The organism is Planococcus sp. TJ-201 (assembly GCF_058268495.1).
The window spans coordinates 171111-286453 of record NZ_JBZDOG010000003.1; the positions used below are offsets into that span (position 1 = coordinate 171111).

Here is a 115343-nt window from a genome sequence, read left to right on the forward strand (position 1 = left end):
CCCGAGAGGATGGGTTTTTCTTTTTGTAATAGAGATGGAGGATTGAAGGCAAATGACAGAACCGTTAGCTGCAGGCGTGGCAAGAACCATTCAAACAAGATTGGTGTTGCCGCCTGACACCAACCATATGGGTACTATTTTCGGCGGTACCGTGTTGGCATACATAGATGAAATTGCCGCCATTACAGCGATGAGGCACAGCGGCAAAGCTGTCGTGACGGCTTCAATCGACACCGTGAATTTCCTGTCTTCGGCGAAAGTGGGAGATGTCCTTATTTTAGAAGGTGTTGTTATATCTACCGGAAGAACATCGATGGAAGTATACGTGAAAGCCGAATGCCAGCAAATTGAAAAAGGCACTAAAAGTTTGACGACAACGGCCATTCTGACAATGGTAGCGGTGGACAGCAATGGCAAGCCGACTCCCGTAACTGGGGTGATTCCAGAAACGGCAGCTGAAGAACAACTATTCAACAGCGCACAAGAGAGAAAACAACGCCGCATGCAAGTGAACGAATACGCAAAGGAGCTGAGCTGATATGAACACAAAAGTTGAAACAGCAGAAATACATGCAGTAGAACGAGCTCTTCAACGGGCAACAGAAGTATACGGACTGGATACGAAGGAGCTGCTGGAACGTACAGCGAAATTGGCTGGACAGGCAAAAGGCGAGCAATCCCTGCTTTATGCGCTGAACCGAATTACGATGGACGAACCCGACTGGACGTACACCGCAGCAGAATTATACGCCAGCGACTTGTATGAAAAAGCCGGAAGCAGCCGGAATTATCCCGCTTCCCGAAAATACGGCGATTTCTACGGGCTTGTTGATGAGCTTTCACGCGTCGGCATTTATTCAGGAGAACTCTTGTCGGTTTACTCGAAAGAGGAAATCACCGAACTTGGCAAGGAAATCGAACCGGAGCGTGATTTGCTGTTCAACTACATCGGCTTGTTTTTATTGGCTGACCGTTATTTGGCGAAAGATTACGAAGGGCGGTTGTTTGAACTTCCGCAAGAGCGTTTTCTTGTCATTGCGATGACTTTGATGCAAAACGAGCGGAAAGAACAACGCCTGGAGCTGGTGAAAGAAGCATACTGGGCGATGAGCCATTTGTATATGACGGTCGCCACACCGACATTGTCGAACGCAGGCAAAAGCTTTGGACAATTGTCTTCTTGCTTTATCGACACCGTCGATGATTCACTGGACGGGATTTATTTGAACAACTGGGACATTGCACGCCTCAGCAAAGACGGCGGCGGCATTGGGATTTATTACGGCAAAGTACGGGCACTGGGCTCGGATATTAAAAAATTCAAAGGCAATTCCTCCGGCGTCGTGCCGTGGATCCGCCTGGTCAACGATACGGCCGTCAGCGTCGATCAACTGGGCCAGCGCCAGGGTGCCGTAGCGATTTACTTGGATGTCTTCCATAAAGACATCATGAACGGATTCCTGGATTTGAAAACCAACAACGGCGACGAACGCCGCAAAGCGCATGATATTTTCACCGGTGTGTCGATTCCAGATTTGTTTATGGAGCGATTGCAGGAAAAAGACGAAAACGGCCGGAGCATTGGCGAATGGCATACGTTCTGTCCGCATCAGGTCAAGCAAGTGATGGGTTGGAAAGACGAAGAGGGCAATGCGCTCGGACTTGAGGACTTTTATGACGAAACCGATAAAAAGTACTTCCGTGATAAATACCAAGAAGCGGTAGAGCATCCATTATTGCCGCGCAAAACGTACCGTGCCATGGAAATCATGGCGCGCATCATGGTTTCCCAGCTGGAGACCGGTACGCCGTATATGTTCTACCGAGATGAAGTGAACCGCCAAAACCCGAACAAGCACACGAGAGGCAGAGGGTTGACGTCGATCTACTGCAGTAATTTGTGTTAATTCTTAGCACCTTCAGTCAGTAATGGCTGCCGAAAACCCATCTAAACGGGGAAACACTTTTAATTGAAGTCAATCCCGTGCTAAATCTCTTTAACAGTTAGCGGTTAGGATTATCGCAGAATGAGGAATTATCCTTATGAGGTGATAGCAATGACAAAACCATTCGGATTTGTATACGAAACCACTAATAGCTTAAACAATAAGAAATACATTGGAAAATGTATTTATGGTCGAAAGAATAACTGGGAAACCTATCTAGGCTCAGGTCTTTATTTAAAAAGGACAATAAAGAAATACGGTGCTGAGAACTTCATCCGAACTATATTGGACGAAGCAGATTCGGCGGAAGAACTGAATGAACTAGAAGAGCGGTACATCTTAGAACGAAATGCAGTTGAATCAGCTGATTATTACAATATCAAGCATACTTCCATTGGCGGAGACATCTTCACCAACTACCCTAATAAAGAAACCATAAGGCTTCATAGGGTTCGGCAAATGTCAGGTAAAGGCAACCATCAACATGGGAAGCTAAAGACCGCAAGGATGCTTGAGTCAGTAAAAAAGGCTAATTCAAAAGCTGTAATCATTGACGGTGTTCAGTATCTATCCTGTTCAGAAGCTGCGCGTATTTTAGGAATCAAAGTGACCACTCTTCATAATCGCTTAAACTCCGACCTTTATCCCAATTGTAAAAGACTTGTTGAAAAGAAGGTTCGAACACATGGAAAGACAACAGGACATCCTTGCTTCGTAGCTGGTGTGCGTTATGAAAGTATACCTAAAGCAGCAAAAGCAGATGGAATTCCAACTTCCACAATGCGACATCGCATTCGTTCCGATAAGTTCCCTGACCATTATATTGTTAAAGAGTAAATGCCGAACGACTATCGAAAGCACGCATTACGCGGAAGTGAGTAGAGTAGGGCCAAGCGGTCCGAAACGGTGGGCACCCTTATCAAAAGGGTGATGATATAGTCTACTCTGCATGGCGACATGCAGCTGCATCTAGAATGCGAATTGAGTTTAGCGAACTCAATTGAATAGAAGGACAGAAATTATGCAAAATATGTCGGCCACTACCATCATGAAAGAATATACCGACGAAGATGGCAACCTTGTCATGATTCGCAAGCCAGGCGATTTCGTGGTCTGCAACTTGTCTTCGATCAATTTGCCGAGAGCAGTCAAAGCGGACGTTTTGGAACGGGTCATACCGATCCAGGTGCGTATGCTGGATAACGTTATTGATTTGAATACCATTTCGGTCGGACAGGCCGAAGCAACGAATAAAAAATACCGCGCCATTGGGTTAGGGACGTTTGGATGGCACCATCTGTTGGCGCTTGAAGGCATCTATTGGGAAAGCGAAAAGGCTGTGGAGTTTGCAGATACGCTGTATGAGGAAATTGCTTATCAGACGATCCGGGCTTCGATGCAGCTGGCCGAAGAAAAAGGCGCGTTCAGCAAGTTTGCGGGTTCAGAATGGCAGACGGGCGAATACTTTGAACGCCGCAGCTACAGCGGTGAACGCTGGGAGCAATTGCAGCAGGAAGTGGCATCAACGGGTGTCCGCAATGGCTGGATGATGGCGGTCGCACCAAACTCATCGACTGCCAAAATCGGCGGCTCGACGGACGGCATCGATCCTTTATATGCGGTAGAGTACGCAGAAGAGAAAAAGAACTTTAAGTTCAAAGTGACAGCGCCTGATTTGGACCACAACACCTACGATTATTACCGTCGTGCAAGACATGTACTGGACCAGAAATGGAGTATCCGCCAAAATGCAGCGCGTCAACGGCATATTGATCAGTCGATCAGCTTTAACTTTTATGTGCCGCATACCATCAAAGCGAAAGAATTGCTGGAGCTTCATTTGGAAGCATGGAAGCAAAACCTGAAAACCACTTACTATGTCCGCAGCACATCACAGGCGGAAATTGAAGAATGCGAAGCATGCCAAAGCTAAAGGAGGATCTTTATGACCATACATGAACCGTTGACGAAGATTAAATTATTGAACCCGGAGCATCCGAACAAATCGACCGGCGTTTTGAACGGCCAATCGTCAGGATTGCTGAACTGGAACGATATTGCGTATCCGCAGATGTACGATTTGTATCAAGCGCTGTTGGCCAACTTCTGGAAAGCCCAGGAAATCAATATGCAGGACGACATCAAGCAATGGGACAGCTTGAGCGATGTGGAGAAGGATATCTTTTTGCGCATCAACACGCAGCTGGCATCACTTGACAGCCTGCAGACCCCGACAATGAGCCAAGCGATGGACTATGTTACCGACTCGAGCTTTAAAGCCATTTTCGCGGTTATTTCCCAGCAGGAAGCCGTCCACACGGAGTCGTATTCCTATATCTTGAGTTCGCTGGTGTCAGTGAGCGAGCAGAACGCGCGCTTCAATCAGGCGAAAAGCGATCCGGTTGTCCAAAAACGCAACGAGTTGATTTTGGATGCTTACGAGGAGTTTCGCCAAAATCCGACGCCGCAGAATTTGTTCAAACTGAGCGTCAATTCGATTAACTTGGAAGGCATTTATTTTTATGCCGGCTTTGCTTTTTTCTACCATTTGGCGCGCCAGCAGAAAATGCTGAAAACCAGCACAATGATCAGCTATATCCAGCGCGATGAAATGCAGCACGCTTATTTTATTGCCCAATTTATTCGCATCATGCTGACAGAAAATCCGGAATTGAACACAGAAGAAAACATTCAATACATTTACACAACGATCGACCGGGCCGTAGCGCTTGAGAAAGAATGGGCGCATTACATCCTGGCTGATATTGATGGGCTGGACCTAGAGGAGTTTGCAGGCTACGTAGAATACTTAGCCAACAAACGCCTGCGGCAGCTTGGCTTAGACAATCTTTACGAAGAACGCAGCAATCCAATGCCATGGATTCAAGTATTTGGCGATGACATGATGAACGAGACGAAATCCGACTTTTTCGAGCAGAAATCACGGACGTATACCAAAGTGTCCCAGTCGAATGGCTTTGACGAACTGTAATCCAAAGTTGGCAATCGTCTATACTTCTGTTACTGGAAATACAGAGCAATTGGCGGAGATGATCCAAGCGGCTGCGCTGAACCAGGGATTCTACACCAGTCTGTACCGGGTGGAAGAGTTCTCCCTGTCCGAGTTGTCCAGCTGGGATGCGCTGCTGATTGGCACTTATACATGGGGAAGCGGTGAAATTCCGGAAGAAATGCAAAGCCTCTACGAAGCTATCGAAGCCGCGGACCCGAAACAGCTTCAGACAGCTGTTTTTGGTACGGGCGATAGCTTTTTCGCTGAATTCTGCGGTGCAGTCGACCGTTTCCGGGACATGTTGTATGTGAAGACACAATTGATAGCGACCCTAAAAGTGGAATTGATGCCGCAGACCGGTGACAGCATACGCTGCGAAAAATTGGTAAAGCTGATCAAGCCACCAACTAGGCAAAGGTTTTCCTCTCAAAACAACGGGTATGGATAACTATATAAATGACGTTTTGAGGAGTGGTGCAAATGGTACAGGGAAAATGGCTAAAGCTTGGTGCAGCGGGTTTTTTATCAATTGGAATGCTGGCAGCATGTGGCAACGAAGAACCGACGGAAGAAGATAATAATGACATGGAAATGCAGAACGAAGATGATTCGGATATGGATGATTCGGATTCAGAAGACGATGAAGAACAAGGCGAGTCTGAAGAAGATTGATTGTTTTTTCTTTCTAAAAATGAGTATAAGTAAAAAAAAAATCGCCGTTAGGCGTTTTTTTATTTCTGCGCAAAAGTGTTTTATTCGAGTAAATGGGTATATAAAAGAAAAAGAGTAGAAGCAAAAGATGAATCGCTCCTGCCGGCTGGAAAACCAGCGAGAATTTTTCAGGGATGGTTTTGGATGTTCATAAAAAGTCGGTGTGGAAGACAGATACCCCGTGGCGTTTGTGAACAGTTCAGTTCGAAAGTTTTGCACCTCTTTCGAGAAACAGCAGGTTAGAAGGAACAAAAACTACTGGTATTTTCCTTGCTGTCTAAGTTGCTGTTGGTTACAAATTCAAAAAAATCAGATGATGCAAAATAATGTGGCTGGATGTGACAGACATTAGCGCTGTAGGCAACGCCGAAAAGAGTCTTCCGATTCTTTTCGGCATTTTTATGCAATAAACCCCTGTTTTTAACAATGATATTCAATTTCTGGAAAAAACAGAAAGGATGAGCGGGATGGCATATTTAGAACAATTGGCTGAACAAGTGGGCATGTTGATGAATGCGGAAGTAGAAGTAGAAGGTGAAGGATGCATGGTTAAAAGAAAAAGGACCATCAACATTTCTTCCTATAATAAAAGCTTTTCTTGCACATTAGATCATGATATTTCCTTCAAAAACCTTAAGGACAATGGGCAGGCATTTAATCAGGCAGAGATTTTTTTATTGCCAGGAGAGCTCGCTTCTTTTATTAATGCGCTTCATCAGCATCCCATTCCTTTGCCGACCAGCTATCAGCACCGAATGGATATCAATCCGGATATCATTTGTGTGTATTTGTCCTCAGAAGAGCCGCCTGAAGATTTTGCCGTAAGGCTGTCAGCTGCATTCGATGCCATTGAGCAAAGCTCTCTTGTTTAAGCACCTGCTGAAAGAAAGGAGATCTACATGTTAACCAGATACAAACGGCCAAATGAAAAAATCGCTATGGGCCTGCTGTCATTCATGCCGAAAGAGCGGAACGTCAAACAGCTAAAAAAAACCATGGAATTGTATAATGAACATGCTGATTGGCAGCTTTTCCTCTGGAAATCGGGCGATAGTTATGTAGGGGCCGTCGGCATTCATATAGAAGATGATGAACGTTTTACAGTTCAGCATATTACGGTGATTCCTTCATTTCGGGGAGAGGGAATCGGCCACATGATGTTGGCGCGAGCTGAGAAGCTGATGGCTGGAAGAAGAGCGTTGCCGACTGAAGAAACAAAGGCTTTCATGTTAAAGTGCAAAGTTTAAAAAGTTAAATCAAGCCAGTTGCCTGAAAAACAGCAACTGGCTTTTTGCTGCGGAGAAATTTCCATCTTGGCCTCTTGAGAGCGTATAATAGAGGCATCTATCAGACTTAACTAAAGCGAAGTGAAGAGGTGTTCCTCATGATTATAATCATTGATAACCAGGATTCATTTACATACAATCTTGTTCATTATTTTGAGCAGCTTGATGATGCAGTGCGTGTTTTTCAGAACAACGAGCTTACCGCCAAACAACTAAAAAACTTCTCCCCTGATCTGATTGTGCTTTCTCCGGGTCCAGGGCGGCCAGCTGCCGAGGGAGTGAGCCAGGAAGTGCTAAAACAGTTGAGCGGCCAGGTTCCCATACTCGGCGTGTGCCTGGGACACCAAACCATCATCGAGTATTTTGGAGGACGAATCGTTAAAGGAAGCCAGCCGATGCATGGCAAAGTTTCTATGATAACACATGATGGTAATGGGTTATTTAAGGGGATTCCTACGCCCTCAGCTGTAACCCGTTACCATTCCTTAGTGGCAGAAGAACCCTTGCCTGAGTGCCTGATGGTGACGGCCCGCTCAGAAGATGGTGCAATCATGGCCGTTCGTCATCAAACGCTGCCAGTTGAAGGAATTCAGTTTCATCCTGAATCGATTTTGACGGCACAAGGATTTACTATGTTAAAAAATAGCTACCAATTGGCCAAGCAGTGGCAAGAAAGTAGAAAGGGAGGTGTCAGTTGTGTCGAACCCTCACCTACTGTATGAGTTTCGGAATGAAAGCGGAGAAATTGAGCCATTGCTTTTCACCGAACCGCTACAAGTTTTTGAAACACACATTCTTGAAGAGGTACCTGCAATTTTGAAAAAAGTAGAAGCTGCCACTGACCAAGGGTTTTACGCAGCGGGCTATGTTTCCTACGAAGCTGCTCCGGCTTTTCATCCGGAAATGCAAGTGCAGCCTGCAGGTGAAATGCCGCTTGTGTGGTTTGGAATTTTCAACAAACCTCAAAAAGGTTTTTGCGATTTCACAGAGCAGGCCTACCAAGTTTCAGGGTGGAATATGACAAGCTCTGTCGAACGTTATAAACAAGGAGTGCGGAAAATCAAGCAGGCAATCGAAGAAGGAGATACTTATCAAGTAAATTACACAGAACGCCTTGTTTCAGAATTTGCCGGGAGTGACATGGGATTTTACCGGCAATTGGCGAGAAACCAACAAGCCGATTACGGTGCATACCTGAATCTTGGCAGGTTCCGCGTGCTATCAGCATCTCCTGAGTTGTTTTTTAAAGTCGAACAAGGCAAACTGACAGCCAAGCCGATGAAAGGAACAGCGCCGAGAGGACGTACAAGCTTAGAAGATCAACGGCAAATCGCCGCACTTTTGAATTCTGAAAAAGAGCGTGCTGAAAACCTCATGATTGTGGACTTGCTTCGGAACGACATGAGCCGATTGGCCAAGCCTGGGACTGTCCGAGCGGAACCGCTGTTTACCGTGGAAACCTATCCTACAGTTCACCAACTGACATCAACAGTCAGCGCCGAATTGGACCAAACAAAGACGATCCTAAACTGGTTTGAAGCCTTGTTTCCATGTGGATCGATTACGGGAGCTCCGAAAATCAGCACCATGAAATACATAGCCGCGTTGGAACAAACACCCAGGGAAGTATACTGTGGGGCCATTGGTTTTATCACGCCTGAAAAAAATGCGGTCTTCAATGTACCGATTCGGACGGTTGTCATTGACCACAAAGAAGGTACAGCGCGCTATGGTGTAGGCGGCGGCATCACTTGGGATTCTACTTCCGAAGGAGAGTACCGTGAATTGCAGACGAAAGCCGAAGTATTGACAGCGAAAAGGCCGCTGTTCAGCCTGTTGGAGTCTTTAAAGCTGGAGAACGGGAACTATCCGCTGCTGCCGTATCACCTGGCACGCCTTCAAGATTCTGCCGACTATTTTCATTTCCCGGGAAATATTCAAGGAGCAAAAAAAGCTTTAATAGAGCTTGCGCAAGAACATCCGAAAGGCATCTACAAAGTCCGCTTGTTGCTGGATCGAAAGGGCCAAGTAGAAGTGCAGGCTCAACAAACGGCTCCCATCGCAGCTCCGGTAACATGTGCGTTGGCATGTTCAGCCGTAAACAGCAAAGATCCATTTCTCTTTCACAAAACAACTCATCGTGCCGTATACGACAAGGCAGCGAGCGATCTTCCGACAGAGCTGTTTTCAGTATTGTTGTGGAATGAAAAGCAGCAGCTGACGGAATTCACTATCGGCAATCTGGTGCTTGAAAAAGACGGGAAGTTTTTCACACCGCCCATTTCTTGCGGCTTGCTGGCAGGAACATTTAGACAGAGTTTACTGGATGAACAAATCATCGAAGAAAAGGTCATCTATAAAGAAGAACTTCAAGACTATGATGCTGTTTGGCTAATCAATGGGGTCAGGGGATGGCTTGCTGTGGAACTAGTAAATGAAGAAGCTGTTCCTTTTGCCAAATAAACCATCTGTATATCGAAATCAAGAATCCTTCTTTCCAGACATATGCTTTGTCTGCTCTTCTTATAAATATTGTAATTTTCAGTCTATTGATGTTTAATAGAAGGTGAGAGAATTTTCCAATACAAGGAGGAAGAGTAGATGGACTTAGCGGGAAAAGTAGCAATTGTAACAGGTGGAGCATCCGGTATTGGCTTGGCAACAGCAAAAGCATTTCTTGAAAAAGGCGCAAAAGTGGTCATTGCTGACTACAACGAAGAAGGCGGCAAACAGGCCGAACAGCAATTAAAGCAAGGAGATTCTGAAGTGGCTTTTGTCTATGTCAATGTAGCTAGTGAAGCATCAGTTGAGCAATTGGTTGCGGCTACAGTCGAGCATTACGGAAAAGTTGACATCATGATCAACAATGCTGGGATTGGTGTCTTGGGAGTCACCCACGAATTGGCCTATGAAGACTATCATAAAGTCATTTCGATCAACCAGGATGGCGTCTTTTTCGGTGCGAAACACGCCATTAAAAATATGCTTGAAAATGGCGATGGCGGCGTCATCATCAACACGTCCTCTATTTTGGGATCTGTCGGCGAAGGCGGCGCCTTTGCCTATAATGCCACTAAAGGTGCGGTAAACTTGATGACCAAATCTTTGGCCTTGCAGTACGCAGAACATGGAATTCGGGTAAATGCAGTGGCTCCTGGCTATGTGGAGTCCGGTATGGTCAGTAAAGAGGCTTTGGGTGACTTTTACGACGCGTTGGTGGGCAAGCATCCTGTCGGCAGACTCGGACAGCCGGAAGAAATTGCCCATGCCATGGTATTTCTTGTTGAAAATGAATTTGTAACGGGCACTACACTTATGGTTGACGGAGGCTATACCGCTCAATAAAGAAAGAAGAGCTGCTGCATGCAGCTCTTTTTTGTGTGAAAATTTTTACTTCTGGTCAGTTGAAAATCGGTTGGATGGAAAACCTGTAGGGGATAAAGTATGATTAACTCACAAGCTAAACCCTTGCCGTTAAAGGAGGTGATATCAGATGACAATCGCAGTCGAATTGTCAGCGTCAGAAAAAACTCGTGCAAAGCCTGGTATTTGGAGAGGCGATACTTTGCATGGGGACACAAGCAATTGTTAATCGCTCCCGCAAAACCCAGCCTTTCTTTCTGCCCGGCTTTTTTCCTTATACACGCAGCGAAAAAAACATAAGGAGTGGGCCCGCATGATTCATGTAAAAGAAACCAACCAGAACAGTGACAGTACGGCAGATAATTCGAAAGCATTTATTCGGAACGACCAATACAATTTTATTAAGGACCAGACCAAAATCTTGGTGGCCGGACAAGCCAGCACAAATGATGCCGAAGTATTAAATGTTCTGCGGCATCTCGCACACGAAAAAGTCTACAAGCTGTTTCCGTCACTTACGGAACAGCAAAAGAAAATCCTTCATCCGTTGGTGCAGATAAAGGAACTCAGCGATGCAGAAGCATTTTTGGGACAGCTTCAGCCCTATATCATTCCATTTGGAGCAGTCAGCGACCAAGGTTTGAAAAAATTATTTCCGAAAGCAAAAAAATTAAAGGGTCCAAAGCTTGAAAATATTAATCTTGGCAGAACTTCCTATTTGGCATGGACAGAAAGTTCCAATTTGATGTATTTGGTTGTCCATGAAAATGGGGGATTGCTTGGTGTGCAAGGCAGCTTTACACGCAGCGGCAAGCAGGGCATTTGTACTTTTTGCAACCGCCATAGCGAAGTTGGCATGTTCATTGCCAAAACGAAAAGTTCGGGACAGGACCAATTTATCAAGCGCGGCAATTACATTTGCCAGGATTCTGCAGCGTGCAACAGCAATGTTAAAACACTGGACCGTTTGGATGAGTTTATTGGCCAGTTCCAGAAATAAGAAAACCATAGAAGAACCAATCCATCTGTCGCAAAGCCGACTTTTGGATTGGTTCTTTTTTAGGGATCCAATTCATAAAGTACATGAACTTCTGGAAATAAATAAAAGCGAGAAGGTTCTTAAGTTTAGATGGTTTAGCTGCTTCTGGTTAAATCCTGAAAACCTAGCTGTTTAAATTATTTGAATTTTCTTTTAAATGACTATTGATTTATTGTGTAAGCGCTTTTATAATGGTGTTAATATCAAATGTCACGTAACTGAACAAATGTAAAGGGGGTGCGATTATGTGGGGATGGTTCATCGTGTTGTTTGCCGCTGTGTGGCTACTTCAACTTTGGATGACCAAAATGCAACTGAAAAACTACCACGGGACGATTAAAAAACTGAGCAGGAGGCCTTCAGGATACTTGGGGGTGGGGATTCAAAAACAGAAGCTAGGAATAGGCGCGATAGCGATTGTGGTAATTGATGAAGAAGGAACCGTTGTGGAAAGCCAATTGATGCGGGGGGTGACTGTGTTCAGCCGTTTTGAACCGTTTACGAACTATATCGGTTTGCCACTGGATGCATTAAAAGCAAAACTTGGAGAAGAGCCGGCAGATTTGGCTTTTAAAATGGCAATTGAAAAAATAGAGTCACAAATGAATGAGAAGACAAATTTAGCCGTATAAGGAGGAAGAAAAATGGATTTCTTAGTTAGATTAGCTGAAGGATTTATCGGAATGTTCCAAGCAGGCGGCGATACCTTTGTAGGTTTGGTGACTGGTATTATTCCACTGCTTATTGTTCTGATCACCGCGGTCAATGCGTTTATCCGATTGGTAGGGGAAGAGCGCATCAACCGACTGGCCCGCAAGAGTACCAAAAATATCATTTTGCGTTACACGCTGTTTCCTGTCTTAGCGGTTTTCTTCCTGACCAACCCGATGGCTTATACATTCGGTAAGTTTTTGCCCGAAAAACAAAAGCCGGCTTTCTATGATTCCGCGGTTTCCTTTGTTCATCCAATCACGGGCTTGTTCCCTCATGCCAATCCTGCGGAACTCTTTGTCTACCTGGGTATTTCTGCTGGGATTACGCAATTAGGCTTTTCACTGGGGCCATTGGCAATTCGCTTCTTTATTGTAGGGGTCATCGTCATTTTGATTCGTGGCATTGTAACAGAGATTATTACGGTTCGGATGATGAAAGCGCGAGGCATGGAAGTTTAACAATCCGAGTGGTTTAAAAAAGGGAGGCAAAGAAAATGAGCAGCATTCATACGCCATTGAATTATAAGCCGGTGACCATAACAAAAGGCAGAGGCGGTTGGGGTGGTCCGCTAACCATTCGGCCAAATGAAGAAAAGCGCTATATTGTTTCGGTAACAGGAGGCGGCATTCATCCAATTGCAGAGGAAATTGCAAAGCTGACCGGCGCCGAAGCAGTAGATGGATTTAAAGGTTCCTATGATAAAGATACGATGGCTTGTGTTGTGATTGATTGTGGAGGAACGGCGCGCTGTGGCGTCTATCCGAAAATGAATGTGTTGACAGTCAACATCAACGCAACATCCCCTTCAGGGCCATTGATGAAGTTCATCACCGAAGAAAACTTCGTGTCGGGCGTTAAGCATGAAAACATCTCAGCAACAGCACCATATGAAGATCAAGACGCTGTAGAAGAGGCGGTCGAGAAAGTTGAAAGTCCCGCGGCACGTGAAAAAACCCCACAGGAAATAAAAGAAGAAGCAAAACTGAAAGCAGCTGGCTACCAGAAGCCGAAAAAAATGAACATTATTGAGAAAATTGGCCGTGGAGCAGGTAAAGTGGTCGGAATTTTCTACCAGGCCGGGCGGGAAACAATCGACCAGGTGCTGAAAAATATTTTGCCGTTCATGGCTTTTGTCAGTATGCTGATCGGGATCATTACTTTTACCGGAATTGGCGATTTGATTGCTAACTTTGTTTCGCCGTTGGCTGGAAACATTGGCGGTTTGCTGCTTTTGTCTGTTATTTGTGCATTGCCGATCTTGTCGCCTTTGCTTGGACCGGGAGCCGTTATTGCGCAAGTAGTTGGTGTGTTGGTCGGCGTAGAGATTGGCCGTGGAAATATCCCGCCGGAACTGGCGTTGCCTGCACTGTTTGCCATCAATCCGCAGGTCGGCGCAGATTTTGTGCCGGTTGGTTTGACATTGGGAGAAGCAGAGCCGGAAACCATCGAGGTGGGCGTTCCAGCAGTCTTGCTGTCACGTGTAATTACGGGTCCACTCGCGGTGGTTATTGCATACCTGTTCAGTTTCGGACTGTACAGCTGAAAAATAAGGAGGCAGTCAGGTGGAGGATATGATGACAAAGAAATACGAAGCGAAAATAATCGAAATTGGTGAAGAAGTCGAGATTTTTGTAGAAGAAAACATGCTGGTCATTTTCAATGATACGGTTCCCGAATCACTGCGGTCAATTGGCGTAATCCATGAACGGGCAGATCTTCTGGAGAAAGTTGAAGCCGGAGATGTGTTGGAAATCAGCGGAGAGCCGTACGAAATCTTGTTTGTCGGAAGCAAAGTCAATGACACGCTGGAAGAAATTGGACATTGCACCATCGCCTTTAATGGCGAAACGGAAGCCAGTCTGCCGGGAACCATGTGTGTGGAAAAGAAAGCGTTGCCCGAGTTGCAGGTCGGAACTGCAATTCGCATTATTAAGCGTTAAAAGAGGAGGTTGGCTCATGCTGGGCATCAATAGAAAACTCGAAGAACTTGAGCAGAACGGCGATATCATCAGAGTCGGGCTGGTTGGAGCTGGCCAAATGGGAAGAGGAATGATTTCCCAAATCGAAAGCATGGCAGGAATGCGCGTCGTCATCACTGCAGATATTCAAATTGACAATGTCATCAATGCCTACGTAAAGTCGGGAGTTGTGGCTGATGATGTTGTAGAAACAAACAATGAAGCGCAAGCGGTGACGGCCGTTAAAGAAGGAAAAGTAGTGGCGACAACAGACGCGCAGCTGGTGACTTCATTGCCGGAAGTGGATGTCGTCGTTGATGCTACTGGAGTTCCTGACATTGGAGCGAAGATTGCGTGGGATGCCATCTTAAATCGCAAGCATATTGTTATGCTGAACGTGGAGGCTGACGTAACGGTAGGGGTCATTCTGAAAAAAATGGCCGATGCCAGTGGAGTGGTCTACACAGGATCGGCTGGAGATGAACCAGGCGCGATCATGGAGTTGTTTGATTTTGCCGATGCGCTCGGATTTGAGGTAGTGGCTCTTGGCAAAGGCAAAAACAACCCATTGAACATCGATGCCAATCCGGATTCAGCCGCGGAAGAAGCTGCCCGTAAAGGAGCCAGCCCAAAAATGCTGGCTTCTTTCCAAGATGGCACAAAAACGATGGTTGAAATGACGGCGGTTGCCAATGCTACAGGATTTTTGCCTGATAAGCCTGGAATGCACGGTTTTGTTAGCGACGTAAAAGGCTTGCCGGAAATCTTCAAATCAACAGAAGCTGGCGGAAAAGTCACCAATAAACGGATCGTGGAATACATCAACGGGATTGCACCCGGTGTGTTTGCCATTATCGCTTCCGAAAAAGAAGAAGTAAATCATGAATTAAAATATTTGAGCATGGGAGATGGGCCCAATTATGTGCTTTACCGCCCCTACCACCTCACCAGCCTGGAAACACCCATATCGATCGCACGTGCCTACATTTACAACGAAGCGACCATTGCACCATGGCATGGGCTGCAGGCCGAAACCGTGACCGTCGCAAAGACCGACTTAGCCGCTGGTGATTTCTTGGACAGCATTGGCGGGTTTACGGTATACGGCCACATACTGACTGCGAAGGATGCCCATGCTCAACAAGCATTGCCGTTGGGGTTGGTCGACAAGAACGTACGTTTAAAACGAGATATTAAAAAAGGTGAAATTATCGGCTACAGCGATGTCGAGCAAACCAAAGATTCGACGATTTGGCGCTTGCGCCGCATGCAGGACGATACGTTTAAAGCGGAAGCCGAAAAAGAGAGAGCGGTGAAAGCATAGTTTGTCCAATTTCATGTAAAGAAAAACCCAATCAACGAAATGAGAAGGTGTCCAAACATGGAAATTAAAACGATGGAAGCGGCTTTATTCTGCACCCATTGCAGAGAAGAAGTAAACCATGAAATCACGTACATCAACGATGATATAAAAAGCATTCGATGCGAGCAATGCAACAAAACCAAGCATCTGAGAGTAGACGTAAATAAGAAGTTCTACAAAGAAGTGTATGATCGGATTTCCTCAAAGCCGAACCGAATGACGCAGGAATACAAGGATGACTTGAGTCACTTGCTGGTTTCCCTGCCGGTTCGAACCGTCAGCAAGCCCTACCGTTTGCTGAAAGATGTGAATGCTTCACGAAAAATCCTCAAGCGATACAAACAGAAAAAAAAGCCGAGTTAAATAGCTTCTCTGTCCAAGGGCCAGACTTCTCCATAACCATTCGAGAGGGATGGCCTTTTCAATTCACTTGACTAAATAATCAAAAAATATTATATTTTACATATGTCACACTATAGAACATATGTAAAGGGAGGAAGGAACATGACGCAAAAACTGAAGTTGCCGCCGCAAGTAAAAGAAACCGAATTGCGTGAGCTATACAAGCAAATGTGGTTGATCCGCTTTTTTGAAGAAAAGGTGGATGAGTTTTTTGCAAAAGGAATGATTCATGGAACGACTCACTTAAGTGTCGGCCAGGAAGCTTCGGCAGTGGGATCGATTGCCGTACTGGAGGATCAGGACAAAATCACCAGCACACACCGCGGCCATGGCCACTGCATTGCTAAAGGTGCGACCGTCAACGGCATGATGGCTGAACTTTTTGGGCGGACCACAGGCTACTGCAAGGGCAAAGGCGGATCCATGCACATTGCAGACGTGGATAAAGGAAATCTTGGAGCAAATGGCATTGTCGGAGGCGGATTTGCGATTGCGGCTGGAGCTGCATTGACTTCCCAAATGAAAGGATCAGGATACGTTGTCCTTTGTTTCTTTGGGGACGGTGCTTCAAATGAAGGAAGTTTCCACGAAGCGATTAATTTGGCGTCAATTTGGAAACTGCCAGTTGTTTTTATTTGTGAAAACAACCAGTATGGCATGTCGGGTCCGGTACGTGAAATGATCAACATTGAAGACATTGCCGCACGCGCCGCAAGTTACGGCATTCCAGGCAAAGTGGTTGATGGCAATGACGTATTTGACGTTATGAACGGCGTCAATGAAGCGGTGGAACGTGCACGAAACGGCGAAGGGCCGTCCATTGTTGAAGCGAAAACCTACCGCTCAAAAGGGCATTCGAAGAGCGATGCCAAAAAGTATCGGACACGCGAGGAAGAAAAAGAATGGCTCTTGCGGGATCCCATCAAGCTGATGGCTGAAATCATGATTGAGCAAGGAATTTTCACCCAGCAGGATGCGGAAGAAATCAAAGCAGAAGCCAAAAAGGATGTTGAAGAATCCGTAGAATTTGCAAAAAACAGTCCAGAACCGACATTGGATGCTTTGATGGAAGACATTTACGCATAAGGCGGAGCAAAGGAGAATCGACGCATGAGAGAGCTGACTTATTTAGAAGCGGTAAGAGAAGCCATGAGCCAAGAAATGCGGAACAACGAAGATGTCTTTGTATTGGGTGAAGATATAGGCGTTTATGGCGGTGCATTTGGTGTCACACGTGGAATGATTGAAGAATTTGGTCCGGAGCGGATTCGCAATACACCGATTTCCGAAGCCGCAATTTCAGGTACAGCTGTCGGAGCGGCGTTGACGGGAATGCGGCCCATTCTGGAGCTGCAGTTTTCCGATTTTATGACCATTGCGATGGACAATATGGTCAACCAGGCAGCAAAAATCCGCTATATGTATGGCGGCAAAGGAAAGGTTCCGATGGTACTTCGGACGCCAGCCGGTTCTGGAACTGGAGCAGCAGCACAGCATTCGCAAAGTTTAGAAGCATGGATGGCCCATATTCCTGGCCTGAAAGTGGTCCAGCCGTCAACTGCTTACGACGCTAAAGGATTATTGAAAGCGGCGATTGACGACGACAACCCGGTCATTTTTTACGAACATAAACTGTGTTACCGGACAAAATCCGATGTTCCGGAAGAAGCCTATTCGATTCCATTGGGCAAAGCGGATATCAAAAGGCAAGGAACAGATGTAACCATCGTTGCTACCGCAATTATGGTCCATAAATCATTAGAGGCAGCTGAAGAGCTCGAAAAAGAAGGAATCCATGTAGAAATCATCGATCCCCGTACACTTGTGCCGCTCGACATCGAAACCATCGTTGAATCTGTTAAAAAGACGGGGCGTCTAGTAGTGGTCCATGAAGCGGTGAAGCGCGGGGGATTTGGTGGGGAAATTGCCAGTCAGATTGCAGAAAGTGAAGCTTTTGATTACTTGGATGCACCCATCAAGCGACTGGGCGGAAAAGCGGTTCCGATTCCTTATAATCCGGAGCTGGAAAAAGCGGCGGTTCCAGCAGTCGCCGATATCGTAGCGGCCGCAAAAGAAACGCTAAACCGCTTGTAAGGAGGAAACGTAAATGGCAAAAGAAATTTTTATGCCGAAGCTGAGCAGTACGATGGAAGTCGGGACATTGCTCCAATGGTTCAAGGAAGAAGGCGACTCTGTCGAAGTAGGGGAGCCGTTGTTTGAAATCATGACCGACAAAATCAACATTGAAGTCGAGTCTTATGAAGAAGGAACCTTGCTAAAACGATATTTTGAAGAAGACGATGAAGTGCCAATCAATCATGTCGTCGGCTATATCGGAGAAGCAGGAGAGGAAGTTCCTGATTCGCCGCCTGGAGAGTCAGGCGTCAGCAGCAAGCCTGCTGCTGCGGGAATACCGGCAGAGCAGCAGGAGACTGAATCACCCGAACCACCCTCTGAACAGCCGGAACGGGTCCGGGCAACACCGGCTGCCCGGAGAGTCGCCCGGGAAAGAGAAATCCATCTCTTTGAAGTCGAAGGCACCGGTCCGAACGGGCGGATTCACCAAGCAGATGTTGAAGGTTTTGCCCCGGCTGCCGCAGCCGCCGTTGCCAGCCGTGCTACGCCGCTTGCTGAAAAAGTAGCGGCAGCAGAAGGGGTAAACTTGCAGGAAGTGGCCGGCAGCGGACCACGAGGGAAAATTTACAGGGCAGACGTAGAAGGAGTGGGCCAACCAGCTGCTGCTCTTCAAGCGGAACCGGCTAAACGTGTGAAGATGGCCGGGATTCGAAAAGCTGTGGCAGACCGAATGCTCCACAGCAAAACAACTGCACCGCACGTTACCCTTAACTGTGAAATTGATATGGCTGAAGCCGTAGCGATGCGCAAGCAATTGTTAGGACCTATTGAAAAACAGACCGGTTACCGCCTCAGCTATACAGAAATCATTTTAAAAGCGACGGCTCATGCCTTAAAGCGTCATCCGAATATTAACATTTCGCTCGAAGGCAATGAAATTGTCCATCATGCGTCCATCAATATCGGATTAGCGGTAGCACTGGAAGATGGCCTGTTGGTACCGGTGATCAAGGAAGCCGACCAAAAAGGGTTAGCTGAACTGACTGTCGCCTGCAAAACGGCAGGACAGGCAGCCAAAGACGGCAAATTGAAACCGGCTGAACTGTCCGGTGGCACCTTTACCATCAGCAATCTGGGAATGTACGCGGTCGATACGTTCAATCCTGTCATCAATCAGCCGGAATCGGCAATTCTTGGCATTGGGCGAATCAATGAAAAACCAGTTGGCTTAAATGGTCAGATAGTGCTGCGCCCGATGATGGGCGTCGGGCTGTCATTTGACCATCGCGTCATTGATGGAGCCCCAGCTGCCGCTTTTTTGACCGATTTGAAAGCAGTGCTCGAAAACCCATTTGAACTACTAATGTAAGGGGTAGATCCTATTGAAGACATATGAAGTGGCGGTGATCGGGGGTGGACCGGCAGGCTATGTAGCAGCCATCAGAGCCGCAAACCTCGGAAAAACAGTAGCGGTGGTGGAAGCGAGGGAACTGGGCGGGACATGCCTCAACCGTGGCTGCATTCCTTCCAAAACTTTGCTGCGGCATGCCGAAGTCATCGAAAATATCGAGAAAGCCAAAAGCTGGGGCATTGAAACAGGGCCTGTCACAGTATCTCTGTCCAAGATGATGGAGCGAAAAGACCAAGTCATTCAAAAGTTGCGGACGGGCATAGCTTATTTGATGAAGCAAGGAAAAATCGACGTTTTGAATGGCTACGGGGAAGTTCAGCCGGACGGCATCATCCACGTAGAACAAAACGGCCGCCAGGAAGCCATCAAAGCGGATAACATCATTTTAGCTACCGGCTCAAAACCGATTGTTCCGCCAATTCCAGGTCTGCAAGAAGGCAAATATCAGACGAGTGACACCATTTTTGATATCACGAAAATTCCAGAGTCACTCGTAATTGTAGGTGGAGGCATCATCGGCGTGGAATTTGCCTGCATCTTTGCTGCGCTTGGTGTAAAGGTCACCATCGTCGAAATGAGTGACCGGATTGTTCCAAGCGAAGATCCCCAGGCTGTAAAAGTATTGGCAAAGTCGCTAAAAAAGAAAGGGATTTCCATTCGGGCCTCAACTAAAGTGACAGGAGTCGAGCCGGGGGAAGAGAGCCAGCGCGTCTCTATTGAAAATCAAAAAGGCCAGACAGAAACCTTGCAGACAGAAATGATTCTTTTGTCAGTTGGAAGATCTCCAAATACATCAGCGTTCAGTTCACTGAATTTGGAGATGAATGGACCTTTTGTAAAAGTGGACGAATACATGGCGACCAGCCAGCCTGCTATCTACGCTGCCGGTGATTTGGTTGGCAATTGGCTGCTCGCACACGTTGCAAGTGCTGAAGGGCTGGTGGCCGCCTCCAATGCAGCAGGAAAAAAAGAGAAAATTGATTATCATGTTGTGCCGCGATGTGTGTATACGAGTCCTGAAATTGCCAGTGTCGGAATGACGGAACAAGAGGCGGAGCAAAAAGGCATTGCTTTTAAAGTAGTGAAAGTTGACCATGCTGGCAATGGCAAGGCGCTGACTTTGGGTGAACAGGAAGGCTTTACCAAATTGATTGCGGACACAACCTATGGTGAAATTTTGGGCGTGACAATGGTCGGCCCGCATGTTACCGAAATGATTGCGGAACCTTCTGCCTATATGCGTTTAGAAGGAACGGTGGACGAACTCGCATCGATGATCCACGCACATCCAACTGTTTCGGAAAGTCTTTATGAAGCTGCTGCTTCTTGGCTTGGAAAAGGCGTCCATCACTAAAAAGCCGATTGGCCGATGCATTAAGCATCGAACCAATCGGCTTTTTGCCGTTTCCACTTAAATTCAATCCGTTGATTGTTTGGGATGAAGCAGCAAGTCTGCCGTTACGTCATCGATGACCAGCACATCCAAATAGCCGCCTTTTAAGGCAGCCCGTATGCTTTCCACTTTATGTGCGCCTTCAACAATACCAATAACCTGCGGTATGTTTTTAAATTCTTCAAGGTCCAAGCCAATGACCAAATCGTTCAATGGATGCTTGATTTGGTTGCCATCCGCATCGTAGAAACGTGAACCGATATCACCTGCAGCACCGGCCAGTTTCAATGAAGCCAGGTCTTTTGAAGTCAAATACTGCATTTCCGTCATCGTTGAACCTTCAAACGGATTGCCAAGCCCCACGACTGCCATTTCCACGCTGCGCCCTTCTTTCAAAACCATCGCAATATCTTCTGATTGAACAAGGCGTTTTTTTAGCTCCAAAGACTCCACCATCGCGGGTGCATATAAATACGAGCAATAGGAATTCATTTTTTGTGCCAATTGGTAAGCAAGCAGATTCGAATGGATGTCGACCAACTTCCGGCCCATCCCCCCAACCAGTGGAACAATCTGCAAGTCCCGATGCTGCTCAAACGGGTATTCCTGGACAAACTTAGACAAGGTGCTGCCCCAAGAAATGCCCAATGATTTGATGCCTTTTATGTTTTTGGATACGTAGGAGGATGCTGCTTTACCGAGCGCATGCTTCACCATTTCCGTACTCAAATTGGCTGCTGGCACAACCAATGCTTCTTTCAGTTGATAGGTTGTTTCCAGTTGCTGTTCCAATTCTACAGTATGCGCGTTTTCATCTTTAATATAAATTTCCACAATGCCCATTTCCCGTGCTTTGTTCAGCAGTTTTGAAATGACCGGGCGGGAAACGCCCATCTTACTGGCGATTTGCGCCTGGGTTTGACCGTCGAAATAGTAGAGGTTAGCGACCTTTACGATCTGTCTGCGTTCTTCCCAATTCATCATCCTAGCACCTTCTCGTCAGAGTCCGATTAGCGGCTTTAAAGCTAACTTGTAAACCGCTTTCATGTCATTATTATACGGTTTTCCTGCTTTTTTGTATACCATTGCCAATGGAGATAACGGCCTGATTCGATCAATTAATAGCAGGGAATCTTCCTAAGCCGAGAAATTGAATCTAATTTTCCGCCAGGTTGTGTTCTATTATGGATTTTATAGCATTACAGGTTCCACGATGCGAATGCCGAAAAACTTGCCCATTAAAAAACTGCCGTTGCCCAATAAAGAATGGACAACGGCAGTTTTAGCATTTGATAGGGCAGAGCCATTAAAATGCGTATTGGAATAAAGCATAATAGAGAGGGGCGAGCATCAACAGCATGAGCAGCCCTGAAAAGACAGTCATGGATAAGGTGCCGGCTTCCGGCTCTTGTTCCGTGAAATGTGCCTTGATAAAAAAGAAAAACAGTAGGTCCCATAATACTACGGCGCCAAGAATCACTTGCCAGGCAAGTGGCGTGAAAATCTGGAAATGGGTCACAAATCCGAACAGCCCCACCCAGGCAATGACCGTAAATGCCAAGTCAATCAGAAAAATGGGGCTTTTATAGCCGCCATGAATGAAAAATGCAATTGTTGACGTAGCAAGAAGAGCCGCGTAAACGTACCAAAAAATTTGTATCATGAATTTATTCCTTCTTTCATAGACATCTTCCCCATTATAAAAGAAGGCGAGCGGAAATAAAATGTTTACGCTTATGGTTTTTTAGACGATAAAAGCAAGATTGAGGAGGCATCTTCTCTTTTTTGGTTATAGAATAGAGAACACAAGCGAGGCGCTGGGCTGAAGAGTGTCCGATTTTGGGATATAATGAGGCAAAGAGTCCAGTGAAATGCTGCACCCAATTCAAGTGGAGGGAGGCCAGATAATGGAGAAGATCAATTTTTCCTTTGAAGAGATGTGGGAAAAGGTTTTGGTCTGCGATCGGAAGTACGACGGTCTTTTTTACACAGCTGTTAAAACCACTAAAATTTACTGCCGTCCATCCTGCCGTTCCCGGAAACCGAAAAAAACCAATGTCGACTTTTATTTGACGATGGCAGAAGCTGAGGCAAACGGATTTCGCGCATGCAAAAGATGCCAGCCGGAAACGGAGTATTCACCCGACGAAGAACTTACACGCCAAGTGATGGCCTATTTGACAGCCAATTACCGCGAAAGCATCAGCTTGCAGGACATAGCGGGCCATGTTGGCATGAGCCCGTCTTACTTGGAGCGCGTGTTCAAGCAGGAAACTTCTGAAACTCCACGGTCCTGTCTGGAAAAGATTCGGATCGACAAGGCAGCACAGCTGCTCAAGCAAACCCAATTATCCAACCTGGAAATATGTTTTGAAGCAGGATTTCAAAGCCCATCCAATTTTTATAAAATATTCCGCAAGCTAAAAACGCATTCCCCACATGAATTTCGAAAGCTAAACGAGCTGGTATCTTCATGAAAAAGAGTGAGGAGCCGTATATGGAAATAAAAACGCCGGATGATTTTAATTTTGCAGAATGCCTCATCCATCTTGGCAGATCGTCACAGGAAAACTTGTACCGGCTTGAAGACGGGGTTCTGACCAAACTATTGAAGCTTAACGGGAGACTTGTTCTGTTTCGCGTAATTTTGGGGACCGGAGCTTTGCGCATCGCTTTTCCGCTTGGTGCTCCGCCAGAAGCCGAGAGCCGAATGGTTGCTTCCCACGTGGAGGATTGGTTTGATCTGGCAACAGATTTACGGGGCTTTTACGCCATGTCGGAAAAGGATCCGGTGCTGAAAGGAGTAGTCCAGCAATATTACGGATTGCGGATCATGGGCGTTCCGGATTTGTTTGAAGCGCTCGTCTGGGCGGTGATGGGCCAGCAGATCAACCTGACCTTTGCTTATACTTTAAAGAAACGATTTGTCGAAAATTATGGGGAGTCCTTGATTTACGAAGGTGAACAATATTGGGCGTTTCCAAGTGCTGAGGCTATCGCCGAGCTGGACGTCGCTGATTTAAAAGCATTGCAGCTCACTGGCCGAAAAGCAGAATACATTCTCGGCATTGCTTCTGCAATAGCAACCGGCGATTTAGAAAAGGAACGGCTGCTCCAGGAAGAGGATGCGGAAGCGGTGTTGCTGAAAATTCGGGGTATTGGCGCATGGTCGGCCAATTACGCCATGATGAAATGCCTGCACAGCCAATCGGCCTTTCCTCTAGCAGACGTTGGCCTGCACAATGCGTTAAAGGCTCAGTTAGAAATGGAACGAAAACCAACAATCGAAGAAATTACAAAACTGGCGAAAAATTGGGAAGGGTGGCAAGCATATGCCACATTCTATCTATGGAGGTCTTTATTATGAATGAATTGCATCAGGTTGAATTTCAATCGCCCATTGGCATCGTAGAAATCGTTGGAACAAAAGATGTGATCACGTCCATCTTGTTCAGTGAAAAAGATACAGTGGATTTTCCAGTCAATCCGGACAGCCCGCAGGTGATCGTCGATTGTCAGCAGCAGCTGGAAGAATACTTCAAGGGACAGCGTATGGAATTTGATTTTCCGGTCACCTCCACAGGTACGCCGTTTCAACAAAAAGTATGGTCGGCATTGACCGAAGTTCCGTATGCAACAACCGTCTCATACGGGGCCATCGCCAAAGCGGTTGGCAGCGACAAAGCCGTAAGAGCAGTGGGGAACGCAAACAGCAAAAACAAACTCACCATCGTCGTGCCGTGCCACCGAATCATTGGGGCTACCGGCAAACTAACGGGTTACGCTGGCACATTGACGCGGAAAGAATGGCTGCTCCGCCACGAAAAAGAGGTTGCCGAAAATCATCAGTCCGTCCATAAGGCGTGATGAAACTTAGCGCGTTCATCTGAGAACGATAAGGATACAAATAGACCGCTGATTCGCTTCTGAATCAGCGGTCTTAAAATTGAGATGGTTCCAGTCACGGGCCTTTACCTATCATCTTATTTGTTGAGTCAAACCATCTTGATCGTTGAACTGGATTTTTCCAATCTTTCCTTCTTGCGGAACAATCGTGTTGCCATCAAAATTATATTGGCTTGTTTCGCCGTCTTCATTTTCATAGCTGACGACAAAAGTGAAGTTATAAAGAGTGGGTTCATTTTCGCTTTGAGTGATTTCGATCTCAGTAGTGTTTAGATTGTATTCAGCATTAGAAAAACTGTATGAAAAAGCACTTGTATTGATGAATGTTTCATAGCCATTCTCTGTGAAATATGGGAGGTAGGTTTCCTCCATGTACTCAATGTATTCTTGGTATTCAGGTGTCTCCAGCCACGCGTTATACTCTTCTTGATCCATCTCGGCAGTTTGTATTTCCGTTGCACCCTCCCACAAGTCCCTGTATTTTTCATCAGGGCCATTAAACTCTTTCTCAATCACCGCTTGAATAGCTTGTTTATTTTTGTCTGCAGAGGCGGCTTCATTAGCTGCTTCGGGATTTGAGCAACCAGCAATGAGTAAAAAAGAACATATTATAAACAGAAAACCTAATAGTTTTGGCAAAAAGGCTTGTTCATTGTGTTTGAAATTCTTCATCACAATTCATCCTTATAAAGTTAAACGTAATATGTTTGCTGCAGTGTTCATAACTTTAATACGGATGAACTTCTAGTAAGTTCCATTTTTTTACATGAAAAATCTGTTTCATGAACCCATAGTTTGTAAAAGATCAAAAAAACACCTTGATTCATCAGGTTCTTAAAACCTTAAGAATCAGGGTGTTGTTTTAACTTCCATTCTTATTTTACTTGCGCTTCTGTTTTTTCGGATTCATTTAAATCGACATCCACTGAAGTAATGAAGTAGCGCTTCGTATCATCTGTTGTCAGATCCACTTTCTTTCTGTCGAACAGTGAAACCGTTTCGATTTTCTCAATTTCACCTGTCTCCAGATCTTCTTCGTAGATGCGGTAACCGATAATGGCATCATCACGCACTGCGTGCCAAGAGATATTGAAAGCAGTAGCTACCACGTTTGAAGGCGGCTCCGGCTGTGCTTGGCTGACGCTGGAATCGGAGACCAATTCAGCTGTAACGACCAGCCGTTCTTCATGAGATCCAATGTCGCGGTTAAAGTCGCCAGTACAAGTAATCAAGTTGATCATTCGCTTGTCTGAGTTGCCAAAAATTTCTTCGATTGGTGCTTCATCCGTTTCATAGCTAGTCAGGTTTTTGACTTCGAACACCATTTCGCGTCCATCGGCATCTGTCAAAATAACAGTTTCTCCCACTTTTACATCTGTCAGTTCATAAAAGACAGCCGGACCAGTCAAGCTGTCGACATGTCCTGCCAATACGGCATTGCCTTTTGCACCTGCTTTAAAACCAGGCTCAAACCAGCCGACCTGATCCACATCTTCCGGCACACCCATTTCACCGTTATCCAAAATGCCAGTTGGCTCGATGGCCGCTTTGACGCCAATGGATGGAACTTCAATCTGGGCAGGTTCCATGCCTTTTACGCTTTCCTGTCGTTCCCGCTGAAGCATTTCCAGCTTTTCCCGTTGTTCCGGAAGGATCGGAAATTCCGCAATCTTGTCGACATAGTTGCCGGATACCTCTTCTTCATCTGGCTTTTGCTCTGCTTGTTCAGTTTGTTCAACAGGTTTAACTTTTTCTTCAACTGTTGGACTGGCAGCCAAAGGCTCTAAAATGATGAACAAAACGAGACATAACATGACGGCCGTTCCAATCGTGACAAGCTGCTTCATCAAAATTCCCTCCTTTCCAATCAGGAACAGAGAGAGCCAATGGCCCCCTCTGAATATTAGTTATTGCTGGTTTTTGGTTTGGCGGTACGTGATGGTACCAGCTGCCAATAAGATCAATGTGCTTAACGTAATCCAAAGGATCATCGTATTAGATTGGTTCTCCATGCCGCCAAGTCCTGTTGCCGGCATTTTTTCAGGTGCTGTGTTTTCAAAGTTCTCAGGGAATTGATCCACAATAGCCCCGCTCAATCCTTTGCCGATATCAAACATGATCGCATAACCAGCGCGGTATGTTTCATATGACGCTTCATAGTCGCCGGATACATATTGTTGGAATGTATCCACAACGGATGTTTCATGTGCCTGTACGCCTGCAATGGTTTCATCCAAAGGCATGCGGTCTTCCGTTGCGCTGTTCAAGAATGTACCCAATTCTGTTGCGAATGTGCTCGTCAATGTGTTGGTTGCTTCTTCTGCAGCAGCTTGATCGTCAGCTGCTGTTGCGACAACCAGGTCGCCTTGTATAGAGATGTGCTGATTGTTCCAAAGTTCGACGAACTGGTTGCTTGCTTCTTCACCGTAGACCGATGCAAGAGCTGCACGGAATTCTTCTGTGTTCTGGTCTTGTGCCCAATCGGCAAAGTCAAAGTCCTCAGAACCATTATACCCTTTTGTCATGCTCAATTGTGCTAAAGCGAAATGCTCAGCTGCAATGCGGTTCACGGTTGAACGGAAATCACCAGCTGGTGTGTTCGGATCGGAAAACTGATCTGGGAATTGAGCAGAAATCGCGCCACTGATGGCACTGCCAGCTCCAAAGATTTGTGTAAAGCCTTCTAGATAAGATGTATAAGCTGCTTCGTAATTACCTTCTACATACAAGTCAAATGTTTCTTGAACGAAGTCTTCGTGCTCACGAAGAGCTGCAGTTGCACCATCTTCTGGAAGATTGCCTTCTGTTGCTGTGCCAAGGAAGGCACCCATTTCGTCAACGAATGACTGGATCTCAACCAATGCTTCTTCTTGCATCGCTTCGTCGCCTTCTTTCACAGCGGCCGCGTAATCGTCCGTGCCCATATTGTGCTTATCGAAAATTTCGACGAAAGCTGCTCCGCCTTCTTCACCGTAAACGGAAGCAATGACCGGCTCCATGTCCGCTGCGTTGGCATCAAGTGCTGCTACGGCTGCGTCTGCCGCTTCATCTCCGTCATAAACTTTCATCATGGAATCAACAGCCAGTGCGTAATGCTCTGACAAGAGCGAATCCAATGTTGCGCGAAGTTCCACGCCAGTTGTTTCTGTTGGCGGTAATTCATTCGCCAATGCCGTTGTTGCCATTCCTGGGATTAATAATGCAGCTCCGAGTACAGGTACCAATACTTTGTTCCATTTCATAATAAAACCACTCCTCTGTTTTAAGTTTCTTACATACATAACGGAGCGGGTTCGAAACTAGATCACTTTTTTGAAAAAAAAAAGAAGATGGCTGCAAGACCATCTTCTTCCCCATCTTATCTAAATCCTGTTATTTTACGCCGGAGCTTCTAAGGAAGCTTAGCAATTCGTTGTTAAAGCGTTCGGGTTCATCGGCATTGATGCCGTGTCCGCTGTCTTTAAATGGAACAAGAACGGAGTTGGGAATTTGTTTTTCCAACTCTTCACCCAATTCATACGCACAAATCTGATCTTTTTTGCCGTGGAAAATGGCTGTTGGCACGGTAATGCCTGCCAATTCCCCGCGTAAGTCTTCGTCTCTCAATGCAATGGCCGAGTTAATGGTTGAATGCGCTCCGGCTTCAAGGCCAAGCTGCTGGAACCATTGCAGGAATTGCGGTGATTTTTTCTGCTCAAAGAACATATCGGCAAATTGAGCCAGGAAAGCCGGACGATCTTCTTTGATTTGTTTGATGATGTCATCCACTTCTTCAGGTTTCAAGTTGATCTTGAAATCTTCACGTTGTGTGAATACTGGAGCAGCTGCTCCCATCAATAGCAATTTATCTACGCCTTGCTGGCCAAACTTCGTTAAGTAGCGGATTGCAATCGGTCCGCCCATAGAAAATCCGCCAAGAACGAAATTCTCAAGTTTCAAGTGGTCAACAACTGCTTTTACGTCGCTCGCCGCTGTGTCGTAATCATAGCCAGACCACGGCTTGTCCGATTTTCCGTATCCTCTGAGGTCAATGCCGATAAATCGGAAGTTTTGCTGCGCCAGGATGCTGACCTGCGATTCAAACGATTTGCTGTTTAGCGGCCAACCGTGGATAAATACGACTGGCTGCCCCGATCCAACGTCTTCTACATAAACTTTTACGCCATCTTCTACTTCAATATAATGTCCCAAAAATTTCTCCTCCTCTAATTTAAAAACTGTACTGATGATAAGCTTCCCTTTGCTAACGATAAATAAACTGCAAGAAATCAAGGATTTTTTTTGGCATACAGTTATGTTGTTTAGGAAGATGATCCACAAAGCAGGAGTAGCCTGTTTCTAAGCCTCTAAAAAATATGGATGAAAATAAATAAAAATTTCCAAAAGACTGAACATGAATTTTCAAGTAGTATAGATTTTGTAGAGTATTCTGAAAGGGGAGAGTCGATGTTTAAAGAGCAATTTTTTCAAGAATTAAAAGAACTGGCAGCTTTGCCAGGCAGTTCAGGAAGAGAACATCAGGTGGTCAAACGGCTGGTTGAATTGCTGGAACCTTTGGCGGTGGTTGAGATTGACCACATGGGCAATCTCTATGCGGTTTTAGAAGGCAACAAACCAGGGCCAACCGTTTTGGTATCGGCGCATTCAGATGAAATCGGCTGCATGGTCAGCGCCATCGACAAGAAAGGGTTCCTGCGGATGGAACGAACTGGCGGCATGATGGACGCATTGCTGGTCGGACGCAAAGTGAACGTCAATGGCCATTTTGGCGTTATCGGCGTGAAAGCTGGCCACCTGCAGACCGCCAGCGAAAAAACCACGGTTTTGCCGATTGGCGACATGTATGTTGATGTCGGGGCTCACTCCAGAGAACGTGTTCAGAAAATGGGCATTCAAATTGGCGACTCCATCACCTACATCAGCGATCTGGACCGCTTTACCAATACGGATTTGATTTGCGGCAAGGCGATCGATAACCGGAGCTGCTGTGTCCTGCTTGTGGAATTATTCAAAGCCTTTCAGGATAAGAATTTTAGCGGAACGCTGGTTGGTGTAATTACTGTTCAAGAAGAGGTGGGCCTTCGCGGTGCACAAATCGCTGGTTACAAGATCAATCCGGACTATGCCATTATTCTTGACACTATAGCATGCACAGACACCCCGGACGGCAATACGTATCCAATCTCCATTGGCAGAGGGCCGGTGCTGCCTTTACTTTCCGGTGGGGGTGCACGGGGTAATTTGATGGCTCCGCAGATGAAAGACCTCATTATTAAATATGCTGAGAGAAACGATGTGCCGATCCAGTTGTCTGTTATGCCCAATGGAACGACAGACTTATCGGCAATCCATCTTGTGAAAGAAGGTATTTTGGGGGCGGCCATTACATTCCCGCGCCGCTATTCCCATTCGCCGATTGAAATGGCGGATTTGAAGGACTTTGAAGCAGGCTTTACTTTGCTGAAAGCGATGCTGAGCGACAGTTCAGAGTGGGGAGACATGAGATTTGTTTGATCTTGCAATGCATTAAAACCGGAGCCGCTTTAAACTGGCTCCGGTTTTTTCAGTTTTATTGAGTGGGGAAAATAGCTTTATTAATTGTTGCCGAACGTGAAGACTGTCCGTTTGCTATAAGGCTCTCCGGCTTGCAGCCTAATATCCGGAAATCCAGAGTGATGAAGGGAAGCGGGAGAACCTTGTGTTTCAAAGCAGACGCCAAGATACTTTCGTGACGGACTGCCGGAAAGGTTTAATCCTTCGCTCAACCCATTCGCTGTGTACAGAACCATGCCAGGCTGGTCAGTCTCCATCGTCATGCTGCGCCCACTCTTTGGATCTAGTAGTTTACTTGTACCGGACTCTTGCTCATCGAAAATAAAATAATGATCGTATCCGCTTCCGGCTCGTTTGTTTTGTTCATAATCATCCGTGAAGCCGTCCCCAAGCCGGCGCTCGCTGCGAAAATCAAATGGCGTGCCTTCTGCAGGGAGCCGCTTGCCTGTAGGAATCAATTCGGGATCGAGCTCTGCAAATGTGCTGCTGGCAATAATCAACTGATGATCGTGCACCGTGTCTTTTAAATTGCCACTCAAATTAAAATAAGAATGATTGGTCAAGGTGAGCGCGGTTGTCTGATCGCTGATCGCTTCGTAATCCATCAGCAGCTGATGATCGCTTGTAAGTGTATAAGTGACCGTAATTTCCACGTTTCCTTGAAATCCGCCTTGGCCATCCGGGCTGGTATAGGAAAGCGCAATTCCCGCAGCATCATCTGTCTGGAAAGGGGAAACGTCCCACACTACTTGATGAAAGCCTTCCGATCCGCCGTGCAAGTTGCTTTTTGACTGGTTGGCTTCAAGCTGGTAGCGCTTGCCGTTGAGTTCAAACTGAGCCTCTTGAATTCTGCCGGCAACTGGGCCGATTAATGCGCCGAAATAATTGGAGTTTAACCGATAATCTTCATAATCTGTAAAACCAAGAACAATGTTTTCAAGATTTCCATCCCGATCAGGAACGAAAAGCTTTGTAATAATGCCGCCGTAATTCAGTACGCTAACGGAAACACCCCGGTCGTTTTGCAATGTATACTCGTGCCAGTTTCCGCCAAGTTCTTTCTTTTCAATGTTCATTTCTTTTGCCTCCTGCTCCGTTAAAAATGTTAAGTTTTATATAGGAGTTTAATATAGCTTGACAACAAGGAAAAAACAAGTAAAAATTAAGTAAAATAATTTACTTAGAAAAAATGGAGGTGGCAAGATTGGCTACAATTAAAGATATCGGGGAAAAATCCGGATTTTCTATTTCGACGGTTTCGCGTGTGTTAAGCAATGACCAAAGCTTGTCGGTGCCTGAAGAAACAAGGGAAAAAATATTTGATGCAGCAGAGCAGCTGAACTACCGAAAGAAAACGGTTAAATCACTGGTAAAAAATATCGCCTTTTTGTATTGGCTGACCGAAAGAGAAGAGTTGGAAGACGTTTATTTTAAGACCATGCGAATCGAAATAGAGAACATGGCCAAGCTTTCCAACGTCGAATTGACAACGTACAAAATAGAAGGCGGCATCCGTCAAATTCCTGATAATATTGAAGGTTTTATCGCAGTCGGAACCTTTTCAGACAAGGAAATTGCGTACCTCCGAAAACTGACGCCCCATGGTGTATTTATCGATTCTACACCTGATCCGGAGCATTTTGATTCGGTAAAACCGGATTTGGCGCAGATTACGAGAAAAACAATCGACTTTCTGATCCAAAAAGACCACCAGGATATCGGCTTTATCGGTGGTACTTACCACAACCCCAATACAGACGGGGACGAAATGGATATCCGCGAGCAAACCTTCCGTGATTACATGGAGAAAAAAGGGCTGCTGCAGGATCGCTATGTGTATTGCCACCGAGGATTTTCAGTAGACAACGGCTACCAGCTGATGACCAATGCAATAGAAGAATTGGGTGACAAGTTGCCTACCGCTTTTTTCATCGCAGCGGATCCAATTGCGGTCGGATGTCTGCAAGCCTTAAATGAACATGGCATCCAAGTACCGAAAAGAGTCAGTGTTATCAGCATTAACAACATCAGCATCGCCAAATACATTTCACCGCCACTGACCACGTTCCACATCGATATGGCGGAAATTTGCAAAAATGCCATTGCGCTATTGCTTGAGCAATTGCTGGAAAAGCGGAAATGCACAAAGACCTTGTACTTGGGTGCACAATTAATTGTCAGAAAAAGCACAAACTAGAAAGCAGCCTGATAAAACAGGCTGCTTTTTATTTTCGTAAAAAATTTTACTATTTTTAGTAAATTAATTGTTTACAGTTTTTTCTAACAATGCTATATTAAATTTCAGGAAGCGCTTTCATCAGAAACTTGGGAGAGAGTTTCGAAAATGACTTGAGAGGGTGTATGTTCGTGAAAAAATCTACAAAGTATATCGGTTTGATGAGTGGGGTCGCGTTAAGTTTGGCTTTGGGAGCATGTGGACCGCAAGAGAGCGATGAAAGCTCAACAGGTGGAGAAGCTGCAGAAGGCCAAAACCGTGAACTGATCGTCTGGGAAGATATTGAAAAAGCTGACGGCATTCGAGACGCCGTTGCACAGTTTGAAGAAGAAAACGATGTAACGATCACAATTGTGGAAAAACCATATGCACAGCAGATTGAAGACTTGCGCCTTGATGGGCCAGGCGGAACTGGACCGGACGTTTTGACCATGGCGGGCGACCAGATCGGTACAGCTGTTATTGAAGGATTGGTGAAAGAAGTAGCGGTCGAAGAAGACGTTCAATCCATTTATACGGATGCAGCCATGCAATCACAAATGGTGGACGGAAAAGTCTACGGATTGCCGAAAGCGGTAGAGTCGACCATTCTTTACTACAACAAAGATTTAATCACGGAAGAAGAATTGCCGGCGACACTTGAAGAGTGGTACGAGTATTCAAAGGAAACAACAACAGGCGACCAGTTTGGATTCCTGGCATTGTTTGATCAGATCTATTACGCACAAAGCGTCATGAGTGGCTATGGCGGCTACATTTTCGGTCAGGATGTGGATGGCAACTACGATCCGACGGATATTGGATTGAACAACGAAGGATCGATTGAAGGCGCAAACTATATTCAGAAATTCTATGACGAAGACCTATTCCCAGCTGGAATCATCGGGGAACAGGGCATTAACGTATTGGAGTCGTTGTTCACAGAAGGAAAAGCGGCAGCCATCATTTCCGGACCTTGGAACGTAGATCCATTTACGGATGCAGGCGTGGACTTCGGAATGACAAAATTGCCTGAATTGGACAATGGCGAAAACATGAGTTCATTTATTGGCGTGAAGAGCTACAACGTCAGCGCTTATTCGGAAAATGCAGAACTTGCCGAAGAATTGCTGTTGTTCCTGGCAAATGAAGAAAATTCCCGTACTCGTTTTGAAGAAACACAAGAAGTTCCGGCAGTAGAAGCCTTAGCTAACGACCCAGTCGTAGCTGAAAGCGAAGTTGCCCAAGCAGTAGCGGAACAATCTATCTTTGCCGAATTGACGCCGAACATTCCGTCAATGAATGAAGTATGGACACCGGCCGATTCTGCTTTGCAGACCATTGCCACAGGAAAAGCTCAGCCAGAAGATGCGTTAAACCAGGCTGTAGAAACAATTGAAGGACAAATTGAAGCCACTCATGGCGGTAACTGATTTGCAATAGCGAGAAATGGTGTCAAACGTTAAAGCGGTTGGCGCCATTTGTTGTAAAGGCCGGTAAACTTGTTTGTTTGCCGGGCCATACATAAAAAGAGGTGAGGAAAGTGCAAGCTCGTAAAATAGCCTTATTGTTATCAATTCTGCCCGGATTTGGCCAATTTTATAATAAGCAGTGGATTAAAGGGCTGCTGTTTCTCGGTTTTGGCATATCCTTTTTCCTGGTGTTCGGAGATCTCCTGAACATGGGCTTTTGGGGACTTGCCACACTCGGAACGGAAGTCCCGCGCGATAACTCAATTTTTCTGTTAGCAGAAGGGTTGATTGCAATCATCGTGACGATTTTTGGACTTGCTTTCTACTATGTAAATTTGCGGGATGCCTATAAAAACGGCCAGCGCCGTGACGAAAACCGGCCGATGAGCTCGCTGAAACGCGATTACCAAAACTTGATCGCACAGGGCTACCCGTATTTGATCAGCGGACCGTCGTTGTTTATCTTGATTTTTGCGGTTATTTTCCCGATTCTCTTTAGTTTTGCGCTGGCTTTTACCAACTACGATTTGTACCATTCCCCGCCGGCCAATTTAGCCGATTGGGTTGGCTTTGATACATTCGCGAAAATATTCACCGTTGATATTTGGCGCTCAACCTTTTTCAGTGTACTCGGCTGGACCGTGATCTGGACGCTTGTCGCTTCGACACTGCAAGTCGCTCTCGGCATTTTCATGGCCGTGTTGGTCAATCAAAAAGATCTTCGCTTCAAGAAGTTTTACCGCACGGTACTCGTATTGCCGTGGGCAGTTCCAGGGTTTGTCACCATTTTGATTTTTGCCGGATTGTTTAATGACAGCTTTGGTGCCATCAACAATGACATTTTGGCGATGGTTGGGATCGATGCCATTCCTTGGCTGACAGACGAAAACTGGACCAAGCTGGCATTGATCCTCATGCAGGGATGGCTTGGCTTTCCGTTTATCTTCCTGGTCACGACAGGCGTTCTTCAATCTATTCCCGATGACCTGTATGAAGCGGCGCGCATTGACGGTGCTTCGATTTTTGCGCAATTCCGCAACATCACCATGCCGATGATTTTAATTGCGACGGCACCGGTGATCATTACGCAGTATACATTCAACTTCAATAATTTCAACATCATTTACCTCTTTAATGGCGGCGGGCCATCTGTGCCAGGCTCCACTGCGGGAGGAACTGACATCCTCGTCTCCTGGATTTACAAACTGACCTTGCAGTCAAGCCAGTACTCGCTGGCAGCCGCATTAACAATCCTGTTGTCTGTCTTCGTCATCGCAATTGCGCTGTGGCAGTTCAGACGTACCGACGCATTTAAGGAGGGGGCTTGAAAATGAACCGAGCAAAATTTTTTCGTCTCCTGATTTCTCATGCGATTTTGATTTTTATGGCGATCATCATTATTTATCCGCTGCTGTGGACAGTAGGGGCCAGCTTTAACCCAGGCAACAGCTTGATCAGCACGACGATGATTCCACAAAATCCGACATTGGACCATTACCGGGAACTGTTTGCGGGAAGTGAAAGCTTGCAGTACGTCCAATGGTATTTGAATTCCTTGAAAATTAGTTTGTTTACGATGATTGGCGCGGTTATCTGTGTATCCTTTACCGCCTATGCTTTTTCACGTTTCCGTTTTAAAGGAAGACAAAATGCCTTGACGCTGTTCTTATTGCTGCAGATGATTCCTCAGTTTTCTGCCTTGATCGCCCTTTTCGTCTTGGCACAGATTCTTGGCATGATGAACAGCCACTGGCTCTTGATCCTGCTGTATATCGGCGGATTGATCCCGTTGAATACGTATTTGATGAAAGGCTATATGGATTCCATTCCGATGGACCTGGACGAAAGCGCCAAAATCGACGGTGCCAGCAACACGAGAATTTTCCTGCAAATCATCATGCCGTTATCAAAGCCGATGATCGCAGTCGTAGCGATGACCGGATTTACAGGGCCGCTTGGAGACTTTATCCTGGCGTCAACGATCCTGCGGTCACCTGAATACTACACATTGCCGATCGGCCTTTACAATTTGGTCAATGACGTCATGGGTGCGAGCTTTACGACCTTTGCCGCAGGCGCCATTTTGATCAGCATCCCGATCGCCATCATTTTCCTCCTGCTGCAAAAGAACTTTGTGTCGGGTTTGACGGCAGGCGGAACAAAAGGCTGACAGCACAAACTGCAGCAACTGGAGGGAGAACATTATGCCTACAAATGAAAAAACTTATACCACCGCGGCTCGTTTCATGCTGCACGGTGGGGACTACAACCCTGACCAATGGTTAGACCACCCGGAAATTTTAGCGGAAGACTTGAAATTGATGAAGCTTTCAGGCAGCAACACGTTCTCATTGGGCATCTTTGCCTGGAGCACGCTGGAACCGGAAGAAGGCCAGTTTCACTTTGACTGGCTGGATAGCATCATCGACAATATCGCAAGCATCGGCGGCCGCGTCATTTTGGCAACGCCGAGCGGAGCGCGTCCAGCCTGGATGTCGCAAAAATACCCAGAAGTTTTGCGGGTCAACGAGTCACGCGTTCAGCAATTGCACGGAGGGCGGCACAACCATTGCTTTAGTTCGCCGGTTTACCGCGAGAAAACAGCGAAGATGAACCGGATGCTCGCGGAACGCTACGGCAAGCACCCGGCCTTGCTCATGTGGCACATTTCCAATGAATACGGCGGCGAATGCCATTGCGACCGATGCCAGGATGCCTTCAGAAGCTGGTTGAAGGAGAAATACGCCGACGACTTGAAAGCTTTGAACGATTCCTGGTGGGGCCCGTTTTGGAGCCATACGTTCAGCGACTGGTCCCAAATCGAATCGCCATCGCCAATCGGTGAAAACATGGTGCACGGCTTGAATTTGGATTGGAAGCGTTTTGTAACAGATCAGACCATTTCTTTTTTTGAAAATGAAGTAACGGCCATTAAAGAATTGACGCCGGATATTCCGATTACGACCAATTTCATGGCAGACACGCACGATTTGATTCCTTTCCAAAGCCTGGATTACAGCAAGTTCGCCAAGCATTTGGACGTCATCAGCTGGGATGCGTATCCGGCGTGGCACAACGATTGGGAAACGACCGCCAACTTGGCAATGAAAGTCGGCTTTATCAACGATCTGTACCGCAGTTTGAAGCAGCAGCCATTTTTGCTGATGGAATCCACACCAAGCGCCGTCAACTGGCATAAAGTCAACAAAGCCAAGCGGCCAGGCATGCATCTGCTGTCTTCCATGCAAATGGTGGCACACGGCTCAGACAGCATCCTGTATTTCCAATGGCGCAAATCACGCGGCTCTTCGGAAAAATTCCACGGCGCGGTCGTCGACCATGACAACAGCGCGGAAAATCGTGTCTTTAAAGAAGTGGCAAAAGTCGGCGAGACTTTGGGCAAGCTGTCCCAAGTGGTCGGAACCCATCGCCCGGCAGACGTCGCCATTCTTTACGACTGGGAAAATAATTGGGCGCTGGACCATGCCCAGGGCTACGGAAGTGAGACAAAGTCCTACCCGCAAACTTTGCAGGAGCATTACCGGACATTCTGGGAACAGGACATCCCGGTCGATGTCATTACGAAAGAACAGGATTTTTCGGGCTATAAGTTGCTTGTCGTGCCGATGCTGTACTTGGCAAGCGAAGGAACGATTGCCCGGTTAAAGCGTTTTGCAGCAGAAGGCGGCACCGTGGTGATGACTTACATCAGCGGCATCGTCAACGAGTATGACCTAACGTATTTAGGCGGCTGGCATCAAGACCTTCAGGATGTGTTTGGCATCAATCCGGTGGAAACCGATACACTGTATCCGAATGATCGGAATGCGGTCCATTACGGAGGGCGGTCTTACGAATTGACGGACTACGCGACGGTGTTGGAAAACCGTTCAGCGGATGTCGTCGGAACGTACGAACAGGATTTTTATGCGGAAACGCCGGCGGTGACAAGCAATCGCTATGAAAAAGGGCAGGCCTATTACATTGGCGGCCGTTTGGAAGAGCAGTTCCACCGTGACTTCTATCAAGGCTTGATTCGCGACTTATCGCTCCAACCGGTATTCCCAGTTGCACACGGTCCCGGCGTTTCGGTCCAGGTGCGCCAGGATGCAGGCCAAGACTACGTATTCGTCATGAATTTCACGGAGCAGGAGCAAACTGTGTCGATCGACGCGGCCGCTAAAGACTTAGTGACCGGCGAAAGTGTGTCTGGCGAGCTGACATTGGCGAAGTATGAAGTGCGAATGTTAGTGGCAACTAGCTAGGCTGAGGGCTTTTATTACTGAAAAATAAAGACGGCTAGTAAAAAGACTGTTTGGAACGTATTTGAGCTGTATTGGAACGTAATCGAGCCACTTTGGAACCTATTTCGCGCGAAACGGAACGTATTTTGGGTTTTATAGAACGTATGTCCAATTATTTGGAAAATAATCTTGGGACAACAACTGAAATGCAGAATATAGTTTTAGAAAATCCCTTATATAAACGTCTCTGGCACCCGCTCTTCATAGGAAATCTATTGAGCGGGTGCTTTGTAATAAGTTCCAACTGTTTCTGGTTATAAAAGGGTTCTCAAAATCCTTTTTGACAATAAAACAAAGGATGTGGAAAGAAGATGACAAAGAGTGAGAAATGGAAAGCATCACTTGCGGCTGCATCTGCAGCTGTCATGGTGATTGGTTCTCTAGGTTTGAGCAATACACCAGCAATGGCCGCAGAACCAGAGCCGGTACAGGCGAATATTTTTGTTGAGCGCGTGCCTGGAATGGATGACGATTTTATTAAAGGCGTCGATGTGTCCAGCATACTTGCACTGGAAGACAGCGGCGTAAAGTTCTATAACGAAGCCGGCAAAAAGCAGGACATCTTCAAGACATTAGAGCAATCCGGCGTCAATTATGTCCGGGTGCGCATCTGGAACGATCCGTATGATGCAGAAGGAAACGGTTATGGCGGAGGCAACAACGATGTGGAAAAAGCGATTGAAATCGGCAAACGCGCCACTGCCAATGGCATGCAGGTGCTGGTGGATTTCCATTACTCCGATTTCTGGGCCGATCCTGCCAAGCAGCAGGCGCCAAAAGCTTGGGAAAACTTGAGTTTTGAAGACAAAAAAACTGCGCTCCACGACTTTACCGAAGATAGCCTTCAAGCAATGCTCGATGAAGGCATTGACGTCGGCATGGTGCAGATCGGAAACGAAACCAATGGCGCCATGGCAGGTGAAAGAGACTGGAACAACATGAGTCAGCTGTTTAACGAGGGAAGCCAGGCTGTAAGAGAGCTTGATCCGGAAATTTTGGTCGCGCTGCATTTCACCAACCCGGAAACTGCGGGAAGATATGCATCGATTGCGAAAACCCTTGAAGATAACAACGTCGACTATGATGTGTTCGCCAGCTCGTATTATCCATTCTGGCATGGCACATTAACGAATTTGTCGTCGGTCCTTAAGAACGTGGCGGATACCTACGGCAAAAAAGTCATGGTCGCGGAAACTTCATATACCCATACGGCAGAAGACGGCGATGGCCACGAAAATACAGCACCCAGAAGCACCGGCCAAACCTTAGACTATCCAATTACGGTCCAGGGGCAAGCACATGCAGTCAGGGATGTAGCGGCGGCTGTTGCAGAAACAGGCGACGCAGGCCTCGGGGTGTTTTATTGGGAACCGGCTTGGATTCCAGTAGCGCCTGACAAAAAGTTGAAGAAAAGCAAAATGCTTTGGGAAAAATACGGTTCGGGCTGGGCAACAAGCTTTGCTGCGGAATATGATCCTGAAGACGCTGGTGAATGGTACGGCGGCAGTGCTGTCGACAATCAAGCCCTGTTTGATTTTAATGGCCGTCCGTTGCCATCTTTGAATGTTTTCAAATATTTGGAGACAGGAGCAACAGCTCCATTGCAAATTGACGAGGTAAAAGATCTCACCATCTTGGCTGTTGCGGGAGATGCAATTGCGTTGCCCCGAACGGTGACTGTCACTTACAACGACAGAAGCGAAGGAGCGGCGCAAGTCACTTGGGATGAAGCAGCATTGCAGCAGGCGATCAACAGCGGCGCCGGCAGTTATGTAATTGATGGAGAACTGGAAGATGGCCGTGCGGTCAAAGCGAACCTGGAAATCGCTCCGGAAAACTTCGTGAAAAATCCGGGGTTTGAAAGCAGCGACCAGAGCATGTGGAACATCACACACCGAAACGGGGCAGTTCCTCACACGAGTTATCAGAACAAAGCATCGGATGCAAAATCCGGTAACTATTCGCTGCATTTCTACTCAGCGGATCGAGTCGATTTTCAGGCTGAACAAACCATTACCGGTTTAGAACCTGGCTATTATAAACTTTCTGCCTTTGTGCAGGGTGGAGATGCCAAGAACTCGGAAATGTACATTTACGCTGAAACGGCAGGCGAGCGTTACACCATGGACACCTCTGTAAACGGCTGGGCCAACTGGAGCCAGCCGGAACTAGACGGAATCCTTGTGGAAGATGGAACAGTGACGATTGGTGGCAGCATCAAAGCGGACGGGGGCGCCTGGGGAAGTTTGGATGACTTTTCTTTGTACCAGGTACAAGAAAACGAGGCAGCTAATCAATAACTGAAAGTCTGATGTGCAAATCCAAGAGTGGTTGTCGTCCGTGAGCGGGTTTTGCTCACGGACACAGGCAGTTTGCCTCGGCAAACTGTTTCCATTACTGAAAGTATCTTGGCTGTATTGGAACGTAATCGAGTTACTTTGGAACGTATTTCGCGCGAAACGGAACGTATTTTGGGTTCTATAGAACGTATGTCCAATTATTTGGAAAATCACGCGTCAATAAAACCGGATTTCAAGCTAATTACCCGCCTTGAACACCAGCGTTCTAGAAAAAAGCTCATTAAAAAAACCGCCAATTGGCGGTTTTTTTAATTACTTAGCGCGAACATCTTCAAAAGCATCCAGCTTTTGGACGTCCTCTGGAGAGATTGTGAACTCCAGTTGGCTGTTTTCGATGATGCGTTCTTCATTCGTTGATTTTGGAAGCGGCAATGTGCCGTGCTCCAGGCAATAACGGATGCACAGTTGAGCAGGCGTTACGCTGTATTTAGCAGCCATGTCTTTAATTTCAGGGCTGTTCAAGATCTGTCCAGTTGCCAGCGGTGAATAAGCTTCAACTACAATGTTATGCTGCTTACAGAACTCGAGCAGGCTCGCTTGGTCGCGGCCTATATAGAACGGAATCTGGTTGGCCATCGGCACGATGTCGCAAGCATCCACAAGTGCCTGGATGTCCTGTTCCGAGAAGTTGGAGACGCCGATTGCTCGGATCTTGCCGTCTTTATAAAGCTTCTCCATCGCTTTCCACGATTCAATATTGCCTTCGGTGCAGTCTTTGCCGATTTCATCCCATGGCCACGGTGCATGAATCAAATAAAGGTCCAAATAATCAACGCCTAGGTTCGAAATCGTTTCTTCAAACGCTTCAAGTGTCACGTCGTAGCCTTTGATTTGAGCCGGGAGTTTGCTGGTGATAAAGACCTTTTCCCGGGAAATATTGAAATCCTGAATCGCTTTGCCAACGTTTTCCTCGTTCTGATAAGCCAACGCCGTATCGATATGTGTATAGCCATTTTTTAAAGCAGTTGTCACTGCTGCGTAAGCTTCTTCGTTCGGAATCTGCCAAGTGCCGAATCCGATATCGGGAATTGTAACCCCATTGTGAAACGTGAAAACTTTATCGTTTGCCATAGAAAAAATTCCTCCCCTTTGCTTGTTGTCCTTCCTTATTGTACGACTTTTCTGGCAATGGGGTCCAGAATTTAGGAAGCCTCAGAGCAAAAAACTTCGAAATGCGAAACTTCCTGCAATCCCACCCGTAAATATAGAAACAAGGAAATAAAAGGAGGTGGCTGAACGTGTGGCCAACTATCGCAACTATACTGTTTCTCATCGCCATCGGATTTGCAGTCCATAAAATCTTCGTGAAAATGAAAGACAATCCTTCCACAGATCCCAGAAGCCTGATAACTTCAATCTGCTTCTTGCTGATCGGCGTGGTCAACCTAGCAGGCTATTGGCTTGGATTCCTTGGAGTAGTCTCCATGGCGCTGACCGTGGCACTGTTGATCACCGGTGCTTATTTTGCCCGCTACCTGCAAGCAGATACCACAAGACATTCATGAGAAAAAGGGAGTGTAGAGATGCCAAGCTGTGAAAACTGCGGACGAAAATGGACATGGAAAAGGATTGTGTTAAAAGCCTTAAAATTTACGAATAAAGCAAACTGTCCCCACTGTGGAAAAACACAGTACATTGTGGCTAAGTCGAGAAAGAAAACAGCCATCTTTAGCTTTCTCCCAGCTTTCATTATTATTATGTCAGCGCTGATTTTCGATTTAGATGGATGGGACCTTCTGTTGCTTACGCCGACGTTAATTTTGACGAGCCTCCTCGTGTATCCGTTCTTCATGAAACTGTCTAAAGAAAATGAGACGGGGCTGTTAAGCCGAGAAACTGCAACCAAAAAATAAGATGCAACACCAATCAAAAGAGCTTTGCGCCAAGTAAACCCAACTTGCGGCAAAGCTCTTTTTTGCCATTTTTCTTAAAAAGATTGACAACTTCATAAAAAACTTGTTACTGTGTATGTGAGTATACACAGTGGAACAGTAGAAGAGGAGTGATCATCCATGCATACATGGAAACAAGCGTATTGGCTGGCGGGTTTTGAACTAAAGGCGCGATGGAAATATTCATTGCTAATACTGGCTTTCTACACATTTTTGGGCTATATTTGCTTATTTTCGTTTGATCATTACATGGCAGACAACTTTTATGCCTTCGATTTGATTTTTTTACTGCTGTTTATTATGTTTCCGGCCTGGATGAAGCCGAAAATATTCCAGATGCAAAAAATGGACGGGGATTTATGGACCGTGCCCGCAGTGATCATGTTCCAGCAGCTGCCGGTTCCGAAAACAGTAATCGTCAAAAGCCGTTTTATCATTCATAGCGCATATTCTTTCCCATACCAGCTGATTTTATTGGCTACGCTGTCGGCCGTGTCTCCCACTTTCCGTGATATGATGACGCCCTTAAGCTTCATGGCCTTTGTCACCATTTGGCTGGCAGTCTCGGTTGCACTGGGCTTCGCCATGGCGGCAAGTGAAGCAGGCGGAACATTCGAAACGAAACTACTGGCCAAGTCGATGATTTATCTTGTGCTCGGCATTGCGGTTTTTTACACCGCTTTTCAGTGGCTGGCAGACGAAGGACTGATTTACTGGACGATTGGGCTGGCTCAAAACTGGCCGCTGCTGTCCATAGGTGTTTCCCTGCTCGCCATTTATGCGGGCTGGAATTACTGGCAAAGGGTTATGAGAAAAGATATCGAACGAGCGGATTATCTATGAAAGGAGGGCCTGGTCTTGCTGCCGATACGCTTATCCAAAGAATCACGTGAACCCATTTACCATCAGATTGAAAAGCAATTGAAGGCATTGATTGCAGGCGGCCATCTCACTGCTGGAACGCCGCTGCCTTCCATCCGGGCCCTGTCAAAAGACCTTGAAATCAGCGTCATCACGATACGTCGCGCTTATCAGGACCTCGAGGCACAAGGTTTTATCGAAACGGCCCACGGCAAAGGCACCTATGTCGCAGAAATCAAAAACGCCTTAAAGCAGGAAGTCAAAACGGCTTCGGTTTCTGAAAGCTTTGAACGGGCAATTGAGATTGCCCGCAGCTACGATTACAGCGATGAAGAAATGACAGCGATTTTCCATGCAATTCTGAAAAAACGGCAGAAAGGAGACTAACCGATGCCTTCATGGATAGCAATAAACGAACTGCAAAAAAGCATGGATGATTTTCAGCTGGGGCCGATCAGTTTGGCCATCGAGCCGGGGACCATCACTGCGCTGGTCGGCAATAATGGATCAGGAAAAAGCACCTTACTGAAACTGATCATGAATTTGGCGAACGCCGATGTAGGAAACATTGAAGTTTTTGGCAAACCCGTAGCTGGCAAGGACGAAAGCTGGAAGCAGCACCTCGCCTTTCAGCCCCAAAAGATCATCGGATGGGATGCCTATACCGGTGCGACGCTGAAAGAAATGATTTCCTCGCTATATGGCGAATGGGATGAAGCCCTGTTCGAGCGGATGGTTGGGCTGTTCGATATTCCGCTGGACAAGCGGTTCGGCAAAATGTCACAAGGCATGCAGCAGAAGCTGAGCTTGGCACTTGCATTGCCGCGAAATACCGAAGTCTTGATTCTCGATGAACCGACCGCATTTCTCGACATTCCGTCCAAACGGCATTTCATGGATTTGTTGATCGATTGGATGGACGCTAAAGAGCGAGCCGTCATCATCACCAGCCATCAAACAGACGACTTGCGCAAATTGGCGGATTATCTCTTTGTCATAAGAGACGGCCAAGCGATTGGCTGCTACGAAAAAGAAGCGCTGCTGGAAAGCTACCGGCGTTACTGGCTCGATGGGCTGCCGGAAGGCTCCGTCCCCGGAGAAGTGTCGCGAGACCGCCGCCAAGTCGTATCTAAAGATCCAGCTGCGGCAGAACATTATTTTGCGGTCCAAAACATCGCGGTAATCGATCACGCCGCACTGGATTTGGAAGAAATTATCGATCTATTGCTCAAATAACCCAATCTTGAACAAGAAAGGATGAAAGCAAATGGAGACGATGCTGACTGTAGAAAATTTAGGGAAGTCTTTCAAAGATAAAAAAATTGTATCGAATATTTCATTTGAAGTGAAAAAGGGCGAGATCATGGCGCTGCTCGGACCAAACGGAGCCGGGAAATCCACCACCATCCGCAACATCATGGGCATCATGTATCCCGATGAAGGGACCATCACTTTCCGGGACAAAGGAAAAAAAGACATTCCGCGCAATAAAATCGGCTATTTGCCGGAAGAACGCGGCTTGTACAAAAACGTCAAAGTCATGGACATCCTGCTGTATTTGGCGGAACTGAAAGACTATCCGCTGGACCGCGCGAAAGAACGGGCGCTGGAACTGTTGAAGAAATTCGATTTGGAAGGAAAAGATAAAGTCTCGGTGGAAGAATTGTCAAAAGGCATGGGGCAAAAAGTTCAGTTTATCGCTGCGATTCTTCATGAACCGGAACTCTTAATCCTGGATGAACCTTTTTCCGGCCTGGATCCCGTCAGCCAGGAATTGTTCAAAAATGAAATCCGCGGGTTAGCGGAAAACGGCACAGCGATCTTGCTGTCGTCTCACCAAATGAACCTGGTCGAAGAAATGGCCGATCGGCTGTTCCTGATCCACCGCGGCACAAAAGTGATTTACGGACCGCTGGATGACGTCAAAAAACAATACGCCAACTTCAAGTGCACCATTCACGGCGTCAATGAACAAAGTGTATTGGAGAGCCTGCCTGAAGTTGAGCGTTTGGAGCAAAATGAAGATACAGCGGTGCTGTACTTGTCGAAAGACGTGGAGCCGGCCGTGTGGCTGAAAAACTTGCCCGCCGAACTGGATGTTCAGGAACTATCCATTGACCGGATTTCCTTGCATGAAATCTTCATCGACATCGCAACAGATAAAAATCTCTTGAAGAGAGAGGAGAATTTGGATGCGTAACACGAAAAAAGTCGCCAAATGGGAAATCAAACGGAACATGAAAAACAAAACATTCCTGATTGGTTTGTTTATCTCGCCTGTTTTGTTTCTGGCATTTTACCTCATTCCCGACCTGTTCAATAACTCGGATGAGGACACGGTATCGACCACAGTATTCGTCAACGATCAGCTGGGCGTCTATGACAATCTGGAAGCGACTGCCCAACAAGCGGGAGCCGAATGGGAACTGCAGCCAACTGACATTTCGGAAGAGGAAGCTGCGGGGGCACTCGAATCTGAAGAAAACAGCGCGTATGTCTTTATCGATGAGCGCGCATTTGAAGGCAGCGTCTTGCCGGTTTACCAAAGCGAAGAAATCAGCCCCGCTTTTATAAATGAAGTGCAATTGCTGGGGGCTCCTTTGCAGGCGATGCAAATTGAAGAACTCGGATTGACGCCTGAAGAAGCAAGTGTCATTACCCAAGGCATTGTGTTTGAAGAAGCTTCGGCTAATGCAGCTGCAGAAAACGAAGCAAGTTCAGGAATGGATGAAGCCTTGCTGGAAGGCATCGTACCGGGGATATTTGCGGCAGCGGTCTTGCTGTCGATCGTTTTTACCGGCATGGCGATTTTTCAAAGTGCGTCTCAAGAGAAAAAAGACAAAATCGCAGAAATCATCTTGTCGTCCCTGACTCCGGGAGAGCTGATGCAAGGCAAGATTATCGGGTATTTTGTGCTTGGCATTATTCAGATACTGGTCTTTATTGTGCTGGTGCTGCCGGTTTTGGTCTGGAAAATCGATGTGCCGATACTTGAGTATTTATTCGTACCGGAACTGGCATTGATGCTGGTGATTGCGGTACTTGGCTACTTGTTGTTTGCCGCTCTTTTCGTCGGCATTGGGGCGACGATGGCAGACATTTCAACGGCTGGAAACTTCCAAGGGATGATCATGATGCTGCCGTTTGCAGCGCTGATCTTTGTCGGGCCGGTGTTTAATGACCCAAGCGGTATCTGGGCGCAAATCGGTTCGTATATCCCATTCACTTCGCCAGCGATTCTGATTCTCCGCTTGTCGCTCCTGGAAGAGTGGCCGTGGATCGAAATCATCATCGCACTGGCTGTCCTCATTGCCAGTGTCTGGATCTTCATGAAACTGGCCGGCAAAATATTCAAAATTGGTATTTTGATGTACGGCAAAAATGCCACACCGGGCGAAATTTGGAAATGGATCCGTGCCTAGAAAAATAAATAGCTCCAATTGAAAAAGGGCCGCTCCTGTAAATCTTAGGAGCGGCCCTTTATATATAGAAACCGTCTAGCTTGGATTCGGTTTTATTTAGAATTTCAGTTTGTTAATCTCCTGCGTCAGCCCAACAAACCGCCGGTCAAGCGCTGCATAATCTTTGTCTTTTGCAGTCATAAAGCTCAGTTTCCCGAGAACTTCCTGCCGCTCTGTTTCAAGCCGCATGAGCAACTCCGCTGTGTCATCACGTTCCGGAGCAGGGGCATCGAGCTGTTTTTCAATGCGGTGATCCGCAATGACCAACTTGCTGGTGGTCGTTTTTTCACGGAAAGCCTGGTCATGGGAAACAACCAGTATCGTGCCGGTATACTGCGCCAGCGTTTCTTCGAGCTGCTCGCGCGACGGCAAATCGAGGTGGTTGGTCGGTTCATCGAGAACCAGCGCGTCCCGTTCTTCGAGGATATAGACCATCAGCTTGCATTTGATGCGTTCGCCCATGCTCATGGCGCCGATCGGTTCTTTCCACTGTGCTGCGGTAAAGCCGAGATGCTTCATCAAGTTTTGGACTTTGCCGCGCGCTTCAAACGTCTCTTTGTAAAACAGCTCACCCGGTGTTTTCTCAAGCGGCAAGTCGAACACTTCCTGCGTCAAGTAGCCGATGCTCGCAGAAGGCGACATCCAGACGCTGCCGTCCGCTGATTCCTGGCCAAGCAGGATTTTCAGCAAGGTTGTTTTGCCGCTGCCGTTTGCGCCTTCGATGGCGACTTTCTCGCCGTGTAATATGGTAAAGTCGGCTTTTTCAAACAGCAGCTTGCCCTCAAATGCTTTCGATAGTTCCTTTACTTCGAGAAAACGCTTGCCGGTTTTATGCGTTGCGTTCATCGAAAAGTTGACTTCGTATTCAGGTTCTGGCGCTTCTGCACCAACCTTGTCCAACTCTTTTTCCAACCTCTTTTGTTTGGATTTAACTTGCTTGTCCATGCGTTTTGCTTTCATTCGGTAATATTCTTTTGCACCTTCCTGTTTGGTCGATTCGGCATGTGCTTTGTGCGACCAGGAAGTGAGCTCGTCCATCTGCGATTCGATGCGCTCGACCATTTTCTGCTGCTTGTCGTATTCGCGCTGCTGGGTCAGCCGCTTCTGTTGCCGCGCTTCCATGTAGCTCGTGTAATTGCCGCTGTGTTCAATGAGTTTCTGATTTTCAAGCGACCAAATTTTTGTCGCCACCGCATCCAAAAAGTGGCGGTTGTGCGATACCAGAATGATGGTGCCTGGATACTTCTGGATTTGTGCCTGCAACAGCTCGATGCTGCCGCTGTCCAAGTGGTTGGTCGGCTCATCCAAAAGCAGCAAGTGAGCATTCCGCGACAGACCAGCAGAAAGGCGGGCCTTCAGTTTTTCGCCGCCGCTGAGAAGTGGGAAATCGTGTTGCGGCACGTGCCATTTTTTCAGCAGCGCGCTTTCAGAAGCCGTAACGTCAGTGAAGGAGTGCGTTTCCGTTTCCTGTTCCACAAAGACGGTTTCAATATTCGGCTGAAGCCAATGGATTCCGCCTGTTGATGGCGCCAATTCATCAGCAATCAGCCGCAGCAACGTCGATTTGCCGGCGCCGTTTTTGCCGATGACACCGATGACCTCGCCTTGCTGAACGCTCGCGTTAACCTCTTCGAAAATTACCGTGTCCATCCATTCAAAACGGACATCTTGCAGTTTCAGTAGTTCTTTCATCCAATCAATCCCTTCGGTTCAGGGAGAACTAAAAAATCCTCCCAAATAAATTTGGAAGGATTAGCCGTATGGTGCCCGATCGAAATAAACCATTTGAGTACAATGGCTCGACAGTTATCAAGATGTGGGCAGACTAATCCTATTTTGCGTGAGTTGAAATTTACATTTCAGTCGCTAAAACAAGATTAGTTGCGCATTGTCCACCCATCAGCCTTTCTGTCGTTTGATAAAGCCAGTATAGCACAGGATTTACCCAGTTTGCAGCAGAAAACATAGAGAGTCCGGTGAATGCTTTTCAAAAATATGGGAAAGTATCTGTTTTGCTCTGGCAGCCAAAGGGTAACCAAGTATTGTCTATATATGTTGAATTAATGATTTTCTGCTGCTGATTTGCTCCACATCTTTTAGGAATACAGCAGTGAAATTAGAATTTTTTTGAATCTACTCCATCTCTTAGCGTTTGCCCAAAGCGGTAGAAGTGATTGGTGAAATTTAGTTTCTTTATCGCAATATAGATAATATAAAAATGCATCTAAACAAGGAGGCAATTATGGAATATATTAATTTAGGAAAATCAGGATTGCGTGTTCCAAAGTATATACTCGGAACGGTCCCATTTAGTGGAACAAACGGTTTTGAAGCAGCGGGCAACATCGACGAAAAACTGGCGCGCCGAATGGTCGACATTTCGCTAGAAGCGGGCATCAACATGTTCGATACCGCAAACCTTTATTCAGAAGGCGATGCAGAGCGCGTGTTAGGGTCAGCCATTAAAGGGCGGCGCGACGACCTGTTGCTGACATCGAAAACTGGCTTCCACATCGACGAAACCAACCCTAACGCTAGAGGAGCTTCGCGGAGCAACATCTTGACATCCATTGAAGGGTCACTTGAGCGCCTCGGCACAGATTACCTTGACGTTTATTTCGTGCACTTATGGGACGGGCAGACACCGGTTGAGGAAACAGTGGAAACGATGACCAGCCTCGTGAAATCCGGCAAGATCCGCCATTGGGGCGTTTCGAACTACAGCGGTTGGGCTTTGGCCAGAACTTTTACGGTCGCCGAGCAATCCGGCAACATTCCGCCGATCACCCAGCAGATCTATTACACACCAGAAGCGCGGGAAGCAGAATACGAATTGCTTCCAGCCGGCAGCGAACTTGGCATCGGTTCCATGATCTGGAGTCCGCTTGGCGAAGGCCTGTTGAACGGCAAAATCAGCCGCACCAAACAAGCGCCTGACAACACACGCCAAGGCGCCGGTTGGGCAGAACCGTGGGTGCAGGACCAGGAGCGGCTGTATCAGGTGATTGACGCCTTGGAAGAAGTCGCAGCCAACCACAACGCTTCGGTGCCGCAAATTGCCTACTCTTGGGTCCGTGATCGTCCGAACGTTGGACCGATCGTTATCGCTGCGCGCAATGAAGAACAACTGAAAGAAAACATCGCGTCGTTCGAAATCAAGCTTACGCAAGACGAGCATGACCTGATTGAATCGAAAGCACGTCCAGTCCCAATTTATCCAAACTGGCACCGCACCATGAGCTCATTTGACATGAGCAGTCCGTCTGAAAAGACGTATTTGGAAGGGTATAAAAAGTCGATGGGAATAGATGAATAAAAAATAATGAAGAAAACGCACCAATCCTGAGTTTTAGATGGCTTCAGGATAGGTGCGTTTTTTCTGTAGCTTTTAATTTGGTCCTGAGTGGCAGTAACTGTTTAGATTCCACTTACTGATAGGGAAAATGGTTAGATGATGGATAGGAGTAGATGTAGCCATAAAAGGTTTCAACAATGTGGATATTGTGATGGTACAAGGCTTCCACGAATTCCAACATGTTTGAATAGGTAAGTTCTTTGTCTTCCACTAACATACTCGCAGCATGAAGTGCGCGGTCGTTGTGCAAGCTCCCGGTAGTGACCCGCAGTTCGAATTTCTCGAAGGTGCCGTAATCCGCTTTGATGGAGTCCCAAATCCGTCTTTTTACGTTGAGTGGGCACGTCAAGTCATTCCACCCGCTTTTGCCGCCCGTATCGCCGCGGTCGGTGGAGACGATCCAGTCGTAGGTTTCCTTGGTGACGATTTTTGCTTCAGTTTCGTCATGCTTGACCAATACTATTCCATAAGCTTCCATGTGTACCCCCTATTTTTGCGTTTATACATGTATTGTATGCCAGTTTCGTATAAACGCAAACTCAGTAAAATAATCGCTTAAATCCTTTTGCACTCTTTGAACCACACAAAGAAAAGACTGCCGGGACGGCGCCACTTGAACATGGGGGTGTCTTCTGAATATTAGATGCAGAGCTTTATATCTCAACATCGACTTTGATAAATATCTTAGTTTCATCGGATTTTTATGCACCTGAAAATATGCATCATATCCTGCCAATAGGACAATGGAAGTCGCCGTCTAAAACTGAGCCCGGCCAAATAGGCAGGAAAGAGTGTGCTATACTTAAGGAATCTTAAAGAAAATTGGTTGGCCGAGGCAAAACTGAAGAGGATTTTTTCCGAAATCCACAAAGGAAAAATTGCAAACTTAATAGGTCTTTCAGTCGGGAGGAACGGTTCCCATACTGCCCCTCAAATTCTTGAGGATTCGTAGAAAAAGGCTAAGGCAACTTAAGAAAGCGACAGATGCCGCGTTCTCAGTTTGCCTTCTTTGTTTTGTGCATGTATTAGTTTACAATTTTTTTAAAAATTGATTTCGGCCAATAATTTTCGATTATAGAAGGGAGGTGTTTCAATGGAAAATTGGGCCCGGTTTCTTGAGGTCAACGCGCCTCGCATACTAGAGTTGACAATCGACCACGCCATTTTGGTTTCACTGGCAATTGTCGTCGCACTATTAATCGGCATTCCACTCGGCATCTACTTAACCACGAACCAATACCTTGCGGATACAGTTCTTCAAATTGCTTCTATTACATTAACGATTCCGAGCATTGCCCTTTTCGGGGTGATGATTCCGATCTTTTCGATTATTAACCAGGGCATTGGATTTGTGCCGGCTTTTGCGGCGCTGGTCCTGTATTCCCAGTTGCCAATTATCCGCAACACTTACACAGGGATCAAGAACGTCAATCCGGAAATGCGTGATGCGGCGATCGGCATGGGCATGAAAACGCATCAGCGTTTATTGCGTGTCGAAATCCCGAATGCCTTGCCAGTCATCATGGCGGGTGTCCGCACCGCGGTTGTTATGAATATCGGAATTGCGGTCATCGCTGCGTATATTGGTGCAGGCGGCCTTGGCGTCCTTATTACACAAGGCATCAGCAGAAACGACAATTACTTGATCATCAGCGGTTCCATCGCTGTAGCAATTTTGGCGATCATTGCGGATGCTATTCTTTTATTGATACAAAAACGTTATACGAAAAAAGTGTTAGCGGATTAACTGCAGAGAGGTGAGTCTATGATTTCATTTAAGCACGTAACCAAAAAGTACGGAGAAGACATCACAGCGATCGAAGATGTGGATTTCACTGTAGAAGAAGGCAAGATTGTCGTATTGCTCGGCCCTTCAGGCTGCGGGAAAACCACGCTGCTGCGAATGGTCAACCGGCTTGAGTCTATTTCAGAAGGCGAAATCATTATTAATGGGGAAAACTCCAAAGAGTTGGATCCTATTGAGTTAAGAAGAAAGATCGGCTATGTCATTCAAAGCAACGGCTTGTTCCCGAACATGACGATCGAAGAAAATGTCATGCTGGTGCCGGACCTGTTGGGGTGGAGCAAAAAAGACAAGCGCGAACGCTTCAAGTATTTGATGAAGCTCAGCGGCTTGGATGCAGAAGATTATGGAAAGCGCTTTCCGCATGAATTGTCGGGCGGTCAGCAGCAGCGCATCGGCGTGGTGCGGGCACTTGCGGCCGATCCTCCGGTTATGCTGATGGACGAACCGTTTGGTGCGCTTGATCCGATCATCCGGGAAAAGATCCAGGACGAGTTTCTGCAGATCCAGCGCGAAGTGAAAAAAACGATTCTGTTCGTCAGCCACGACATTGACGAAGCAATCAAAATGGCCGATAAAATCGTCTTGCTGCGCGACGGAAAAATCATGCAGTTTGATACGCCGTCAGAAATGCTGGCGCATCCGAACAATGAGTTTGTTTCCCAGTTTTTCGGCAAAGACCGAGCAATCAAAAGCTTGAGTTTGCACACTGTTGAAAATTTACGGGAAGTCATCGGGCTGGGTCCGGTTGATGAAACCATCCAGGATACCAAAACCATTAATGTCCATCAGGATTTGCGCAATACCTTGTCGATGTTGTTAAACCAAGAAGCGGATCAAGTGATTGTAAAAGATGATGCTGGTGAAAATATCGGGACGATCACAATCGATCTTGTCCAAAAATACTTGCATTTTGAAATAAAAGGGAAGATATCCGCCTCCCAGGAAGGGTGATCCGGTGAATCGTAAAAAATTGATAGGCAATATCGTCAGATACACACTTTATGCATTGGTCGCCGCCTTCTTTATCTGGGCGATTTCCAATAGCTATTTTGACTACATGTTCACGCAATCCGAAACATTTTTGCTGCTGCTGCGGCAGCACGTTGTACTGGTGCTGGTTTCTTCACTGCTCGCCATTTTAATCGCAGTGCCTGCCGGCATCCTCATCACCCGGCCGAAATTCAAAAAGGCGGAATGGCTGGTTTCGACCCTTGTTAATTTGGGGCAAACCATTCCGAGCTTGGCAGTTCTGGCGCTGATGATCAGTATTTTGGGCATTGGCTTTCAAACGGCTGTTTTTGCGCTGTTTATTTATTCGATCTTGCCAATTTTCAGAAACACTGTAGCTGGCATTGATTCCATCGACAAGAATATGATCGATGCAGCAAAAGGGATGGGCATGAAACCGCATCAAATTTTATTCCGCATCGAACTTCCCAATTCCGCGTACTCGATTCTTGCGGGCATCCGGACGGCTGTCGTGTTGAATATCGGGACAGCGGCGCTTGCCTACGTAGTCGGGGCAGGCGGGCTTGGCGTTTGGATATTCACCGGGATCAACTTGTTTGATAACGGCTTCCTGATTTCCGGGGCCATCCCTGTGACGTTACTGGCGATTCTGGCTGATTATATCCTGCGTAAAGTGGAATATGCCGTTGTGCCAAAAGGATCAAGGCGTATTGAAAAAGCTTAGCGAAGAGAATAGGAGGCATCAGAATTTGTGATTAAATTACTCAAACTTATCCCTCTATTGATGGTCGCTGTCATCCTGTCGGCCTGCTCGGGCTTTGGCGTGACAGGAAAAGAAGTGACGGTAGGCGGCAAAAACTTTACTGAACAATATTTATTGTCAGAGATGACCGCTTTCTTGTTAGTAGAAGAAGGATTCAAAGTAAACCAAATGAACAACCTTGGCAGCAGTGTGGTCCGATCCGCATTGGAAAATGGCCAAGTAGACTTGATGTGGGAATATACCGGGACGGCACTTATCACCTATATGGGCGAAGAATCCATCGCGGATCCCGAAGAAGCTTTCCAAAAGGTCAAAGAAATTGATGGCGAAAACGACATCCACTGGATGAACATGTCGGAAGTCAACAACACCTATGCGCTTGCCATGAGAAGCGAGCAAGCGGAAGAGCTGGGCATCGTGTCCATCAGCGACCTCGCAGCTTACATCAATGAAAATCCGGGCGAGCTGGCGATGGCGTCTGATGCCGAGTTTGCGAACCGTTCAGACGGCTTGCCGGGTGTCGAAGAAACTTATGGCTTTGAATTTGGTTCCGGCCAAGTCAGCCAAATGGATCTCGGGTTGACGCAGCGGTCGCTGGACAATGAGCAAGTTGACGTGTCCGTCGCTTTTGAAACGGACGCGACCATCAGAAGCTACGACCTGATTGTCTTGGAAGACGACGAACAATTTTTCCCGCCATACCGGGCAGCTGTCGCGATCAACCAGGAAGTGTTTGACGAATACCCGGAAATCGAAGAAATCACGGCCCGCTTAGCTGAAAGCTTAAACAGTGAAATCATGCGAGAGCTGAATTACATGGTTGATGTTGAAGGACAGAGCGTTTCCGTTGTGGCGTATGAGTGGCTTTTGGAGAATGGGTTTTTGGAAGAAGAGTAGGGCATTAAAGATTTAATATATATAAGTTGAACTACTAATCTTTCATTGTCGATATTCCGCAAAACAGCTGCGCTTTCCGCGGGCTCGCGTCCAAGCCTCCTTAGTCACTCTGTTCCCTTCGGGGTCTCGGCCGTCTCGCTTTCCCACAGGAGTCGCAGCTGTTTTGCTTCATATCGATTAGTAAGTAACAGATCTCAGCGCTGGTGCGTCCACGTAGGCGAAGGAGCGGTCGTCTTTGCTCTACTCAAAGCGACCGAAGCGGTATATAAAATGATAATTTCTAAGTTCAACTAATATAGTAACGGACGAAGAAAACGCACCAATCCTGAGCTGGAAACAGTTCTAGGATTGGTGCGTTTTTTTCGATTGAAAAGATCAAGTTGCACTAATGGAAATTTAAATCTTTTCCTCCGGTTATAAAAGTAAATTGGGTTAATTGAGATAGGGCAATGGGTATAAAAAAAGGACAATTCATTGGATTTACAGTCTTATCAATCACAATTTAATTTGGAGGACAGGCGAATGAGCAACTACGAAAAATTAGAAAAAGAACGGAAAAAAATGATTGCAAAAGAGAAAGAAAAAGAATTCGAAAAAAGACTTGGCGATAACCCAAAGGCGTTAAAGAATCAATCGAAATTTAAACAAATAGTATCGTGGATTGTTCTATTTTTTATTATTTTCTATGGTTTTGAATTTTTCCTTTTTTTGGTATCATTTTTACAATAATGAACCTATTTTTATATGAAATTTATATAGGAAAGATAATCCTTATGCCATCACGAAATTATTGGAATTGGCTTGCCAGTAAAACATAAGATTAACAACTTGTGCCTGTTTTCTAAAGACAGGTCAATTGATTAAAAATAGAGGGATGCCGTGCTAATAAGATTTTCACGTAGAATTTTTTGCCCTTTTATGCGTACTCGTTTTGTAAAAGAAGGGAAAGTACAGACAAAAAAAGAGTAGCTTTCGCCAACCTTTTTTCTTAAGCAATCGTTCTCAATTGCAGTATAGTTACCTTTTGTCTTCCATACCAACTGATGGCGACGAATTTAAATCCACATCCTTGATCCCTTCCCAAGTAAAAAAACGAACGGTCGTTGCAGTCATCCATTCTTCTTTACCCAAACCTAAAACACCTTCAGGATCGATACTAGAAGGATGATCCCGGGACATAATCATAATGGAAATTGATTGGTCATCAAGGGGCTTGCCAACAAAACCGAAGTTTGTCTTGTAAAAACTATAGAAATAAGTGGTTTCTCCCAACGTGGCATGCCGGTATTCGATTACTAAGGATTGCTGGCTATCGGGATTGACGATTGTCCTGTAATCATTATCCATTAATAAAACGATAAAACCGTGGGCCAATACTATAGGTATACCAATGAAAAGGATGGCTGTTATCCAAACATTAGAAAGTTTGGATCTAAAGACGAGGACACTAATCATAACAATGTTTAATACCAAGGGGATGACATATCCTGTTGGTTTCAAGAAGAGTAGAACATAATCTGTATAATGCAAGATAACAAGGATGAAGTCCATAATTCCCAAAGTGACGAGCATCCATTTTTCTTTTGTCATAAGATTCCACGTCCTTATGGATTTTGTAGTTTCGCCCATCGGTTCTTACCCAACTGGAGCTGTTTATTGAAGAAGTTCTGACTCGCATAATTAGTAAACCAACATCTCAGCGCTCCATGCCATTCACAGCCTTAACGTATACCACTTAGTGATAAAAATAGTGAATCGGCAGAGCCTGGGGCATCTAGGTAACCTGGGATGAAGGAAGTGATAATCAGCAATTAGTTTTTGCTTTTTAGTTCTAAAAGTATTGGAGTTATATTTAATAAAATTGATAATATTGTTAAAACCCATAAGGCCGCTGCCATGATCGGCACAACATCCAATAAGGCTGACCAGTCCTCCGCCTTTACCCAACTGGACACCATACTATAATCTGCGACAACGGTTAATGCTGTAAAGGACAATCCCATCGCCATCGCCAATTTATAATCTTTGCCTATTGCATACATAAAAAGATTGATGCAAGTTGCTGCTATTGCGACAAGCCCGAATATAAACCACATAGTTATACCTCCGTCTGCACTGGGAATTACTATTCCTTAGCTGTAGTCTGCTGTGGGATTGATACGTTTTTTATTCTTCTTAATAAACAAGCTAAATAAACCGAGTAGCATTTGAATAAAACCGAGCATTAATAATTGAACTGTTGGCAAGTACCATTCTCCGATTAAAAAGACTGGCATCGCACTGCAAACTAATAATAACCCTCCCAGTAGAATGGTGAATATAAAGACAACCCGATCTTTTTTTAGAAAGCCATAGACTGAAGCAATGGCATTTCCAATTCCAAAAATCATTATTCCGAAAACAGCTAAAGTTGCCCAACTGCCAAATGGCATTATACCTATCCACTCCTGTGGAAATGCAGTAAACACTCCCCGTTCTAAGAACATCGATGTCCCCATATAAAATGCACCTAGAGACAGTAATAAATTAAAAATGGCTAAGAAAAATCTCAATAATATCCCTCCGTTTAGCGTTGTAAAACTTATCTAATTAGCCGATATTCCCAACGATGAAAACACTCAATTAGAAGGTAATAGCCAGTTTCATCATCAAACATTATTGATCCACATTGTTCAGGGGATTCCATGACTGTGACCGGATTTTCTTCTGACTGCTTGAATCCACTTAAGTTTGGCGTTACGTGTATCCATTTTTGATCAGTATTTTTATCGTAGGAAGCAACTAAATCATAAATGACTACACCCTTAGCGCTCCTTTTTGGACCGCTTTCAAAAGCATTTGGATTTTCAGGAGTATCCGCCACTTCTACAGCAATCTTCACTGAGCTTTCTTTCCCATCCTCAAAATCTCGAATAAACCTTTGCAATTCCTTGTTCTGCGAGAGTTTTTCTTCTTCGGAAAGGCTGGAACATCCTGTTAAAATGACGGACAGAAAAAGGAGGACAACAAAAGCTTTATACATCTATACATTCTCCTTTCTTGCAAACAAGAAGTGGTTTTTGGGAAGTTATGGAATTGCTACAATGAATGACGCAACTGGAAATGCAAAAGTTCATTCTTAGTAGATATGTTTTATTTGTTTCGGAGAACAGAAGCTTCACAGTTAATTTTAGAATCATCTAATTTACCGGCATCCGCTTGAGCAAAAGGGAGGAATGGAACTTAATTGCACTAACTTCTCTGCCTCTATCGTTTTATCCTATAGCCGCTTCCAAAATCAATTGGCTACAACTAATAAATAGAGATCCTTGCGCTTGATAATACAGTACAATTTCACAATCGAACGAAGAATATACAATTGTCTCTAAAAATGCACAAAGGGAAAGTTTGCCCTTTGTGCATTTTTTATGTTATAACATGAAAGTATCGAAAATGAGGTGACGGAATGTCCGACAGCAGTTTACGGGATAAGAAAAAAATAGCGACCCGCCAGGCTTTGGCTGAAGCTGCCTTCGATTTGGCAGTGGAGCGGGGAGTGGATGGTTTTGTGGTAGAAGATATCGTCACCAAGGCCGGCTATTCGCGCCGGACGTTTGCCAATTATTTTTCATGCAAGGAAGAAGCGATTGCCAATTCTTTGACGATGAATGATTATTTGGAGCAAGACGACCAATTTTCGTTTTCTGCAAATGATTATACGCCGCTGAGCACCATTGAAATGTATATTCGGGGCAGCTTTACGATTAATAAACTAAAGCGGCTCAATTGGCTCATTTCCCTGTCCCGGAATCATCCGACACTCAAGTTGTACGTAACCGGTGCGTTAAAGGAAGTACAGGATTTTGCCAGACGCGGCATCAGTGAAGAATTTGGCAGCGAATATCCGGAAGAGTATTACCATATTCTAATCGGTGCTGTGTTCGGAGCGGTTTTGCCGGTTCTTGACGAAAGCATCGACGTGAAATTGCCGGAAAATGGAGAAGAACAGGGAACAGACAATGAGTTTAATCAATATGTTGATATTGTCTTTGCTCATTTACGAAAAGGATTTAATTAAAGAAAATAGAGAACGGAGTTGCAAACGTGTCAAAGTTTTTTTACAGCATCGGAAAAACGGCATACAGCAAGCCTTGGATTTTCATTGCCAGCTGGCTGCTCATTTTAGGAGTCATCATTACTGCCATCGTCACAAATGGTGTGAACACAAGCAGTGAAACGAGAATTGACGGAACCGCAGCGCAAGACGTGCTGGATCAGTTGGCGGAAGATTTCCCGGTCGCTTCGGGTGGTCAGGGAAGTTATATTTTTGAGGTTCCTGAAGGGGAAACGATTGATGAAGCGGCAAATGCGGGAGCTCTCGCACTGGCTGTGAACGAAATTTACGAGCTGGATCATGTGGTAAATCCGATGGGTATGCTGCAGGACGAGGAAGCAATGGCCCAGATGGAGGAAATGCAGGCCATGTTGAGCCAGCTGCAGACGCCAACAGTTGCCCACCGGCCTTTCGTAGTTCAGGAAATGCCGGTTCCAGGCGTCCAAATTTCTGAAGATGGCACCGTCGCCCTGTTCCAATTCCAGATGACAAAACAGGCGGAAGACCTGACGGAAGATGAGCGTGCTGAATTGTCAGCGGCTGCGTCTACCGTGGAAGACGATACATCTATGGAAGTCATCCCAACAGGCACGCTGCAAGGGGTGGACATCCCGATCGGCGGTACACATGAAATTATCGGACTGGCAATCGCCGCTGTGATCCTCGTTGTCACGCTCGGTTCGCTTATTGCCGCTGGTTTGCCGCTCGTCGTGGCATTGATCGGCGTCGGTGTAGGCGTCGGCGGCACGTTCGCCGTATCCAGCTTTTTTGAGATCAATAGTTTGACGCCGGTTCTGGGTCTGATGATTGGCCTGGCAGTCGGAATTGATTATGCGTTGTTCATTGTCAACAGACAGCGCAAGCTGATCATCGACCAAAAGCTGTCCGCAAAAGAAGCGGCAGCCCGTGCGCTGGGTACAGCAGGCAGTGCGGTATTTTTCGCCGCTCTGACCGTCATCATCGCACTCAGCGGCTTGCTTGTCATCGGCATTTCTTTCCTGAGCAGCATGGCGATCGTCGCTTCATTGACTGTTCTGATCGACTTGCTCGTCGCATTGACCCTTCTGCCCGCATTGCTTGGGCTGATCGGTGAACGAATCGTTTCCGTTAAGACAAGACAGAAAGAACAGGCAAAAACAGACGCCAAACCGAGCTTTGCGCATAGCTGGATCGCCGGCATTCTCAAAGCAAAATGGGTCGCAGTACTGCTTGTCATTGCAGTTCTTGGAACTCTTTCCGTTCCGGTATTGCAGATGAATCTTGGCATGCCATCTGGTGCCAGCGCCAACGAAGATACAGCTGTCAGACAAAGCTACGACATTATATCTGATAGTTTTGGCGAGGGCTATAACGGCCCGCTGCTGCTCGTTGCAGAAAACGAGGATGCGGGTCCAGTTGCTCCTGAAGAATATGTCCAGCTGCTGACGAATATCGCTCAGCTAGACGGCATTTCTGAAGTGTCCCCGGGCGGTTTTAACGAAGACGGAACCATCGCCATCGTTTCCATCATTCCAGCGAGCGGACCGACAGATGACACGACAAAAGAATTGGTGGAAAGCTTGCGCTCAGACGCGGCGACTGTCGAAGGTACCCAGCTTGAGGTTGGCGTGACCGGCTTAACTGCAGTCAATATCGACATCTCAGAGAAATTAGCGGAAGTATTCCCAATCTACATCGGAATCATCGTCATCCTGTCGCTTCTCATCCTGCTTGTTGTGTTCCGCTCAATCATCATCCCGATCAAAGCAACTGTCGGCTTCCTGCTGAGCATCATGGCCACATTTGGTGCAACTACAGCCGTGTTCCAGTGGGGCTGGTTCGGTTCGATGTTCGGAATTGATACAGGCGGTCCCTTGTTGAGCTTTATTCCGATACTGGTGACGGGAATCCTATATGGCCTCGCAATGGATTACCAGGTATTTCTTGTTTCTTCCATGCGCGAAGCTTATATTCATGGACAAAAAGGCGACCGTGCCATTGTGAATGGGTATAAGACCGCGAGCAAAGTGGTTGTTGCTGCAGCGTTGATTATGGTCTCGGTGTTCTCCGGCTTTATCTTCACGGATGACATCATGATCAAGCAGATCGGCTTTGCCTTGGCATTCGGGATTCTTGTGGATGCCTTCCTGATCCGGATGATCTTTGTGCCAGCAGTCATGTCGATGTTTGGCGACAAAATCTGGTGGCTGCCGAAATGGCTCGATAAGCTTCTGCCGGATCTGGACATCGAAGGAGAAAAACTCCTGCAGGAACTGGACAAAAAAGAAAAAGTGAAAGTGAAAAATGCAGAAGAAAATCCTGTATAACATACTCTAAGCTGCCGGGAAACTCTCGGCAGCTTTTGTTTTTCCTTATAATTCTTTTTATAAAATTTATCACAAAAGAATTTACTACCATAAATTTAATATTGGAATATACTAGTATTATTATGTTTAAAATGTTAATTTTTATAAATTAACATTTTAAAACAGCATGGAACTAGTAGAGGAGCGTCTTTAAATGAAAAAGAAAATGAAGTATCTAATCGTCCTTTTAACGGTTATTTTTATGGTGGGATGTACGGAAGTAGAAGATGCAGCAATTACAGGTACAGAAACAGATGCACAAGAAGTAACCACAGCTGAAGCAAATGAAAGCAGCGATAAAGAAGAAACGATCCCTACGGTTGTAGAGGAAGCAGTAGCAGAGGAACCAGTAGCAGAGGAACCAGCAGCCGAACCAACTGAGGAGCTACTCGCAGGATACGAGCTGATCGAAGTGGATGGGGGCGATTTGTCTGGAACGCGTGAACCGAACGTTGCTGTTAACATTGGCTTTGGAGACCGTGACTATTGGGCCTTCACGAATGAACACGGGCAGCTGGCGCGTGTCGTTGCAGACGAAATCATTGTACAGGATGACAGCACCGAACCTGTCTTATCGTCTGGCAGGTACTATCCCGATGAAGCCAAGGTGCCGGGTGTCGAAAGTGACGTATTAGATGAGGGGCATGTCCTTGCGGATTCTCTTGGAGGGGTGTCGAATGCCTATAATATTACCCCGCAAGAAAGTACGCTCAACCGCCATGGCGATCAAGCGTATATGGAAGACGTCATCCGCGACGCAGGTGGAGCCACGAATTTTGAAGCCATCATCACCTATCCGGATACGGAAACGCAGATCCCTTCCAGTTATCAATATACGTATACGGTAATGGGGAACGAAGTCGTGGATACCTTTGACAACGTGAACCCGGATGAAGTAAACGCATCCCTCGGGTTAACCGGCAGTGAGCCTACTGATTCTAGTGCAGACACAGACAGTCAGCCTGCCGAGTTACCCGCTGCAAACACAGGTGGTGATGTAGCCAGTGTCGATACGAACGGCAATGGACAGGTGACGATCAAGGAAGCCAAAGCAGCAGGTTTTAGTATGCCGATCATGAGTGATCATTGGTTATATCCGCATATGCGGGATAATGACAATGATGGGATGGTCGGGGAGTAAACCGCTCGAGCTTTGAGGCAAGATGAATGAAAGAACCATTTTCTCTTTGGACAATTTAAAGCAAGTGGCGATTTCCTTGTGGAATTCTATTTGAGTAAAGACCTCGATTCAAACGAGGTCTTTTTTTACTATAAGTAATAGAGATGAGTTTTAATGTGCAAAGGGCTAAAAATATATGTGTTCATTTATAGGAACACAAAGTAACATACCTTCTTTCCAACACGAAATAAGAGCCGAAATGATATGTTAAAATAGCCTTAACAAGTATTTCGATAAAGGAGCTTACCTATGCCCATCTATAACAAGCTAGTCCGCGATGCAATACCAGAAGTAATCGAAAAGACGGGAAAAGAATTTTCAACTCGTATTCTTGAAGAAGATGAATATGAAGCTGAAGTGAAAAAGAAATTAGGCGAAGAATTAGAAGAATACAAAGATGCAGCAACTAGTGAAGAAGCAATTGAAGAATTGGCTGACATCCTCGAACTTCTTCACGCAGCAACAAAAATCCACGGTTCTTCTTTTGAAGAGTTGGAAGGAGTCCGCCAGGCAAAAGCTGAGAAGCGCGGCGGCTTTGAAAAACGGATATTTCTAATCGAGGTTGAAGATGACTAAGCTGGAACTGGTCACTTCTCAGCTTGTTTTGCATTTGGAAAGATTATCAAAAGAAGCGGTTGAAATTCAGTGGATCACAGCATTTGCGATGAAGTCTGGCGTGAAAAAGATCATTCCTTTCCTGCAGCAGGCGGCTAGAAGAGGTGTACCGATTAAACTGCTGGTAGGCGACTATCTGTTTGTCACGCAGCCGGATGCGCTGCAATTGCTTTTGGAAGAGCTGCCTTCTGCGGAAATTCGGATTTGGAAGAGCGGGGGAACTTCCTTCCATCCGAAATCTTATTTGTTTCGGGGAACAGAAGCTTCGCAGCTAATTGTGGGATCATCTAATTTATCAGCCTCCGCATTAACCACAGGGGTGGAGTGGAACTTAATTGCGCCAACATCTGTGGACGCGGAGGTTTTTGAAGAAGCGACCGTTCAATTTCTAAAAAACTTTTATGCCGATCAAACAGTATCTTTAAATACAGAGACATTGGCAGAATATCGGTCATTACATAAAGCAGCAAATCTTAAACGGCCCATCAGCCCGGTGTGGTCGGAAGCAGAAGAAGTCGAAATGACGGTCGGGCCAACACTCCCACAGTCGCCTGAAGTAGCGGAAACTCCATTGGCTTACGGCTCAGCGATTTCCCCTAGACCTGCGCAAAGCGAGGCGCTGGAAGCCTTGGACAACGTACTGGCCGAAGATTACAGCCGAGCGATGGTGGTGCTGGCAACGGGGCTAGGAAAAACCTATTTAGCCGCTTTTTTTGCGGAGAAATTTAAACGGGTGCTATTTGTCGCACACCGGGAAGAAATTCTGACCCAGGCTGAACAATCATTCCGACACGTTCATCCGGATCGGACGAGTGCATTTTATAACGCTTCGGAGAAAAAGACGGATGCGGATTTTATATTTGCTTCGATCTACACATTGGGAAGCCAGTACCACTTGGACCAATTTGAAAAGGATGCTTTTGATTTGATTGTGGTTGATGAGTTTCATCACGCAGCCGCGCCAACGTATGAGCGATTGCTCCATCATTTTGAACCGAAGTTTTTGCTGGGCATTACCGCCACGCCTGACCGTATGGACAATAGGGACGTTTATGCGTTATGTGATGGAAACGTAGCGATCTCCATTCATTTCCTAGATGCCATAGAGCGCACTTGGCTTGCGCCGTTCAATTACTACGGCGTGTATGACGATACCGATTACTCCGCAATCCCATGGAGAGGAACCCGGTATGATGAAGGGGAATTGCTGCAAGTGCAGCTGCGGGAAGAGTTTGCGCAAAAGATCTTTGAAGAGTGGAGCCGGTACAAGCAGACGAGAACCATCGTCTTCTGCTCATCAGTCAAGCAAGCTCTGTATATGAACAACTTCTTTCAGCGCAAAGGAGTCCAATCAATTGCGCTGCATGGGGACTCTCATCCGCAAGAGCGAAAAACTGCCCGTTCCAAGCTGGATTCAGGGGAACTTGATCTCATTTTCACAGTTGATTTATTCAATGAAGGTGTGGATATTCCGAAAGTGGATACCCTTCTTTTCATTCGGCCGACCGAATCGCTGGCCGTTTATACGCAGCAAATCGGCCGCGGCCTGCGAATTGCAGAAGGAAAGTCGCATTGCGTCATCATCGATTTTATCGGCAACTACCGAAATGCTGACTTGAAACTGGCTGTTTTTAATAAAGAAGAAAGCCGGGCTTCAAGTAAACCCAGTGAACCGCTTGTGCCGGCTCTTTGTGAATTTAACCTGGACCTGCAAGTCATCAACCTGTTAGAGGAAATGCGCAGAAAAAGAGCGCCTCGAAAAGAAGCATTGGTTCTGGCTTATCAGGATTTGAAAAAGGAAATAGGAAGACGCCCGACGTATTTAGAGTTCCACCTTCACGCCAACCTCGATTCCAAAACGATAAAGCAGGAGTTTGGCAGTTACGTTGGAATGCTTGCTTTTGCGGATGAGCTGACGGAAAAAGAGCAAGACGTCTGGCTGAAGTTTAAAGGTTGGTTTTTGGAAGCTGAAAAAACCGGCATGACCAAAAGCTATAAAATGGTGGTTCTGAGTTATATGCTGTCCAAAGGGGAAAAAGGCTGGCTTGATTCGATAACACCGGTTGAAACTGCACCTTTCTTTCATCGTTATTTAACAGAAAAAGATTACCGAATGAATATAGATTTCAGCGATGTCCAAGGGAAAAAAATGCGCATGTATAACCAGGAGAAAGTGGCAGACTTGATTGCTAAGATGCCGATGGTGAAATGGAGCGGAAGTGCAAAAGGAGAACTTGTTTCTTTTGAAGAAGGGATTTTCCGCTTCAAGCTGCAGCCTGCTGGGGAAGAAAATGAGATCTTATATAAATGGACTCAAGAGATAGCTGAATATCGATTGCATGCTTATTTCGAGAGAAAAGCAGCATTTTTAACAACTCGTTGAACTATTACGTTGGTGCATAGTTATGAGGCGCACGCTTTTCTTATAACGCCAGCTACTAAACGAGATTGAAAAACTTATGACAATTCATCTATCTAACAGCAAGAACACTTTAAACCATTGGCTATTCCCCTAGCAACGCGTTATCATAAAAGCAACTGCTGCAGAAATTATGCAGTTGGTTGACCTTGGCAGCAAGCCGGTCAGCTATCAAATAGATTCAATAAATTTTCGAAGGGGGCTATCATTTGCCATACCAATTAGGGGAAAACTTTAAGCTGTTTACACTAAATTCAAATCCAGAACTGGCCCAGGAAATTGCGGACGAGCTCGGCTGTCAGCTGGGGAAAAGCTCGATCAAACACTTTAGCGATGGCGAAATTCAAATCAACATCGAGGAAAGTGTCCGGGGCAAGGAAATTTACTTGATTCAATCGACATCCCAACCGGGAAATGAGCATGTGATGGAACTGTTGATCATGATTGATGCATTGAAGCGTGCGTCTGCGGAAACCATCAACGTCGTTATGCCTTATTATGGCTATGCGCGCCAGGACCGTAAAGCGAGTTCGCGTGAACCGATTACGGCGAAACTGGTGGCCAACATGCTGGCAAAAGCAGGGGCTACGCACATCATCACCATGGACTTGCATGCTCCTCAAATTCAGGGATTCTTCAATATGCCGGTCGATCAGCTGCTTGGCGAAAAGATCCTGTCGAAGCATTTTCTGGATAAAGGATTGGAAGATGCCATTGTGGTAGCACCGGACAACGGCGGGTTGGGAAGAGCCCGTAAACTGGCGAATCATTTGGATGTTCCGATTGGCTTTATCGACAAGCGCCGGATGCAGCCGGGTGAGCCCGAGACGGTGAACATTGTTGGAGACATCAAAGGCAAAAACGTCGTCATCATCGTGGATATCATTGATACGGCAACGACGATTTCGTTGGCTGCCAACGTCTTGGTCGAAAACGGCGCGAAAGCTGTTTATGCTTGCTGCACACATGCGGTCTTATCAGGCAATGCCGTTCAGCGCATCGAAGAGTCGGCCCTTACGGAACTGGTCGTAACGAATACGATCCGTGTGCCTGAAGAAAAACAGACGCCAAAAATCACGATTCTGTCCGTCGCTCCATTATTGGCTGAAGCGATTGAGCACGTGCACAACGAAAAACCGGTCACGCCTTTGTTTGAATAAATTCTGATACGAAAAGCACCGCAGAAAATTTTCTGCGGTGCTTTTGCTGTTTAATGGCTGTGTGCCTTGTTCTGTTGCTTTTTGTGCAGTCCGTAAAAGAACGCGGCAATAACTAAAGAGGCGATAAAAGCACCAAGGGTAATGTCGCCTGGAAACAGGAACGACAAAATCAAAAAGGCTACGCCGACTACCACCATCACGATCGACAGCAACAGGTTTGCATTCAAGGAGCTTCCCTCCGTTCAGTTCTTGATTTTTGTTAAAAATCATTTGGCAAATAAAGGGCAGAATTAAAAATCTATGTCATAATAACATTATACATTAATTGAATTATTAGTAAATTAAAGGGGGGAGCACATGGATTCGAGAAAGAATGCAAAAGAAAACAGAGAACGCCTCAAACAAAATGAACTGAAACGCAATCCGGGAGGCTCTGCACGCGATGGGTTCGATAACAGCGCTGGAAACGGCAACGTCACAGACATTGCGGGCGACATGGGTTGGAAAGGCATGGTTTTATTAATTCTTGTGTTGGTTTTAGGCTATGCTATTTATCAATTCTTTTTTAATTAAAGAGGCTACCAAGGAGGATGTAGCATGTTTTGGTTGAAAGTTGGATTAGGCCTCATCATTTTATACGTATTGATTAGGTTGGTTAAATTCTTTTTGAAAAAACAATTTAACATTGAGGAAGAGAAACGGGAGTGGTTTTCTTACAACCATATCAACAAGACGCATAAGAAAGTTGATTGGTTTATCCGAACTGTTGCGCTTGTGGCACAGCTGGCATTCTTATATTGGGTTATTTTTGAGGAGTATTCCATCCTATTTATTCTCGTGCCAATGTTTCTGGTGGTAATAGCGGACTTTAGCGTTAGGGCATTCTTTGAGTGGAAATACTCGGACAACCCCAAGCAGGCGATCCTGACCGTTGGAGAAATGGTAGTTTTTGTAGCCGTGCTGGCCGTGACCTTTCAGTTTGATTTGCTTAATTTAGGATATTAGAACATGAATGAATCGTTGGGTGATCCAGAACGCCGCAATGGTTCTATTTTCGTTTTACAAACTTACTCGACCATTGACCTCACTGGGGAAGGAAGCTATACTTTCGGAATCGTTTAGTTCCATTTGAAAAAACTCAATTTCGTTCAATCCCAGCAGTTTCCTTTTTTATGTCGTCATTCTTTTCTCTCCTTTATTATCAAGAATCAATATGTTTGTTCTATTACTAAAAAACCCCGAAAACTTTTATAATCTTTCCAGGTTTCTCAGTTTTAAAAGACTAATCAAGCGGAGGCTGCCAAAGTGAAAAACTACCACGACATGCGGGCGATCCGGACGCGTCAAACTATCCGCGATGCGTTTATCGATTTGCTGGAGCATAAGCGCTATAACCAAATCACGATCAGCGAGCTGACGAAAGCGGCGCGTGTCAACCGAGTGACCTTTTATCTGCATTACAAAGACCTCGATGACTTTATTATGCAGCTGGTCGATACACTGATCGAGGAGCTTTTTCAGTTTATGGAGCCGCTGAGTGACAAGCCTTATGAGCCCGGCTTTGAACTTGAAGCATTAACGCGTCTGCTGGAATACATTGCAGAACATGAACGCATTTACCGAATGATGTTCGTTTCAAAAGGAGTCCCTTACTTCACACCACGAATGATGGGCTTTCTGCGCAACATTATGCTGACGCATCCGCGAAACGAACACGGAACGCATTTTCCGGGCGTTGAGATCGAGACAGATATCGCTTCCTAGTATGGAACTTCTGCTTTGATCGATACGATCAGCCTGTGGCTGGGTGAAGATATGCCGTATTCACCGAGTTATTTAGCCGAACAAATTGTGAAATTGAACCCTTTTCGCGCCTAAAATAATTTACAGTCTATCGGTTTCTGTCAATTAAACTACAGGATGTAACAAGCTGTTGATTGTTTAATTTTGAGTGGAAGTTAAGATGGACGTAAGAGGAGATGAGGGGGCATTATTTATGGCAAATGGACAAAAGACATACAAAGCAGGAATTTATAAAGCAGGAAATACGGTAGTCATTGAAGAGCGGCCAATACCCGAAGTGGGTGCGACAGATGTGCTGCTGCGAAACGAACGCGGTGGAATTTGCGGGACAGACATCAACATCGTCAAAGCCGGAAATGAAATGGGAATTCTGTTCGACAAGGAGTTTGGACACGAATTCGCAGGAATCGTCGAGGCGGTTGGAGCGGAAGTCAAAGGACTGACAGCAGGCATGCGCGTAGCTGTCAATCCAATTACTGCAAAACGGGCGGGCCGCCGTTATAGCTTAATGGCTGGCGGCTTTTCAGAATATGTATTGATTGAAGATGCAGCAGTAAACCATAACCTTTTTCCGTTGGGTGAAGGCGTAACCGCCAATGAAGGCGCGCTGGTCGAGCCAATGAGCGTTGGCTGCCATGGGGCTTTTTCCATCAATCCAAAGCCTGGTGAAAAAATCGTCATTCTTGGAGCAGGGCCAATCGGTCTGTCCGCTGCAGCTATGCTAATCGGTGAAGGCATTACCGATGTTGCCGTTGTTGATATGGTGGACTGGCGCTTGGCTAAAGCTGAAGAACTTGGGGCAAAGGCAATCGATACGTCGAAAATTTCACTTACAGAAGGCTTGATTGCCGTCTTTGGAACAAGGGATGCCTATGGTGAAGAAGTTCCGGACGTAGATGGTTTTGTGGATGCGGCAGGGGCAGCGCCGCTGTTCCAGCAAGTGATGGAAATCGCTAAGCCCAACGCACGCTACGCGGTTATTGCGGTCTACAAGAACGAAGTTCCGGTCAGCCTTGTTCAGGTCATGAGCAAGGAAATTCAGATTCATGGCGCTTCAGGGTACTCGACAGCAGACATCTTGCGTGTCATTGATCACCTCAATAAAAAGAAAACACCGATTGCAACCATGATCACACAAGTGTATAAGCTTTCTGATATTCAGCAGGCATTTGATACAGCGATAGAAGCGAAAGATTCGATCAAAGTGCTAGTGGATCTGACGAACGAATAACCATTTTTGCGTTATTTCACCGCGACGCGGTTGTTTTTAATAAACAGCGATCCGATCAAGCCAATAGCTGCGGCTATCAATACCGCGTAAAACGCATAATGGGTACCGAAAGCCAGAAACTCGGCGGGATTGCCTGCGCCAAAGTCAGCGATGAAGTTTTCTTGACCGGCGGTGAACAAAGTAATGGCAATTGCCGTACCAGCAGCGCCTGCCAATTGCGTGAGGGTGTTCATGGCAGCTGAGCCATCTGCGTACAATTCTGGCGGCAGTTGATTCATGGCGTGCGTCTGTGCCGGCATAATCGTCATGGAAATACCCAGGAACAAAATGCACAGAGCGGCAATAATTTGCCATACCGGAGTTGTCGCTGACAAGATCAACAAGAACACGACGGCGGCAATCGTTACGAGGGCAAAACCGGCACGGGTAAAGATGCGGGCGCCCACGCGGTCAAAGTTGGATCCAACAATTGGCGCCATGATGATATTGATCAAGTTCGCCGGCAGCATCAAGAGTCCTGCAGCAATCGACGTGTAAGCCAGTACACTCTTCAAGTAAATCGGAATCAGGATCGCCACCGAAAGAATGACGAACAAGGTTAAGAACATCAGCACGGTTCCAAGGGCGAACATCGGGTATTTGAAGACGCGCAAGTTGACCATTGGCTGCGGCATTTTCAGCTGGCGGTTGATGAACAGCAGCAAGGCGATGACACCAACAAGCAGCGGCGCCCAAACAGCCGGTTCAGTAAAGGCGGTTTCAGCCAAGGTTGCCAAGGAAAAGATAATGCCGCCAAATGCGAAGGTCGATAACAACAGCGAGATCACGTCAATTTTCGGCTTGGTAATATCCGAGACGTTTTCTGTATTCAACGCTCCGATCAGCAACAGGACATTTAACGCGACCATCATAAAGAAAATGTAATGCCAGCTGCTGGCATTGATGATCAATCCGCTTAAGGTAGGCCCAAGAGCTGGACCGGCGGTGATGACCAATCCAACGATGCCCATGACCGATCCGCGTTTTTGGATCGGGAAGATCAACAGGATGACACTGAACATTAACGGCAGGAAAATGCCGGTGCCGATTGCTTGGACCAAGCGGCCAACGAGCAACACGGAAAAACTGGGTGCCAGTGCAGCAAGCAGCGCGCCGAGTGAAGAAATGAGCAACGCAGAGACGATCAACTGGCGAGTTGTAAACCAGCGTACCAGATAAGCGGACAACGGCACCAAGATGGCCAAGACCAATAAGTAGCCGGTCGTTAGCCACTGGGCAGTTCCTGCAGTGATGTCGAAGTCTTCCATGATGTTGGTTAACGCCATGTTTAATGCGGTTTCACCAAATAAGCCGATAAACGATCCGATCATTAAAATAGCGGCCATGGTTTTTGGTTTTTTTACTTGTACATGTGAATTCATAATGCAACTTCTTTCTATCTATAGTTTTGAACTGCTGAGTTTTCAACACTCTCTAGATTCTATTTGCAACTATATCAAAAATTCTTTTAGAAATTCAATGTAATTCTTACGGACGAAAGAGCATGTAGACACAACTTCGCCATATTTTATTTTAGAAAATACCGTTGAAAGGATTGCTGCAGGCTATCCGGTTCAACAACTGGAATAAAACGGCATCTATTTGTTCTATTAGAATCGAATAAGCTTCCAGGAACATGAAAATAACCAGATACGACAAGGCTTCGTATCCACCTTCACCAGAGTGCTACCACTTTTTCGAAAAATTCAATAGCTTTATTGGGAAATGGATCAAAATTAACACAAAAGAATTAATTAGAAAAATACAATTTTACTAGAGTTTTCGTTATGTCGAGATGTAAAAACAAAATCACCTGCTTCACTTGGAATTTAATGTGACTGTAATCATATCACGAGCAATAATTTTCCCTGAGTGCCCACACTGTTGTAAGTAGAAACAGATATTGACAAAATATTATTTATCGTTAAAATTTATTTTAATGATAAATAATATTTGTGTGGTGTCCATTTGTTCAAAAATAAAAGTATACGCAATCTTTTTTTCGGAAGGCTGGTTTCGACATCTGGGGATAGTTTGTATGAAATTGCGGTGATTTGGTATGTGTTTGAGTTAAGCCAAAATGCTTTTTATACAGGAGTGGCAGCTGCCATTGTGATGATTCCCAAATGCTTTAATTTCCTCTTGGGTCCGCTGATTGAAGAAATGAACAAAGCTAAAATACTGGTGTATGCGCAGTTTTTTCAATTTTTGTTGATGCTGTCGATTCCAGTAGGCATTTGGCTGGGGTACGAGTCGGTTTTTCTCGTTCTCGGAATTATGTTTTGTATTTCGTTTCTCGAGAATTTCCAGGGAACGGCTGAAATTGCTGTTGTGCCCAAAATTGTATTGAAAGAGCAGCGGGGAAATTTCAATTCCTTGATCAGCAGTTCACAGCAAATCGTGGACATTGCCATGAAAGCCGTTTTTGCCGGGTTTATTTTAACAATTGGCGTTCAAAACATTTACTTGTTCAACGCGCTGACATTTTTAGCGGCCGCTATCTTTTTCAGTATGGTGAAAGTGAGTTCATCACCGGATGAGTTGAAACGAAAAACTGGAGACTGGGTGGAGTATAAGCACAGCTTGAAAACTGGATTCGTCTATTTTTTCAAATCGAACATTGTTTTTATTTGCCTGCCGTTTTTGATTGCCAACTTTTCTTTCGGTATGGCAGAAGCCATTCTTCCTGTCTATGCCAATGAAAGAGGGGGAGCAGAGCAATACGGCATCATCATACTGGCCATCACACTTGGCAATTTGGCGGGATCTCTACTGGTGGTGAAAGTGACGAGGTTTCCTCTTGGCGTTCTGATGATGGTGCTGCCACTGCTCTCGTTTGTGTTGTGGGCGTCTTCAATTTTTATGAGCAGCAATTGGATTTCAGCGATTTTTCTGGGGTTGGCGTTCCTGCCGTTTGGCATGATGAGCATCTTATTGATTACATTTTTGCAAACATCAATCGACGAGAACATGCTGGCCAGGGTTTCTTCAATTATTGACAGCATTATGGTATCCGCTGCAGGAACAAACTTAAACCGAACAAAAACCACTAGGCATTTTCAGGCTTAGTGGCTTTTGCGTCGGTTTCGTATGTCAGGATGGAAAAAGTATACTCCTTAGCATCTTGTTGGTCTTTTGTGGACCGGCTGCTGATGAGTCTCTCAATCTCTTCATTCACTTGCACCCATTCGTCATTGGTAAGCGAAACAGTCGCTTCTCTGTACATCGCTCGTGAATACTCCTGCTCTCCATCATTTCTCGGCCCTTCTAAATCGGCTTTCAGGACATTCATTCCTTTGTTGAAGGTCATCAAAACATGAGCCAGAAGAGAATCCGAATTCTTTCTCGCGAGTTCCCCCTCCAAGCCCATAAATTCCTCGTTGCTGAACAGGTGGCGTGATGTATAATACTTTTCAATCAAGTTGCCGATTTGTTTTTCTTCACTCACTTTAATCAGCTCGCTGCTCAAAAGTTTTTGGATCGGGTAATACAGCCGCGAAGGCTTGTCATCCAACTCGGTAGCAATCTCCTTCACCGTCTTTTGTTGAGTCTTAACAGAATAAAGAATGGCTTCTATTTTAGGGTCGGAAATCAACTTCATCAAATCAAAATTGCTGGTCATGCACTCACTCCTTTATCGGGCGTATAAATTAATTTTAACGGAATAAAAAACTTTAACAACAACTAAAAGAAAGTTTATTATGAGACTCAGAAAGCTATCTGCTCCAAAACTTTAGAGGTAATATTAATGGGTATTTTTGGTATAATGTATATAGAGCAATCACTCAGTTAAAAGAACGGAATTTTAAAAGCGGCGTAGATAATGGGCAAAATGCGAAGGGGAAGCATGAATGCAATATTTAATAGATGAAGATCATTGGGATTTAGAAGGTTATGCAGAACAAAAGGAAAAGATTTTGGGCAGGTTCAATAAAGAAACAGCAAGGTTTTTAAAAAACAACTCTTTTCATGACGGGAAAGTCGTTTCAATCAATATTTTGAATCAAGAAAACGGAGAAACAAAAGATCCCACTACCGTCAAAATGATCATCGAGCATCGCAATGAGGAATTGTATGAAGTTCAGTGGATCAATGTTAGGAAGTTTTTTATGGACTATGACATTAAACGCAATGTATATGCGAACGCACCACATAAAATCGCATTTGGCGGAAGAAGAGGATTGGATGAATGGGGCTATGATGAACTTCTCCCGTTGAGCAAGAAGAAACTCCAACATGAAATTTTATTGTTTTCGCAGACAACGATTCAAATCTATTGTTCGAACGTGAAAATCAGAAAAATAAAAGCGCTGGATGTAACTTAATGCGAACCGAGCCGTATTAAAGGGAAAGAGGTGTTGCGCGTGACAGTTTTTGCATATTCAACCATCAGGTATTTCTCGTGGTTTCTTTTTATTTTCCTATTGCACTGGACGGGTGCACTTACTATTATTACCTTGTTCATCTCTTCAGTTTTGCTGATTTGGGCAAACTATTATTTTCAAAAAACCAATCGGGAGAAAGAATTTAAAAATAAATTAATCGATGGGTTATGGCTGCCTATTTTGGTTGGAACGATGGTTTTTGTTTTAGTTGAATACACGTTTTCATAGTGACAAAGAATTGGTTGAGGTGATGGAACTTGCATATAAAAATTTTGCAGTCAGTGCTGCTAATACTGGGATTATCTTCAGGCATTTCGTGTATTTTGCTGAATATTTATTTGTTCAACAATCCCGGAATAGAGAATGCTAAATTTTTAACGCGAATTTCTTATGTCCTGCTTATTCTGCCGATTCCGATAGCATTGGGACTGGATAAGTTGCGAAGTTCCCATCGAAAACAGGGTAAAACCTATCGATCCAATTAATGCTGCGATCAAAGGTAGAACTTTAAACTCTAAAAAGAGGTGATCGATTGTTTAATGAAAAGCCGAAATGTTTGTTGTGCAATCGGGACATTGAAGGGGACGAAGTCGTGCATATCAAGATGCGCTACCCCAAGAGAAAAGGATTTACTGAAATCAAAGCTTACTTAAAAAATGAAGCCCAGTTTACTTGTAAAGAATGCTTTGAAAAAAAGCCGTCTTGAACTTTGAGGTCAACAAGAGCCAATAGAAAAGCAGCGTAGGAATTTTCCTACGCTGCTTTTTTTTAGAAATACTCAAACTTTTTTTATTCAAACTAAATTTAAAGCAATCATTAAGCAGCAGTACCAGTTTTGCAGATATCGGGGGTTTATTTCTTAGGCAGCCGGCGTTGATAGGTTTTGCGCAAGTGGTGAAGGCGATGCAGTTTTTCGAGGCCGCCTTCTTCAAGTTTTCGGCCAGTCATAATAATGAGTGTTTCCAATAAAGCGACGGGAGCGACCATCGAGTGAAAATCTGCTTGTTCGCCTCTAGCTGTATAAAGAACGTGGTCAGCCAAGTTCAGCAGTGGGGAAACCAGCATATCCGTAATGAGTAAAGACCGCATTTGGATTTCGCGGCTGTGATCAAACAAAACATCAAGTTCTGGGGAAGATCGAACAAACCCGAAAACAAGGAGGAGGTCGCGGTGATCCATGTGAATCATGTCTTCATAAAGTTCATGGCCGCTCGGCGCAAGTTCTGTTACCGACAAACCATATCTTTTTAAACGAAAACTAAGCAACTGGACTAAGCCCTTTGAAGACCCTGATCCATAAATATGGATATGCCTCGCGCTTGCCAACAAATCTACCACGTTAATCAGTTGCGCTTCATCTATATGTTTATGGGTCTCGTATAAAAAGGTGATAGCTTCTTTAAACAGAGGCTCGGTTGCGTTTACAGGTGATTTGCGGACAGCTGACTGTACTTTGCTTGCAGGAGTAACGCCGATTTCCTTTTTTAAATGAACTTTGAACTCGCGCAAGCTTTTAAAGCCGATTGCCCGCCAAAAGCGAGAAACGGTAGCGATGCTTACTCCGGTAGCCTCGCCAATCTCTTTTTCGGTCATATAGGGAATACCGTCAGATTGCTTCTGAATATAATCGGCTATTTTTTGATGTGATTTAGATAATTTCCATTTAGAAAAATCCAGGGTGCATCTCTCCTCTCAAATTATATTTTACATAAATGATAATTAATTATCAAATAAATTTAAATAATAATTTATTTACACTAAATTCATGTTGTCTTTACATTCTCCACCTATACTCAAACCAAGTTTGAAATTAGAGGAGGAGAACAATGAAGATCAATGAAGAACGGAAACTGACCCAGTCCCAGAAGATGATGGTATTCGTCTTGTCCATGGCCCTTTTTGGAATGTCAAAAATGATTACAGAGCTTTTGCCCTCAAACGAAGTCGGTCCAATTGAATTTTCTATTTCGTATTTTGCGTTTATTCCACTTATCTTGGCTGCTCTATTTCATCCGCTTTACGTGGCTTTAGGAGCCTCAGTGGGAAGCATCATTTTCGCTGGCCTCTTGATGGGGGATTTTGGCGGAGTCGGTGAAATAGAAGGCTTTATCGAACTGACACTTGCTATTTATATCGCGGGTTTACTTGTCCGCAACCCTTTAAACAAAGGCCAATTGGTTTTGGCTTCTCTAGTGGGTGTAGGAATTGATCAGTTTCTCAGCTCAGTCGTGGATATCGGAAAAGTGTGGTTTGGTGTAGAAGGCTTTGACGCAGTACCTGGGCTTCCTGAGAGTATTGTCATCCTTGAACTGGTCAGTTTTGTGAACGAAATGATCATTACGGGTGTTCTATTCGGAGTAATACCGGTGTTGCTGCTGACACCTAAGCTTTACGGGAAAATCGAACCGCTTCTTGGCATGAAACCTCGTGATGCCCGTGTTGAAGCTGGATTAACTTCATACATAACACCTGGCTTGCTTTTGGCAGTCATCACGTTGACTTTTGTAGCAATGATTGCAGAATTTATCGCTGAAATGGAAGTAAACCTGTCCTTTTGGTCACCGGTTTTTCTTAGTCAGTTTGAAGAAAGCCAGAGGTGGATTGGTTACAGTGCATATGCCATTCTTGCAGTTCTTATTGTTATCTTCATCTACCGCTTAGTGAAGCATTTCTTAAAGCGTACAAATGAAGAAGACAAGGTAGCATTATGATGGAGCGTCCATTGGTACAGATGGAAAATGTTTCTTTCCGCTATCCAGGGGCGGATAACTGGGTATTAAAGGAAGTCTCATTAAACATTGAGCGTCATGACTTTATTGCTGTAATCGGCAGCAATGGTGCAGGAAAATCGACGCTCTGCAAGGCAATAAATGGCTTGATTCCACATTACTATGTAGGGGATTTTGAAGGCGACGTTATTATTGACGGCACAAGCACACGAAACACTAGTGTAGCTTATATGTCACAGCATGTGGCCTATGTTTATCAAGATTTTGAAAATCAGCTCGTCCGTCCGACGGTCTATGAAGAAATTCTGTTTTCACCGATGAATTATGGCTTTCAGGATTATGAGGCGCGCGCGGAACGGGCAATGGCGATGCTCGATTTGACTCATTTGAAAGATAAGTATATTTGGCAGTTAAGTGGAGGCCAAAAGCACTTGATCGCATTGGCGGGAGCTCTAGCATTGGATCCACAAATTCTCATTATCGATGAGCCGGTCGCCCAACTGGATCCTGCCCATGCCAAAGAGCTTTACAAAAAGCTTAAGCACATACACGAGACAACGGATAAAACGATCATTGTCATTGAACACCATACCGAATTTATAGCAGATTACTGCAAAGATGTAATCTTAATGGATGACGGCCGTGTGGCATGGAGAAAGCCGGTTGAAGAGGCGCTGAATTGCATCGAAGAACTAACGGGGTTGAATATTTTCCCGCCACAAGTAACAATGGCGGCAAAACAAGCACAAAAAAATTGGGGGTCCGGACCATTGCCCATCACATTAGATCAAGCGGTCAAATGGTTCGGTCAGATGTCATCTCCTTCCATAACACCTAGTCCCGTCAAATCAGAAATTCCAGCGGTCGAAAAAATGCCGATTCTGTCTTTGGAACATGTAAATTATGGCTATAAACAACTCAATCGAAAAGTTAAAGTCTTGTTGGAAGACATAAATTTGAATATTTATGAAAATGAGCGCGTCGCATTGGTAGGCAGCAATGGTGCAGGGAAATCGACAATTCTTAAGTTAATTGCGCGATTGCTTAAGCCACTTGGAGGCCAAATTTCATTTGATGGCAAGTCGCTGATGAAAGCATCACCGGAAAAGGCGGCAGAACACATCAGTTATATATTTCAAAATCCAGAGGAAATGTTTATTGAAGATTCCATTGAGAGAGATGTTGCGTATTACTTAACGGCGAGAAAAGATCCTTCAGCAAAAAAAATCACCGGACAAGCATTAGAGACGTTCCGGCTGCAGCCCATTAAGGAGCGGGACGGCAGATTGCTGAGTGGGGGTCAACAGCGCAGGGCATCGCTGGCAATTGGTGTTGCCATGAAGCCAGATATTATGTTGCTGGACGAACCAACTGCAAGTCTTGATCTTGCAACTCGAAGAGAGCTTGTGCGCATGCTGCAGCATATTGAAGGTTCTGTCCGTGCCAGCATCATCGCTACACACGATATGCAGTTAGTGGCTGAATGGGCAACGCGTGTGATTGTTCTCCATGAAGGAAATATATTGGCCGATTTAACTCCACGTGAGCTTTTTAAATCGGAAGCTATATTGGAACAGGCCTCTTTAGTGCCTCCGCAAATTGTCTCGCTGTGCCATCGATTGGGTTTGCGTCCGGCAGCTCTTTCGGTCGAAGAGTTTGTACGGGTTTTAATAGGCGAGGAGGATGAAGATGAACAGCTTTCAAAAGTTCTTTCAGAAGCTTAATGTAGAGAATATAAAAATTGAATTGATGCGTACAGCTTATGGCAATCAGGACACTTTATTGGCCAGATTGGACCCGCGAATGCTGGTCATTTGGGTGCTGGTATATTCCATCATCCCTTGGCTGACACACAATATGATCATCCTGATTGGGCTCACCTGTTTTACGGCTGTTCTCGCATATATATCAAGGGTTAGTCCATTGCTCATTGTGCTGCTTATTCTTGGGGTTATTTCTCAATTCACGTACCTCATTTTTGCAGCTGTATTTCTGAGCAGCAGTTTTGGTGCATTGGCAGCCATTATTCCTGTAACATTAAAGATCACCACAGTATCACTTGCAAGTCTCGCTGTTTTTACCAGTATGGACCCAGAAAAATTCAGCGATGCACTGCACAGCTTTGGTGTGCCTGGAAAATTCAGTTTTGGTGTTTCTTACAGTTATCGCATGCTGCCCATCTTAATAGAAGAATACCAAAACATTATTCACTCCTTTCGTCTTCGGGGGAGAAGTCCAGAGAAAAAAGGATTTCTTTACAGTCGAGTGTTATTTTATTACTTAAAAATGTGCGTACTTGCCTTTTATCCGATGATGCTCAATACTGCAAAGCGCACCCGGACAACAATCGAAGCACTTGAAGTCAGGGGTTTCAGCTATGCGGCAGAGAACAAAGAAACGAAAAAAATGAAATTAGCCTACTTGAAGTATCAGCGTTCTGATTATTTATTTTTGACTTGCACATTCGCCATTACTTCGGGCATCTATATTGGCGGCAACTTATTTTCTATTTAAGAAAGGATGATCACCATGATAATGGATTTTCACACACACGTAAAACTCTCGAAAAAAACCAAATTTAGCCTCGCTTTTTTTCAGGAAATCGTATTAAATGCGAAAGAAGCCGGATTAAATGCAATCGCAATGACCGAGCATTTTAATACCGATCAATACGAGGAAATTTTTGAGGTGCTGGATGCGCACTATCCTTATACGGACGATCACTATACTGTGGATGGTCTGTACATCTTTCCTGGGATGGAAGTCGATGTAGCAAACACAGGGCATATTCTTTGCATCACTGGTAAAGAAAACTTGCTTGAGATGCGGCGGCAACTGGAAAATCATACGGATCCATCCAACTTTATCCCTTTGGAAAAGTTATTGGCACTTGGCCATTCATACGACGCGTTGTTGATTGGTGCACATCCTTTGCGTCCTTCCACTCCACTTTTTCATCATGACGCCGCGCTTTTGCAGCAATTAGATGCGTTTGATCTCAATGGAAAAGATTTGCATGAACATGGTGTCGAAGAAATGAAAGCTGCGGTGGAACAGTTTGCACAGAAATTGGACAAGCCAATTGTTTACGGCAGTGATTCACATCATCCAATTCATATTGGCATTAGCCGAAACTTCTTTCCCGAAACTTGTGAGACAGTAAAAGAACTAAAAGAACATATTCAGGAAAGGCGTTATACATCAACGGTTTCTCCAGTGCTTCACACTAAAGTTCATGCCGCTAAAGTCGTCAAAAAACAAATGAAAAAAGCCGCTATGGCTTTATGAAAAACCATCCTAAAGTTATTGAAGCATGATAATGAGGGAAATTGAATAATCGTTTTGAGATAGTTGCACCAAAAGTTAAGTGGTCGATAGACATGAGTTTGGTTTTCTGCCGAATTCATGTTTTTTTATTTGGTTTGTTCGTAATGGTTGCTTCCTGTTTCTAAAGAGAGTTATCCACACTTTTTATCCTGGTGTTATTCGGCAAGTTGCTGTTCGCAAAAAAAAAACGTGCCGAAATCAACCGAGCTAAAGCGACTATTCATCGTTTTTATTAGTATTATCTTCTATCTAATTTCTGATTTACAACTTTTTCATCTTTCCACATAACATGAGAATTGAGGACCAGAATGTAAACCGGATAAATCCACATTCCGCCCAATGCCAAAAGGCCGACTGCAGGACCCGGATCGTCTCCACCATTGGTTATGGGGAATAAGAAGGCAACTGCCAAAACAAAAAGAACAAAATAAGGGAGCCACAAAATTACGGTTATAAAGTTCATTTTTCTCTGGCCCAGCCATTTTTTCGTTAAGAAGTGGACCAAAAGCGTTCCTCCTATAAATGTGGCAAGCAAAGCTACATTGGTCCAAATGTTTACCGTATCAAGGCTCCACTTTGTCAATCTGCTAATTCGGTAAACATTCAACAGGAGTTCGAAGGGAACAAATACAATAAGCGCGTACAGCATGCTGATTCCATTCAACTTTAAGAAATAGTTTATTTTGATCAACCCCCAACTATGTCTTTTTTTGCTTAACCAGCTCCCATAGTCAGTCAAAGCAAAACGGTTAGGTCATGAGAGGGACGAGTATCCATTCGATGCCCCATTTTAAGGCATACATAAAAACGGTGACAATTAATGCTCCTGCTACGAAATAACAGACCCACTTCAAAATATCTAAAAAAGCTCCAGCTAAATCGCTCATGAAATTTTCCATAAATATGCCTCCAATGGTTTTAGTATTTGTGCAGTGCTTCATCTTTTTCACAGAGGAAATATGACGCGAATTCTTCTTGGATAAACTTAGAAAATAATGGGATTTTGTATTAATAATATACCACTATTTTAACGGTGTAACGGTGTCTACACTATTCGTGCTTTCGTAATGGTTTACCATTTTATTGGATAATCTCTTTTATCCTAAAAAAATTAGGGTATTTGGAAGATAGAAGAAAGAATTTTTACCTGGAGGTTTCTAAATGCCGAAATGCCAAAGTTGTGGACATCGCTGGAGTTTGAAAAATACCGGCAAAATAGCTTTTAAGTTTAGAGGGAATAATGGGAGAGCGTGCGCACGGTGCGGAAATACCCAGTACTTATCTAAAAAGTCGGTAAGCCGAATGGGCATCGCGGGCATAGTTGTAATAGTCCTGATGGTGTTGATTCGTCCTTTACTGCCGCCGGACTTTTTGAGTGCGATGGCTCTCGCTGTGCCGTTTGCCGTAGTGTTGATAGTGGTTGACCTTTTTTTGATGGAACTGTCCAGTGTGCAGCCAGCGCAAAGGAGGCAGTAATATGATGGCCAAACTAAAGATTGTTTTCCCATTTTTTATTCTGATTGGAGCTGTTCTCTTACTTGCTGAAGTCGATCAAACATTCAACTTATACAATGTTCCTTATGTACTGATCATTGTCGGTTCCATTGGGGTAGTCCTTTCGTTGATCTCCACCAATACAGAATCGAGTTTTTTCTGCAGAATTGGACTTCATAAGTATCAGCGGATTAGGCAAGACAGCGAGGTGCTGGCACTCTATGTCTATCGATGCGAAAGTGCGGCAAGCGAAAAAAGGCGTTTTCTGTCATTTAGTATAGTGAGTGAAAGATTAAAGTACCCATCTATGTTACCAAATATACAAAAGTGAAAATGAGCGTTCGTAAAGTGTTTAGCCACCTTACGAACGCTCATTTTATTATAGATATAGTGCATCTTTTATTTAGATTAAGAAGAAGGCAACAAACCTTAGTTCATTGTCTTGTTCTTAACCAAATCTGCAATTGTCGTATTTCGTAACTCTTCTTCCATCTTCTGTTCAGCTGAAACCATAACTTGCTCAATCGGACAGCCTGGACCGTGTCCAAAATGGCAGTCGAATAAAGAGGGTTTGCCTTCAATCGCTTGTATAATATCTAAGAAAGAAATAGATTCCCAATTATAAGGCAAGGAATAGCCGCCTTTCACGCCGGAAATTGAAGAAATCATGCCTTCTTTCACGAGTTTCGTTAAAATTTTGGAAAGGTATGTTGGAGAGACATGTTGTTGTTCCGCAAGTTGTTGAACACCAACCGGTTTGTTCGTAGACGATGATCGGGCCAGATGCAGCATTGTATGAAGAGCATAATTTGTGCCTCTTGAAAATTTCATGATTGTTCTCCTCCATTCAAAGACTTGCAAGGTATATAATATCCCGGTTAAAAGAAGCTGTCAATTATCTTCAATCAGCTCTTAAAAATCAAAAACCCTCAGTGGATCACTTATAAAGTGATCCACCGAGGGTCAGTTTAGTCATGCATGGCTCTTACGTAGCCAATCTTTTCGCCATGTAAATTTCGTTGTGCAGATTGTTATCGATAATCAGGGATTCTGTACGAATGCCTTCAGTTTGATATTTGTGTTTTTTGAAAAACTGCCGAGCTGCGGTGTTTGTCTCCAAAACTGTAAGTTCGAAGCGGCTGATTGCATTTTCGACTGCCCAGTCCTCTGCTTTTTGAAGAAGGGAAGAGGCGATTCCTTTGCCCTGTGCATCCGCTTGAACGGCAAGGAACAGATCGGCGCGATGCGTTGCCCGTTTGGCATCATTTCCATTGATCATCAAGTAACCGACATGCTGTCCATTTAAAATAGCCAGGAAGATAATTGAGTGACCACTTTGGTTCCATTCAATAATTTGCTTTCTCACTTTTTGGGTAGACAGCTCTCGTTCGGCTTTTCCGTACAATAAAAATTTCGACTCGCCCTCAGCTTTTTTCTGCAAATCAGCAAGAAAGCGAGCATCGCCATGGCCGGCAGAGCGTATCAGTAAAACATCCTCATTGCTTTTCTCGCTCGCTTCTTCATCAAGCGGTTCTACTCTTTCGAAAGTAACATATCGGTTTGGTTCAACGTGCTGGACAGCATAGCCTGCATCTGACCATGCTTGAAAATGCCTTGCAGGTGCTTTTTTCTTTTTCCACCAACTTTGATTTAAGTAGGCGCTATGAGGAAGGTCGTGCCCCATAATTTTCTCGATTTCAGTAAAGTGTAAGGTAACCGTCGTATTTGTTGATTTCATAAAATAATCGGCCAGCGGGATATATTTTTTTTCTAATAACATTTCCATTAAGTAGCATTCCTTCCTAATAACATAATTTTTGAGAAAAAAGTTTACTATTCAACCGTGCTTTTTACTTAAACAGCAGAAGCAATGGTTTTCTTTTAAGTACAAGAGGCAACTCATTATTTTTAATAAAAATAGCCTGTCGTCAATTTCGACATATGTTGTGCAATCCATCAAAAATCAGCAATAGGTACCTCGGATAAATTAGGTCTTTAAACCTGTGTTTTCAGCTAATTTACAATGAGGAATAATTAGCATAGAACTTATATACCCGATTTTCTATTATATACCCATTATTAATAAAAAATGAAATTTTAGACACTAAAATTTATAATTTGGAATGAATTAGTGAAATGGAATTGGTCATGTAGGTATTTTTAGAAGAAGTTGAAATAGCGTCGGTTGTTACAGGGGAGTTTGAGGTGAATTTGACAGGTCGGCTTGTAATGCAGAACAGTTGATATAAAAACTCCCAAAAAGGAGAAGAGCAGCGCAATGGGATTGCCAGGCTCAAACTCTTTTGTTGTTACTCATAGATTGAATATGGATTGAACTACTGCAGATCTTCCAGGAAACCAACCAATATGTCCGTGAACTCTCTCGGCTTATCGTAATGGATGCCATGGCTGGGGGTATCTACGTTAATCCTTTTTCCATGCTTTAATAAACCGGTCACTCGATCAGCATCCTCATCGGAACATGCAGCAAGCAGCATCTTGCCTTCATAAGCGGTGTTTGCTTTTATGAATACGGTTGGGCTTTCAATCTTGGACAACACCTCTGCCTGCTGATAATTCTCAAACCATGAGTTATCGTAAAAGCTTTCGCTAAATCTGCGGTCGAATGGATAAGTTGCCGCTTCGAACAGCCGATTGATTTGCGGGGGCAAATAAACCAAGTGGACAGGCTTATTCGGGTATTTTTCGTGATAGGCTATGGCGTCTGTTGAAAGTTTGTTCCATAGAAAATCTCCAAATATTTTTTTCCAGTAACTGTGCTTCAAAGAGTAGGCAAAGTAGTTTTTTTCTTCTTGTTGATGTTTGAAGTTTTCATACATTTGGAATTCATAGACCCATACGTAAGTGTTTTTCCGTCTCTGTAGTTCCGTTGAGAAAAATGGAGAATCTTCTATGACCGTACCGAGAACCAGCTCCGGTCGATGTGCCGCGATCCATGCCGCAATCATTCCACCTGAAGAATGGCCGGACAATACGGTTTTTTCGCCGATTGCCACTTCAATAAATTCACTGAAATCTTTTGCCATCGCTTTCGCTGTATACTTTTCAGGTTTCCAGTCGGATTCGCCGTGCCCGTGACAGTCTATGGCGTATACATGATAATGCTTGGCTAGCTCAGGCAACACTTTTGAATAATCTTCCCAAGTTACAGCTTGCCCATGAATCAGCAAGAGTGGTGTTTTCCCATTGCTTGGCCCTTCACCATAGTTCAATAACGTACCATCCTCTACTATCAACTGCTTTTCAGTAAATCCTGAACTGTACATCTTTTCTAAGGGTTTATTCATATACGTGATATTTTTATAAAAATAAGAACCCGCTGCTGCCAGTGCAAGAAGTGAAATAATCTTTATTCGCATGTATTTTCCCTCTTTCTGCTTTCAGCATTTTTACTGAATAAAAGAAATCAAGCACTTGGCGTAAGGGTTCTTAAACTAAAACAGTGAGCATTAAATATTTCGATTCAACATGCGCAAGCCGTTTAAAATAACCAAAATTGTGCTGCCTTCATGTCCAATGACCCCAACAGGGATCGTAATCGACTGCATAAAATTCAATACGAGCAGAATGATGATGACCCCGACAGAAAAATACATATTTTGCTTAATGATTTTCTGCATTTTGCGGGCCAGCCTGATGGAATAAGCAATACGGGATAAATCATTTTTCATCAAAATCACATCAGCGGTCTCCAGTGCCACGTCTGTTCCTTCGCCCATGGCAATGCCGGTCGTGGCAATGGCCAGCGCAGGGGCATCGTTAATGCCGTCGCCAGTCATGGCAACATATTGGTATTTATCAAGCAAAATTTTCAGTTCTGCCACTTTGTCTTCTGGCATGCAGTTTCCGATGAACGCGTCCACGCCGCTTTCTGCAGCTATGACTTTTGCGGTCTTTGCGTTGTCGCCCGTTAGCATGATGCAATGGATGCCCATGCGCTGCAGTTCCTGAATGGTGTTTTTAGTGTTTTCCCGGACGGTATCTTTTAGGGCAATGGCCGCGGCGATTCCGTTGCTGTCCCGAACGAAAGTAACGGTTTTTCCTTCATTTGCCAATCGGCTCAGCAGGCCATTTTGAAAAGTTTCTGCAGCAGCCTCGGTAACAAAAGCCGGATTTCCGATGCGGATTTCCTTTCCTTGGACCGTGGATTTTAAGCCATTGCCCGGAACGTCGATAATTTGAAGATTCGGCAGCGGAACAATGCCTTTTGCTTTGATGAATTCCGTGATGGCTTTGGCAAGCGGGTGATTGGACTGCAGCTCTATCCCGGCAATGATTTCCATCATTTCGTTCGGATCTAGTCCATCCCGCAGCACAAAATCGGTAACTTGAGGCTTTCCTCGTGTTAAGGTCCCGGTTTTATCCAAGGCAATTGCCCGGATGGTACTCAGGTTTTCCAAGTGGGCGCCGCCTTTGAAAATGATGCCGCTTTTTGCGCCATTCGAAATCGCAGCAAGGGTGGCGGGCATAATGGATGCCACAAGAGCGCAGGGAGAGGCGACAACAAGCAGGAGAATGGCCCGGTAGAACGTCGTGTTCCAATCCCAGTCGAACAGGTAATGAGGAAGAAACAGCATGAAAACAAAGACAACCAAGACCACTTTTACGTATTGGCCTTCGAAATGCTCCACAAATTGCTGGGAAGGAGGCTTCTCACTTTGTGCTGTTTGGACAAGGTCGATAATTTTTTGGACCAGTGTGTCAGAGTTCGGCTTGGTCATTTCCATGGTGATGGTTCCACTCAAGTTTACGGTAGAAGCAAACAAATTATCTGCAGCATTTTTGGAAACCGGAACTGATTCCCCGCTTATTGTTGATTCATCGACAACGGTATGACCATCAACGATGACGCCGTCAACAGGCACCCGTTCCCCAGGCTTTACAAGCAGCACGCTGCCAACTTGCAATGAAGAAACGGCCACACGGGTAGTTGCTTCGTTTTTAACAAGCCACGCTTCTTCGGGTTGTATTTCCATCAATGCGGATACTTCTTTTCGGCTTTTATCCATCGTATAAGTTTCCAATGCCCCGCTCAGTGAAAAGATGAAGATCAAAATCGCGCCTTCAGTCCAGTAGCCAATAATCGAAGCACCGATCGCCGCGAGAATCATCAGCAATTCCACATTGGGCTTGCGCGTTTCAATGGTCTTTTGGATGCCGTATTTCGCTTTTGCGTAGCCTCCGATTAAGAAAGCAGACAGGTAGGTAATGACCGATAAGCTTTCCAGTGATTGGGTTTCGAAAATGTAAGCAAGAACAATTAATATTCCAGAAGCAATCGCCGCAATGAGTTCAATATAAGCTTTCCATTTTTTCTTCAATCCAGCTTCCTTCGCCAACTCAAGGACCCCCACGGTCGTATTTAAAAAATTTGTAGACCTACTTTCACCTGAAGTATGCTCTCCTTATCTAGAGTTTGTCAACGTTTCAAAAAGGTGATGATTTGTGTGAAATGTCACAACCCAACTCAATTGATTGGCATAGAATAATGATGGGGATCGTACGCGTTTTATCTGTGCCGAACGACCGAAAATTCCCTCCCGGTATCGGTAATTTTCATTGAAAACATTGTGCGTTCAGGTGGTCTACAATCCATCAGTGTGACAAAGTTCAATATATACCTAAACTATGTTCTTGATAAAAAAATGATTAAGTAGTTATTATTTGATTATTATGATAAATTAACTTTTATAAAAATGTCAATAAACAGACAACTGAAATAATTTGCGACATCCCGCCGGTCAAAAGTTTTTGTCCAATTTAAGAGAAGGAGATGGAAAGTCATGTTTTCATTGCCATTGCACCCCGTACTGGTCCATTTTCCGATTGCTTTGATCAGTTTGGGGATCGTGACGCAGTTTCTTGCTTTGTGGAAACGGGATTTTTTTGAAAAAGTTACACTGCTGCTATTGTCTACTGGATTTATAATGGGGGTTTTTTCTTATTTAACTGGTGAAGCGGCAGAGGAGTTTGCTGAAAATGCATGGGGGGAAGGGATAGAAACTTACCTGGAGCCGCATGAATCTTACGCGTTAGCAACATTAATCATTATTGGAGTTGTTCTCGTGTTAAAGGTCATTAACCACTATAAGAAAATTCCTTTTAGCTTGTCGGTTATACTCATCCTCTGCATAGCTGGTGCATTCACGATAACGTTAACAGGGCATTACGGAGGAAAAATGGTTTACGATCAAGATTCAACCAACTTGCAAATAAACGGCCGTGAAAATCAGGAAGATGATGATTCGTTCAATTGAAATTCCGGAGGGAAAAACAAGCTGGAGATTCGGCTTGTTTTTTGTGGAGCCGTAAATGGGCATCAACAGAAAATACGTTTGGATTGTTGAGGAGAAGAGCAATATGGAAAAGAAAAAACAGGTAGTTTTTACATTTACGTGATCCTTGGTTCAATGGGCATGCTTCTTTTAGCAATTGGACTTCTTGAATACATATCGCTTATCGGCAGCACGAACACCACGGGCTTTCTTTTTACTTTTGCTGGTTTTATATTCCTGGTTCAGTACATCTATTATTTAGAAAAACAGTCCGGTATGAGCAATGGCGCAATTTGGATGCAATCGGCAGTACTGGCTTCTGCGCTACTTATTTTCACATACATCTTTTACTAAAATTTAAATGCAGGTGATTCATAATGTCGCCATGCTCGAACTTTAAATGGATCTTGAAAGCAATTGGTCAAAGCAACCGGTGAGGGGTCTCTCCAGCAAACGAACATCGTCCATAGATTTGTTGTGGAGTTGCTTAATGTCGTAAAGGCTGTCCATACGATTAGTGATGCACTGATCGGTCCATTCTTTGCTGGTGCCGCATTTGTAAGAAAACCAATAAATCTTGCTTGCCATTCTTTTCATCCTTTCTATTAGGGACCCCGGGTTTTGGTGAATGTAATCTTATTTTAATTTGGTTAAGTTGGTAAGGTTTTTTAAAATAGAGCTCTTAGCTGATTTTATGGACCGACATCCGATACTCCGCGATTTTCCTTGCGGAGTTTTTTATTTTCTTAAATAATGTTAGAAGAAAGTTACGCAAAACTACCTTTTTCTTCTGAAGATTGCACTGTAAGAGACCCCCCAAATTATTTCTTCATCCAGGACTATATATATACAGCCCTAAAACCTATATAATAAGATATGTTAATTTATTAAAAAAATAAAAGTTATAATACAAATTTTGTATTTTCTATCCAAAAATATTTCTTTTCATTGTCAAAGGAGTTTCCCGTATGAAACGATTATTTACCGCACAAAAAGTGAACTTGGCAACGTTGTTATCCCTTCTGGTATCTACTTCTGTTATTTTTACTTTGTTGATTCTCACGATTTCAACCCATCACTCGAATAAGGAATCCTTAATAGAGACTTACTTAACTCTGAACTCTTCCAAGGCTGAAAAAATGAGCCATTCTGTTGAGTCATTGTTTGTCTCGATGAGAACCAATTTGGAGACTACTGTGGATTTTCTTGAAGCGCACGAAGAAATGAGTGACCAGGAAATTCAAGAGCAACTAGAGCTTTTGCGCGTAAGCAGCGGTTATTTTAACTCTTTTTCGTGGGTGGATGAAACAGGTCTTGTCCGCGTTATTAGCCCCGTTAGCATTGGGCTGAAGGGGGAAAGAATAACATCAGGCATCACCAAAGAGGTGTTGGACTTAAAAGAGCCGACGTTGACGCCCCCCTATATTGGTCCATCAAGCCGTCTGCTGATTTTGATGACTCAGCCTATTTATGCGAGCGATGGAAGCTATAGAGGAATGATTGGCGGGAGTATATATCTTCAAGAACCAAACGTCTTAAATGATTTGCTTGGAAATGATGAGATTGAAAAAAACGGCTCTCATTATTTTGTTGTGGGGCCTCAAGGAACCATGCTCTACCATCCGGAAAAGCGTTTAATTGGGGAAAGTGCCAATGAGGATGCTGTTGTCCGCAAGTTAACACAGGGAAAGAGCGGCATGGAGCTTTTTACAAATCACATCGGAATTCCGATGCTCGCGGCCTATAGTTATGTGCCCGAGGCCGATTGGGGAATTGTGCAGCAAACGCCTTATTCATTTGTTGAAGGGGTGTTGGCAGACCAACTCAAAGATTTGTTGATCAATATGCTGCTTCCATTTTTGCTATTGCTGCTTTTATCGATTTTTATTGCCCGTAAATTAGCAGCACCCTTTATTCGTTTAGGCAACCTGGTCAATCGCTTAGCGGAAGGGAAACCGGTAGCTGAACCGTTAAAGGAGGCGCTGATGGAGCCTCATTGGAACCGGGAGGCTGACTTATTGACCAGAAGTGTCGGCATCGCTTTTGAAATACTGGAACGCAACAATCAGCAGCTCAGTCAGTCTGCATCAACTGATGCACTGACCGGCCTGCAGAACCGAAGAAAAATGGATGAAGTTTTGAATGCCTGGTCACGTGAAAATCGCCTGTTTTCCTTGCTGGTGTTGGACATTGATCACTTTAAATCGATCAATGACACATTTGGGCATCACGCTGGAGACGAAACATTAAAACAATTGGCTGAGACCATTCAAAATGTTACCCGGAATAACGATTTCTGCTTCAGGTACGGTGGTGAAGAGTTTGTCTTGCTGCTGGCTGACACAGACACACCGGGTGCTTTTAACCTCGCTGAAAAAATTCGCGAAAAAGTCGAAAAGACAAGCATGATTCCTGGGAGAACAATCACGGTTTCAATCGGTGTTTCAGAATTCCCTAAGCATACCGATTCAGCGGATGAACTTTTCAAGTTAGCGGATAAAGCACTGTATGAGTCAAAGTTTGAAGGAAGAAATCGAACTACGGTATACTCTAACTAACAAAATGGAGCTGGCATAGGTTGATTCGAATTGCCAGATGGTATGTTAGGGGGAATGAAAATGCAGGAGGAAGCTGGACTGCCATTGTTTCAAAGTCATGAGGCGGCAATCCAATATTTTGAAGAAAGTTACGGAGAAAAGTTCGTCTTTGAAGAGTCTTTGGATACCGAAGAGGGGTTTTGTTCTTTTTACCGATTGATTACAGATGAAGAGGCCTATATAAAAGGAATATCGGATTTGAATTCTACCGGGCATGTGAGAATGAGTTTTTTGGAAAGTTATCAACCGATTCAAATTATGCAAGATGGCCATGTGCACATTGGTCGTGATGAGAAAAAAAGCTGAATTTCGTTCAAACTAAACAAATAAAGGACAACGAAATGTATGTACATTTCGTTGTCCTTTATTTGTATGGGGACTTGGAGTTGGACGTTCTTCTGCTGACTTTTTTCAACTTTCATTTTCGATAGCTTGTGCTTTTTTACTGGGGTTCTTGATTCGCCAAAGTGAAAATAGGGTTAATAGAATATAGGCCACAGTGATAATAATGAAGAAATTTCGATTTTGGGAATAGGATAAGATATCTCCAGTAAACAGGACGATAAAGTAAACGGTCCACATCCCTGCGATTCTGAGCAGCTGATTAGTAAGGTTCGACCTAAACATTCCAATGTTCCTCCTGCTAAAAAATATATTTGAATCTAGTACATATACTGTTTTTTTCAAGTAAAGTTTCGTTTTAGATGCATTTTGTGCAGGGATTTCTTGTACTTACTGGATCAGGGATTAGGCATAGAGTCGCAAGGGAAGAGGTAGGAATAGAGGCAACTAACAAACGGGGGTCATAGTGATGGGATCAAAAGCAAAGTACATTTTGTTGTTCCTTCTGGGATTTATTGTTTACTTTGTCGTGGCAACTTTAGTAACGCTTTAAGTGGATAGATGTTCCGCGCTAAAAGACTTGGAGGGATTCTAAATGATCAAATTCATACTGATGTTCATGGGCGTTTGGCTGGTGGCAGTCCCGATTTTTCTACTGTTTGGAGCTAATTCGCGAGACATTATTACTATCTTTATTGCTAGTGTATTGGCAAATGTTATTTTGCTGATTTATACAACTGTCCGGAAGAGAGAGGTTATACAATAAAAAAGAAAGTGGTCCGCGGAAGACGCAAATGTACAATGAAAGCCACCTGGAAATCAAATTATTGTTACTTTACAATAAAAGGGTTGTTTTTTGATGAAGAGGGTAAACTAATAGATATAGACGAAATGTACTACTGAATGGGGGCATATTTATGACGCACGTACTCGATATTTACGAAGTTCTTGAAATCAACGAATTGCTTTCCTTTAAAAAATCCTCCCTTACCAAAAGTGAACTGTTTCTTGAAACAGTAAAAAACCATGAACGCGTTTGGTTTTTAGAAGACGATATTAAATTATCGACTCAAGAAATTATTGATTTGAAAGATCTACTGCTTTTCTCAGCTAATTAAAGCTGTGATTAAACAAATAGATTCCTTCCCGTTTTGAAGAGATGTGATGATTATATGGTTTGTATTTAGCTGGTCAATCGACAAAGCATGCGCTGTAAGCGAATGTTTTACGTGATTGATTTTTTTTATGCGCTCAATTTGTCTTTTTTCTCAAATTAGCAGCAGGAGCTGCATTAGAAAGAATTCCACAGCACACGCCAAAGGCTCTGACAATTGGTTTTGACAGAGCCTTTTTCATTTAGTTTTACACGCCTTAAGTAGTACGCTACACGCCAACTCCTATTAGTGAACTCAGCTTAGTTTCAAAGAACCCTTTCGAGTGGGTCTTTTCCATGCAATTCCAGTCTTCAGCAATTCCTCAAAATCAACTGCAGAAACAGGTTTGGAAAAGAGGTAACCCTGGCCGATTGTACAGCCATTTTCTTGCAGGAATTGCAGTTGCTCTTGCGTTTCGATTCCTTCCGCCACGATGGTAAGGTTTAAGTTTAGCCCGAGTTCAATAATTGCTTTGACCATCGTGTACGGAGCTTGTTTTCCGACTTCATCAATAAAAGACTTATCGACTTTCAGAATATCAATAGGCAGCTTTTGCAAAACATGCAAAGACGAATAGCCGGTTCCAAAATCGTCAATAGAGGTCTTGACGCCCATTTTCTTCAATCGATTTAATAAATCGATGCTCTCTTGAATGTTCTGCATGATGCTTTCAGTAATTTCCAATTCAAGAAAATGAGCTTCCAATTTCGACTCCTTTAATGCCTTCTCAACTGTTTTTAAAAACTTGCCATTTTGGAATTGCGATACGGACACGTTGACGGAAACGCTGACGGCTGGCAGCCCTTGTTCCTGCCAGCGTTTATTCTGATAACATGCAGTTCGCAGCACCCATTCCCCAATAGAGATGATGTGTCCGGTTTCCTCCGCAAGCGGAATAAATTCTGCTGGAGAGATCCAGCCCAGTTCGGGGTGATTCCACCGCAGCAAGGCTTCCATACCGGTTATTGTCCCATCCTTCAGGTCAATTTTTGGTTGATAAGCAAGGCTCAATTGATTGTCTGCAATTGCGTGCTGCAGATGTTTTTCAAGTGCCGTTTTCCGTGTGAGCTGGCTTTGCAACTCCGTGCTATAAAAGCTGTATTCATTTTCGCCTCTTCTTTTAGAAAGGTACATTGCGGCATCGGCATTCTTTAACAGGTCCTCGCCGGAATTTCCGTGATCAGGATACATGCTAATGCCTATGCTTAGAGACAGGGTAATCTCATAAGCCAGGTCCTGGAACGATTTCTGAAAGCTTCCCAAAATTCCCACAGCAAAAAATACGGCATCCATTTTGTTTGAACCAGAAAGGGTAATGACAAATTCGTCTCCTTCCAATCTATACAATCGGATTTTGGCATTCTCAAATTCTTTCAGTCTTTTCGCAGTTTCTGCCAAAATTTTGTCTCCAACATGATGTCCAAAAGCATCATTAACTGCTTTAAAGCGGTTAATATCAATTAGCAGCAAAGCAAAAGGCTGATCCTTGCTTTTACGCATCAATGTAGTTAAGTCTTCTATGTAACTCGATCGATTAGCTAGACCGGTTAATGGATCGTGGTAAGCCAAGTCTCCGAGTCGATCCATCAATTTCTTATTTTTGTGAATAACAAAAATTTGAAGTCCCAAAACCAGCAAAATTGTGAGAACCAGTCCCAAGCCTAGAGCGTTATAATTCCAGCGGTTATTATAGCCGACTAATGCGATAAGTATGAGAATACTGATATAGGGAAAGACTAGCACTTTTTGATCGAATGAACCTATTGGTTTCTGATCTTTCCTTGCTATAAGCTCGTTGTTATAAAATCCCGTGAATCCAATGAGCAAAGAGGCGATCACCCATAATAAGTCAACATTGCCTCCGGCTCGATAACTTTCCAGGATTGATAAATAAATAAACGAGAAGTTGGCTAGCAGCTGTAAAAGAAAACTGATAAGCAACAATAACAAAACATTTTTTTCTTTTTTAAACTCAATAAAATAGTAAAGCAGCAAAATAATAAAAAAAGTGATTAAAGTGACTACCTGGTTGAACATCACAAAGACAATAACCAAAAACGGGATATCTGGATTGAGCAGCATCGGTTCAACTAAATAATGATAACCAATAGCAACCGCAGTAATTAGGTAAACCAAAATATTGAAAAGGTATATCCTGTTCGCAAAAATCCAGTTTTCCTTTAGGGCTTTATAGATTAACGCTCCTAAAAAAAAGAAAGAGGACGAAAACCAAAACAAAGGGAACCAGGCATTGTTCGCCAATACTCCGCCTGTTAAATAAACATACAGCCATACAAAGTTGGTAATTGCAGAGCAGAATAACCCCAAGCTTAATAAGAGCCAAAAGTTTTTCTGTTGACCAAACTGCTTGTGATAAACTTGAAACACCCAAACAAAGGCGATAATGCCGGCAAGCAGCCGCATGATGCTGATTCCGGTTACTTTTATCAATTCCTGATTTTTAAAAAGTTCGCTCCATACTAAAAACCCAATAATGAAAGCAAACATTAAGAAAATCGGAGCCTTTTTCACATTGACCATTCTAGTATCCCCTAACGAAACTTGTGTTTGCCCAAATACAGCTGAAATGACTACTTTTGGTTCAACAACCTAACTTCAGGTTTTAATAAATAGAGTTAACTTGCCGTTAGTGGACGTTAGAGTTTTATAGTTCCACCCATCCGTTTTTAATAGCTTTTAAAACGATTTGCGTTCGATCAGTTGCCCCTAGTTTCGACAGAATGCTCGAAACATAATTTTTGACGTTTTTTTCTTTAATGTCAAGTGCTTCCCCAATGGCCCTGTTACTTTTGCCTTGGGTCAACAAGCGAACAATGTGTACCTCTTTTTTTGTCAAAAGCTTTGGAGAAGGATCTGAAAGTTGAATTGAGAAAAGTTCGTTGCTGTTGAAAGCGTCGCTTAACCGCCGAACTTCGTGTATCAAAAAAGGTGCTACTTGAGGATCTACATAATAATGGCCTTGGGAGACGGTGCGCAAGGCATTGATAATCGCATCGATTTCAGCTCTTTTTAATAGATAGCCTGCGGCCCCATTTTTAAAAGCTTCCAGAACATGATCTTTTTCTGCAGAAACAGAATAGACTATCACTTTTTTATCGGGATACTCTGTAGTGAACTTTTTTAAGTCGCTGATTTCATGAGTATCGCCGTTGAACAATTCTGTTAGAACGATTTGCGGTTCGTGATTTTCAAACGTTTTCGTCAGACTTGTCAAATCACGCTGTTGATCGATGAACGAAAACTCATTAGTTAAGTCAGTTAAAATCGCTTTTAGGCCTTCTCCGAGCATTTGGTTTGAATCCGCTAAAGCAATAGAAAAGGTGCCTGTCGTACTCAAGCAACTCAAAGCAATACTCCTTTCTCAGATAGAGTTGAAAAACCAATTTATTTCACTTACTGGATCCTCTTCATAAGTTTAAGTATGAGGACTTTTACAGAATTTGAAGACGGTAAGTGCCTCTGCCGGATTCTTTCGCTTCGTACATCGCAAGATCTGCGTTCTTCAAAATGGATGAGACTGTCGCACCTGCCAGTGGGACTAATGCAATGCCCATGCTGGAAGAAACTGATGATGGACCATTTTCAATGATCCATGGAGCTTCTATCGCCCATTGAATTTTTTCAGCCATTTTTATGGCTTCTTCGCGTGTGGCCACACTTGGAAGCAACAGGACAAATTCATCACCGCCAAGGCGGGCTGCAATATCACCTTCTTCAAGTGATTGAGTGAGACGCTTGCCAAATTCTTCAATGACCGCATCTCCTACTTCATGGCCCAACTGGTCGTTGATTTTTTTGAAATGATCAATATCCAACAAAATAACGGCTAAAGTTTCTTCCGTATGTTGTTGAGAAGCAATTTCTTCATGAAGCTGCTGCTTGAAAAAACGTCGATTCGGCAAGCCGGTCAATGAATCGTGATATGCATAATAATGAAGTTTGGCTTCGTGTTCTTTTTGCAGCGTGATGTCCCGTGTAATCGTCAGCATATGAATAAACTGGTTTTGTTCATTAAAAATTGGTGTCCCTTGTAATTCTGACCAACGCCATCCTTCGATTTTATGCTCCATGCGAATCTCAATCACATAGTTTTTGGCTTCTTTGACAGCTTGTGCATAGATTTCTCTTACTTGCAAAATGTCATCGGGATGGACGCTGTGGAAGGAAGGTTTTTCCATATATTCTTCTGGATCAAATCCGTAAACTCGTTTGATAGAAGGAGAAACATACAAAATTTCGCCTTTGTCATCCCGCAAGACAATCACATCATGTGCATTTTCGGCAATAATGCGAAAGCGATTTTCACTTTCAGCATACTGGTTGATCAGGTGGTCGATTTCTCTCATATCCCGCATTACAGCATATGATCCGACAATATCGTCTCCTTCTTCAATAGGTGCAAACTGAATAGAAATTCCAATTAAATCTCCAAATTTTCCGCGAAACTTCGTGCGGACATCCTGATATACTCCTGTCAGTCCTTGTTTGAAATGCGCAATCAGCAAGTCATGATCTTCCTCGTTGATAAATTGACTGAGCTCCAGGCCCACTACTTCTTCGAGCGAGAAGCCAGTTAACTGCTCGACCGTTGAATTGCCGGTTTGAATTTTACCCATTAAGTCCAGTGAAAGAATCGCATCAGCATTATTGTCATACAACGAGCGGTATCTGGAGCGAGTTTCGTGTATCTGTTCCGAAGGTGCCTGGTATTCCAGTTTTGCAAGGCGTTCAGCAGTAGCTTCTTTGATGACCCCAATGATGTGGGTGCAGTTGCCATTTTCATCAAGCAATGGTGTTAAAGTAGACTCGGAATACTCCGAATCACTGTAAATGAATGCTTTTTTTGTTTTCAGCACGTTCGCATAATGCAGGCTCAACAAGTCTGCCATGTCCTTGTCGTGAACCTCTTGAAAAGTTTTCCCGACAGCAGCGGATGTTAAGTTAGATCGTTCGAATACCGCCTGATTTAAAAATTCGTATGTGAAAACAGAGTCGTTTTCAATGCTTACGATGGATACCATATCTTGTATCGCGGTCATAAATGCTTTGTCAAAGGGGAGCGCATGAACTTTTTCCATTTGTACTGTCCTTTCTCCATTAAATCCTTCTCCCGCAGGTTAGGTATTCAATTATCAGGTAAAATTTTGAATGACTCAGTGGCACGATTGCTGTGGCAGACTCCTAATATTTTCGGTGAAAAATTTAGTTGTAAGACATTTGCTGTAAAATACTCAAAAATATGAACTATAAGAAATACAGTTCCTAATAACCATAAGAGGATTGGATGCAAAGTAGGTTTCTATTAAAATTTCGAACCATACTTGTAGTTACCTATTATTAAATCTATGCTGGTGATTCGTAAATATGCCTTTACGCTCAATTAAAGGTATATAAATACAGTATCATGACACCATCATCTCTATTTTTTCTATAATTATCCATTTGTGAAAATCTAAATTTATCATTTGGACAAAAAAATATTAAAAAAATCCTACTTAAGATAATATGGGTACTTTTTCATATGGGTTAAAAGTATTGCTTGCGCTTACATAGTTCGAACTTCGTAGTAAATTTTCAATTTACTTTTTTAAAAAAAATAATAGGAGCAAACGGAATATTGAGGTATGAAAGAGTGGAAGTATTCGATTCAGAAATCCTATCTACAGAAAGCACCATTTTAAGCGATTCCATTTCTCTGTTCTCTCAACATAACCAGAAAAAGAGGATTGGTACTGATAAGAAAGCATCTTATTGAAGCTGAATACTCCGCGCAAATAAAACAGAGGTTAAACGCTATTTATCATAATTATTCATTTACCCAAAAACAGATCGAAAATTACAAGAAAACTGGTAATAATTTGTTTAAATAACACTCAGCTTATTCTAAACAGCTAGCTTTTACTGATAGGTAGTGGGGTGAGGGTATATAGATCTATGCATCGGCCATTTTTAAGGTGCTTTTTCTTCTGGTAGTAGGTAAATTCAATATATATACAGTCCTATAAACATTCCGTACTGTTTTATTGAGATAACCTGGATTATGCGTACTATTAAATTGACTAAAAATACAAATAACAGTACATTGAGAGGAATATATTACTAGTGAAGAGGTGGGGTTTAAATGGAAAATATTAGGTCTAAATCAATTTTTATGACTGTACTTCTTTTACTAAGTCTTTTCACAATACCTGTAAGTGCAGTTGGCGTGGCTCCGGGACTTGGATCCGCAAGTCCCTACGGAATTATAGGCGCCACCACGACTGTCACAGAAGGCACTTCAATCACTGGCAGTTTAGCCAGCGGCGGTTCAACAGGAACAGCAACTGTCACGGGCTCAACAGATATCGCCAATGCGGCCTACAATGCTGCTTATACAGACTTTCAAGGAGCCATGGGAAATGCTGATACACAAAGCGCTGATTTCACACGTGCTACTTTAGGTGGAGATACCTTAACTCCAGGTGTCTACGAGTTTGGCGGAGGCGTCACGATGGGATCCAGTATCATCCTGAATGGCGATGGAATTTATATCTTCCAAATTGGCGGTGCACTTTCAACTGCTGCGAGCACACAGATTGTTTTACAGGGTGGAGCACAGGCCTGTAATGTTTATTGGGTGGCCGATGCTGCCACTATTGGAGCAAGCAGCACATTTGTCGGTACTCTAATGAGCAAATCAGCCATCACAGTAGGCGCAAACTCAAATACTTACGGCAGAATGTTGGCACAGACAGCTGTAACAGCTGATGCTACTAACACACAAATTGTTGTACCGCCAGTGTGCGCACCACCAGTTACGGACCCAGATCCAACACCGGACCCAGATCCAACACCAGACCCAGATCCAACACCAGACCCGGATCCAACACCAGACCCGGATCCAACGCCAGATCCAGATCCAACACCGGATCCAGAACCAACGCCAGATCCAGATCCAACACCGGATCCAGATCCAACGCCAGACCCAGATCCAACACCGAATCCAGATCCAACACCGGATCCAGAGCCAACACCGGACCCAGAGCCAACACCGGATCCAGAGCCAACGCCAGACCCAGATCCAACACCGGATCCAGATCCAACACCAGAACCAAGCCCAACACCGAATCCGGAACCAGCACCAAACCCAGAGCAGGCACCAATAGTTGATCAACCCGCGCCACCTGTTACAAATGGAGATACTTCCTCAGTGGAGCTAGAAGTAAATCCGAATGGCAGCATCACAATTGATGCAAAGTTGCCAGATGGCGTTCAGGACATCGGTACTTGGATTTTCGATATAGGCGGGAAAAAATACGAAGTTAAAGGAACTGAAAAAATCACGTACACCGCAGAAAATGTCCCTGTAGGAACTTATCTCGTAAACGTAGAATTCATTTCAGACGCCACTGGTGAAAAAACTGATCTTGGATCTTTTTCAGTTTCCGTACCTACAGTGACAGGAGGGCAACTTCCGAAGACCGCTACTCCATGGTACAGCCTGCTTCTTGGTGGAACGTTATTGTCGATGATGGGATTAGTTTTCTTCAAAAGAAGAAAAGCGTATGAATAAACGTCCTTTCCGTGCACGGGCTTTAAGAATTGCACAGAAACTTTCACCTGGATTTTTAATCATAGGCATAAGTTTAATTGGGTGGGCATCTTATCAAATTTATATGCAGTCGGCACCTGCCCCTGTTTCGGTAGTGCAGACCCAAGAACAGCCTAAAGCTTTAGACCATGCACCTGAATCAGTGGTAGTGCAGGAAGAGCAGGATGTCGAGGCAGAGCAACCGAGAGAAATAAAACAAGAGCTTGAAACAGAAACGCAGCCAGAAATTAAAGCAGAGACAAAAGCAGAAACAAAAGCACAAATAGAAACAGCACCGAAAATGGAAACACAGCCAGCAGTGCAAACTGTAGTAGAAACCTCAGCGCAGCCTGCAAAAGCATCGCAAAAAAATGAAACGAATGCGCATGAAATTCTTTATCCGGTAAGACCGGCTATCGGTGAAAACATAGGAAACTTAACACTCCCAGCAATCAATGAAGTGCTGCCGATCGTTCATGGAACAGATGAAGATGAGTTAAGCAGAGGAATTGGGCACTTCGCAGGCAGTGTGTTGCCGGGGGAAAAAGATAACTCTGTTTTATCTGGACACCGCGATACCGTATTCAGAGAACTGGGGCAGCTAGAAATCACGGATCAACTCATTGTTGATACAGCAGCAGGTACATTCACGTACGAAATCAGGGAAATCAAAATTGTCCCAAAAGATGACAAATCGATTATAACGCCGACATCTACTGCTGTTCTAACCGTGACCACCTGCTACCCATTCAACTTTTTCGGCAGTGCGCCAGACCGCTATATTCTGATTGCTGATCTCGTAAGCAGTGAATAAGCTGGACAGGATGAATGAGTTTAAAAATAAAAAACACCACATCTTCGATAGGTTAATCGAAGATGTGGTGTTTTGGGTTAAGGAAGAATTTTTCGTATCCGTTCCTGTAAATGACTATTAGGAACCGTGGTTTATAAACCAGTAACCCGGAATGTACCTCTGCCAGCTTCTTTTGCGTCGTACATCGCAAGGTCTGCACTTTTTAGAATAGATGAGACTGTTGCCCCGGTTGGTGGAGTCAAGGTGATTCCGATACTGGCAGTAACTTTAGCAGGGCCATTGCGAACATACCATGGGCCATCCATAGCTGATTGAATGATTTTTGCGAGATGTTCTGCCTGTTCACGTGTCTTCACGCTTGGCAGTAATAAGACAAATTCATCACCGCCAAGACGGGCTGCCATATCGCCCTCTTGTAGTGGCTGGCTCAACCTTCTGCTGAATTCCTCGATGACGGCATCGCCAATTTCGTGGCCAAATTCATCGTTAATTTGTTTAAAGTGGTCAATATCCAGCAAAATGACCGCCAAACTTTCACCCGGATGCTGTGGAGAAGCAATTTCTTCAGCCAATCGTTGGTTAAAGAATCGCCGATTTGGCAATCCGGTCAGAGGGTCATGGTATGCGAAGTAATGAAGTTTTGTTTCGTGTTCTTTTTGCAGGGAAATGTCCCGCGTGATGGTCAGCATATGAATAAACTGGCCGTGTTCATTGAAAATTGGAGTTCCTTGGAGCTCGGACCAGAGCCAGCCTTTGGTTTTGTGTTTCAACCGCATTTCAATCACGTAGTTTTTCGCTTCTTTTGCCGCTCTTCTGTAGCTGCTTCGTACGCGTGGAATGTCCTCTGGATGCATATTGTGAAAAGGGGGCTTTTCCATAAATTCTTCTGGAGTAAATCCGTAGACTCGTTCAATGGCAGGAGAGACGTAAATCATCTGTCCTTTGGAGTCTCTTAGTACAATGACATCGTGGGCGTTTTCGGCAATAATTCGAAAGCGGTTTTCGCTTTCGGCATATTGGCTGATTAAATGGTCGATCTCCCGCATATCTCGAAGAATGGCATACATGCCGGTGATTTCTCCATCTTCTTCAATCGGTGAAAGCTGAATGGATACACCAATCAGGTGGCCGGATTTCTCACGAAACTTTGTTCGGAAATCTTCAATTCCTCCATCCAATACCTTTTTATAGCCCGCTTCCAGTGAAACTATATCTTTCCCATAAATAAATTTACTGAATTCTATACCCGCTACTTGGTCTGGGAAGAACCCGGTTAGCTGATCCAAGGCTGAATTGCCGGTCTGGATTTTTCCGGATGTATCAAGAACGAGGATAGCATCCGAGTTGTTTTCATAAAGCGACCTGTACCGGGAGTGGCTTTCTTCCATACGCTTCCATGCTAGTTGGCTTTCTATTTTTGCCAACCGCTCAGCGGTGATGTCTTTGACAACCCCAACAATATACGTGCAGTTTCCATCTTCGTCTAAAAGTGGCGTTAACGTAGATTCCGAATAATAAGATTCTCCTGCAGGAGAAACGTAAGAATCGGCATAAACCACACTTTTTTTCGTAGCCAATACTTGTGTGTAGTTCATGATCAAAACATCGGCCAAAATGCCATTGTGTACTTCTTGAAATGTTTTGCCAATTGCAGCTTCGGTTAAAGTGGTTCGCTCAAAAACGGATTGATTCAAGAAGGCATAGGTGAAGGTAGAGGTACTTTCAACGCTAACAACAAATACCATATCTTTTATTGCTGTCATAAAAAATTTGTCGAAGGGAAGTGTTTTTGTTTTTTCCACTTGTACTTTCCTTTCTCCATTGAATCCTTCGGCTCTGCTTGAGGGTTCAATTATTAGGTGGATTGGGTAACGTTTTTGTACTTGCTGAAACATTAGCAGCCAGTTGAAGGTACTTGGCTTCAAAATCAGCCGGATTCATTGGTTTGTCATACAAATAGCCTTGGAAAACAGCACAGCCGTTGGCGAGAAGAAATTCAACTTCTTTCGGTCGTTCCACTCCTTCTGCGACAAGATCGCACTCAATACTTTTTGCTAAATGAATGAGTGACTTGAGTACAGCCTCTGACTTCCGGTCATTCCCTATTTTTTGGATGAACGACCGATCTATTTTTATTTTATTTATCGGAAAATGGGTCAAATACGAAATCATGGAAAACCCAGTACCAAAATCATCAATCGCGATGGAGATCCCTTTGGATTTACATAACAGCAAATGCTGCAGAGTGCGGTCGGAATAGGTTAGTTCTGCTTGTTCGGTAATTTCAACTTCGACCAGTTGAGGGCGAATCTCGTATTGTTCGATGAGTCCGAAAAAATCATCAAAAAATGCTGGGTTTGCCAGAAGCGACGGTGTCATATTGATTGCTGTACGCGGATTCCAGCCAAACCGCTGCTGCCAATCATTCATTTGAATAAATACATGTTCAATCAGGTGAAGAGTCAAAGGAGCGATCACCCCGGTTGCTTCCGCAACTTCAATAAATTCAAGTGGCGAAATGGCTCCCAGTTCTGAATGATTCCAGCGAGCCAACATTTCAATTCCGGCCATTTCACTTGAATTGCCATTTATTTGAGGTTGAAGGGCGTAATAGATTCCGATGCCATTCAAATCTCCAGATAGGCACTCTTCAATAGCAGATCTTCTGCTCCGCCGGATATGCATGGCGGGGCGAAAAAACTTATACGAAGGCCCACGGGTTTTCTTGGCTTCGTACATTGCTGTTTCTGCGTGAGCTACGAGGTCACTAAACAAAGGCGCATCGTCCGGATAACAAGAAATGCCAACACTGGCACTAATAAAAAGGGGTTGTCCATGTTCAATAGCAAAAGGCTGCTCGAACAAATCAGTAATTTTTTCAGCAAAAACTTCTGGGTTTCCGCCCTCATAAACGATAGTGAATTCATCCCCGTTTAGTCGGAAAATCTCACATCGGTCACTGATGATGCTCCTTAGTCTTTCGGCAACCTGTTTTAATGCCATGTCACCGGTTTCATGACTGTATATCGTATTGATCAGTTTCAAATTATCGATATTCAGATAAAAAATAGTAAAGTTCTTTTTTTTCTCCATTAATGAACGTGTTTTTTCCATTAAAAATAGGCGGTTCGGCAAATCAGTCAAATGGTCATAATACACAGATACCGATAATTGTTTTTCGATTTTCTTTTGCTCGCTGACATCCTTAAAATACAATGCAATCCCACCTTTTTTAAGGGGACAGACTTTGATTTGGTACCAGGTGCCGAGCGGATGATAATAATCTTCGAATTCGATAACCACTTGTTCATTCATCGCCCGTTCATATGCCTGATGAAAAGAAGAGCCTTCAGCTTCAGGAAAAAAATCGAATAATCCAAGGCCAATGACGTCTTCACGTTTCACACTGAATAGTTGCTCGGCGATTTCATTGATGTAATTGAGTTGGAATTTATCATTCATCAATGCAAATCCATCTGTCATGCTTTCCAGAACATGTTCTGCAGTAATCGGTTCAATATCGTGGAGGCTAATCGGTTTATGGCTGATCAAAGCTCCATAAGAGTTGGAGGAAACGAGCTTGATCTTTCGAACTTTAACGGAAAGCCATTGTTTTTTTCCGTTTTGTAATAGGAATGGGTATATTTGTTTGTGCTCAGTTTTTCCGCCTTTGATGACATCTTGAATAGCGCTAACTTCATTAAGTCTTTTTCGCTCGATTAATTGCATAAAATAATCAGTACCTGTTGTTCGGAGGGATTCCCTTACCGAATGTTCTATACAAAAGTCGACCCATGCCCGGTTTACATGGACAATAGTGCCTGTTTCATCAATTACTATCAGAAATTCATCATTTGCATTCATCCACTCTTGTATTTGTTCGTTGTGCATTGCGGTTTCCCCCTCAACTATTAACGTGAAGCATCAATTAGTTTAAAAACTGCATATGAATTTTCGTAATTATTTCGAACTAAACTTATGTTTACCCAAAATTATAACTTTTAGACTAATTTTAAAGTGAGCAATTTAGATTATTTTTGGGTATATAGATGGAAAGAACTTTATGTCTTATTAACAATAGTTATTCTTTTAATTCGTGAATAAACGATAAAATTATTTAAAAAATAATATTCAGTTAAATAGCTGAGCCATTAGATGGTTTATTTTTTGACTTTTGTAGTTCATAATTACTGTTTTCGTCTTATGTTCGATTTTCCAAAGGCATTCTTTTTTAGAAATTATATTAAATTTTAATTGAAAATGCAGTATATCGTGAAGCTGGCTTTTGGCGTATAGAGCGCCGAGTGTTTCTTGTTGCAGTAGAAAAATATTCATTGATTGAGATTCCTTTTTTAGAAAATCTATAGCATTCGGCTGTCAGTATACAGTCCCTAATTTTTAGTATATAAAAAACGGACACGTTTGAAGTGTCCGCCATCTGCAACGAATTGTTATGGAAATACTTACTCACCTTTATGAGCAAGCAAATACATCAATAAAAACTTTTTAATCGGCTGAGAAATAATTACCCGGTTTTGAGTGTGTAGTAAATTTGTTCAATCTCTGCTGGAGGAAGGGGACGGTTAAAATAGTACCCTTGTGCTTGATTGCATTGCTGCGTTTTAAGAAAGTCCAGTTGTTCTTTTGTTTCCACGCCTTCAGCAATCACATTCAAGTTTAAATCATGCGCCATCCGGATAATGGTTTTAACTAAAGCAGCATCTTTAAAATCCTTTTCGATGTTGCGGGTAAAATGCTGGTCGATCTTTAATGTATCAATGGGAAACAGTTTTAAGTAACTCAATGAAGAATAGCCTGTTCCAAAGTCATCGATTGATAGATGGACGCCCAGTGAAGATAATTCGTGCATCGTATCAATTGCACTCTGTGCATTTTGAATGATGGTTTCCGTCAGCTCCAGCTCTAGATATTGCGGAGGCAAGCCAGAGACTTTTAAGATATTGCTGACGATTTCAGTCAAGTCTTGTTGTGCAAATTGGCGGGCGGAAATGTTAACGGCTACTCGGAACGGAGAAAGGCCGGCATCTTGCCACGCTTTGTTTTGGCGGCAAGCTTCGGCTAAAACAAATTCGCCAATCTTCGTGATGCTTCCGGTTTCTTCAGCGATAGGGATAAATTCAGCAGGGGAGATATTGCCCATTACTGGATGATTCCAGCGCAACAGGGCTTCCACACCAATGATTTTTTCCGTTTCCAAACTGATTTGGGGCTGGTAGTGAACAAAAAATTCCCCTTTTTCAATTCCTCTGCGCAATCCTGTAGCTAATTTAGACTTTCTCGATGTAATCTGGTTCATGTCGTCTGTGAAAAATTGAAAGCCGTTTTTCCCTTCTTCTTTCGCTCGATACATCGCAATATCCGCATTTTTAATTAAGGTCTCAGAGTCGCTTCCATCCGAGGGAAAGAGGCTGATCCCGATAGATAAACTGGTGAATATTTCTTCGCTTTCGAATTGAAATGGTTTGTTCAATGCCGCAATCATTTCCTGGGCGCGGTCTGCGGCCTTGCTGTACTCTGTGCCCGGCAATACCATCACGAACTCGTCGCCACCTAGTCGGGAAAGTGTATCCTTGTCTGCTGTATACTGCTGCAAGCGTTCGGTTACATTTTTCAAAAACAAATCGCCAATCGTATGTCCAAAACGATCGTTAATCATCTTAAAATTATCCAAGTCCATATAAAAAAGAGAAAAGGTAAGTCCGTTTTGATCGCCTTGTTTCAGCAATGAATCGATGCGGTCATTAAACAGCCGGCGGTTCGGCAGGCCGGTCAATGGATCCAAGTAGACCAAGTCATTTATTTTTTCTTCGGAGATTTTGCGCTCTGTGATGTCTCTTATGATGCTGCTGAAAAATATGCCTTTTTCAGATTCCCACGTTCCCAAAGACATCTCCAGTTGAAATTCGCTGCCATCTTTTCTGGTTCCTGTGAGTTCGACGGTGTTGCCGATAACGTGTGGAATTTTGGTCTCCCGGTATTTTTCCATGCCACTGCGGTGAGCATCTTTAAAACGATTTGGAATAATTGTGTCAATATTCGAGCCTAGAATTTCTTGTTTGGTATAGCCAAAAATAAGTTCGGCGCCCTCGTTCCAATGAATAATGGCACCTGTGAAGTCGGCAACGATAATGGCATCTTTTGCCGATTCCACGACAGACTGAAACTTCAGTTCGGATTCTGCGGATTGGTCTTCTAATTTTTTGTCAGTCCATATGCTGGTAACCGCCAGAACAAGCAGCACGAGCATACCAGCTCCTATTCCCCAAGCCATCAAGGTGGTATTCATTGAAAATTGGCCGGCATGTTCCATCGTATGCTGGGAAGGGGAAAAATGGGCTGCAGACATGCCTGTGTAGTGCATTCCAGAGACAGCTAGCCCTATCAATATGGCACTTGCTACTTTTCTCCAGTGAAAGCGCGGTACGTTTGGCAAATAAAATAAAAGGTACAAGCCAATATAAGAAGCTGCAAAAGCAATGGCAGCTGATGCTGTCCACAAAACGGGATCGTATGAAAGAGCCGCTTCCATACGCATTGCTTCCATGCCAAGAAAATGCATTGAAATTATGCCTGCACTTATAAAAAAAGCGCCGAATAATAAATTAGCGCGGCTAACAGTAGGCCGGCTGATGATATAAAAAGCGATTCCGCAGGAAATGACTGCAGGAATAACAGAGAGCGTGACTAGGCTGAAGCGATAGGTCACATCAATCGGCAAGTTGAAAGCAAGCATGCCGATAAAATGCATGGTCCATATTCCCAACCCGAGAACAAGTGCGCCTGCTGCAATCCATCGAATGGGTGCGACTCGCTTTGAGTATTTAATGCGGCTGCTGATATCCAGTGCAACCGATGCTGAAAAAATGGCTACCAGGACTGAAAGAATGACTAAAGGCAGATTGTATGATCCTACTATACTTGTAATTTCGTTCACGACACTTTCTTATGGTTTTGTACTTATGACTGCGGTTTGTACAGTAAAATATAAATCTATTAAAGGAAAATAATGTAATTGATAAACAGCGCTTTACCGGACTTATTTTCTTGAACAAAGGGTGTGTAGGTTTCTTATACCAGGTTAAGCAGTTGCAAAAAAGCAAATTGAAATGGTTTTTGGAGAAATGCAGCAAAGAAATTAGTCTGAACAGATCAATTATTGGATCGATTGATTCACTGGAGTGGTCATAAAGAACGTTCGTTCCAGTAATTGTGCCTATTTTTCAGCATACCATATTTCTTAAGAAATGAAAGCAAAATAGTACATCGAACTTCAAAATTTTTATCATTTTAAAGTTGTTGATGCAAAGCGAATTTTTTCCAGAAAAAACCCTTCGGAGAGTAGGTTCTCCAAAGGGTGGTTACTGAAAAATTGAGGATTACTTATTCACAACGCGTTGTTTGCGTACAAAGCTGGATCCGAAAATGCCGGCTATTGAAGTTACAACCATTGTCAACAGCAGAGCAACAAAGCCCCAAATTGAAACGGTAGATGCGGTTTGCGTCACTTCTTCCGTTGACTGGCGAAGTTCGGCGATAGTTTGTTCCAGTTCCTGTGAAGCATCTTCCAGTGCTGCTTGAGCATTTTCAACTTGTTCGCTTGCCTGTGTAGTTGCTTGGTTTAATCCATCAACGATGTTGGCGGTCGCTTCTTCAGCTTCAGCTTCGCTCAACTCCGTATTAGTGGCAACTGCCTCAGAAATAGCTTCTTCATCAACAGAACCTTGAATTTCTTCTGCCTTGGCTGTTAAAGAGTCCGACAAGTCTTGAAGAATAGCATCCGAGTTTTCAGGGTTCACAGCTAACTCTTTCCCTGCATCCAATACTTCGTTTCTGCTTTCTTCCAGTTGTGTATCTAAATAGCCTGGCTGCAATTCAGGAATTTCTGTATCAACCAGGATTTCCTCAACATTGCCTTCTAGTTCTCCTGTATCGACTCCAGAAAAGTTTTCGGTGACATTATCAAATGTTGCTTGGATGGCGTCACCTGTTGTAGAGGCAACGGAACCGGCGCCTTGGCCAACAGCACTGCCGACACTGCCAAAAATAGATCCGACAGTTTGGAATGTGTTGATCGTTGTAAAGGTTAACAAAACAAACAGAACAATAACGCTTGTAGCCCACGTTAGAAAACCGTGAATCAAGCCGGCTCTAGCTGCTGTAATACCGGCAACAGCTCCAGCTGCCAGTAATGAGATAAGCAATGATAGGATTCCCCAGATAGCTAATCCTGTTCCTACGCCAGCGAATGGGTCGTTTGAAGTGGCGTCTGTTACCCCCAGCCCGATTGCGGTGCCGATCAAACTAAACATAATTAAAAATGCGATAAATGTAACGACACCTGCAATGATTGAACTCCATGAAATGTTTCGTCCAGCGTCATCTGTTTCAGGGGCAAAGTATGATTTAAAATTTCTTCGTGTGTTCATCTTGTCATCTCCATGTTCTCATAAGTTATTTTGTTGTTGCTCTGTTTGTTTTGTCCTCCTTATGCCTAATGTTATTGCCACAATAATATTTTTTGAAACCTTTTATATTTTTTAATTTTATCTCTATACTTTGAAAGCCCTATTTTTCTTTTGCGGCAAGGTAAGAACTAAGATTTAATTGTTCAATTACTTGCTGAATTGTTGAGAAGGTCAGGAGGGATTGATCGGGTGTTCTTTGGCTAACGATGTCGATAGCTGTCTGGGAATTTATTCCTGTGATATAAAGTTTGCTTCCCATCAAGCGCAGCACGTCCTGAACTTCCAACAGTTTATCGTACAAAAAATTGACCTCCCAGATTGTCCCGGTTGTGTCGATGATGAGATGATGCGTCCCTGTTTGTTGAATAAACTCACTTAACTTTAAAATCAAAACCCCAAAGCGCTGGTTGTCCATTTTTCCCACAAGAGCAACAGCCCCTAAGTCTGGGTGGATTGGAATGATTGGCAAGAGCAGCTGGTTGATTTCTTCTTCCTTTTCATCCAGCAGAAATTTTTGGCGTACTTCGTTTGTCACGTCGGTTTGAGTGCCTATGTAATACAAATGATCGTCCACCACAACCGGTTCAATACTCAAGCGGTTCCAGAACATGCTGCCGTCTTTCCGGTAGTTTCGGATGGTCACAGTGTTTTTGACCCGGCTTGAAACACTTTCTTTTATTTGGACAATGGCTTGCGGATCCGTTTCTGGACCCTGCAAAAACCGGCAGTTCCGCCCGATGATTTCTTCGGACGCGTAGCCGGTCAACTGTTCGAAGGTTTGATTTGTGTAGATAATCGGGTTGTCTGCCTGTTGGGGGTCTGTCACTACCGTGGCGACTTGGCTGCCGTTTAGCATGGCTTCCAAAATGGCGTTTTGTACATCGGTGCGTAAATGTTTCATGAAATTTGCTCCAGTCTCTGATGGTAGTTAGAAATTTAATACAGATAGTGCACGTTGAAAGGTATGGGTGAACAGAAACCAATGGGTCGAGGTAGGAAGAAATACTTCTTTTTTATTCGACAAACAAACATAAAATACTAGCTGGTTATATTTGTATAAGCTTATAAGTGAAAAAGTGAGCAGTCTTTACCATACATATATAGCGCAAATCACGAATAATTAAACTCATTGTTAAAAATTTTGGGTTTTTACCTAGAAAAGATGAGTATTTTCGAGTCAGCTTCCCTTTTCTAAAAGGTATTCTAATATATTTATTTAGAATTTATTGATGCCAAAAAATAAAGTAGACCTTTTGGAATACTAGGCATTAAAATTTTGAAATATAATGCTTGTTTGGATTGCAAAAAATTAAAAGTCTCTCCTTTTTGAAGGAGAGACTTTTATTTTTGAAAAACTAATTAGAAAACATATATATTATTTTAAAATAATAAAAATCATCAAAGATTTAAAATTTTAGGATCCTAAATTAATTTTTCAGGGTGGTGCGTATCACATGATGCACAATCAGCTGCTATAAATATGGATTCGGTTTTTTCCTTCTCGCTTAGCAGCGTATAATGCCTCATCTGCTGTTCTGATTGTCTCTTCGATATTGATCGGAGTGGAAGCTTCCCAGAAGGCGGCTCCAATGCTGCAGCTGACAGAAGCCTTTTCGCCATCGAGTGAGTAAGGTTTGTTAATGGAGGAAATGATTCTTTCTCCCACACTTTTTCCCCTTTTGACGAGGTCTTCTTTGCCGGCCGGCAAAATGACAATAAATTCATCGCCGCCCACTCTAGAAATCATTTCTTCTTCTCTGACAACGGTTTTGAGCCTTTGAGCGACTTGAACGAGAAGTTCGTCACCTGCATTGTGGCCCAATGTGTCGTTAATCAGTTTAAAGCCGTCCAAGTCAATGTATAAAACAATCGCTGTTTGGTGTTTTTGAATAAATTCACGCAAATAATAATCCAGGGCATAGCGGTTAGCCAATCCTGTGAGTTCATCCCGGTTGGCAACTTCCTTCATTTCCACTAAAGCCGTTTCCGTATGGGTAAGGTCTGAAACGAGTTTTCTTAGCGAAAGAGATAAGGTTTCCAGTTCCGAAGTTCCTTTGTAATACGGGATTTGAACTTGCTCCCCCAATCTGAGCCGGTCGGCTGCCGATGCGATTTTTTTTAGTGGAGAAGCTAATCTTCCGGCAAGGAACCAACCGAGAACCGCAAACAATACAACAAAGATCAATCCAGCTCCAAGAAAGAATGTTATGAGTTCTTTAGTGGATGCATATGCCACATCTACAGGTTGCCGGACTAAAATCGTCCATCCTAAACCTGGATAATCCATATAGCCGTTTTCCGTCATATAGCCGGTCACGTACTCTTCTTCATTTGGCCACGTTTCAATAATCGATCCATTCTGGCCGGTACGGGCCAAATCGATACTCTCCAGATCCAATGGTTTGCCAATAAGATCATCGGGACCCAGAATAACGACATCATCTATTTCGCTGACAATTAAAAATTCAATGCTGTCCCGATTGTTAATGGAATCGAGCATAGAGGCCTCAACTTCTTTTATCCATTCCCAGCTTAAATGCGTAGCTAGAACGCCGGTGAATTCGTCATTGTCGTTGTAAATGGGTGTGCTGATATCCACAAATTTCATTTCTTCTCCGGTCGGGTTAGGCAAAAGGTCGGCGAGCAGAACAGCTTCATGAACATCGCCAATAAAGGTTCCTTCCAAAGCTCCTGTATAAACTGGACGTTCAGAAATATCGACCCCCTCTAAAATTGAGCCGGTAGAAGCAATGACTGTGCCATCCGGGTCTGTCAAGCCAATCCAAGAAAAAGATGGGAAAGCTTCTTGTGTTTGGTTGAGCAGCGAAGCGATTTCTTCCGGATTATCAGGTTGCTGAATATCCGGCAAGCCGCTGAGCAAGATGGTTTCACCGTATCTGGACCACATGTATTGATCGAGGTTGTTCTCCATTAAGTAGGCAGATTCACTAAGTGAATTGCCAATCTCAACTTCTACTTGTTTGATTGAGCGGTCTCCATATACCAGGCCGAAAATAAAAATTAGTAAAATAGTTGTGCTGGCAAAAATGATCGATAATTGTGTCCGCAGACTTAGTGAAAAGCGCATTGTTTTTCCTCCATAATTCTTAAAAATTCAAATTCTGCAATAACAGGCACTCAACAAATCAGCCAAGACAGAATAGGTCTCACTTAAGCTTCCACCCTTAAATTTGTTTATAAAATGAAAGTAGATATATATACTTATTTTAAACACGCGCTAGAGAGAATTATATACACCGTCCCTCAGACTTTAAATAGTTCAAAATAACTAATGAAGCACTATTACACAAAACGCTAGCAGCTGAAGAAAGAGCGTCGACGGTTGCTTACTTTGAAATAATTAAATTTTATAAAAAAGTTAACATCGGATAAGACTGGAAAATAAAAAGGAATTGTTATGTTCTTCTCGAATACTTCCGTTAGTTGCTAAACAATTAAAAGGGGGAGTTTCTATGCTATTTATGCTGATTGTCAAAGCTTCTGCCAGTTCAGAAGCTGGAAAACTTCCGAGTTCCGAGCTTATGGAAGCAATGTCGAAGTACAACGAAGAATTGGTTGAGGCAGGGGTCAGGGTTATGGCAAAAGGACTTTATCCAAGTTCAAATGGAATGCGCCTCGCATTTTTGGATCCAGGAAAAGAGCCTTCAGTTTCCCACGGCCCATTTTCAGAATCGAAAGAGTTAGTCGCTGGATTTATTTTGATTGATGTTAAGTCACAGGAAGAAGCTGTCAGCTGGGCAATGCGCATGCCGGACCCTATGGGGAATGGAGAAGGCCAGATTGAACTGCGCCAAGTTTTTGAAGGAGCAGACTGAATTTACGCAACAAAAAGAAAAGCAGCCCAGGTATGTATTTCAAACTACCTGAGCTGTTTTTTGTTGTTCTTACCTATTAGACATGAGCAAAGTTAAATTTGATTATGTTCTATTGAAGAATCTCATTTTCAAAGAGAATAGCCATTCACGCCTATTACCTATATACGAGTGTAGTGTGTTGAGAATTAAATATGGGACGAAAAAGATGTCTGCGTACTTTATGCAGCTGCAGTTGTTCTAGTTGGTGCTGAATCAGTTGTTTCATAGGAAAGCGTCTGCTAATTATCAATACATAAAGATTGTCAGTTCAACTAATAAAATTAAATTTTAAAAAAAGTGATCTAAATCATTTCTTTGTGCGTTATCCCTGTATAACCAAAAAAAAAAGAAAAAGGGAGCGATTTTTTATGAAATTAAACAAATGTCTTTTAGCACTTCCACTATCATTAGCCTTATTGGTACCAACGGCGGCATTGGCAGACAGCCATGGCCATTCAACTCCAGCAAGCGAAACGGCGATGGAGTCAAGCACGGCGACACCGGCAGCGGAATTACGCATTGCCCTTGATACGGTATTAACGGAACACGCATTTTTAGCGGTTGAAACCATGCGCAAAGGCGCAGATGGAGCGGAAGATTTTGATCAAGCTTCTGCAGCTCTTCTAGCGAACTCCGATGACTTGGCAGCAGCCGTGACTTCGGTCTACGGTGAAGAAGGCGGAGCAGCATTCCTTGAAGTTTGGAATTCTCATATCGGCTATTTCGTGGATTATGTCGTGGCAACTGGTGAAGACAACCAAGAAGCGAAAGACCAGGCGTTAGCTGCTTTAGAAGAATACAAAGTTGAACAATCGGCATTCTTCGATACAGCAACAGAAGGACTTCTGCCAGCAGCAGCGGTTCAAGAAGGACTGGATGTGCACGTGGATCAGCTGATTTCAGCTTTTGATGCGTATGTAGCAGGCGACTTTGAAAAAGCTTACACAGACGAACGCGAATCGATTCACCACATGAGCATGTTCGCAGAAAGCTTGTCGATTGCGATCACTACGCAATTCCCAGAGAAGTTCGAAAACACGAACCCGGATACACCGGCAGTAGATTTGCGCGCGTCATTGAATGCAATCTTCACTGAGCACGCTGGACTTGCCGCAATGGCGATGCAAGACGGTGCTGACGGCGCAGAAAGCTTTGACCAAGCATCAGCTGCACTTTTAGCCAATGCGGATGATTTGTCTGCAGCAGTTGGATCTGTCTACGGCGAAGAAGCTGGGGCACAATTCTCTGAAATCTGGAACTCTCACATCGGCTACTTTGTGGATTATGTCGTGGCAACTGGTGAAGAAAATACAGAAGCACAGGACCAAGCAAAAGCTGATTTGGATAGCTACATCGTGGAACAAGCAGCATTGCTTGACGCAGCAACAGAAGGACGCGTTCCTGCGGATGCATTAGAAGAAGGATTGACAGCACACGTAGACCAATTGCTAGTAGCATTTGATTCGTACGTAGCGGGTGATTATGAAACAGCATACAGCTCGATCCGTGAAGCTTATGCACATATGACAATGCCTGCAGCTGGATTATCAGCGGCAATCGTTGACCAATTCCCAGAAGAATTCGGTGCAACAGAAATGCCATCTGAAATGCCTGCAACAGGTATGGGCGGCACAGCAGATACAGGATCGTTCCCATTCATGTGGGTACTGGCTGGCTTAATGCTTGCAGCTCTTACGACTGTAGTAGCTGTTCGCACACGCAAACAGTAAGATTTGTGGACGCTAATGAAAAGCTAGCCTTAATCGGCTAGCTTTTTGTTTGCTTAAATAGCGCCTTATAGCCGGCGAATTGGTTAGGAATACAAAGGAGGGATTCAATTGTGGAGATGGAATGCGACCTTGTGGTAGATTACATCAACGGATCTCTGCCAGTTGAAAAGCGGTGGAAGGAAGAAATTGACAAGCACTTAGCAAGTTGCTGGGAGTGTTTGGAGCTTATGGAGTTGATGAATGAGCTTTCTGAATTCGCGAATAAACAACTATTTTCTAGCGGCATGAAGGCGAGGATTTTGGCCATGGTATTTGAAGAAGGGACCGATTCAAGCACTTCATCACCGGGCTATAGCTTATAATAAACGAATGAAGTCAAAAGAATGGAGGACCACAAGATGAAAAAAATCATCAGCTTACTTATAATAGCAATTTTTTCGATGCCGTTAATGGGTCAGGCACACACTACACTGTCTTCATCGTCACCTGCGGAAGGAGCAGTGCTAGTTGAACCTTTGGAAGAAGTGGTTCTGACGTTTGGGACAGTCATCGAACAGGGAAGTACGATGACGTTGACAAGCGCAGGCGAAGCCTATGAATTTGGCGACATCGCAATTTCAGATGGGGTTATGACGGGAACCCTTGCAGAAGAGCTTCCAAATGCAGCTTACACCATTCAATGGAAAATCATTGGGGCAGATGGCCACCCGATCGAAGGTGAAGTAGCATTTGAATTGAACGTTGAAGCTGCAGCGGAAGAACCTGCAGCAGAAGAGGCGGAGTCCGAAGCAGCACCAGGAGAATCGGCAACAGAAGAAGAGCCGATAGTTGAAATAGCAACACCAGCGGCAGAAGAAAACGTTGCCGAAACGACAGAAGATGAGGGGAATTCGTTAATTACGGTTTTCCTTGTGGTTGCCTTGCTGGCCATTGCATTTATTGCTTATCGGTTGTTGAAGAAGAAATAAAGAGTGGCCAATTCATACGTACGATTTTAACATCATAAAAAGCTTGCAGTACCGAAAATCGGTTGCTGCAAGCTTTTTTTGTAGAATGTTGAATTATGATTAAGCTGTCGGCATTCCGCCAGTTATGCTGTAAATTTGTCCAGTTACGTAGCTGGATTCGGTTGACGCTAAGAACACATA

The 115343-nt window shown here is 44.3% G+C and carries 109 protein-coding genes and 2 pseudogenes (1 of these 111 only partly in view); 76 read left to right on the top strand and 35 right to left on the bottom strand.

All coding sequences use genetic code 11. The features are described from left to right. Positions 1-52 precede the first annotated feature (52 nt). The 23 genes and pseudogenes from AC4EG4_RS09200 to lpdA all read left to right on the top strand — a co-directional run bounded on the left by AC4EG4_RS09200 (position 53) and on the right by lpdA (position 20636). Complete coding sequence (locus AC4EG4_RS09200; RefSeq protein ID WP_490987604.1) at positions 53-538, top strand: acyl-CoA thioesterase; 486 nt, start codon at positions 53-55, stop codon at positions 536-538. 1 nt (position 539) lies between these two features. Further along, positions 540-1904, top strand: a pseudogene (locus AC4EG4_RS09205) (ribonucleotide reductase barrel domain-containing protein); the annotation flags it as partial. 123 nt (positions 1905-2027) lie between these two features. Beyond that, positions 2028-2783 (top strand): hypothetical protein, encoded by a 756-nt coding sequence (locus AC4EG4_RS09210; RefSeq protein ID WP_490987605.1) that lies wholly within the window; start codon positions 2028-2030, stop codon positions 2781-2783. A gap of 166 nt (positions 2784-2949) precedes the next feature. Beyond that, positions 2950-3879 (top strand): annotated as a pseudogene (locus AC4EG4_RS09215) (ribonucleotide reductase barrel domain-containing protein); the annotation flags it as partial. A gap of 12 nt (positions 3880-3891) precedes the next feature. Then, on the top strand, positions 3892-4938 hold the full coding sequence (locus AC4EG4_RS09220) for a ribonucleotide-diphosphate reductase subunit beta (protein ID WP_490987606.1): 1047 nt from the start codon (positions 3892-3894) through the stop codon (positions 4936-4938). Next, positions 4919-5407: a flavodoxin domain-containing protein gene (locus tag AC4EG4_RS09225; protein ID WP_490976909.1), complete on the top strand. Its 489-nt coding sequence runs from the start codon at positions 4919-4921 to the stop codon at positions 5405-5407. Before AC4EG4_RS09220 ends, AC4EG4_RS09225 begins: the two co-directional genes overlap by 20 nt. Positions 5408-5439: 32 nt before the next feature. Next, complete coding sequence (locus AC4EG4_RS09230; protein ID WP_490987607.1) at positions 5440-5631, top strand: hypothetical protein; 192 nt, start codon at positions 5440-5442, stop codon at positions 5629-5631. 506 nt (positions 5632-6137) lie between these two features. Then, positions 6138-6542: a DUF1259 domain-containing protein gene (locus tag AC4EG4_RS09235; RefSeq protein WP_490976911.1), complete on the top strand. Its 405-nt coding sequence runs from the start codon at positions 6138-6140 to the stop codon at positions 6540-6542. Positions 6543-6569: 27 nt separating this feature from the next. Next, positions 6570-6917: a GNAT family N-acetyltransferase gene (locus AC4EG4_RS09240; protein WP_490976912.1), complete on the top strand. Its 348-nt coding sequence runs from the start codon at positions 6570-6572 to the stop codon at positions 6915-6917. Positions 6918-7054: 137 nt separating this feature from the next. Further along, on the top strand, positions 7055-7678 hold the full coding sequence (locus AC4EG4_RS09245; protein WP_490987608.1) for an anthranilate synthase component II: 624 nt from the start codon (positions 7055-7057) through the stop codon (positions 7676-7678). Continuing rightward, on the top strand, positions 7653-9419 hold the full coding sequence (pabB, locus tag AC4EG4_RS09250; protein ID WP_490976914.1) for an aminodeoxychorismate synthase component I: 1767 nt from the start codon (positions 7653-7655) through the stop codon (positions 9417-9419). The genes AC4EG4_RS09245 and pabB overlap by 26 nt, the downstream gene beginning before the upstream one ends. Before the next feature lie 138 nt (positions 9420-9557). Beyond that, on the top strand, positions 9558-10301 hold the full coding sequence (locus AC4EG4_RS09255) for an SDR family NAD(P)-dependent oxidoreductase (protein WP_490987609.1): 744 nt from the start codon (positions 9558-9560) through the stop codon (positions 10299-10301). Between the two features lie 331 nt (positions 10302-10632). Further along, positions 10633-11319, top strand: a complete 687-nt coding sequence (locus AC4EG4_RS09260) for a FusB/FusC family EF-G-binding protein (protein ID WP_490987610.1) — start codon at positions 10633-10635, stop codon at positions 11317-11319. A gap of 284 nt (positions 11320-11603) precedes the next feature. Then, on the top strand, positions 11604-11990 hold the full coding sequence (locus AC4EG4_RS09265; protein WP_490987611.1) for a transcriptional regulator GutM: 387 nt from the start codon (positions 11604-11606) through the stop codon (positions 11988-11990). Between the two features lie 12 nt (positions 11991-12002). Further along, positions 12003-12530: a PTS glucitol/sorbitol transporter subunit IIC gene (srlA, locus tag AC4EG4_RS09270; protein ID WP_490976918.1), complete on the top strand. Its 528-nt coding sequence runs from the start codon at positions 12003-12005 to the stop codon at positions 12528-12530. 35 nt (positions 12531-12565) lie between these two features. Beyond that, positions 12566-13615 carry a PTS glucitol/sorbitol transporter subunit IIB gene (srlE, locus tag AC4EG4_RS09275; protein WP_490987612.1) on the top strand — a complete coding sequence of 350 codons (1050 nt, stop codon included), beginning with the start codon at positions 12566-12568 and terminating at the stop codon, positions 13613-13615. Between the two features lie 28 nt (positions 13616-13643). Next, on the top strand, positions 13644-14012 hold the full coding sequence (locus AC4EG4_RS09280; protein WP_490977904.1) for a PTS glucitol/sorbitol transporter subunit IIA: 369 nt from the start codon (positions 13644-13646) through the stop codon (positions 14010-14012). 16 nt (positions 14013-14028) lie between these two features. Then, positions 14029-15354, top strand: a complete 1326-nt coding sequence (locus tag AC4EG4_RS09285) for an NAD(P)H-dependent oxidoreductase (RefSeq protein ID WP_490987613.1) — start codon at positions 14029-14031, stop codon at positions 15352-15354. 57 nt (positions 15355-15411) lie between these two features. Beyond that, on the top strand, positions 15412-15756 hold the full coding sequence (locus AC4EG4_RS09290; RefSeq protein WP_490987614.1) for a bh protein: 345 nt from the start codon (positions 15412-15414) through the stop codon (positions 15754-15756). A gap of 141 nt (positions 15757-15897) precedes the next feature. Next, complete coding sequence (locus AC4EG4_RS09295) at positions 15898-16881, top strand: thiamine pyrophosphate-dependent dehydrogenase E1 component subunit alpha (protein ID WP_490976922.1); 984 nt, start codon at positions 15898-15900, stop codon at positions 16879-16881. 24 nt (positions 16882-16905) lie between these two features. Next, positions 16906-17889, top strand: coding sequence for an alpha-ketoacid dehydrogenase subunit beta (locus tag AC4EG4_RS09300; RefSeq protein WP_490976923.1), 984 nt, complete (start codon positions 16906-16908; stop codon positions 17887-17889). A gap of 13 nt (positions 17890-17902) precedes the next feature. After that, a complete protein-coding gene (locus AC4EG4_RS09305; RefSeq protein WP_490987615.1) occupies positions 17903-19240 on the top strand; it encodes a dihydrolipoamide acetyltransferase family protein in 1338 nt (445 codons plus the stop codon). 13 nt (positions 19241-19253) lie between these two features. After that, entirely contained in the window at positions 19254-20636 is a 1383-nt protein-coding gene (lpdA, locus tag AC4EG4_RS09310) for a dihydrolipoyl dehydrogenase (protein WP_490987616.1), read from the top strand. A 63-nt stretch (positions 20637-20699) separates the two neighbouring features. Here lpdA and AC4EG4_RS09315 read toward each other — a convergent pair whose 3' ends face one another. Both AC4EG4_RS09315 and AC4EG4_RS09320 read right to left on the bottom strand, forming a co-directional pair. Beyond that, a complete protein-coding gene (locus tag AC4EG4_RS09315) occupies positions 20700-21659 on the bottom strand; it encodes a sugar-binding transcriptional regulator (RefSeq protein ID WP_490976926.1) in 960 nt (319 codons plus the stop codon). A 322-nt stretch (positions 21660-21981) separates the two neighbouring features. Continuing rightward, the gene (locus AC4EG4_RS09320; RefSeq protein WP_490987617.1) at positions 21982-22338 is read right to left on the bottom strand and encodes a hypothetical protein; all 357 of its coding nucleotides are present in this window, start codon (positions 22336-22338) and stop codon (positions 21982-21984) included. A gap of 244 nt (positions 22339-22582) precedes the next feature. Between AC4EG4_RS09320 and AC4EG4_RS09325 the strand changes: the two genes are divergently transcribed. The 3 genes from AC4EG4_RS09325 to AC4EG4_RS09335 are packed head-to-tail and all read left to right on the top strand — an operon-like array spanning position 22583 to position 24542. Next, a complete protein-coding gene (locus tag AC4EG4_RS09325; RefSeq protein ID WP_490987618.1) occupies positions 22583-23152 on the top strand; it encodes a bifunctional transcriptional activator/DNA repair enzyme AdaA in 570 nt (189 codons plus the stop codon). Next, positions 23149-24042 (top strand): DNA-3-methyladenine glycosylase family protein, encoded by an 894-nt coding sequence (locus AC4EG4_RS09330; protein ID WP_490987619.1) that lies wholly within the window; start codon positions 23149-23151, stop codon positions 24040-24042. Before AC4EG4_RS09325 ends, AC4EG4_RS09330 begins: the two co-directional genes overlap by 4 nt. Then, a complete protein-coding gene (locus AC4EG4_RS09335) occupies positions 24039-24542 on the top strand; it encodes a methylated-DNA--[protein]-cysteine S-methyltransferase (protein ID WP_490976930.1) in 504 nt (167 codons plus the stop codon). The genes AC4EG4_RS09330 and AC4EG4_RS09335 overlap by 4 nt, the downstream gene beginning before the upstream one ends. A 111-nt stretch (positions 24543-24653) precedes the next feature. On the opposite strand, the gene AC4EG4_RS09340 is transcribed toward AC4EG4_RS09335, so the two are convergent. The 4 genes from AC4EG4_RS09340 to AC4EG4_RS09355 form a co-directional block, all read right to left on the bottom strand. Further along, entirely contained in the window at positions 24654-25253 is a 600-nt protein-coding gene (locus tag AC4EG4_RS09340) for a hypothetical protein (protein ID WP_490987620.1), read from the bottom strand. A gap of 203 nt (positions 25254-25456) precedes the next feature. Next, positions 25457-26428 (bottom strand): class F sortase, encoded by a 972-nt coding sequence (locus AC4EG4_RS09345; protein ID WP_490987621.1) that lies wholly within the window; start codon positions 26426-26428, stop codon positions 25457-25459. Positions 26429-26488: 60 nt separating this feature from the next. Continuing rightward, entirely contained in the window at positions 26489-27823 is a 1335-nt protein-coding gene (locus AC4EG4_RS09350) for a hypothetical protein (protein WP_490987622.1), read from the bottom strand. Between the two features lie 130 nt (positions 27824-27953). Further along, complete coding sequence (locus tag AC4EG4_RS09355) at positions 27954-28772, bottom strand: alpha/beta fold hydrolase (RefSeq protein ID WP_480331530.1); 819 nt, start codon at positions 28770-28772, stop codon at positions 27954-27956. A 255-nt stretch (positions 28773-29027) separates the two neighbouring features. On the opposite strand from AC4EG4_RS09355, the gene AC4EG4_RS09360 reads away from it, so the two are divergent. Then, the gene (locus AC4EG4_RS09360; protein WP_490987623.1) at positions 29028-30095 is read left to right on the top strand and encodes a M42 family metallopeptidase; all 1068 of its coding nucleotides are present in this window, start codon (positions 29028-29030) and stop codon (positions 30093-30095) included. 80 nt (positions 30096-30175) lie between these two features. Here the strand turns inward: AC4EG4_RS09360 and AC4EG4_RS09365 are convergent, their stop codons facing one another. Further along, positions 30176-31210, bottom strand: coding sequence for an aldose epimerase family protein (locus tag AC4EG4_RS09365; RefSeq protein ID WP_490987624.1), 1035 nt, complete (start codon positions 31208-31210; stop codon positions 30176-30178). Between the two features lie 128 nt (positions 31211-31338). Between AC4EG4_RS09365 and ganR the strand changes: the two genes are divergently transcribed. From ganR to AC4EG4_RS09395, 6 genes are all read left to right on the top strand, one after another. Continuing rightward, positions 31339-32331, top strand: a complete 993-nt coding sequence (gene ganR / locus AC4EG4_RS09370; protein WP_490987625.1) for a galactan degradation operon transcriptional regulator GanR — start codon at positions 31339-31341, stop codon at positions 32329-32331. Between the two features lie 164 nt (positions 32332-32495). Beyond that, entirely contained in the window at positions 32496-33782 is a 1287-nt protein-coding gene (ganS, locus tag AC4EG4_RS09375; protein WP_490976938.1) for a galactooligosaccharide ABC transporter substrate-binding protein GanS, read from the top strand. A 110-nt stretch (positions 33783-33892) separates the two neighbouring features. Beyond that, positions 33893-35149 carry a galactooligosaccharide ABC transporter permease GanP gene (gene ganP, locus AC4EG4_RS09380; RefSeq protein WP_490976939.1) on the top strand — a complete coding sequence of 419 codons (1257 nt, stop codon included), beginning with the start codon at positions 33893-33895 and terminating at the stop codon, positions 35147-35149. Positions 35150-35151: 2 nt separating this feature from the next. Beyond that, positions 35152-35991, top strand: coding sequence for a galactooligosaccharide ABC transporter permease GanQ (ganQ, locus tag AC4EG4_RS09385; protein WP_490976940.1), 840 nt, complete (start codon positions 35152-35154; stop codon positions 35989-35991). A 31-nt stretch (positions 35992-36022) separates the two neighbouring features. Next, positions 36023-38086: a beta-galactosidase GanA gene (gene ganA / locus AC4EG4_RS09390; protein WP_490987799.1), complete on the top strand. Its 2064-nt coding sequence runs from the start codon at positions 36023-36025 to the stop codon at positions 38084-38086. 350 nt (positions 38087-38436) lie between these two features. Continuing rightward, the gene (locus AC4EG4_RS09395; RefSeq protein ID WP_490987626.1) at positions 38437-40425 is read left to right on the top strand and encodes a glycosyl hydrolase 53 family protein; all 1989 of its coding nucleotides are present in this window, start codon (positions 38437-38439) and stop codon (positions 40423-40425) included. 312 nt (positions 40426-40737) lie between these two features. On the opposite strand, the gene AC4EG4_RS09400 is transcribed toward AC4EG4_RS09395, so the two are convergent. After that, positions 40738-41556 carry an aldo/keto reductase gene (locus AC4EG4_RS09400; protein WP_490987627.1) on the bottom strand — a complete coding sequence of 273 codons (819 nt, stop codon included), beginning with the start codon at positions 41554-41556 and terminating at the stop codon, positions 40738-40740. A 167-nt stretch (positions 41557-41723) separates the two neighbouring features. On the opposite strand from AC4EG4_RS09400, the gene AC4EG4_RS09405 reads away from it, so the two are divergent. The 7 genes from AC4EG4_RS09405 to AC4EG4_RS09435 all read left to right on the top strand — a co-directional run bounded on the left by AC4EG4_RS09405 (position 41724) and on the right by AC4EG4_RS09435 (position 46660). Beyond that, on the top strand, positions 41724-41990 hold the full coding sequence (locus AC4EG4_RS09405) for a hypothetical protein (protein ID WP_490987628.1): 267 nt from the start codon (positions 41724-41726) through the stop codon (positions 41988-41990). Positions 41991-42008: 18 nt separating this feature from the next. Next, positions 42009-42338, top strand: coding sequence for a TIGR04104 family putative zinc finger protein (locus AC4EG4_RS09410; RefSeq protein ID WP_490987629.1), 330 nt, complete (start codon positions 42009-42011; stop codon positions 42336-42338). A 159-nt stretch (positions 42339-42497) separates the two neighbouring features. Then, positions 42498-43220, top strand: a complete 723-nt coding sequence (locus AC4EG4_RS09415; RefSeq protein WP_490987630.1) for a hypothetical protein — start codon at positions 42498-42500, stop codon at positions 43218-43220. Between the two features lie 15 nt (positions 43221-43235). After that, positions 43236-43625 carry a GntR family transcriptional regulator gene (locus tag AC4EG4_RS09420; RefSeq protein ID WP_490976947.1) on the top strand — a complete coding sequence of 130 codons (390 nt, stop codon included), beginning with the start codon at positions 43236-43238 and terminating at the stop codon, positions 43623-43625. Positions 43626-43628: 3 nt separating this feature from the next. After that, on the top strand, positions 43629-44474 hold the full coding sequence (locus AC4EG4_RS09425) for an ABC transporter ATP-binding protein (RefSeq protein WP_490987631.1): 846 nt from the start codon (positions 43629-43631) through the stop codon (positions 44472-44474). Positions 44475-44505: 31 nt separating this feature from the next. Continuing rightward, positions 44506-45438 (top strand): ABC transporter ATP-binding protein, encoded by a 933-nt coding sequence (locus tag AC4EG4_RS09430; RefSeq protein WP_490987632.1) that lies wholly within the window; start codon positions 44506-44508, stop codon positions 45436-45438. Continuing rightward, the gene (locus tag AC4EG4_RS09435) at positions 45431-46660 is read left to right on the top strand and encodes an ABC transporter permease (RefSeq protein WP_490987633.1); all 1230 of its coding nucleotides are present in this window, start codon (positions 45431-45433) and stop codon (positions 46658-46660) included. Before AC4EG4_RS09430 ends, AC4EG4_RS09435 begins: the two co-directional genes overlap by 8 nt. Positions 46661-46756: 96 nt before the next feature. Here the strand turns inward: AC4EG4_RS09435 and abc-f are convergent, their stop codons facing one another. Then, complete coding sequence (abc-f, locus tag AC4EG4_RS09440) at positions 46757-48391, bottom strand: ribosomal protection-like ABC-F family protein (protein WP_490987634.1); 1635 nt, start codon at positions 48389-48391, stop codon at positions 46757-46759. Positions 48392-48941: 550 nt separating this feature from the next. On the opposite strand from abc-f, the gene AC4EG4_RS09445 reads away from it, so the two are divergent. Beyond that, positions 48942-50015 (top strand): aldo/keto reductase, encoded by a 1074-nt coding sequence (locus tag AC4EG4_RS09445; RefSeq protein ID WP_490987635.1) that lies wholly within the window; start codon positions 48942-48944, stop codon positions 50013-50015. 112 nt (positions 50016-50127) lie between these two features. Here the strand turns inward: AC4EG4_RS09445 and AC4EG4_RS09450 are convergent, their stop codons facing one another. Then, positions 50128-50532: a hypothetical protein gene (locus AC4EG4_RS09450; RefSeq protein ID WP_490987636.1), complete on the bottom strand. Its 405-nt coding sequence runs from the start codon at positions 50530-50532 to the stop codon at positions 50128-50130. A gap of 615 nt (positions 50533-51147) precedes the next feature. On the opposite strand from AC4EG4_RS09450, the gene AC4EG4_RS09455 reads away from it, so the two are divergent. From AC4EG4_RS09455 to AC4EG4_RS09475, 5 genes are all read left to right on the top strand, one after another. Beyond that, the gene (locus AC4EG4_RS09455) at positions 51148-51801 is read left to right on the top strand and encodes an ABC transporter permease (protein WP_490976954.1); all 654 of its coding nucleotides are present in this window, start codon (positions 51148-51150) and stop codon (positions 51799-51801) included. Positions 51802-51819: 18 nt separating this feature from the next. Next, positions 51820-52812, top strand: a complete 993-nt coding sequence (locus AC4EG4_RS09460; RefSeq protein ID WP_490987637.1) for an ABC transporter ATP-binding protein — start codon at positions 51820-51822, stop codon at positions 52810-52812. Positions 52813-52816: 4 nt separating this feature from the next. After that, positions 52817-53554 carry an ABC transporter permease gene (locus AC4EG4_RS09465; RefSeq protein ID WP_490987638.1) on the top strand — a complete coding sequence of 246 codons (738 nt, stop codon included), beginning with the start codon at positions 52817-52819 and terminating at the stop codon, positions 53552-53554. A gap of 27 nt (positions 53555-53581) precedes the next feature. Further along, positions 53582-54490 (top strand): glycine betaine ABC transporter substrate-binding protein, encoded by a 909-nt coding sequence (locus tag AC4EG4_RS09470; RefSeq protein ID WP_490987639.1) that lies wholly within the window; start codon positions 53582-53584, stop codon positions 54488-54490. A 522-nt stretch (positions 54491-55012) separates the two neighbouring features. Then, positions 55013-55219: a hypothetical protein gene (locus AC4EG4_RS09475; RefSeq protein WP_490987640.1), complete on the top strand. Its 207-nt coding sequence runs from the start codon at positions 55013-55015 to the stop codon at positions 55217-55219. A 288-nt stretch (positions 55220-55507) separates the two neighbouring features. Here the strand turns inward: AC4EG4_RS09475 and AC4EG4_RS09480 are convergent, their stop codons facing one another. The 4 genes from AC4EG4_RS09480 to AC4EG4_RS09495 form a co-directional block, all read right to left on the bottom strand. Further along, complete coding sequence (locus tag AC4EG4_RS09480; protein ID WP_490987641.1) at positions 55508-56080, bottom strand: hypothetical protein; 573 nt, start codon at positions 56078-56080, stop codon at positions 55508-55510. 221 nt (positions 56081-56301) lie between these two features. Beyond that, on the bottom strand, positions 56302-56586 hold the full coding sequence (locus tag AC4EG4_RS09485) for a hypothetical protein (protein ID WP_490987642.1): 285 nt from the start codon (positions 56584-56586) through the stop codon (positions 56302-56304). A 36-nt stretch (positions 56587-56622) separates the two neighbouring features. Next, entirely contained in the window at positions 56623-57042 is a 420-nt protein-coding gene (locus tag AC4EG4_RS09490; protein WP_490987643.1) for a hypothetical protein, read from the bottom strand. A gap of 29 nt (positions 57043-57071) precedes the next feature. Further along, positions 57072-57512: a hypothetical protein gene (locus AC4EG4_RS09495; RefSeq protein WP_490987644.1), complete on the bottom strand. Its 441-nt coding sequence runs from the start codon at positions 57510-57512 to the stop codon at positions 57072-57074. A 423-nt stretch (positions 57513-57935) separates the two neighbouring features. On the opposite strand from AC4EG4_RS09495, the gene AC4EG4_RS09500 reads away from it, so the two are divergent. From AC4EG4_RS09500 to AC4EG4_RS09525, 6 genes are all read left to right on the top strand, one after another. Beyond that, entirely contained in the window at positions 57936-58547 is a 612-nt protein-coding gene (locus AC4EG4_RS09500) for a TetR/AcrR family transcriptional regulator (RefSeq protein ID WP_490987645.1), read from the top strand. Between the two features lie 26 nt (positions 58548-58573). After that, a complete protein-coding gene (locus AC4EG4_RS09505) occupies positions 58574-60889 on the top strand; it encodes an MMPL family transporter (protein ID WP_490987646.1) in 2316 nt (771 codons plus the stop codon). Positions 60890-61082: 193 nt separating this feature from the next. Further along, on the top strand, positions 61083-62069 hold the full coding sequence (locus AC4EG4_RS09510) for a DNA/RNA non-specific endonuclease (protein WP_490987647.1): 987 nt from the start codon (positions 61083-61085) through the stop codon (positions 62067-62069). Between the two features lie 288 nt (positions 62070-62357). Continuing rightward, a complete protein-coding gene (locus AC4EG4_RS09515; RefSeq protein WP_490987648.1) occupies positions 62358-62684 on the top strand; it encodes a nucleoside triphosphate pyrophosphohydrolase in 327 nt (108 codons plus the stop codon). Then, a complete protein-coding gene (locus AC4EG4_RS09520; protein ID WP_490987649.1) occupies positions 62677-65106 on the top strand; it encodes a DEAD/DEAH box helicase family protein in 2430 nt (809 codons plus the stop codon). The genes AC4EG4_RS09515 and AC4EG4_RS09520 overlap by 8 nt, the downstream gene beginning before the upstream one ends. Positions 65107-65351: 245 nt before the next feature. Continuing rightward, positions 65352-66302 (top strand): ribose-phosphate diphosphokinase, encoded by a 951-nt coding sequence (locus AC4EG4_RS09525; RefSeq protein ID WP_490987650.1) that lies wholly within the window; start codon positions 65352-65354, stop codon positions 66300-66302. Positions 66303-66352: 50 nt separating this feature from the next. Here the strand turns inward: AC4EG4_RS09525 and AC4EG4_RS09530 are convergent, their stop codons facing one another. Next, positions 66353-66529: a hypothetical protein gene (locus tag AC4EG4_RS09530; RefSeq protein WP_490987651.1), complete on the bottom strand. Its 177-nt coding sequence runs from the start codon at positions 66527-66529 to the stop codon at positions 66353-66355. 130 nt (positions 66530-66659) lie between these two features. Between AC4EG4_RS09530 and AC4EG4_RS09535 the strand changes: the two genes are divergently transcribed. The 4 genes from AC4EG4_RS09535 (at position 66660) to AC4EG4_RS09550 (ending at position 69336) form a co-directional block, all read left to right on the top strand. Next, entirely contained in the window at positions 66660-66875 is a 216-nt protein-coding gene (locus tag AC4EG4_RS09535) for a DUF6366 family protein (RefSeq protein ID WP_490976972.1), read from the top strand. A gap of 24 nt (positions 66876-66899) precedes the next feature. Next, positions 66900-67307: a DUF4181 domain-containing protein gene (locus AC4EG4_RS09540; protein WP_490987652.1), complete on the top strand. Its 408-nt coding sequence runs from the start codon at positions 66900-66902 to the stop codon at positions 67305-67307. Positions 67308-67607: 300 nt separating this feature from the next. Continuing rightward, positions 67608-68066 (top strand): TetR/AcrR family transcriptional regulator, encoded by a 459-nt coding sequence (locus AC4EG4_RS09545; RefSeq protein ID WP_490987653.1) that lies wholly within the window; start codon positions 67608-67610, stop codon positions 68064-68066. A 232-nt stretch (positions 68067-68298) separates the two neighbouring features. Next, positions 68299-69336, top strand: a complete 1038-nt coding sequence (locus AC4EG4_RS09550) for a zinc-dependent alcohol dehydrogenase (RefSeq protein WP_490987654.1) — start codon at positions 68299-68301, stop codon at positions 69334-69336. 11 nt (positions 69337-69347) lie between these two features. Here the strand turns inward: AC4EG4_RS09550 and AC4EG4_RS09555 are convergent, their stop codons facing one another. Further along, positions 69348-70757 (bottom strand): DHA2 family efflux MFS transporter permease subunit, encoded by a 1410-nt coding sequence (locus tag AC4EG4_RS09555; RefSeq protein ID WP_490987655.1) that lies wholly within the window; start codon positions 70755-70757, stop codon positions 69348-69350. A 586-nt stretch (positions 70758-71343) separates the two neighbouring features. Here AC4EG4_RS09555 and AC4EG4_RS09560 point away from each other — a divergent pair. Then, positions 71344-72444 (top strand): MFS transporter, encoded by a 1101-nt coding sequence (locus AC4EG4_RS09560; RefSeq protein ID WP_490987656.1) that lies wholly within the window; start codon positions 71344-71346, stop codon positions 72442-72444. Here AC4EG4_RS09560 and AC4EG4_RS09565 read toward each other — a convergent pair. After that, positions 72425-72997, bottom strand: coding sequence for an ArsR family transcriptional regulator (locus AC4EG4_RS09565; RefSeq protein ID WP_490987657.1), 573 nt, complete (start codon positions 72995-72997; stop codon positions 72425-72427). The genes AC4EG4_RS09560 and AC4EG4_RS09565 overlap by 20 nt on opposite strands. A gap of 229 nt (positions 72998-73226) precedes the next feature. Here AC4EG4_RS09565 and AC4EG4_RS09570 point away from each other — a divergent pair, with 229 nt between their 5' ends. Further along, the gene (locus tag AC4EG4_RS09570) at positions 73227-73700 is read left to right on the top strand and encodes a hypothetical protein (protein WP_490987658.1); all 474 of its coding nucleotides are present in this window, start codon (positions 73227-73229) and stop codon (positions 73698-73700) included. Positions 73701-73739: 39 nt separating this feature from the next. Beyond that, positions 73740-73988, top strand: coding sequence for a hypothetical protein (locus AC4EG4_RS09575; RefSeq protein WP_490987659.1), 249 nt, complete (start codon positions 73740-73742; stop codon positions 73986-73988). A gap of 624 nt (positions 73989-74612) precedes the next feature. Here AC4EG4_RS09575 and AC4EG4_RS09580 read toward each other — a convergent pair. After that, positions 74613-75437 (bottom strand): MurR/RpiR family transcriptional regulator, encoded by an 825-nt coding sequence (locus AC4EG4_RS09580; protein WP_490977906.1) that lies wholly within the window; start codon positions 75435-75437, stop codon positions 74613-74615. 149 nt (positions 75438-75586) lie between these two features. Here AC4EG4_RS09580 and AC4EG4_RS09585 point away from each other — a divergent pair, with 149 nt between their 5' ends. Genes AC4EG4_RS09585 through AC4EG4_RS09600 form a run of 4 tightly spaced genes read left to right on the top strand, consistent with a single transcriptional unit; the run spans position 75587 to position 79777 of the window. Then, on the top strand, positions 75587-76471 hold the full coding sequence (locus AC4EG4_RS09585; protein ID WP_490976980.1) for a DUF8171 family membrane protein: 885 nt from the start codon (positions 75587-75589) through the stop codon (positions 76469-76471). After that, positions 76471-78213, top strand: coding sequence for an ABC transporter ATP-binding protein (locus AC4EG4_RS09590; protein WP_490987660.1), 1743 nt, complete (start codon positions 76471-76473; stop codon positions 78211-78213). Before AC4EG4_RS09585 ends, AC4EG4_RS09590 begins: the two co-directional genes overlap by 1 nt. Further along, positions 78179-79003, top strand: coding sequence for an energy-coupling factor transporter transmembrane component T family protein (locus tag AC4EG4_RS09595; protein ID WP_490976982.1), 825 nt, complete (start codon positions 78179-78181; stop codon positions 79001-79003). The genes AC4EG4_RS09590 and AC4EG4_RS09595 overlap by 35 nt, the downstream gene beginning before the upstream one ends. A gap of 15 nt (positions 79004-79018) precedes the next feature. Continuing rightward, positions 79019-79777: a PHP-associated domain-containing protein gene (locus AC4EG4_RS09600; protein WP_490976983.1), complete on the top strand. Its 759-nt coding sequence runs from the start codon at positions 79019-79021 to the stop codon at positions 79775-79777. A 277-nt stretch (positions 79778-80054) separates the two neighbouring features. On the opposite strand, the gene AC4EG4_RS09605 is transcribed toward AC4EG4_RS09600, so the two are convergent. Together AC4EG4_RS09605 and AC4EG4_RS09610 are read right to left on the bottom strand one after the other, a co-directional pair. Next, positions 80055-80321, bottom strand: a complete 267-nt coding sequence (locus AC4EG4_RS09605; protein ID WP_490987661.1) for a hypothetical protein — start codon at positions 80319-80321, stop codon at positions 80055-80057. Between the two features lie 244 nt (positions 80322-80565). Then, on the bottom strand, positions 80566-80715 hold the full coding sequence (locus AC4EG4_RS09610; protein ID WP_490987662.1) for a hypothetical protein: 150 nt from the start codon (positions 80713-80715) through the stop codon (positions 80566-80568). A gap of 262 nt (positions 80716-80977) precedes the next feature. Here AC4EG4_RS09610 and AC4EG4_RS09615 point away from each other — a divergent pair, with 262 nt between their 5' ends. Next, the gene (locus AC4EG4_RS09615) at positions 80978-81292 is read left to right on the top strand and encodes a TIGR04104 family putative zinc finger protein (protein WP_490987663.1); all 315 of its coding nucleotides are present in this window, start codon (positions 80978-80980) and stop codon (positions 81290-81292) included. Position 81293: 1 nt separating this feature from the next. Next, positions 81294-81641, top strand: a complete 348-nt coding sequence (locus AC4EG4_RS09620) for a hypothetical protein (protein WP_490987664.1) — start codon at positions 81294-81296, stop codon at positions 81639-81641. 98 nt (positions 81642-81739) lie between these two features. Here AC4EG4_RS09620 and AC4EG4_RS09625 read toward each other — a convergent pair whose 3' ends face one another. The 4 genes from AC4EG4_RS09625 to AC4EG4_RS09640 form a co-directional block, all read right to left on the bottom strand. Further along, on the bottom strand, positions 81740-82141 hold the full coding sequence (locus tag AC4EG4_RS09625; protein WP_490987665.1) for an Rrf2 family transcriptional regulator: 402 nt from the start codon (positions 82139-82141) through the stop codon (positions 81740-81742). Positions 82142-82295: 154 nt separating this feature from the next. Beyond that, positions 82296-83096: a GNAT family N-acetyltransferase gene (locus tag AC4EG4_RS09630; RefSeq protein WP_490987666.1), complete on the bottom strand. Its 801-nt coding sequence runs from the start codon at positions 83094-83096 to the stop codon at positions 82296-82298. A gap of 550 nt (positions 83097-83646) precedes the next feature. Then, positions 83647-84690 (bottom strand): alpha/beta fold hydrolase, encoded by a 1044-nt coding sequence (locus AC4EG4_RS09635; RefSeq protein ID WP_490987667.1) that lies wholly within the window; start codon positions 84688-84690, stop codon positions 83647-83649. Positions 84691-84780: 90 nt separating this feature from the next. Beyond that, the gene (locus AC4EG4_RS09640; protein WP_490987668.1) at positions 84781-86670 is read right to left on the bottom strand and encodes a heavy metal translocating P-type ATPase; all 1890 of its coding nucleotides are present in this window, start codon (positions 86668-86670) and stop codon (positions 84781-84783) included. Between the two features lie 444 nt (positions 86671-87114). Here AC4EG4_RS09640 and AC4EG4_RS09645 point away from each other — a divergent pair, with 444 nt between their 5' ends. Then, positions 87115-87588: a DUF2231 domain-containing protein gene (locus tag AC4EG4_RS09645; RefSeq protein ID WP_490987669.1), complete on the top strand. Its 474-nt coding sequence runs from the start codon at positions 87115-87117 to the stop codon at positions 87586-87588. 414 nt (positions 87589-88002) lie between these two features. Here AC4EG4_RS09645 and AC4EG4_RS09650 read toward each other — a convergent pair whose 3' ends face one another. After that, a complete protein-coding gene (locus AC4EG4_RS09650; RefSeq protein WP_490987670.1) occupies positions 88003-88194 on the bottom strand; it encodes a hypothetical protein in 192 nt (63 codons plus the stop codon). A 380-nt stretch (positions 88195-88574) separates the two neighbouring features. On the opposite strand from AC4EG4_RS09650, the gene AC4EG4_RS09655 reads away from it, so the two are divergent. The 4 genes from AC4EG4_RS09655 (at position 88575) to AC4EG4_RS09670 (ending at position 91663) form a co-directional block, all read left to right on the top strand. Next, a complete protein-coding gene (locus AC4EG4_RS09655; protein WP_490987671.1) occupies positions 88575-90164 on the top strand; it encodes a sensor domain-containing diguanylate cyclase in 1590 nt (529 codons plus the stop codon). Between the two features lie 60 nt (positions 90165-90224). After that, a complete protein-coding gene (locus tag AC4EG4_RS09660; protein WP_490987672.1) occupies positions 90225-90509 on the top strand; it encodes a hypothetical protein in 285 nt (94 codons plus the stop codon). A 631-nt stretch (positions 90510-91140) separates the two neighbouring features. Next, positions 91141-91311, top strand: a complete 171-nt coding sequence (locus AC4EG4_RS09665) for a hypothetical protein (RefSeq protein WP_490987673.1) — start codon at positions 91141-91143, stop codon at positions 91309-91311. 151 nt (positions 91312-91462) lie between these two features. Beyond that, positions 91463-91663, top strand: a complete 201-nt coding sequence (locus AC4EG4_RS09670; protein WP_490987674.1) for a hypothetical protein — start codon at positions 91463-91465, stop codon at positions 91661-91663. A 291-nt stretch (positions 91664-91954) separates the two neighbouring features. Here the strand turns inward: AC4EG4_RS09670 and AC4EG4_RS09675 are convergent, their stop codons facing one another. From AC4EG4_RS09675 to AC4EG4_RS09685, 3 genes are all read right to left on the bottom strand, one after another. After that, complete coding sequence (locus tag AC4EG4_RS09675) at positions 91955-94240, bottom strand: putative bifunctional diguanylate cyclase/phosphodiesterase (RefSeq protein WP_490987675.1); 2286 nt, start codon at positions 94238-94240, stop codon at positions 91955-91957. A gap of 124 nt (positions 94241-94364) precedes the next feature. Beyond that, entirely contained in the window at positions 94365-95066 is a 702-nt protein-coding gene (locus AC4EG4_RS09680; protein ID WP_490987676.1) for a LuxR C-terminal-related transcriptional regulator, read from the bottom strand. Positions 95067-95151: 85 nt separating this feature from the next. Next, positions 95152-96798: a sensor domain-containing protein gene (locus AC4EG4_RS09685; RefSeq protein WP_490987677.1), complete on the bottom strand. Its 1647-nt coding sequence runs from the start codon at positions 96796-96798 to the stop codon at positions 95152-95154. Between the two features lie 1043 nt (positions 96799-97841). Here AC4EG4_RS09685 and AC4EG4_RS09690 point away from each other — a divergent pair. Both AC4EG4_RS09690 and AC4EG4_RS09695 read left to right on the top strand, forming a co-directional pair. Next, positions 97842-99272 carry an ice-binding family protein gene (locus AC4EG4_RS09690; RefSeq protein WP_490987678.1) on the top strand — a complete coding sequence of 477 codons (1431 nt, stop codon included), beginning with the start codon at positions 97842-97844 and terminating at the stop codon, positions 99270-99272. Further along, positions 99265-100104 (top strand): class D sortase, encoded by an 840-nt coding sequence (locus AC4EG4_RS09695; protein ID WP_490987679.1) that lies wholly within the window; start codon positions 99265-99267, stop codon positions 100102-100104. Before AC4EG4_RS09690 ends, AC4EG4_RS09695 begins: the two co-directional genes overlap by 8 nt. A gap of 131 nt (positions 100105-100235) precedes the next feature. Here AC4EG4_RS09695 and AC4EG4_RS09700 read toward each other — a convergent pair whose 3' ends face one another. The 6 genes from AC4EG4_RS09700 to AC4EG4_RS09725 all read right to left on the bottom strand — a co-directional run bounded on the left by AC4EG4_RS09700 (position 100236) and on the right by AC4EG4_RS09725 (position 111678). Further along, complete coding sequence (locus AC4EG4_RS09700; RefSeq protein ID WP_490987680.1) at positions 100236-101906, bottom strand: sensor domain-containing protein; 1671 nt, start codon at positions 101904-101906, stop codon at positions 100236-100238. Between the two features lie 46 nt (positions 101907-101952). Further along, positions 101953-103995, bottom strand: coding sequence for an EAL domain-containing protein (locus AC4EG4_RS09705; RefSeq protein WP_490987681.1), 2043 nt, complete (start codon positions 103993-103995; stop codon positions 101953-101955). A 634-nt stretch (positions 103996-104629) separates the two neighbouring features. After that, positions 104630-107059 carry an EAL domain-containing protein gene (locus tag AC4EG4_RS09710; protein WP_490987682.1) on the bottom strand — a complete coding sequence of 810 codons (2430 nt, stop codon included), beginning with the start codon at positions 107057-107059 and terminating at the stop codon, positions 104630-104632. 442 nt (positions 107060-107501) lie between these two features. Beyond that, positions 107502-108551: a hypothetical protein gene (locus tag AC4EG4_RS09715; RefSeq protein WP_490977005.1), complete on the bottom strand. Its 1050-nt coding sequence runs from the start codon at positions 108549-108551 to the stop codon at positions 107502-107504. A 139-nt stretch (positions 108552-108690) separates the two neighbouring features. Then, positions 108691-109491 carry a YtvA family blue-light photoreceptor gene (ytvA, locus tag AC4EG4_RS09720; RefSeq protein ID WP_490987683.1) on the bottom strand — a complete coding sequence of 267 codons (801 nt, stop codon included), beginning with the start codon at positions 109489-109491 and terminating at the stop codon, positions 108691-108693. Positions 109492-110055: 564 nt separating this feature from the next. Next, positions 110056-111678 carry a sensor domain-containing diguanylate cyclase gene (locus AC4EG4_RS09725; RefSeq protein ID WP_490987684.1) on the bottom strand — a complete coding sequence of 541 codons (1623 nt, stop codon included), beginning with the start codon at positions 111676-111678 and terminating at the stop codon, positions 110056-110058. Positions 111679-112063: 385 nt separating this feature from the next. Between AC4EG4_RS09725 and AC4EG4_RS09730 the strand changes: the two genes are divergently transcribed. The 4 genes from AC4EG4_RS09730 (at position 112064) to AC4EG4_RS09745 (ending at position 115163) form a co-directional block, all read left to right on the top strand. Further along, positions 112064-112426, top strand: a complete 363-nt coding sequence (locus AC4EG4_RS09730; RefSeq protein WP_490977008.1) for a YciI family protein — start codon at positions 112064-112066, stop codon at positions 112424-112426. Between the two features lie 407 nt (positions 112427-112833). Further along, positions 112834-114195: a copper amine oxidase gene (locus AC4EG4_RS09735; protein ID WP_490977009.1), complete on the top strand. Its 1362-nt coding sequence runs from the start codon at positions 112834-112836 to the stop codon at positions 114193-114195. A gap of 110 nt (positions 114196-114305) precedes the next feature. Then, positions 114306-114557 carry an anti-sigma factor gene (locus AC4EG4_RS09740; RefSeq protein WP_490987685.1) on the top strand — a complete coding sequence of 84 codons (252 nt, stop codon included), beginning with the start codon at positions 114306-114308 and terminating at the stop codon, positions 114555-114557. A 36-nt stretch (positions 114558-114593) separates the two neighbouring features. Further along, the gene (locus tag AC4EG4_RS09745) at positions 114594-115163 is read left to right on the top strand and encodes a copper resistance CopC family protein (protein ID WP_490987686.1); all 570 of its coding nucleotides are present in this window, start codon (positions 114594-114596) and stop codon (positions 115161-115163) included. A 99-nt stretch (positions 115164-115262) separates the two neighbouring features. Here the strand turns inward: AC4EG4_RS09745 and AC4EG4_RS09750 are convergent, their stop codons facing one another. Beyond that, positions 115263-115343: the 3' portion of an SDR family oxidoreductase gene (locus AC4EG4_RS09750; RefSeq protein ID WP_490977012.1), read on the bottom strand. The gene runs 813 nt beyond the window's last position; the window shows 81 of its 894 coding nt (coding positions 814-894); the start codon falls outside the window, past its right edge; its stop codon occupies positions 115263-115265.

What these genes read in the sequence shown, in the direction of transcription:
- AC4EG4_RS09255 (WP_490987609.1), top strand. Translation starts at nt 9,558, where the DNA reads ATGGACTTAGCGGGAAAAGTAGCAATTGTAACAGGTGGAGCATCCGGT.
- AC4EG4_RS09510 (WP_490987647.1), top strand. Translation starts at nt 61,083, where the DNA reads ATGAAAAAGAAAATGAAGTATCTAATCGTCCTTTTAACGGTTATTTTT.
- AC4EG4_RS09425 (WP_490987631.1), top strand. Translation starts at nt 43,629, where the DNA reads ATGCCTTCATGGATAGCAATAAACGAACTGCAAAAAAGCATGGATGAT.
- AC4EG4_RS09305 (WP_490987615.1), top strand. Translation starts at nt 17,903, where the DNA reads ATGGCAAAAGAAATTTTTATGCCGAAGCTGAGCAGTACGATGGAAGTC.
- AC4EG4_RS09675 (WP_490987675.1), bottom strand. Translation starts at nt 94,240, where the DNA reads ATGGTCAATGTGAAAAAGGCTCCGATTTTCTTAATGTTTGCTTTCATT.
- AC4EG4_RS09285 (WP_490987613.1), top strand. Translation starts at nt 14,029, where the DNA reads ATGCTGGGCATCAATAGAAAACTCGAAGAACTTGAGCAGAACGGCGAT.
- AC4EG4_RS09485 (WP_490987642.1), bottom strand. Translation starts at nt 56,586, where the DNA reads ATGTGGTTTATATTCGGGCTTGTCGCAATAGCAGCAACTTGCATCAAT.
- AC4EG4_RS09585 (WP_490976980.1), top strand. Translation starts at nt 75,587, where the DNA reads ATGAAGATCAATGAAGAACGGAAACTGACCCAGTCCCAGAAGATGATG.
- AC4EG4_RS09395 (WP_490987626.1), top strand. Translation starts at nt 38,437, where the DNA reads ATGACAAAGAGTGAGAAATGGAAAGCATCACTTGCGGCTGCATCTGCA.
- AC4EG4_RS09410 (WP_490987629.1), top strand. Translation starts at nt 42,009, where the DNA reads ATGCCAAGCTGTGAAAACTGCGGACGAAAATGGACATGGAAAAGGATT.
- AC4EG4_RS09520 (WP_490987649.1), top strand. Translation starts at nt 62,677, where the DNA reads ATGACTAAGCTGGAACTGGTCACTTCTCAGCTTGTTTTGCATTTGGAA.
- AC4EG4_RS09300 (WP_490976923.1), top strand. Translation starts at nt 16,906, where the DNA reads ATGAGAGAGCTGACTTATTTAGAAGCGGTAAGAGAAGCCATGAGCCAA.
- AC4EG4_RS09365 (WP_490987624.1), bottom strand. Translation starts at nt 31,210, where the DNA reads ATGAACATTGAAAAGAAAGAACTTGGCGGAAACTGGCACGAGTATACA.
- AC4EG4_RS09450 (WP_490987636.1), bottom strand. Translation starts at nt 50,532, where the DNA reads ATGGAAGCTTATGGAATAGTATTGGTCAAGCATGACGAAACTGAAGCA.
- AC4EG4_RS09280 (WP_490977904.1), top strand. Translation starts at nt 13,644, where the DNA reads ATGATGACAAAGAAATACGAAGCGAAAATAATCGAAATTGGTGAAGAA.
- AC4EG4_RS09535 (WP_490976972.1), top strand. Translation starts at nt 66,660, where the DNA reads ATGGATTCGAGAAAGAATGCAAAAGAAAACAGAGAACGCCTCAAACAA.
- AC4EG4_RS09725 (WP_490987684.1), bottom strand. Translation starts at nt 111,678, where the DNA reads ATGCGCTTTTCACTAAGTCTGCGGACACAATTATCGATCATTTTTGCC.
- AC4EG4_RS09235 (WP_490976911.1), top strand. Translation starts at nt 6,138, where the DNA reads ATGGCATATTTAGAACAATTGGCTGAACAAGTGGGCATGTTGATGAAT.
- AC4EG4_RS09705 (WP_490987681.1), bottom strand. Translation starts at nt 103,995, where the DNA reads ATGCACAACGAACAAATACAAGAGTGGATGAATGCAAATGATGAATTT.
- AC4EG4_RS09550 (WP_490987654.1), top strand. Translation starts at nt 68,299, where the DNA reads ATGGCAAATGGACAAAAGACATACAAAGCAGGAATTTATAAAGCAGGA.
- AC4EG4_RS09625 (WP_490987665.1), bottom strand. Translation starts at nt 82,141, where the DNA reads ATGAAATTTTCAAGAGGCACAAATTATGCTCTTCATACAATGCTGCAT.
- AC4EG4_RS09655 (WP_490987671.1), top strand. Translation starts at nt 88,575, where the DNA reads ATGAAACGATTATTTACCGCACAAAAAGTGAACTTGGCAACGTTGTTA.
- AC4EG4_RS09685 (WP_490987677.1), bottom strand. Translation starts at nt 96,798, where the DNA reads ATGGAAAAAGTTCATGCGCTCCCCTTTGACAAAGCATTTATGACCGCG.
- ganS (WP_490976938.1), top strand. Translation starts at nt 32,496, where the DNA reads ATGTTCGTGAAAAAATCTACAAAGTATATCGGTTTGATGAGTGGGGTC.
- AC4EG4_RS09210 (WP_490987605.1), top strand. Translation starts at nt 2,028, where the DNA reads ATGAGGAATTATCCTTATGAGGTGATAGCAATGACAAAACCATTCGGA.
- AC4EG4_RS09225 (WP_490976909.1), top strand. Translation starts at nt 4,919, where the DNA reads ATGGCTTTGACGAACTGTAATCCAAAGTTGGCAATCGTCTATACTTCT.
- AC4EG4_RS09635 (WP_490987667.1), bottom strand. Translation starts at nt 84,690, where the DNA reads ATGCGAATAAAGATTATTTCACTTCTTGCACTGGCAGCAGCGGGTTCT.
- AC4EG4_RS09565 (WP_490987657.1), bottom strand. Translation starts at nt 72,997, where the DNA reads ATGACCAGCAATTTTGATTTGATGAAGTTGATTTCCGACCCTAAAATA.
- AC4EG4_RS09220 (WP_490987606.1), top strand. Translation starts at nt 3,892, where the DNA reads ATGACCATACATGAACCGTTGACGAAGATTAAATTATTGAACCCGGAG.
- AC4EG4_RS09350 (WP_490987622.1), bottom strand. Translation starts at nt 27,823, where the DNA reads ATGAAATGGAACAAAGTATTGGTACCTGTACTCGGAGCTGCATTATTA.
- AC4EG4_RS09595 (WP_490976982.1), top strand. Translation starts at nt 78,179, where the DNA reads ATGAACAGCTTTCAAAAGTTCTTTCAGAAGCTTAATGTAGAGAATATA.
- AC4EG4_RS09320 (WP_490987617.1), bottom strand. Translation starts at nt 22,338, where the DNA reads ATGATACAAATTTTTTGGTACGTTTACGCGGCTCTTCTTGCTACGTCA.
- AC4EG4_RS09325 (WP_490987618.1), top strand. Translation starts at nt 22,583, where the DNA reads ATGGAGAAGATCAATTTTTCCTTTGAAGAGATGTGGGAAAAGGTTTTG.
- AC4EG4_RS09345 (WP_490987621.1), bottom strand. Translation starts at nt 26,428, where the DNA reads ATGAAGCAGCTTGTCACGATTGGAACGGCCGTCATGTTATGTCTCGTT.
- ytvA (WP_490987683.1), bottom strand. Translation starts at nt 109,491, where the DNA reads ATGAAACATTTACGCACCGATGTACAAAACGCCATTTTGGAAGCCATG.
- AC4EG4_RS09495 (WP_490987644.1), bottom strand. Translation starts at nt 57,512, where the DNA reads ATGTATAAAGCTTTTGTTGTCCTCCTTTTTCTGTCCGTCATTTTAACA.
- AC4EG4_RS09360 (WP_490987623.1), top strand. Translation starts at nt 29,028, where the DNA reads ATGTTTAAAGAGCAATTTTTTCAAGAATTAAAAGAACTGGCAGCTTTG.
- ganQ (WP_490976940.1), top strand. Translation starts at nt 35,152, where the DNA reads ATGAACCGAGCAAAATTTTTTCGTCTCCTGATTTCTCATGCGATTTTG.
- AC4EG4_RS09730 (WP_490977008.1), top strand. Translation starts at nt 112,064, where the DNA reads ATGCTATTTATGCTGATTGTCAAAGCTTCTGCCAGTTCAGAAGCTGGA.
- AC4EG4_RS09265 (WP_490987611.1), top strand. Translation starts at nt 11,604, where the DNA reads ATGTGGGGATGGTTCATCGTGTTGTTTGCCGCTGTGTGGCTACTTCAA.
- AC4EG4_RS09460 (WP_490987637.1), top strand. Translation starts at nt 51,820, where the DNA reads ATGATTTCATTTAAGCACGTAACCAAAAAGTACGGAGAAGACATCACA.
- AC4EG4_RS09745 (WP_490987686.1), top strand. Translation starts at nt 114,594, where the DNA reads ATGAAAAAAATCATCAGCTTACTTATAATAGCAATTTTTTCGATGCCG.
- AC4EG4_RS09295 (WP_490976922.1), top strand. Translation starts at nt 15,898, where the DNA reads ATGACGCAAAAACTGAAGTTGCCGCCGCAAGTAAAAGAAACCGAATTG.
- AC4EG4_RS09660 (WP_490987672.1), top strand. Translation starts at nt 90,225, where the DNA reads ATGCAGGAGGAAGCTGGACTGCCATTGTTTCAAAGTCATGAGGCGGCA.
- AC4EG4_RS09515 (WP_490987648.1), top strand. Translation starts at nt 62,358, where the DNA reads ATGCCCATCTATAACAAGCTAGTCCGCGATGCAATACCAGAAGTAATC.
- AC4EG4_RS09480 (WP_490987641.1), bottom strand. Translation starts at nt 56,080, where the DNA reads ATGACAAAAGAAAAATGGATGCTCGTCACTTTGGGAATTATGGACTTC.
- AC4EG4_RS09735 (WP_490977009.1), top strand. Translation starts at nt 112,834, where the DNA reads ATGAAATTAAACAAATGTCTTTTAGCACTTCCACTATCATTAGCCTTA.
- AC4EG4_RS09315 (WP_490976926.1), bottom strand. Translation starts at nt 21,659, where the DNA reads ATGATGAATTGGGAAGAACGCAGACAGATCGTAAAGGTCGCTAACCTC.
- AC4EG4_RS09400 (WP_490987627.1), bottom strand. Translation starts at nt 41,556, where the DNA reads ATGGCAAACGATAAAGTTTTCACGTTTCACAATGGGGTTACAATTCCC.
- AC4EG4_RS09610 (WP_490987662.1), bottom strand. Translation starts at nt 80,715, where the DNA reads ATGGAAAATTTCATGAGCGATTTAGCTGGAGCTTTTTTAGATATTTTG.
- AC4EG4_RS09540 (WP_490987652.1), top strand. Translation starts at nt 66,900, where the DNA reads ATGTTTTGGTTGAAAGTTGGATTAGGCCTCATCATTTTATACGTATTG.
- srlA (WP_490976918.1), top strand. Translation starts at nt 12,003, where the DNA reads ATGGATTTCTTAGTTAGATTAGCTGAAGGATTTATCGGAATGTTCCAA.
- AC4EG4_RS09715 (WP_490977005.1), bottom strand. Translation starts at nt 108,551, where the DNA reads ATGAACACACGAAGAAATTTTAAATCATACTTTGCCCCTGAAACAGAT.
- AC4EG4_RS09200 (WP_490987604.1), top strand. Translation starts at nt 53, where the DNA reads ATGACAGAACCGTTAGCTGCAGGCGTGGCAAGAACCATTCAAACAAGA.
- AC4EG4_RS09695 (WP_490987679.1), top strand. Translation starts at nt 99,265, where the DNA reads ATGAATAAACGTCCTTTCCGTGCACGGGCTTTAAGAATTGCACAGAAA.
- AC4EG4_RS09230 (WP_490987607.1), top strand. Translation starts at nt 5,440, where the DNA reads ATGGTACAGGGAAAATGGCTAAAGCTTGGTGCAGCGGGTTTTTTATCA.
- abc-f (WP_490987634.1), bottom strand. Translation starts at nt 48,391, where the DNA reads ATGAAAGAACTACTGAAACTGCAAGATGTCCGTTTTGAATGGATGGAC.
- AC4EG4_RS09330 (WP_490987619.1), top strand. Translation starts at nt 23,149, where the DNA reads ATGAAAAAGAGTGAGGAGCCGTATATGGAAATAAAAACGCCGGATGAT.
- AC4EG4_RS09570 (WP_490987658.1), top strand. Translation starts at nt 73,227, where the DNA reads ATGCAATATTTAATAGATGAAGATCATTGGGATTTAGAAGGTTATGCA.
- AC4EG4_RS09600 (WP_490976983.1), top strand. Translation starts at nt 79,019, where the DNA reads ATGATAATGGATTTTCACACACACGTAAAACTCTCGAAAAAAACCAAA.
- AC4EG4_RS09670 (WP_490987674.1), top strand. Translation starts at nt 91,463, where the DNA reads ATGACGCACGTACTCGATATTTACGAAGTTCTTGAAATCAACGAATTG.
- AC4EG4_RS09340 (WP_490987620.1), bottom strand. Translation starts at nt 25,253, where the DNA reads ATGAAGAATTTCAAACACAATGAACAAGCCTTTTTGCCAAAACTATTA.
- AC4EG4_RS09245 (WP_490987608.1), top strand. Translation starts at nt 7,055, where the DNA reads ATGATTATAATCATTGATAACCAGGATTCATTTACATACAATCTTGTT.
- AC4EG4_RS09590 (WP_490987660.1), top strand. Translation starts at nt 76,471, where the DNA reads ATGGAGCGTCCATTGGTACAGATGGAAAATGTTTCTTTCCGCTATCCA.
- AC4EG4_RS09645 (WP_490987669.1), top strand. Translation starts at nt 87,115, where the DNA reads ATGTTTTCATTGCCATTGCACCCCGTACTGGTCCATTTTCCGATTGCT.
- AC4EG4_RS09690 (WP_490987678.1), top strand. Translation starts at nt 97,842, where the DNA reads ATGGAAAATATTAGGTCTAAATCAATTTTTATGACTGTACTTCTTTTA.
- AC4EG4_RS09435 (WP_490987633.1), top strand. Translation starts at nt 45,431, where the DNA reads ATGCGTAACACGAAAAAAGTCGCCAAATGGGAAATCAAACGGAACATG.
- AC4EG4_RS09430 (WP_490987632.1), top strand. Translation starts at nt 44,506, where the DNA reads ATGGAGACGATGCTGACTGTAGAAAATTTAGGGAAGTCTTTCAAAGAT.
- AC4EG4_RS09445 (WP_490987635.1), top strand. Translation starts at nt 48,942, where the DNA reads ATGGAATATATTAATTTAGGAAAATCAGGATTGCGTGTTCCAAAGTAT.
- AC4EG4_RS09630 (WP_490987666.1), bottom strand. Translation starts at nt 83,096, where the DNA reads ATGGAAATGTTATTAGAAAAAAAATATATCCCGCTGGCCGATTATTTT.
- AC4EG4_RS09415 (WP_490987630.1), top strand. Translation starts at nt 42,498, where the DNA reads ATGCATACATGGAAACAAGCGTATTGGCTGGCGGGTTTTGAACTAAAG.
- AC4EG4_RS09290 (WP_490987614.1), top strand. Translation starts at nt 15,412, where the DNA reads ATGGAAATTAAAACGATGGAAGCGGCTTTATTCTGCACCCATTGCAGA.
- AC4EG4_RS09240 (WP_490976912.1), top strand. Translation starts at nt 6,570, where the DNA reads ATGTTAACCAGATACAAACGGCCAAATGAAAAAATCGCTATGGGCCTG.
- AC4EG4_RS09455 (WP_490976954.1), top strand. Translation starts at nt 51,148, where the DNA reads ATGGAAAATTGGGCCCGGTTTCTTGAGGTCAACGCGCCTCGCATACTA.
- AC4EG4_RS09620 (WP_490987664.1), top strand. Translation starts at nt 81,294, where the DNA reads ATGATGGCCAAACTAAAGATTGTTTTCCCATTTTTTATTCTGATTGGA.
- AC4EG4_RS09665 (WP_490987673.1), top strand. Translation starts at nt 91,141, where the DNA reads ATGATCAAATTCATACTGATGTTCATGGGCGTTTGGCTGGTGGCAGTC.
- AC4EG4_RS09335 (WP_490976930.1), top strand. Translation starts at nt 24,039, where the DNA reads ATGAATGAATTGCATCAGGTTGAATTTCAATCGCCCATTGGCATCGTA.
- srlE (WP_490987612.1), top strand. Translation starts at nt 12,566, where the DNA reads ATGAGCAGCATTCATACGCCATTGAATTATAAGCCGGTGACCATAACA.
- AC4EG4_RS09260 (WP_490987610.1), top strand. Translation starts at nt 10,633, where the DNA reads ATGATTCATGTAAAAGAAACCAACCAGAACAGTGACAGTACGGCAGAT.
- AC4EG4_RS09650 (WP_490987670.1), bottom strand. Translation starts at nt 88,194, where the DNA reads ATGGCAAGCAAGATTTATTGGTTTTCTTACAAATGCGGCACCAGCAAA.
- AC4EG4_RS09615 (WP_490987663.1), top strand. Translation starts at nt 80,978, where the DNA reads ATGCCGAAATGCCAAAGTTGTGGACATCGCTGGAGTTTGAAAAATACC.
- AC4EG4_RS09500 (WP_490987645.1), top strand. Translation starts at nt 57,936, where the DNA reads ATGTCCGACAGCAGTTTACGGGATAAGAAAAAAATAGCGACCCGCCAG.
- AC4EG4_RS09475 (WP_490987640.1), top strand. Translation starts at nt 55,013, where the DNA reads ATGAGCAACTACGAAAAATTAGAAAAAGAACGGAAAAAAATGATTGCA.
- AC4EG4_RS09555 (WP_490987655.1), bottom strand. Translation starts at nt 70,757, where the DNA reads ATGAATTCACATGTACAAGTAAAAAAACCAAAAACCATGGCCGCTATT.